Here is a 112,803-nt window from a genome sequence, read left to right on the forward strand (position 1 = left end):
ATCGGCCCCCACTCGGTGGTGCCGCTACCCGACGCCGTTCGCTCGCTGTGGTACTACACCGCCAAGGCGTTCCAGTTCCATGCGGGCCTGACGAACGCCGCCGGCAACCACCACCCGTGGGAGTCCAAGCCGTGGAGCTGGCCGATGTCGTTGCGGCCCGTGCTCTACGCCATCGACCAGCAGAACGTGCCCGGCTGCGGGGCGCAGTCGTGCGTCAAAGCCGAGATGCTCGTCGGCACGCCCGCCATGTGGTGGCTGGCGGTACCGGTACTGGTCTATGCGACGTGGCGCACGGTCGTGCGCCGGGACTGGCGTTACGCGGCAGTTCTGACCGGTTATTGCGCGGGGTGGCTGCCGTGGTTCGCCGACATCGACCGGCAGATGTACTTCTTCTACGCGGCGACGATGGCGCCGTTTCTGGTGATGGCGATCGCACTGATCTGCGGCGACATTCTCTATGCCCCTGGGCAGGGCCGGGAACGCCGCACGCTCGGGCTGATCCTGGTGAGTTGCTACGTGGCCGTGGTGGCCACCAACTTCGCCTGGCTGTTCCCGGTGCTCACCGGGCTGCCCATCTCGCAGCAGACTTGGAACATGGAGATCTGGCTGCCCAGCTGGCGGTGAGTGCGCGATCGTTCGCGCCGCGATTGCCGTGGGGGCCGTGATCCGGGCCGGCCCACAACCGTGGCGGCAATCTCGGCGCCGGCAGCCTAGACGGGATTGCGGGCGACGGGACAGGACATGCAGCGGGGGCCGCCGCGGCCGGTGCCCAGCTCGGAGCCCGCGATGGTCAGCACCTCGATGCCGGCGTCCTGCAGACGGGTGTTGGTCTGGACGTTGCGCTCGTAGGCGACGACGACCCCGGGCGCCAGCGCCAGGGTGTTGTTGCCGTCGTCCCACTGTTCGCGTTCGGCGACGACGGGATCCAGGCCGGTGTCGATGACCCGCAGCTTGTCGATGCCCATCGCCTTGGCCGCGGCCTCCAGGAACGGCGCCTCGTCGCTGATGGTCACCCCGTCGGGTGTGCGCTGGATGGTGAACGCCGAGAGCGAGTCGACGATGTTGGCGTACATCACCACGGTGTCGGTGTCGACCATCGTGCACACGGTGTCCAGGTGCATCTGCGCGCGCCGCTGCACGATCGGCACCGCCAGCACGGTGGTCGCCAGGTCGTCGTCGAAAAGGCTGCGCGCCAACGCTTCCGCGCCGGCCGGGGAGGTGCGTTCACCGACTCCGACCGCGAGCACGCCGGGGGCGAGCAACAAGACGTCACCGCCCTCGACGGGCGCGGTGCGCGACTCGTAGGCCCGCCGCACCCCGGTGAAGCGTGGGTGGTGCGCGTAGATGAGGTCGGTCAACGAGGCCTCGCGCACGCGCGCCTGCAGCGCCAGGGTCGGGATGACCACCCGCGGCCCGATCCAGATCGACGAGTCGCGGGTGAACAACAGGTTGGGCAGTGGGTCGATGACGAAGTCGGACCCCTGGTGCATGCGCAGCACCAGCGACACGTCGGTGCGGGTGTCCGGCGGCAGCTCGCTGAACGTCATCCCGGCCATCAGCACGTGGGCCAGCTTGCCCGGTTCGAGGCTGCGCAGGTGGGCCGAAAGCTCTTGCGCCAGCGGAACTCCCAACCGGCGCGCGTCGACCGCGGCGGCCACGCCCTGCATCCGGGCGGCCCCGCTGTGGTTGAGCGCCTCGGTCAGCAGGTCCGACATCAGCAGCACCTCCACACCGCGGTTCCGCAGCAGTTCGGCGAACTGGTCGTGTTCCTCCTGCGCGCGCGCCACCCACGGCAGCCCGTCGAACAGCAACTGGTCGACGTTGCGCGGGCTGAGCCTGCCCAGTTCGGCGCCCGGGCGGTGCAGGATGGCCACCCGTAGCGTGCCGACCTCGGAATCGGTGCCCAACTCAACAACGCCCACAGACCAACCGTAGCGGCGCTGCGATCCGGCCACACATCCGCCGCGCCGCCACCTGTTCGAACGTGCGTGCGATAAACTGGGCGGCGTGGGGATCGCGGTTCAGGGCTCGCTTTTCGAGCACACCGAGCGCCGCCACCTCGGCGACGGCGCCTTCGTCGAAATCCGCGCCGGCTGGCTGGCGGGCGACTCGCCCGACGAGGCCGGCCTGTTCGACGCCCTGCTGAGCACCGTGCCGTGGCGGGCCGAACGCCGCCAGATGTACGACCGGGTGGTCGACGTGCCGCGGCTGGTGAGCTTTCACGACCTGACCATTGAGGATCCCCCGCACCCCGTGCTGGGGAGGCTACGGCGGCGGCTCAACGACATCTACGCCGGCGAACTCGGCGAGCCGTTCACCACGGTGGGACTGTGCTACTACCGCGACGGCTCCGACAGCGTGGCCTGGCACGGTGACACGATCGGGCGCAGCAGCGCCGAGGACACCATGGTGGCGATCGTCAGTCTGGGCGCCACCCGCACCTTCGCGATGCGGCGCCGCGGCTCAGGTCCCCAGGGCCCGTCGTTGCGGCTGCCGCAGGCGCACGGCGATTTGCTGGTGATGGGCGGGTCATGCCAGCGCACCTGGGAACACGCGGTGCCCAAGACTTCGTTGCCCGCGGGTCCCCGAATCAGCATCCAGTTCCGGCCCCGCGACGTCCGCTGACCGGCTCAACTGCGGACCGCGGCCACCGCCTTGACGAGCAGGTCGCGGGCGCGATCGGTGTCGACCGGGGCCACCGGCTGGTCGGGGATGACCAGCGGGTTGGCGATGACGATCACCTGGTAGTCCCCGAACTGGGCCGAATAGTCGTAGAGCTCGCCGGTGCGAGCCGCCCCGGCGACCACCGCCTGCAGGACGCGGTGGGTGCCCAGGGTGTGCACCCCGTCGATGTGCGGCGCGTCGACCACCTCGATGCCGCCCCGCAGCTGGGGCCCGGAGAACGCCACCTTGGCGCAGTCCTTGCCCGGCTCGGCGAGCGGCACCGGCGCCGAGGTCTCCACGGCGATCACGACGAACCGGTTGCCCTTGCCCTCGGCCGAGACGGCGGCCATATTGCCCTTCAGGTCCGGCGGCATGTCCGGGCCGACGGCCACTTTCGCGCAGTTGGCGGGATCGAAGCGCAGCCCCGCCGGTAACTTGCGCGACTCCAGCAGCAGCGGATCGATCCCCCTCTCGCTGGTGTCGTTGACGGTGAAGTCGGGCCCGAAACTCGACTTGACGGCGGAAACCTTGCCGATGTCGGCCTTCATCGAGGCGTCCGTACCCGATGAGCAGCCGGCAAGCACGCACACACACGCGGCCGCGGCCCACAGCTTCAACATCGTGGTCAATCTACCCAAGGCCGCCGCTCAGCCGCGCAGCGTGGACACCGTGGTGACGAGCAGGTCGGCGGCGAACTGCGGTGGCAGCGCCGGAAGCGCCGAGCCGGGATCGGTGACCAGAGTCGTGAACGCATAGCACTCGCCCAGATAGGCGATGAAAGTGTATGCCCGCGAATCGATCTGAGTTCCCGACTCGACGGAGGACTTGAGGTCGGCCACCATTCCGAGGGTTTGCGCCCCGTCGACGTGCGGGGCCGCGGTGAGGTGCACGCCGGCCGTGGTGTGGGCGGCGCTCATAGTCCACTGACCGCAGGCCGCGACGAGATCGGCGGCGGGGCCCACCGGCCCGGGCAGCGTCACCACGACGGCGTCGACGATGCCCCCCGGACCCGAACCGGACACGCCCTGGGCGGACCGGCCCCGCCCCGTGCCGGGGTCGGCGAGCGCGGCGCAGCGCGCGGGCCTGGCCCGGATGTCAGCCGCGTTCGCCGTCAGGCCCCACGTCAAGTCGGGTGCGGCGTCACTCGCAATGCCGCCGGTCACCTCGTAGCCGGGCGGAAAGTCGCGCACGATCCGCTTGATGTGGGCGGGGTTGATGGTGGCGCCGGGCACCGCGGGGGGCGGCGACGTGGCCGACGGGCCTGGCGCCGGCGACGTGGCGCACGCGGTCGCCAGCAGGGTGAGCGCGGGAACCGCCGCCCTGCCGATCCGGAACGACCGCATGCGGTGTTCCTACCACGAAAGTCCGTTTCGTCCGGGCATTCCGGGCGCCTAGCCGACGGCCTCGATCACCTGGCGGGCGACGCGGCTGATCTGATCGGCCATCGCGCGCTTGAGGCCCACGTCGCGGCGGCGGGGCACGTCGATCACGGTGGCGATGACTCCGACGTCTTCGCGCTGCCAGACCGCGCCGTAGTGGTCCATGATGGCACGCATCGCCGAGTTGCCGGAAAGCATTCGCGCCGAAAATCTTTCGACTCCGTTGAGCCTCGCGGCGATGGACAGCGCACCGATCAGGAAGCTGCCGATTCCCCGGCCCTGATAGTCGTCGGCGACGGTGAACGCGATCTCGGCGACCGTCGGGTCGTTCTCGTCGCGCACGAAACGAGCGTCCGCCACCGGGTCGGCCCCGTCGGTCACCACCCAGACGAAGTGGTCGACGTAGTCGACCTCGGACAGGTACTGCAGCAACGCCGGGCTCGGAACCCGGGCCGTCATGAACCGCCGGTACAGCGTCTCGGCCGAGTAGTGGACATGTCCGTGCACGGTCCGTTCGCTGTCGCCGGGCAGCACCGGGCGCAGCAGCAGGCGGGTTCCGTCGCGCAACCGGATCGGGATCGGCGTGATGAACGCGGCCAGACGTTGGCGCACCATGCGCAGCAACCGGTCCATGATCCCGGGGATGTGTACCAGCCGGGCGAAGGCGTCGCCGTCGCCGATCCAGCCGGTGAGGGGTTCGACGGTGGTGACCGTCGCCGTCCGCGGGATGTCGCGCAGCAGCGCGATCTCGCCGACGATCATGCCGGGAAAGGCGCTCTCCCGGATCACCACGCCGTCGTCGCCGACGTGTTCGATCACGGCGCTGCCCGAGGAGATGAGCAGGAACGACACCGCTTGCTCGCCCTGCCGCATCAGCACCCGACCGCCGGCGGCACTCAGCGGCTGCACGCTGGCCGCCAGCGGCCCCAGGTCCGCGACGGCGCATCCCTGGAAGATCTCCATGCCCACGAGCTCTTCGGCCCGCGCACCCGTCAGTTCGGCCACTGCGATGTCCCAGGGGTCGCGGAGTGCGGGCGGCCGCGAAGGCCCGCCCGCACTGCTGTGAACCTGCCGCTTGTCCTCGTGCCTCCCCCAAACCTTCACCCGCCCCGGTTCGCGGTGCGACCCCACTCAGGCTATGGCGTCCGATCAGGATGCGGCAACAACCGGTAGCCGTACACCGGCAGGCCGGCCCCCGAATTCAAAACTGCGTGCACCGGCGTGGCGGTCGATTTCGGCCGTGGGCACCTCGTTGCCATTCACCGGACGGTGCGCCGGGACCGCAGGGCCCATTGGCAAATCGCCGCCCCTAAATATGTTTGCCACAATCCTCCGGCGCTACCGGCACTCAGAAAGCCATTTTCCGTCCATCCGCCGCACCGTGGGTTTTGCAAGTGACCAGCCTGCTTCGCCACTGGCAACCACGGCCGCACCAGCAATTCCAGCGTGGCCGTCGAAGTATTTCCCGGGTGAAGCGTTGCACGCGCGCAGATCCGCTTCCGTGCGCCGCGACCCGAGCTGTCGCTTCGGCAAACAGACATGTAGTTAGCGACACCGCGGCCACCGACACGGCGATCAGACCTCGACCGACGGGCCGGGCACGTTATATCCGTGCTGCAGGAGATTGTCGCAGCGTCAAAGCAGGAGCCATTTTACAGGTCGTCGTAAATGGCTGATTATGGTCATCGAAGATTGCTCGATGATTACCCGGACAGCCGCCTGGGAAGGCTTTAACACTGGGCTGCGGTCAAGACTGTCAGGGAACTTGACAAGCGCCGGCGAGTCAATTCCCGGCGGGTGCCGCTTTGACGAAGCCGACTATCGGCGCCAAAAAAGGGCATGGCAATTACACAGATTTGTAATATGCTGAGTCTAGCCCAGGCGTATTTTGCATTCGTCTGGTATGGATTGTTCTCCCGCCGGGGAGTCGAAAGGGTGGCCATTCGTATCCAGCAGGAGCATTGTTTCGCCAAGACACTTCGATCGTTCCGACACCAAGTCGCCCGCACACCGTCGGCGCACCCACTCCAAGGAGGCTCAATGACCGTAATCTCGCCGACCGCCGCAAACGTCGGCGGATTCCAGCTCCGGCACAGCCTGAGCTGGCATGAACCGGACATCGACTGCACGCTGGTGCTGTCGCAACCGTCGACCGACAGCGACCTCTGGGACGAGTACGCGGACGGGGCCCACCGCAGCTACCACAAGCACGGCGTCGAGTGCGCTCTGGACGTGGATGCGCTGCTCAGCGGCGCCGACACCATCATGTACCTGGCGGTGGTCGACTCCGGCGGGCGGATGGTGGCGGGCGTGCGGGCCAAGGGGCCGCTGCGGTCGGCCGACGACTCGCACGCGGTGGTCGAATGGGCGGGGCAACCGGGAGAACAGGCCGTCCGCAACATGATCACCGACCGGGTGCCTTTCGGCGTCCTGGAAATGAAATCGGCGTGGGTGGCCGACGAACTGAATCAAGATCGCTGCCTCACCGCCGCACTGGCCCGCAGCGGTTTTCACATGATGGCTCTGCTCGATGTCCAGTTCTGCATGGCCACGGCGGCCGCATACGTGCTGAACCGGTGGCGCTCCTCCGGCGGAGTGGTCGCGAGCATTCCCGCCACGCCTTATCCCGACGAGCGTTATCAGACCAAGATGATGTGGTGGAATCGCCGCGATTTCGTCAATCACGCGGAGCCCGAACAGGTCGCGAAAATCCTCATGGAAACCCAGCAACTGACGCAATCGTTCTACCGCGAGTCGGGGACCGAAACGCCTCTCGCCGGTCGGGCCTGACCAGCGCGAGGCCCGCGCCCGCTCGGCCGGTCCGGAGCCGAGCGGGCGGCCGCACCGTGGCTCACTGCAGCGACTGGATCCCCAGGTGTTTTGAGCGCGGGGCGGACGAATCGCCGGATCCGTGGTGGTACGGCGCGGAGAGGTCCTCGGGCGCCGGAAGGTTTTCGTTTCCGTTGGCGAAGTTCATCGGTATGAAACGCCTGGCGAACAACGACTCCATCGCCGCGCTGTCCAAAGGCCGCGACAGCAGGAAGCCCTGCGCGCGCGTGCATCCGATGGCGAGCAGGGCTTTGGCCGCGCTGACGGTCTCGACGCCCTCGGCCACCACATCGAGACCGAAGGCGTTCGCCAGCGCCACGATCGACTGCACGATCGCCAGGTCGCGCGCGTTGCGGCCGAGATCGCGCACGAATCCGCGGTCGATCTTGAGCAGGTCGACGGGAAGGGATTTGAGGTATCCCAGCGCGCTGTAACCGGTGCCGAAGTCGTCGACGGCGATCTTCACGCCGATGTCCTTCAGTCCGGTCAGCGTCTTGCGCGTGGCATCGATGTCGGCCACCACGACGCGTTCGGTGATTTCGAGGCAGACCGCGCTCGGTTCGAGCCCGAACGCTTCGATCGTCGCGGCAACCGCGTCGACGATGCCGTCCGCAACCAATTGCACCGGAGAGACGTTGATGCGCAACACGGCGCCCCGCCCGACGCCGTGCGCCTGCCAGTGCCCGAACTGCGCGCACGCCGACCGCATGACGAGACGGCCGAGCTTGCCCGCCAGATTGACCGATTCGACGACGTCGATGAAGGCGTCGGGCATCAGCAGCCCCCGGGTGGGGTGTTGCCAGCGAACGAGCGCCTCGGTGCCCAGGACCTCGCCGGTGCGCATGTCGAACTCCGGCAGGTAATGCAGCACCAGGTCGCTGCTGCCGCTGTCGATGGTCTCCTGCAGGCGCAGTTCGATGTCGTTGCGGATGGCTTCCTTGGCGGCCATCTCGGGGCTGAAGGCGGTGACCCTGGCCCCGCCGCACACCTTGGCCGACCGGGTGGCCTGGTCGGCCCGGAAGAGCAGCTCCGAGCTGGTGTCGCGTCCGGGTGTTCCCGCCGCGACGCCGATGCTGACGGTGCGGGCGAGCTTCTCACCGTCGATCACGACCTGCGCGTGGACCCGATTCTGCACCCGCCGGGCGAAGTCCGCGGCGGTGTCGACGTTCATCGGCGCGGCCGGCACGACGACGAACTCGTCACCGCCGAAGCGGGCGATGAGGGCAGGCACGTCGACGGCGTCACGCAACAGGTCGGCGAAGGCCATGATGAAACGGTTGCCCGGGTTCTGCCCGAGGTGGTCGTTGACCACCTTCAACCGGTCCACGTCGAGGAACAGGATCGAGACCGGCCCGGGCCTGCCCGCGGCAAGTCGCTCGTCGAGCTGGGCGATCAGGGTCCGCCGGTTCAGCAGGCCGGTGAGATCGTCGTGCTCGGCCAGATACCGGACCTGCTCCTCGGCCACGATGCGGGCCTGCAGCTGGGCGAAGAGCGCGGCGATCGCCTGCAGCGCGTTCAGCTCCTCGGGCAGCCATTCGCGGTCGCCGAACTTGACGAAGCCCAGCGTTCCGGTGGTCACGTCCCCGGACAGCAGCGGCACGCACGCCAGCGAGACGGCGGGTACGCCGGTTCCCTCCTCGATGTTCGACTGGTAGTCGGCGTTGGCCGCCTCGGGACGCAAAACGTCGGGTTCCTTGAGGGTCTCGGCGCGGGCGAAGACGGAGTCGGCGCCGGCGAAATGCACCACGCCGAGCGGGTCGGGGTCGGGGATTTCCGGGCGCGGCGGCCACTCGGCGATCAGCACCGTGGCATGGATGGTGTGATCGTTGTGGCGCAGAAAGCCGAAATCCACGCCGAAGCGGTCGACCAGGTTGGCGAGCACCCGCTCACTGATGGCGGCGGAATTGCCCGCGCCGGCCGCCATCAACTCGGCGGCGGCCGCGGTTACCAGGTCGTCCAACGAGCCGGACACCCGCCTACGGTAGCGGGTGGTGCTACTGGGGCAAACGGACGCGCTCGAGGTCGCGCCGGCTCCGGACCGACGCCGGGGCGCCGAGGGCGACGCGCAGGATCAGCGCGGGCGATGCTCCGGGCGGCACACCGGCCAGTTGGCGGAATCGCTGCTGCAGTTCGCCCAGCTCGTCGGCGAACGCCGGCGACAGTTCGGCCAGGTCCGAGCGGTCGCGGGCGTAGAGGAACGCCGGCGAGATGGGCTGAACGGCCAGGCCGTGCCGTTGCGCCACGATCCATACCGCCTCGACGGCCGACCCGCCGCGCGCGTAGTCGGTCAGGGAGTCTCCGGCCACCGAGACGACGGCCACCGCACAGCTCGTCGACACGCGCCGGCGAGTGTCCTCGCCGAGCGCGCTCCCGGCATGCCAGTCGGCCAGGTTCGCCATCACGTCCGGCCGCCGGAAGATGTCGAGCACGGCGAGGTCGCCGGCTCCGAGTTCGAGGCTGCGCACGTCGATACCGGTGTCGGGATGCGGATCTCCGGGCCACCTCAGTTCGGAGATCATGTCCGCGTGCAGCTGCGGCGTGAGGTACCTGATGCGGTCGGCCGAAGCGAGAACGTCTGCCACCGAGGAGATTTCAGGCTGCGCGGTCACCAGGTGCAGCCTGGCCCCCTCCCGGGCGGCGGCCGCGTGCAGGTGGTCGACCGTCTCGGCGGCGATCGGCTGCGGCGTGCCGACCTGCCGGTTCGTCTCGCGTGCCAGCATCGGCTGGTACAGCGCGGCCAGGTCGGGGTCGGCGCCGTCCCGTAACTGCATCGTCGCCCGAAGCGGTACGCCGTCGACGTTCTCCGCCACGGTCACCGGCCCCAGCACCTGCCGGCTGGCGGCTGCGACCCTGACGTTGAAGACGGCGGCGCCCAGCGCGACCGCACTGCCGCGGTACCCGGCATCCATCGTCGAACTATGTTGGGGCGCAAGCCGGATGCTGATCTCCTGCGGGGTGGCCTCGATACACCACGGTTGCGAGTTGCCGCCCGACGGCGCCCGTACCGCCGCGGCGGCGATCAGGCCCGCCAGCCCCGGCAGCGAGGGCTCCGGCCCGGCGTCGGCCGGCACGGGGCCCGCGTCGGCCGGCCGCGGGTTGTCGAGCCGATCGAGCGCCGACCCGACGTCGATGCGGGTCCGGCCCGATCGCAGGGATTCGCCCAGTCCGATCCGGCGCACGGCCTCGGTGATCGCGGTCGCCCCCAGGACGACATCTCCGGCCGCCTGGGGCCAGGTCGACAGCGTGCGGTCGATCTCGATCACGGAGGCCAGGATCCGGGGCGACAGCTGCTCGGCTTCGAGGAACCGCAGCAGGTGGGGAACCTTCTCCCGGCTCCCCATGCCGGCCAGCCGCGCGTAATCCAGGTCGCCGAGCAGACCGTGCAGGATCGGACGCTCCGGCTCCAGGTCGAACCGTTCCACGTCCAGCAGCCCCCGGTCGCTGGTCGCCATCAGCACCGGGATCCGCCGGGCGCGGGCGCGCTGCCGCAAGATGACCTTGATGTCCAGCGAGTCGCACTCCTCGACGACGACGTCCAGTCCGTCGAGGAATTCGTCGATGTTGTCGGCGGTCAGCCCGGCGTCCAGAACCCGGACGCGGACGTAGGGATCGGTCTCGGCGATTCGCCGCGCGGCCACCTCGGCCTTGTTCAGACCGAGGTCGAACACGGTTGCCGGCACCCGGTTGAGGTTGGACAGCTCGAGCCGGTCGAAATCGGCCAGCCGCAACTCGCCGCAGACGCCCTGTGCGGCCAGGGTGTGCGCGATGACGTGCCCGACGCTCAGACCGGCGACGCCGACGCGCAGTTCGCCGAGCCGCGCCTGTTCGTCGGCGGTGATCACGTTCCTGTTGCGATCCAGGCGCACCGCGCGGAATCCGCCGGGACCCAGCACCGACACCACGGCCCGCCGCCACGGGTAGTACGCCCACCGCCGGCGCTCGGCCACCAGTTCCGCCGGGGGCGCGGGCCGCAGGTCGCGCAGTTCCGCGAACTGGTCCTCACCACTGTCGATGAATTCAACAGCTGGATCTGCGCGCAGTCGATCCAATACCGCCATGTCTGCGGGATTCTCGGCGTCGAGAATTTGCGCGGTGCAGGAAGCTATGGTCTTTCTCCTCGGTGCTCGACCGCATCGGCGAATGCTTGTCCCGATCGGACGCCCATATCCGCGGAGTCCGCGCATTGGACCGGTTTGTCACTGCAACATATTAGGGGGCAAAGCGTTCGGGCGGCGGGCGACAATCCGCGTCGTCGTGAGTCGCCGAGGATTTCGGCCACCGACCGCCACGCCGTGATCTCAGCAACATGGCCGGCTCTCGCCGGGTGCCTCCTGCCGCGCTGCGGCGCCCGCCGGCGGCGCTACCGCGGCCCGCCGCATGCGCCCAGATCCGGCGGGCCGGGATGACGGGTTCCCGCCGGGTCGGATCTCGCGCGGCACCGCTCGGCCCGACTTTGCGGCGGACCGCGGAGGCAAAACCAGCGAGGAAACCCGACGTTTGCTATTTTCAGAGTACGGATATCCAAAGTATCGAAAATGCGCCCTTGGATGTATCATGGTTCTAGGATTTGTCCCCGCCGGGTGTCGCGGTACCCTCCCGTCGCCACCGGCACCTTCCGCGTCGCCGGATCGTCGCGCCGTATCAGCGCCGACTTGCTCATCCTGGCCCGCACGGTCCAACCCTCACAGTGCTGCAGTTCCACGACCATGTTCGCCAGCGCATCGACGCCGGACAGGGCGGTCACCGTGGCGGGTTCGGTGTTGAAGATCTGGCTGAAGGCCGCGCCCTCCAGTGTGTCCTGCCGGTAGCCCACCATCTCAGCAAATGCCGAGTTCGCGAACAAGATGCTGCCGTCGCGCGCCACGGCGAGCGAAGGAATTCGCACCCGCTCCAAGACCACCACGGCGGGCAAACGTTTCAGGATCGATAGCGGGGAGTCGTTCGGGTCCCCGTCGCGCCGCCGCTCAACTAGTCGCGCGCCGTCTGCGTCGGCACGCTCCCGGGCGGCAGGAGCCTTCCGTGTCGGCGCAGGCTCGCCGGCCGTGCGCGGCGCCGGCGTCGGCACCCCTGGCTGTGTCGTCGTCACCGACATAGCTTTTCCTTAAGAGAGCAGGGCGCCCGGAGGCGTCACCCGGCAGATACTCAGGATGCAACTGATTGCAGACGATTACATACCTGATGGCGCAATAATCTCTGCTTAACAAACTATTAGTACTGAAGTAAAGACGTCAAACGCTGATGACGGGCGGATCCCCCAGCGCAAGCCCCCGGACAGCCCCGCCGACACGACGCCATTGCAGACCAGTACGCCCCCGGCGGGGTCGCCGCCCTCTATGATCGAGGGGACTGACTCGGTGGCGGAACTGCCGTGGCGCCAAAGATCACGCCGCTGCGCGGCGAACGCAACCAGACGGGGGGTGCAATGACGGAGGGCAGCGAACGGCGGGCCGGCACCACCCGCCACCGGCTCATCGCCGCGGCGTCACGCCAGTTTGCTCACCGCCCGTACAGCATGGTGAGCCTCGATGACATTCTCGCGGATGCCGAGCTGACCAAAGGGGCGATGTACTTTCATTTCCCCTCCAAACTAGCGCTGGCGATGGCGATCATCGACGACGTCACGGAGATGAGCGGCGCCGCGGTCAGCGAGTTGCTCGCCCGCAAGATGTCGGGGCTGGAGACGCTGATCGACCTCATCTACTTCCTTGCCGTCCAGGACACCCAGGACGAGGTGGCCCGCGCGGGGGGCCGACTGCTCGAGACCCTCGACAACTCGACGGACATGGCCGATGCCCGGTGGCAGTCGTGGGTCGAGTTCGTCACCACCCTCCTCGAACGAGCACTCTCCGAGGGCGACATCACCGACCGTCACGAGCCCGAGGACGTCGCCAAAATGCTGGTGGCGCTGTGGTTGGGTGTCCGCAGGATCAGCGACCTCGACCATCCCGAGCGCTACCTCGACAACCTGCGGAAGACGTGGACACTCGCGCTCGCGTGCTTCACCAGCCCGGACCGGATCGACTACTTCACCCAGTTCATCAACCGCCGTCACGCGCTCGCGGTGAAGAAGGTCTCCACCGAGGAGCTCGGGTTCGATCTCCACAGCGCCGCCGCGGCGTCGGCTCACACCGAGTAGGTGCAGCGGACCGGCGAACCTCGGCGTAGCGCGCCGACGAGGCTAGGCCTCGTCGATCCAGAGCCGCTCGGTGAGATTCTCGAACGTCACCAGCACGACCGGATCGTCGTGGCGCATCAGCGCCGACTTGCTCATCCTGGCCCGCACCGTCCACCCCTCACAGTGCCGCAGCTCGACGACCATGTTCGCCAGCGCGTCGACGCCGGACAGGGCGGTCAGCGCGGCCGGATCGGCATTGAAGATCCGCGGGAACTCCGCCCCGGCCAGCCTCTCCTGTGTATGACCGACCATCTCGGCGAACGCCGTGTTGGCGAACAGGATGTTGCCGTCGCGCGCCATGGCGACCGTGGGTACGGGAATCCGCTCCAGCACCACCACGGCGGGCAAACGCGTCAGGATATCGGCCGGCGTATCGCTGGAAGTCCCGTTCCGCCGCCGCTCCACCCGCCGACTTTCATCCAGGTCAGCGTGTGAGCTCTTGTGCAACCGCGCGTGCGCCATTGAGGGCAACAGTAGCAATGCATCAAGATCAAAGCATGGCAAACGGTCGATTTCAGCGACCGGCGTGCCCGTCGACCCCGGGTTCCGGCTAACCTAAGCGGCGGTCCGGGGTTTGAGCGCCGTGCGCAGCCAGTCCACGGTGAGTTTGACGCCGTCGGCGAGGTCCATGTCGGGCTGCCAGCCCAACACCCGGCCCGCCAGGGTCGGGTCGAGTGCGCTCGCCCACACCTCTCCGGTGCGGGCTTCGACGTACTCGGGTGCGCGCGAGACGCCGACCTCCCCTGCAATCAGCTCGTGCAACGCGGCGATGGTCGTCTGGACGCCGGTGCCGATGTTGAAGGTGCCCGTCGTCGTCGCCGGCGCATCCGCGGCACACAGGAAGGCGGTCACCACGTCGTCGACGTACACGTAGTCCCGCGTGGAGGTGCCGTCGCCGAAGATGGTCGTGCCGCGGCCGGCCAGCATCGCACTGGCGAACACCGTCACCACGCCGGCCCTGCCGTGCGCATGTTGGCGCGGCCCGTAGACATTGGACAGCGCTAGGGAGATCGGCGCCAGCCCGTACATCTCGGCGTAGGCGCGCATGTAGAACTCGCTCGCGACGCGGGCCACGGCGTGCGGGGAAAGCGGGTTCACGGCGGCGTCCTCGGTGGCCGGCAAGGCGGTCTGCGCACCGTAGCGTTCGCCACCCGAGGCGGCGTAGACGATCCGCTGCACCCGCGCGCGCCGGCTGGCCTCGAGCAGGTTGATGGTGCCCAGCACGTTGTTGCGGGCATCGTGTTGCGGGTCCTCGACGGAGCGGCGCACATCGGTCTGGGCCGCCAGGTGAAACACCACATCGGGGTCGAACCGCGCGACGACTTCGCACAATTCGGGGTGCCGGACGTCGACCGCTTCGAAGGAGAACCGGCCGGGGCCCCTGTGCCGGTGCGCCGACTGCAGGTCGGTGGCCGGCGAGCCCGCACTGAGATTGTCGACCCCGACGACGTGGTGGCCCTCCGCCAGCAGGCGGTCGACGAGGGCGGATCCGATGAATCCGGCGGCGCCGGTGACGAGGGTGCGCATCAGCGGCTACCTCCGGTTCGATGATGAATAAGGTTCGACTGCAACGTATTCGGCTTCGTCACTCCCCGGCCCGTCGTCCCGCGAAATAGCCGGCCCTGCCGGGGTACCACACGGCGGCGACGTCAATCACCGGTGCCACGTTGCTTGCCCACCAGGCATAGTGGTTCGGTCGGGTGGCGCGCCTGCGCCACAAGTCGGCGACGTGGTGCAGCCAGGTCAGCACAACGGCGACGCACTCGTCGGCGCGTCCCTCGTCGAGGTCACGATCGCCGGGGTCCGTGCCGGATCGGTCGCGTGCGGCGTGCAGTGCGTTGCGTTCCCGTTCCAGAAGTCCGCCGGACCGCAGCCGCTCGGTGACGACCGTGCCGAGATCGGCCCCCTGCACCTGGCAATCCGCCGTGAGGAGCAACAGGTATTCGTCGATCAGCGGCGGCCGGCCCGGCCCCGCGCCGCCCCAGTCGACGATGCCGGTGACCCGGCCTTGCGTGCCGTCGACCAGGATGTTGGCGGGCGTGTAGCCACCATGAGTCCAGCCCACCGGCATCCGCCATGCGCGCACGTCGCGCCGCAGCATCCGCGAGAGCCGGTCCACCTTCACCGCCCGGCCGGGATCGAGCCTTCGGCACATGTGGCCCAGACCGGCCAGGGGGCCGACGAGCCAGCGCCACAACATGATCGCGTTGTCGATGCCGACGAATGTGGTGGTCCGCCGATGCAGCGGCGCAATCGCGCTCAGAGCCGCGGTGGTCAGTTCCTCGACGCGGTCGGGGTGACAGGCCAGCGCCTCGGTCAGTTCGATGCCCGGCAGGAACGACTCCACGGACAGGGTCGCGTCGCTGCGCTCGTCGAAGGCCAGGACCCGGGGCAGCAGCTCGCGCCATGCGCCGTCGAGTCCATGGTGAATGGCGAGCTCGGAGAGCACCCGGCGCTGGGTGCGCAGTTCAGCGGTTCCCAGCAGGCCCCGGGCCACCTTCAGCACGGCGGATGGTGAGCCGCGGTCGGAGCCGAGCAGGAATACGGTCGTGTCGTCGACGAGTTCGGTCGGCGGGGTGCTGAGTTCGATGTCGATGAGACCGATGGGTAGGTAGTCGGCGCCGCCCGCACCGTTCGACGGCGTTGTCGAGCTCATGCCCTCAGCGCTCATCGCAGCCCACCCGCGCAAAGATACGCCCAGCGCCGCGAAGACGCGGCGCCGAGGTGGGCGCCAGGGGCCGAATCATGTTCGGCGACAACGCTTTCGTGGGAGCCTCGGTATCGGAGAACGCCTTTTCGCCCCTCGTGCACGTCCCGGTCGCACGGACGCGCGGAGGAGCCCGGCGACGACCCCCGGTGGGGCCCGGTTGAGTCCGAGAACGCAAAGCTGGTCATGCTTCGGTACCCATCTGTACGGCGCTGTGCGGCGCACCGCGCGGGCCGACGCTCCACAGGCGCGACGACACCGTTCCGGTGGCCCGGCGCGCCCCGCACGGTATGACGTCCGCAGGTGCGATCCAATAGATAGCTCAGCGTGATTATCAACCTGACCAAGGCCCCGTCTCGCTCCTAACACGCCGCCCCGCGGCCGCAACCACCGCCGCGACGAGCGCGGTGTTGCCATACCGACGCTGGGGCGATCCGGTACTTTACATACTTATTGTCGCAATAAATACCTCTGAAAAGACTAAAGGTCTTTGTGCGGGTGGCCGTGGTGCTGCCGCACGGCCCGATACGCCCATGCCGGCGCCACTAGCCTGGCATCAGGTTTCGGACGACGTTCGTGCGAGGCCGCCGACCCCGACGAACCCGCCGAGAGTGAGCCCGTGACCCAGGATGACCCGGTAGCGCTGACCCGCCCCCTGCTCACCACACCCGCCGGGTTGAGGCACGGTTTCCTCGACGTGCTGGGCGAATCGACGCGCTCCCCGGCTCCGACCTTTGCCCAGCGCGCCATGAACAGCCCCTTCGTCGCGACCGTGTACGAGCGGCTGTGGCGCCCGGTCTCCTTCTACGCGGCCAGCGGGGTCACCACCGGCGCCGAGCAACGGCGCGCGGCCTCGGCTCTGCGTCTTGCCACCGCTCGACGGCTGCTCGACGTCGCCTGCGGCCCGGGCAATTTCACCGGGCCGCTCGCCGGGCGTCTGGCCGCCGGCGGCCTGGCGGTCGGATTCGACATCTCCGAGCCGATGTTGACCCGGGCCGTGCTGGACAACAGCACGCCGCGGACCTGCTACGTCCGCGGCGATGCCCGCGCGCTGCCGTTCGCCGACGCGACCTTCGACGCCGTGTGCTGCTTCGGCGCGCTGTACCTGATGCCGGAGCCGTATCGCGTCGCACGCGAGATGGTGCGGGTGCTCGCGCCCGGCGGCAGGATCGCGGTGCTGACCAGCTACACCCCCGACTTCTTCCCGATCCGCCACGTCCTGACCACCGGAGCCCGCCAGATCGGGCTCACCATGTTCGACCGGCACTGTTTCGTCGACCTCTTCGCGGCGGCGGGACTGGTCGACATCGACCAACGGGCGCAGCGGGCGCTGCAGTTCGTCGCGGCGCGCAAGCCGGGTTGACCGACTCCGCGAGCGGCACAACGCCTTTCGCGGCGCCGAGCGGCGCTCGCCGACCGTCGCGGACATCATTGCGCGATCGTGACCGGCAGGTGAACTGCCGGTGCAACCGCGAAGTCGCTTGCGGCACTTGGTCGCTCGGCGGGCGCTCTAGGAAGGTTGCGGGTATCGTCTTCGCGTAGCCCTCCCGCCGCTTCGCGGCTTGGTCGTAACCCTGCGCTCCGCGCGCTCATGACGGCGTGGGCCGCATTCTCGACCGGCACCTCCGCGCTCGGCGTCCTGGTCGCCGTGTTCACCTTCTCAGCCGGCGGGCCGGCCGGCGTCGCCGCGGTGACCGTGCTCCGCGTCCTGCCGGGCGGGCTGCTCGGGCTCTTGGCGGCGACACTGGCTACCAGCCGGCGGCCCCAGCTGCACCTGGCGATCGGGATCGGTGCCCGGGCTCTGGTGACCGTCGCGACCATCGTCGCCGTGCTGGGCGGAACGTCGATCGGCGTCGTACTGGCGCTCGCAGGGGCGAGCGGCCGGTGCGCGACCTCGGTCCCGGGAACGGCTGCGGCGAGCCGGCGATTCTGCGCCACGTCCCGCGCATCGCCACCGTACGGGCCGTCGGGGACACGACGCTGGTGGCCGTGGACCGCGAGGCGCTTCAGCGCGCGCTGCGAGTCAAATAGCCTTCCGCCGCAGGGTGATTCGGCGAATCGTGGTACGAAACCACAGAACTCATTTGAAGGGACTCACACACTCCTGGCCTGCTCGGCGGCCAGCCGCGCCCGCACCCTCTGCGCAGTGACGGCGCGCGAAGGGTCGGCGACCACGGCGTCGTACGCGGCGGCAACCTCGTCACGAAGCCAGGCTTCAATAGCCTGATCGCGGGCGAACAATGCCCGCAGGCCCTCGCGGATCACCTCACTTTCGCTGGCGTATTCCCCTGAGCGCACCCGCTCGCGGAGCGCTTCGGCCATGTCGTTTGGGAGTGTGATGCTCAATTGCCGCGTCGTTCGCATGAGCGACCTCCATTGTTGAGTAGGACTGAATCCTACTCCTACCGCGCGTCGCGGGCGCCTGGGTGCTCAGGCGCGCGGCGAAACGCGGACATGGCTGTGATCCAGCGAGGATCACGACCGTGGTGTCGATCTCGCGGCGGGTGGCCACGACCGCACCGCGGCGCGGGCGAACGCCACCGCTTGCGGTGTGACACGCTCCGGCTTCGCGACTCGACTGTCCGGTGCCAGCAGCCGGAGCCGCCGCAGCACGTCTGTGGTGTTCCTCGTTATGCGCGCCGCCGACGACGTCGTGATCGGCGTACGGTCGCGGTGCTTCCAGCCGATGGCGTCGAGCATGTCGGCGACGAACCCGTCGGGATCGTTCTCGCCGGCCGCGACCGCGATGAGGAAGAGGAGCCCGGCCTGCTCTTCACACAGATCCTTCGACGCGAGCGGCATACGTTCGGCGAGCTGGAACCACAACGCCGACGGGTCGCTGCGTGCGGCCTTGCCCCGCGCAGTCACCATGAGGCGCCCACGGTGCTTTCGCAGCAGGCCCATTCGCTGCGCGGATTCCCGCAGATGCAGTACTGGGATCGTGAGTGGCTCGCGGTTGCCCATGCCGATCCAGGCGTCGGCGAGGTCGAGTTCGGTGAACGCGGCCTCGACGTGGACCGGCGGGAGGTAGCCGGCGGTCGTCAGCTTGATTCCGTCGTCCCCCACCCTGTCGATCAGCCACGCGTACGGTCGCACCGCGGTCGTGGCGGCATCCAGGTCGATGAGGACCGGCTCCTGCATCGCAACGCCCATCATCCGACGTAGCAGCCGGCGTTGCGACGTCGTTCGCACAGCGCCGAGCAGATCCGCCAGAGGTCCGGGCAGCTGCCCGATGTCCACGTGCCTGTCGAAATCGCAGAACGCTTTGTTGATTTTGGCGATGTCGAACGGCGTCGGCGGGTACGAATACGGATCGATGTCGCCGAGATCCTGACGGTACTCGATCTCGGTCTCGGGGTCGCCGATGGTGGGATCCTTCAACGCCTCGATCAGCTCGTATGACCCGACCGCACCGCAGTCCTCGACCGGCCCGTCACGATCGCCGTGGGGGTGCATACCACAGTGCGCGCAGAGGACGCCTGCGGCTCCACCGCCTCCAGCCGCAGAAAGAGCTGCCAGTTGTCGCCGAAGTCGTAGCAATAGAACATCCGATCGGCGATGTCGGCCAGCACCTCGTCCAGGCAAACCTGTCGCTCGGGTACGCCCATCTCGCCGCCGTCCACCTCGAAATCCATGAGGTAGTACTCGGTGTCGTCACTGTAATAGGCAGGGCCACGGCCGAATCGGTGCAAATGGCTGTCGGTCCAGCCGAAGGCTATCTGGATGATCTCGTGCAAGTCGTCCAGAAGCACGTCAGACGCGACCTCCAGCCGCCGCCACGTCGGCGGTGTGGTGCCTGCCAGATCGACCCGGACCTGTTAGCTCATCACGTCCGGGCGCCGGGGGCGGCGCCGAGACGGTGGCGGCGGTCTATCCAACGGGTCGATCACTGCTCACCTCCGCCTTGGCTCAACGCGGCATACGCGGGCCGCAGGATCTCGACCAGCGACCGACCTCGGACATCGACAACGAGATCGGGAAGTTGATCAAGCAACGCCGTCGACGACGTCACCCGTGCACTGGGCGAAGCGACATCGACCTGCCGAATGAAATAGGAGTCAAGGCAATCGGTGAGTGGCCGTCCCGGCGGCTCGGCACGGTCGGCAGCGGGGCGACCCTGCGACCGGGCAGCCGCCAGATTCGCCAGCAGATCCGCACGTTCGCGTCCACGCCAGGCGAGGATGGCGAATGGATCTTCGTCGAACGACTCGGCCAGCAGATAGAACGTCGCGGCGAGGTGCTTGCAGGGCACCGCACCATCGGGGCAGGAGCAGTCCAGCGACAACTCCCGGGCGGTCGCTGGGAACAGCGAAAGCCCCCGCCCGACGAAGACGTCCTCGATATCGTCGGGCATCTCGCCGGAAAGCAAAGCGGCCGCATACCAGGCATTTTCGGCCAGCGCACCCTCCACCTCGGCCCACTCACTCTTACCGAAGGCGACGATACCGATGCGCACCCGGTAGGGACGCACCCGGCTGCCCTGCACCTGTGCGGTGACCAGCCCCGGACCCACATCCATCGAGATCACCTGTCCCTTGCGGGCATAGCTGCGCCCGCGCTGGAGCCGGCTGCCCATCCCGATGCCTTCGAGCACCTCGATGAACCGCTGGGACCACCAGGTCTGGGCGATCGCGCCGCGGGCGCTACGGGCTTTGAGTCCGCCGTCGACCGAGCGCGGCCGCGACGGCGGCGGGAACCAGTTACTCACCAACGGCCCCCTCGGCCAGGGTGAACAGCTTGCGCAGATCCCCGGTGGACAGCTCCGTCAGCCAGCCTTCCCCGTCACCAACCACGAGATCGGCCAGCGCCTTCTTCTCCTCGATCATGTCGTCGATCTTCTCTTCGAGCGTGCCGGTGCAAATGAACTTGCGCACCTGAACCTTTCGCTTCTGACCGATCCGGAACGCGCGGTCGGTGGCCTGATTCTCCACCGCCGGGTTCCACCACCGGTCAAGGTGCACCACGTGATTGGCCGCGGTGAGATTGAGCCCCGTGCCGCCGGCCTTCAGCGACAGCAGGAAGATCGGTGGCCCCTCCCCGGATTGGAACCGCGCCACCATCTCGTCGCGCCGCTTCTTCGGGGTGCCGCCGTGCAGGTAGGCCACGTCCTGCCCGAACCGCGCGGCCAGGTGCGGCACGAGCATCTCGGCGAATTCGGTGAACTGGGTGAAGCACAGCACCCGGTCGCCCTCGGCGAGGATTTCCTCCAGGATCTCCTCGAGCCGGATGACCTTGCCCGACCGCGCACCGACCCGCGAACGGTCGTGCAGCAGCTGGGCGGGATGGTTGCAGACCTGCTTGAGTTTGGTCATCGCGGCAAGCACATTGCCGCGCCGCTCGATGCCCTCGGTGTTCTCGATCTTCTCCATCATCTCGTCGACGATGGACTGGTACAGGGATGCCTGTTCGGTGGTGAGCTGGCAGTACTGCTTGATCTCGATCTTCTCAGGTAGGTCGTCGATGATCGTCGGGTCGGTCTTGAGCCGGCGCAGGACGTAGGGGCGGGTGATCCTGCGCAGGCGCTCGGCCGGCTCGGTCTGGCCGTATTTCTCGACCGGGATCGCGTAGCGGGTACGGAACACCTCGGACGAACCGAGCAGGCCCGGGTTGAGGAAATCCATGATGGACCACAGCTCGGCGAGCCGGTTTTCGACCGGGGTCCCGGTGAGTGCCACCCGGTGCCCCGCCTCCAGTCGGCGCACCGCCTTCGCCCCGCGAGACAGACTGTTCTTCACCGCCTGCGCCTCGTCCAGCACCACCCGGTTCCACCGGAATCCGGCGAGTTCGTCGATGTCGCGGGTCGCGGTGGCGTAGGTGGTCACCACGACGTCGGTGTCGGCGAGATGCCCGCGCAGCCCGTCGCCGCGCAGCCGTGCCGCGCCGTGGTGAGCGTAAACCCGAAGTGTCGGTGCGAATTTCGCGGCTTCCCGTTGCCAGTTGCCGACCAACGACATCGGGCACAGCAGCAGCGTCGGCCCGACACCGGGCTCGTCGTGGCGCTGCGCGGACTCCAGGGCGAGCAACTGCACGGTCTTACCCAGCCCCATATCGTCGGCCAGGCAGCTGCCCAGCCCGAGCGAGGACAGGAACGCCAGCCAGGACAGCCCCCGCTGCTGATAGGGGCGCAGCGTCGCGGTGAACTCCGGCGGGGCTGCCAGCGGCTGCAACGACTGGCCCGCCGCCCCGCTGAGCAGATCGCCGAGCCAGCCGTCGGCGCGCACCGCGGTCACTTCCAGCGGGGTGTCGGTGTCGTCGGGATGGCTGGCGGCCAGCGCGAGGATCTCGGCTGTAGTCGCTTGGCCGGTGGGGTTTTTCGCCAGGAACTCCAGCCCGCGGCGCAGCTGATCGGGGTCCACCGCCACCCACTGGCCGCGCAGCCGGATCAGCGGGGCCTTGGTCTGGGCCAGCGCAGCGATCTCATCGCCGGTCAGGGTGTCATCTCCGACCGCGAGCTCCCAGCGGAAATCGAGCAGCTGGTCGCGGCCGAATCTGCGTGTGCCGCTGACCATCCCGTCGACCGGTGTGGACGCGGACACCGCAAGACCGAGCTTGCGGCGCCGGTCCCACCATGACGGCAGCAGAACGCCGAACCCCGCCTCGTCGAGCCGGGGCGCCCCAGTGGACAGGAAGTGGTAGGCGCCCTCGGCGTCCAGGGAAATCTCGGCCGGACGCGCCGTGCGCAGGGCGGGCGCGAGTTCGGGGTAGATCCGGACGGCGCGGCCAAGTTCAGCCAGCAGGAGCTCCTGGGGCCTGTCCAGCCAGCGACGCAGGCTGCCATCCTCGTCCCAGGTCTGTTCCGCGGGTACCAACAGGCTGGGGTCGGCCATGGATTGCAGCAGGAATTCCAGCCGCCAGCCGGGCTGTTGGCCGTCGGGCTCCTCGGTTTCGGAGAGCCGGAACATCGCCCTTGCCGGACCGGGCTCGTCGGCACCGATCGCATCCCACGGCTGCAGTGCCCCGGCCAGCGCGTCGAGTTCGCCCGGATCCGCGTCGAACCGGCCGTCCGGGGCGGTCAGCGCGGTCAGCCAGGCTTCCTGGGCCGGAACGTGTTTCGGGCGGCGGCCACGCCGGGGCGGGAGCAGGTCGATCCCGGCCGGCAACGTCGTTCGCACCGCCGCATCCACCAAGGCATACAGCGCCGAGACGGCCAGATCGTGGCCGTCCTGGGTCTCCGGCTCAGCCCGGCATACCGGTGGCATCGCGGCGATCAGCGCATTCAGGGCCACAACGTCGGGACCCTGCACCACCGGACGCCAGAACGCGACTGGCCCGTGTTCGTCACAGGAGAGCGCGGGCAGGACCCGGCCGCGCTCCACCAGCTCTCGCGCGAACCCCGCCAGTTCGGCGAGATACGCCACGGATGCGCCGTACCGCACGTCGGCGGCGGGCTCCTCCAGCGCGGTCAGCGCCGACGCGGCGGGCAGGGACATCACCGGAACCGTCCAGGGCAGCAGAACGGGTTGGATTCTTGGTGCCGGGCGCGGCGTGACCCGGAACAGCTCCGGTGAGTCCAGTGGCGACTTCCGCAACGACGGCAACAACAGAACAGCGGTTCCTCGCTTGCCGGTGTGGATCGGGGCGATGGCATCGGCGTCCGCGGCGAACGGATGCGGGCGGGCCGCACGCAACGCTTCGCTGGGACTCGTCACCGCGAGCGCGGAATCCTCCGCCCACAGGCATAGCCCGTTTGCAGGGGACCAGAACCCGTGCAGGACCAACATTGACGTTTCTCCCTCGTCGGATGCGGCCAGGCTAACGAGCGAAGTCAGACACGCCGAGGCGCCACGCGGGCGCCGTCAGGCCAGTTCGTCGAGATCGTGACGGGTGGGGCAGGTGGTGTGTTCGGTGCCCGCGACTCGTCGTGCTCCCACGCACTGTCCCACCGCGGCCGGCGCTCAGCTGGCTACGTCCTGGCACACCGCATGGACCGGGGGCAGGGAATACCTCTCGGCGGGGCATTCACTGGTGGAGCTAAGGGGATTCGAACCCCTGACCTACTCGATGCGAACGAGTCGCGCTACCAACTGCGCCATAGCCCCTGACCGATAGCAGGCTACCAGCCGCGGCACCAACCGCCGAACCGCGAGCACTACTGCCCGACGGCGCGCGGCAATTCCCTGGACCAGCCGTAATTCCGCGCCGGCACCGAGTAGTCCAGATGTTCGAAGCTCGGGTCCTCGTCGTCGATCTCGAGCACCACCGCGCCCGGACGCCGCAGCCGGGACGGCACCACGTCGTACTCGCGGTCGTTAGCGTTCTCCACGCCGAGCCGCGCACGCGCCATCCGCTGCATCCGCCGCCGCCGCACCCTCTCCTCGATGCGGGTCTGGCGGCGCAGATACGCCAGATAGAGCACCGTCACGGTGGTGGCGCTGCCACAGATCCACCAGGCGCTGGGGGTCAGCTCGAAGGCGGCTGTCGCCGAACCGACCAGGACGACCGCCATTGCCATCAGCACCCGCTTGCGGAAGACGTATTTGCGGGCGCTGACCGCCGCGGCGGTCCGGGAGTCGAATCGGCGCCGCCGCGAGCCCGGTGCGACCGACGGGCGCGGGGTTTCGTCCTCGTCGTCGGACGCGTCGGCTTCGGGTTCGAGGCCGGAGGAGTCCTCGACATAGTCGTAGCCGTCCTCCTCGTCGCGCACCGCTTCGTCGTCGCCGGCCGCGTCGGCGCCGGCATCGGTCCCCTGTGACGCGACGCCCTCACCCACGGCGACGGGCGCCGATTCCGCCGCCCCGGCGCTTGCTCCCGCGGGCAGGGCCCCCGAGTCCTCGACGACGTCGACGTCGAGATAGTCGGGCTCGGCGGGCTCGGCGGACCCGGTCGTGGCGACCTGGACGACGACCGGCCGGGCACGCTGCAACTCGTGGGTGTCGGCGTCCTGGTCGGCGTCCGGGTTGAGGTGTTGGTCCTGTTCAGCGCCCGTGAACTCGTCGTCGTCCGGCTGCTGCTCCGGCTTCCAGTCGGGATCGCTGCGGTGGCCCGCGGCGGGGCCCCCGCGCTTGAGCAGCCGGGAACCGGCGTCGCCGTTGAGCACTCGCGTCGCCAGGGCCACGTCGCTGGTGCGGCGCACCGCGTCGCGTTTGCTGATCAGCATCGGAACCAGGACGAACAGCCACAGCACCACGAGCGAGATCCACAACAACGACTGCGGGATGCTTGGCATGATGACCTGCTCTCTTCGTTCCCATCCCCGCGAGGCCGGTCGGTGGCCAGCGCGGCCGGGTCAAGTGACCAGCACAATTACACACCTGTAATTTCGCTCTCACAAGCACCAAACGTCACTCGTGTCGCGCTAGTCACAGCGCGTGTCGGCGGCTTGGTTGCTGGCGGCGCGGACCGGCGTCGGGTCACACCCAGCTCGCGCGGCCGGCGCGGACCAGGGTCGAGGCCACCGAGCCGTACACCTCCTCGACGGTGATGGCCATCAGCAGGTGGTCCCGCCACGCCTTGTCGACCTCGAGGTACCGCAGCAGCAGGCCCTCTTCCCGGAACCCCGCCTTCGCCAGCACCGCACGGCTGGCGGCGTTCTCGGGTCGCACCGTGGCCTCGACGCGATGCAGCATGACCGGACCGAAGCAATGGTCGAGTCCCAGCGCCAGCGCCGCGGTGGCCACTCCCCCGCCGGTCGCCGGCCGGCACACCCAGTAGCCGATCCATGCCGACCGCAGGGCCCCGTGCACGACGTTGCCGATGGTCAGCTGACCGCAGAACCGCCCGTCCAACTCGATGACGTAGGGCAGCATGCGGCCCTTGCGGGCCTCCGCACGCAGACCCGAACACAATGCCGGCCAGGCGGCGACGGAGTGCCGGACCGCCCAATCGCCCTCCGCGCTGGGCTCCCACGGTTCCAGGTGGGCACGATCGGCCTGCCGCGCCCGGCTCCACTGCGCGCCGTCCCGCATGCGCACCGGGCGCAACCGGACCACGCCGGCGCGGACCCGCAGCGGGCCGACGTCCACGGGCCAACCCGGGTGACGCGGGTTGTAGCGCAACAGGTTCACGCGCATCGCAGTCCTCAGCCGCGTTGCGCCAGGAAGGCGACGTCGACGAGCTCGCCGGTGCGGATCTGTTCGGCACCGGTGGGGACGACGACCAGGCAGTTCGCTTCGGCGAGCGTGGCCAGCAGGTGCGACGAGGCGCCGGGAGCACCCCCGAGCGCCTGCACCAGGTACTCCCCGGTGTCCTGGTCGCGCATCAGCTGACCGCGCAGGTAGCCCTTGCGCCCGGCCACCGAGGTGATCGGCGACAGGGTGCGGGCCCGCACGATCCGGCGCATCGGCTGGCGCTTGCCCAGGGACAGCCGGAGCAGCGGCCGGACCATCACCTCGAAGACCACCAGCGCGCTGACCGGGTTGGCGGGCAGCAGAAACGTCGGAACGCCCTCGCGGCCCAGCTGGCCGAAGCCCTGGACCGACCCGGGATGCATGGCGACCCGGACCACCTCCATCTCGCCGAGTTCGGACAGCGCCGACCGCACCGCCTCGGCGGCCGCGCCGCCGACCGCGCCGGCGATCACGACGGCCTCCGCGCGATTGATCTGACCCTCGACGACGTCGCGCAGCTCCCGGGGATCGCCGCTGACGATGCCGACCCGGTTGACCTCGGCGCCGGCGTCGCGGCCCGCGGCCGCCAGCGCATAGGAGTTGACGTCGTACACCTGCCCGTTGCCCGGGGTGCGCGAGATGTCGACCAGCTCGCCGCCGACGGCCATCACCGCCAGCCGCGGCCGGGGATGTACCAGCACCCGTTCGCGGCCGACCGCCGCCAGCAGGCCCACCTGGGCCGCACCGATGATCGTCCCGGCGCGCACGGCGACGTCACCGGGCTGGACGTCGTCGCCGGCGCGGCGCACGTAGGCACCCGACGGGGCCCCGCGCAGGATCCGCACCTTCGACGTCCCGCCGTCGGTCCACCGCAGCGGCAGCACCGCGTCGGCCAGCGTGGGCAGCGGCGCGCCGGTGTGCACCCGGACGGCCTGGTGGGGCTGCAGCCGGCTGGGCGTGCGCGCACCGGCCTCGATGGTGCCCATCACCGGCAGGACCAGCCCGTCGCGCCGGTCCGCCTCCTCGGTGAGGTCGCCGGAGATCCCGTCGAGCTCGTCGCCACCGACCTCGCCGACGCCGAGCACGTCGACGCTGCGCACCGCGTAGCCGTCGATCGCGGCCTGATCGAAACCGGGCAGGGGCCGCTCGGTGACCACCTCCTCGGCGCACATCAGCCCCTGCGCCTCGGCGATCGCAACGCGAATCGGCCGCGGGGCCACCGCCGCGGCCGTTATCCGGGCCTGCTGCTCCTCCACAGAACGCACAAGCGCGCCTTTCTGCCCTCCGGCCCCGACGGGCGCGATCCCCGGTGGCGCCGGACCCGGCGCACCGGGACCGCGTGGTCTCGCCTGGCTAGCGCTCGGTCAGGCCTAACCGCGCCGCCAACCATCGCCGCAGATCCGGGCCATAGTCGTCGCGATCCAAAGCAAAGTCAACCGCAGCTTTGAGGTAGCCGCCGGGATTTCCCAAGTCGTGTCGAGATCCGCGATGCACGACGACGTGCACGGGGTGGCCCTCCGAAATCAGCAGCGCGACCGCATCGGTGAGCTGCACCTCGCCGCCGGCCCCGCGGTCGATGCGGCGCAGCGCGTCGAAGATCGCGCGGTCCAGCACGTAACGGCCCGCCGCGGCGTACATCGACGGGGCGTCCTCAGCCTTGGGCTTTTCGACCATGCCCTTGACCTTCAGCACGTCGGGGTCGTCCGAGCCGGCAGCGGGGTCCACGTCGAACACCCCGTAGGCACTGATCTCCTCGGGGGCCACCTCGATCGCGCACAGCACGGTGCCGCCGTAGTCGGCGCGCACCTTGGCCATCGTCTCCAGGACGCCGGTCGGCAGCACCAGGTCGTCGGGCAGCAGGACCATCACCGCGTCCTCGTCCGCGGCCAAGGTGGGCTCCACACAGCTGATGGCGTGTCCGAGGCCGAGCGGCTGGGCCTGCACGACCGATTCCACCTTGATCAGTTGTGCTGCGCGCCGGACCTTGTCGAGCATCGCCGTCTTCCCGCGCTTCTCGAGGGTGCCCTCGAGCACCAGGTCCTGTACGAAATGCGCGACGACGCCGTCCTTGCCCTCGGAGGTGACGATCACCAGGCGCTCGGCACCGGCCGCGGCCGCCTCCTCGGCGACCAGCTCGATGCCCGGCGTGTCGACGACGGGCAGCAGCTCCTTGGGCACCGTTTTGGTCGCCGGCAGGAAACGGGTACCCAGACCGGCCGCTGGGACGATCGCCGTGTAGGGCACCGGAATTTCAGCTCGTGACATCGTTCACAACCATAACCCGCACCGCCGACGCGAGCGGGCGTGGCGGCGAAAACCGCCGGCTGTCATCGTGGACCCATGGCGAGGGCAGACAAGACCGCGCTCCGCGCGCGGTTGCTGGCCGCGCGGCGCGACGTTCCCGGCGACGTTCGTGCCGCCGAGGCCCGCATGCTGTGCGCGGCGCTGGAGCCCACGGTGTGCGCCGGCACCGTCTGCGCGTACGTGCCGGTGGGCACCGAGCCCGGATCCGTCGCGATGTTGGACATGCTCGCGCGGCGGGCCGGGCGGGTCCTGCTGCCGGTGGCACGCACCGCCGCCGACGGCAGCCCGATGCCGTTGCAGTGGGGCGAATACCGGCCCGACGCTCTGGGCGCCGGGCCCTGGGGACTGCGCGAGCCCCTCCCACCCTGGCTACCGGCCTCCGCGCTGGCCGAGGCCGGGCTGGTGATCGTCCCGGCGCTGGCCGTCGACCGCCGGGGCGCCCGGCTGGGCCGGGGCGCCGGCTTCTACGACCGCTCACTGCCGGCCCGCGACCCGCGGGCGCGCCTGATCGCCGTGGTGCGCGACGTCGAACTGGTCGACGAGTTGCCCGCCGACCCGCACGACGTCGCGATGACGCACGCGCTCACGCCGCGGCGCGGGGTGATCGGCCTGGCGGCCGGCACCGGGGAATGAAGCAGGCCACGTGGCGGTTCTAGCACTTGAAACGCTAGAGTGCTAACAGGCTCTGTTCACCCTGTAAGCCCCCGACCCGGAGGTTCACGTGCCGACCTACACCTATGAGTGCACGGAGTGCGGCGACCGCTTCGACATCACGCAGGCCTTCACCGACGACGCGCTGACCACCTGCGAGAAGTGCTCCGGTCGGCTGCGCAAGCGCTTCAACTCGGTGGGCATCGTGTTCAAGGGCAGCGGCTTCTACCGCACCGACAGTCGCGAGTCGGGCAAGGTCAAGACCGGCGGGGGGAACGGATCGAGCGGCACCAACGGGTCCACCGGCGCATCGGACTCTTCGGGCAGCGGCTCGCCGGAAAGCTCGGGCTCGAGCGAGAAGTCCGCGTCCGGATCCGCCGAGAAATCGGCCGGCACCAGTTCCAGCTCCACCCCGTCCCCGGCGGCGGCGTCGAGCTAGCTCGGTAGTTATCCACAACCCCGCCCGCCGGCCCGCGCCCCCGGCGCCTACCGTTGCGGCGTGGCGGGAGCTTCGCTCAACCCTTCGGTGTGGCGCCGACTGACGGCGTCGTCGCGCCCGGACTGGACCCGCACCGTGCGGGCCCGGCGGGTGGCCGCGGGCGGGCTCGTCGTGCTCGCCGGGATCGCGATGCTGCGGCCGGGCCCGGAGGGCGATCGCGCCGAGGTCGTCGTCGCCGCGCATGACCTCACCCCCGGCACCGCGCTGGGCGCCGACGATGTCCGGCTCGAAACTCGTTCGCGGGCAACCCTTCCCGACGGTTCAGCTGTCGACCTGGGCGCCGTGGTCGGTGCGACGCTGGCGGGCCCGGCCCGGCGTGGTGAAGTGCTCACCGACGTCCGGTTGCTCGGCAGCCGGCTCGCCGAGGCCGCAATCGGGTCCAAGGCCGGTCCCGGCGCGCGGATCGTGCCGCTGCGCCTGGCCGACGGGGCCCTCCTCGACCTCGTCCGCGTGGGCGACGTCGTCGACGTGCTCGCCGCGCCGACCACCGATTCGCCGGCGACCGGTCAGCCCGCCGCCAAGGTGGTGGCCACCGACGCCGTCGTGGTCCTCGTGTCGGCCGGTCGAAAAGCCCAGGCCACCGAGGCCGACCGCGTAGTGTTGGTGGCGCTGCCGGCTCGCGTGGCGAACGCGGTGGCGGGTTCGACGCTGGGTCAGGCGGTAACCCTGACCCTGCACTGAGTGCCCGGCCACCATTCGGGGCGTGACCCACAGCAAACTCTGCCGAGTCCCAGAAAGGACACCTCGATGCTCAACGGGTTCAAGGAGTTTCTATCCCGGGGCAACATCATCGACCTGTCTACCGCGGTGGTCATCGGTACCGCGTTCACCGCACTGGTCACGCAGTTCACCGACAACATCATCAAGCCGCTGATCAACCGCATCGGCGTCAACCAGCAGTCGAACATCGGCATCCTGCGCATCGGCATCGGTGGCGGTCAGGCCATCGACCTCAACAACGTCTTGTCGGCCGCGATCAACTTCATCATCATCGCGGCAGTGGTGTACTTCCTGGTGGTGCTGCCGTACACAAAGCTGCGCAAACGTGGTGAAGTCGAGCCGGCCGACGACGCGCAGGTCGTCCTGCTCAAAGAGATCCGCGACCTGCTGGCCCAGACCGACGGCGACTCGTCCGGCAAGCACGTCGGTGCAGTGGACAAGACGCCGCCCCCGAGCCACGGACCGCGCGCGGACGCCGAGTCGCAATGAGCTGCGGCTGAGCGGGGTCAGATCTCCAGGCTCGACAGCTGCCCGATGATCTGGGCGGCAAGGGGATTCAGCGTCGCCATTCCGTCGCGCACCGCGTAACGGGAACCGGCGAGGTTGACCACCAGGGTGCTTCCCGACACCCCGGCCAGACCGCGGGACAACCCCGCGTCGATGATCCCCGCGGACAGGCCCGAAGCCCGGATCGCCTCGGCGATGCCCAGGATCTCCCGGTCGAGAATCTCGCGGGTGGCCTCCGGTGCGACATCGCGCGGCGTGACGCCGGTGCCACCGACGGAGACCACCAGATCCACCCCGCCGATCACCGCGGTGTTGAGCGCGTTGCGGATCTCGACCTCGTCGGCCTCGACCGCCACCACCCCGTCCACGACGAACCCCGCCTCGGTCAACAATTCGGTGACCAACGGCCCGCTGTGGTCCTCGTCGCCGTGCGCGGTGCGGTCATCGACCACCACCACCAGCGCCCGGCCGACCACCAATTCCGCACCCGGCTCCATGGGAGCAACCGTATATCCGAGCTCCGACAGCGGCCCCGCCGAGGGCTCCTCGACCCGCATCACTGATCCGCCTTGCCGAGCGTGACCTGGACGGTCCGGCTGCCGCCACCGGCGGGATCCTCGAAGGTCAGCGTGATCTTGTCGCCCGGCGCTTTGGAACGCACGGCGGCGACCAGCGCGTCGGCGCTGTTGATCGGGCGGTCGTCGACTTTGGTGACGACGACGCCCTTGGGCAGGCCGGCGCTCGCGGCGGCACCGCCCTGCACGACTTCGACGACCTTGGCGCCCGGGGAGCCCTTGTCGTTCGTCACCTGCACACCCAGCGACGCGTGCGACGCCTTGCCGCTGCTGATCAGCTCGTCGGCGATGCGCTTGGCCTGGTCGACCGGGATGGCGAAGCCGAGCCCGATCGACCCGCTCTGGGCATCCGGCGAGTCGGCGCCGAGGGTGGCGATCGCCGAGTTCACCCCCACCAGCTGGCCGCTCATGTTGACCAGGGCGCCACCCGAGTTACCCGGGTTGATCGCCGCGTCGGTCTGGATCGCGTCCAGCACGGTGTTCTGGTTGCCCGCCTCGCCGGTCGTGGACACCGGTCGGTTGAGGGCGCTGACGATGCCGGTCGTCACCGTGCCGGACAGGCCCAGCGGCGACCCGATCGCCACCACCGGCTGGCCGACACGCAGATCCGAGGAGGAGCCCAGCGAGATGGGAGTGAGCCCGGAGACGCCCTGCACGCGGATCACGGCGATGTCGCTGGTCGGGTCCGTGCCCACCACCGTGAAGGGCGCGGTGCGCCCGTCGGAGAACGTCACCGTCGTCTTCGGCGCCGGATTGACGGGTCCGCCCGGCGGCTTGCCCTGACCCGGGCCCGCGGCGGCCGCGACCACGTGGTTGTTGGTCAGGATCAGCCCGTCGGAGGACAGGATGATGCCCGAGCCCTCCTCTGACTGGCGACCCAGGTCGGTCTCGAGCATGACGACGCTGGGCACCACCTTGGCGGCGACCTGTTCGACACTGCCCGCCGGCATGTTGGCCGCCGGGACGCTGGGGGCGGCCCCGATGACGCGGCCGCCGTGCCCGCCGGTCGAGTGCGCGCCCAGCTCGACGACCGTGGCCGCGGCACCGCCGATGCCGGCCGACACCACGGCGATGGCCAGCGCGCCGGCGGCCAGCAGGCCCCCACGGGAGCGCTTCTCGCGTACCGGAGGGGGGCCCATCGGGGGCAGCATCCCGGGTATCGGCCCCGTTCCGGTACCGCCGGGCACGGAACCCGGCCCGCCGCCACCGAACGGATCGTGGGGCCGGCGGTACTGTGCCGTCGGCGAGGGCTGGGACTGCGGGTAGCGCCAGTCGTACTGCTGGTTGTACGGGTGCTGCTGCCCCTGGGCGTAGGGGCCTCCGGGCTGGTTGGGCGCGGTGCGGTAGCCCGGCTGCTGCTGCGGCGGTGGCGAATACCTCGGGTGATTCGTCATGTCGCTAAGTTCGCTCTTCCTGTAAATGTCGGCTGGTGTGGGCACGACTCGACCTGAATTCCAACAGTAACTGCACAACTACCTTGCGCGCGCGGACTGAGAGTCCACTGAGATAACGTTCGCCGATTCCCCAGAGTTCGCCGTGTTTCCCGGCGCGGGCGCGCCCGGGCCGGAGTGAGCCCCGCGATCGTCGGGGCCGAAATCCGCGGCGGCCGGCGCGTAGGGCCCGCCCGGCATGGGCCGGCCGGGAAGCACCACGTAGATCGCGGTCCCCGGAGGCTGCCCGCCCGGCACGGTGTCTTCGACGCGCAGCATCCCGCCGTGCTTGAGCACGACCTGCTTCACGATCGCCAGCCCCAGGCCCGAGCCCGGCATGGCCCGTGCGGTCGTCGACCGGTAGAAGCGCTCGAACACCAGGCGGCGTTCCTGCGGCGGAATCCCCGGACCGTAATCCCAGACCACGAATTCGGCGTGCGAGTCGTCGAGCTGCCTCATCCCGACGCCGACGCGGCCGCCCGGCGGGCTCCACTTGGCGGCGTTGTCCATGAGGTTCAACGCCGCACGCGACAGCCCCGCCGAGTCACCGTAGACCTGCCACGGGATGACCTGGACGTCGAACTGGATGTCGTTGCGCCGCCGCTTGACCCGCTCGAGGCTGCGATCCACCACCTCGGACATGTCCACCAGCTCGTGCACCACCTGGCCGGCGTCGTCGCGGGACAGGTCCACCAGATCGCCCACCAGGGTGGACAGTTCCTCGATCTGCGCGAGCACGTCGGCGCGCAGATCCACCATCTCCTGCTCGGGCAGCCGCGGCGCGCCCGGTTCCATCGAGGCCATCAGCAGCTCGACGTTGGTGCGCAGCGAGGTCAGCGGCGTGCGCAGTTCGTGCCCGGCGTCGGTCACCAGCCGGGCCTGCCGCTCCCGCGACTCGGCCAGTGCCCGCAACATCAGGTTGAACGCCTCGGTCAGCCGGGCCAATTCGTCGCTGCCGACCACCGGGATGGGCCGCAGATCGTCGGTGCGCGCCACCCGTTCGGCCGCGGCGGTCAGGCGGGCCACCGGGCGCAACCCGGCTTTGGTCACCATGCCGCCGGCGACCGCGGCGACCACGACACCGATGCCGCCCACGATCAGCAACACCCAGCCCACCTGGTTCATCACCGCCTGGGTGGGCTTGAGGCTCTTGGAGATCAGCAGCGTGCTGCCGTTGGGCAGGTGGATGGCCAGTATCCGCTGATCGGACGCGGTGCGCCGCGACATCAACAGCTCACCGTTGATCACGGCCTTCTCCGGCGGGCCGACCGGGAGCGTCTGACCCGGCTGCTGGGCGGTGTAGACGGAGTGGCCCGGGTTCACCAGCATCGCGTTGACGTCGGAATAGGCGCTGCCCTCGATGGCTTTCCCGGGGTCGGCGCCCAGCGACCCGCTGGCGATCATCAGCTGCGCCCGGCTCTGCAGCTGATTGTCGATGTCCTTGTACAGCGCCGCCGATACCGAGGCGTAGACGGCGAAGTCCATCAACAGGACGACCATCACGCCCGTCGACATCGCCATCAGCATCACCCGCCACCGCAGGGACAGCGAACTGGCGGGCCGCCAGGCGGTGCGACGTCGCCGGTTGAACCGGATCATCGCGGGAACGGACTCATCACGGCGGCGTCTCCCGCAGCACGTAACCCACGCCGCGCACCGTGTGGATCAGCCGGGGCTCGCCCTCGGCCTCGGTCTTGCGGCGCAGATACCCGACGTAGACCTCCAGCGCGTTGCCCGAGGTGGGGAAGTCGAAGCCCCACACCTCCTCGAGGATGCGGCTGCGGGTGAGCACGCGGCGCGGGTTGGCGATCAGCATCTCCAGCAGCGCGAACTCGGTGCGGGTCAGGCTGATCTGCCGTTGCCCGCGGGTCACCTCGCGGGTCACCGGGTCCAGGGCCAGGTCGGAGAACCGCAGGGCGATCGACTCGGCGGCGGCGTCGTCGGGTTTGGTGCGGCGCAGCAACGCGCGCATGCGCGCCAACAGCTCTTCGAGCGCGAACGGCTTCGGCAGGTAGTCATCGGCCCCGGCGTCCAGGCCCGCGACGCGCTCGGAGACCGAGTCGCGGGCGGTGAGCACCAGAATCGGCAGGTCGTCGCCGGTGCTGCGGAGCTGGCGGCATACCTCCAGGCCGTCCAGCCGCGGCATCATCACGTCCAGGACCAGGGCGTCGGGCCGCTCGGCCGCGATCTTGTCGAGGGCCTCGACCCCGTCATGGGCGAGCTCGACCGAATAGCCGTTGAAAGAAAGTGACCTGCGCAGCGACTCACGCACCGCGCGGTCGTCGTCGACGACCAGTATCCGCACGGCCATCAGTCTGGTCCCGGCGCCTGAGAGCGGCCTGAGAGGCGCGCCGGGTGTCCGGCGGGATTAACGCTTGTCGAGATCGATGAGGCCGAGGCGGGCCGCCTTGAGCAGCCGGCGGGGCAATTTGTGCCGCTGGCCCGCCACCGTCACGCCGACGAGCTCGGTGCGGGTGGCCTTCCACTGCGCGCGGCGGCTTCGTGTGTTGGCGCGCGACATCCTGCGCTTGGGTGTGGCCATGGTCGGGCCTTACTCCTCATTCGGGCTTCTGGTGGGCATGTCGCGGCGTGGCCGGGCGGGCCGGACGAGCGACGATTGCCCTTCAGGATAGTCGCTGGCCTCGTGGGCGCCAAAATGGGCCGCGCGCGCCGGCGCAGCAGCCTTGACGCGGCACCGGCCGCACCCGCTAACCTACCGGTTGGTTGGTTGTGCTCAGCGGTGAGTCGAGGAACGGAGGGCGCCCATGGCTTCTGCTTCCGGTGCTCCCGTCCGGATCGCGAACTGCTCCGGCTTCTACGGCGACCGCCTGTCGGCGATGCGCGAGATGCTGACCGGCGGGGACGTGGACTTCATCACCGGTGACTACCTGGCCGAACTGACCATGCTCATCCTGGGCCGCGACCGCATGAAGCACCCGGAGCGCGGCTACGCCAAGACCTTCTTGACCCAGCTCGAGGACTGCCTCGGCGAGGCCCGCGACCGGGGTGTCCGCATCGTGGCCAACGCCGGCGGCCTCAACCCGGCCGGGCTGGCCGACGCCGTGCGGGCCCTGGCGGCGCGGCTGGGCATCGACGCCCGGGTCGCGCACGTCGAGGGCGACGACCTGGCGCCGCGCGCAGCCGAACTCGGGCTCGGCTCGCCGCTGACGGCCAACGCCTACCTGGGCGCGTGGGGCATCGTCGACTGCCTCGACGCCGGGGCCGACGTCGTGGTCACCGGCCGGGTCACCGACGCCTCGGTGACGGTGGGCGCCGCGGCCGCGCACTTCGGCTGGAACCGCACCGATTACGACCGGCTCGCCGGCGCCGTGGTCGCCGGCCACGTCATCGAATGCGGCGTCCAGGCCAGCGGCGGCAACTATTCGTTCTTCACGGAAATCCCCGACCTCGGCCACGCCGGCTTCCCGCTGGCCGAGGTCCACGCCGACGGATCCTCGGTGATCACCAAGCATCCCGGCACCGGCGGACTGGTCAGCGTCGACACCGTCACCGCGCAGTTGCTCTACGAGATCGGCGGCGCCCGCTACGCCAACCCCGACGTCACCGCCCGGATGGACAGCATCGCGTTGGCCTCCGACGGACCCGACCGGGTGCGCATCAGCGGGGTACGCGGCGAGCCGCCGCCGCCCACCCTCAAGGTGTCGCTGAACAGCATCGGCGGGTACCGCAACGCCATGACCTTCGTGCTGACCGGCCTGGACGTCGAGGCCAAGGCCGAGCTGGTGCGCCGCCAGCTCGAGGCCGCGCTCACCGTCAAGCCCGCCGAGCTGGTGTGGACCCTGGCCCGCACCGACCACGCCGACGCCGACACCGAGGAGACCGCCAGCGCCCTGCTGCGCTGCGTCGTGCGCGACCCCGACCCCGCCAACGTCGGACGCCAATTCTCCTCGGCGGCCGTCGAATTGGCGCTTGCCAGCTATCCGGGATTTCACGTGACCGCCCCACCGGGCGACGGTCAGGTGTACGGCGTGTTCACCGCCGGATACGTCGATGCCGCCGGGGTGCCGCACGTCGCCGTACACCCCGACGGTTCCCGCACCGAAATCGACTGCGCCACTGACACTCTCGAGCTTTCGCCCGCGGACCCGCCGCCGCTGCCCGAGCCGCTGCCGGCAGGCCCGGCACGCCGCGTGCCGCTGGGCCGCATCGCCGGCGCCCGCAGCGGCGACAAGGGCGGCTCGGCCAACGTCGGGGTCTGGGTGCGCACCGACGAGCAATGGCGCTGGCTGGCGCACACCCTCACCGTGGAGGTGCTCGGGGAGCTGCTGCCCGAGGCGGCGGGCTTCGCCGTCACCCGCCACGTGCTGCCCAACCTGCGGGCGGTGAACTTCGTCGTCGACGGCATCCTCGGCCAGGGTGTCGCCTACCAGGCCCGGTTCGATCCCCAGGCCAAGGGACTGGGAGAGTGGCTGCGCAGCCGTTACGTCGAGGTGCCGGAAGGGCTTTTATGACTCTGTGGAACACCCCGGAACGCGACCAGCTGCGAAAGACGGTGCGCGCGTTCACCGAACGCGAGATCCTGCCGCGCGCCGACGAGTGGGAGCGCGCCGGCGAGCTGCCGCGCGAACTGCACCGCCGCGCCGGGGATGCCGGCCTGCTGGGCGCGGGCTTCCCCGAGGCGGTCGGCGGCGGCGGCGGGGACGGTGCCGACGCGGTGATCATCTGCGAGGAGGTGCACCAGGCCGGGGCCCCGGGCGGCGTTTTCGCCTCGCTGTTCACCTGCGGCATCGCGGTGCCGCACATGATCGCCTTCGGCGACCCGCGGCTGATCGAGGAGTTCGTCCGGCCCACGCTGGCCGGCGAGAAGATCGGCGCGCTGGCCATCACCGAGCCCGGCGGCGGCTCGGACGTCGGGCACCTGCGGACCACGGCGGTGCGGGACGGCGACCACTACGTCGTCAACGGCGCCAAGACCTACATCACCTCCGGGGTGCGCGCGGACTATGTCGTCACCGCGGTGCGCACCGGGGGCCCCGGCGCGGTCGGGGTCTCGCTGCTGGTGGTGGAGAAGGGCACGCCGGGTTTCGAGGTCAGCCGCAAGCTGGACAAGATGGGCTGGCGGTCCTCGGACACCGCCGAGCTGTCCTACACCGACGCGCGCGTGCCCGCGGCCAATCTCGTCGGCCCCGAGAACAGCGGGTTCCTGCAGATCGCCCAGGCCTTCGTGTCCGAGCGCATCGGCCTTGCCGCCCAGGCGTATTCGAGCGCCCAGCGCTGCCTGGACCTGACGGTGCAGTGGTGCCGCGACCGGGAGACGTTCGGCCGGCCGCTGATCTCGCGACAGTCGGTGCAGAACACGCTGGCCGAGATGGCCCGGCGCACCGACGTCGCCCGCGTCTACTCGCGCAATGTGGTCGAGCGCCAGCTCGCCGGCGAGACCAACCTGATCGCCGAGGTGTGCTTCGCCAAGAACACCGCCGTGGAGGCCGGCGAATGGGTGGCGCATCAGGCCGTCCAGCTTTTCGGCGGCATGGGCTACATGGCCGAATCCGAAGTCGAACGCCAGTACCGGGACATGCGCATCCTCGGCATCGGCGGCGGCACCACCGAAATCCTCACCGCACTGGCCGCCAAAACCCTGGGATATCAACAATGATCGCACCGCCTCCTCCGCATCGCTTCGCTCTGCATCGTCGGCGGTGGTCGTGACCGTATTGCACTCGACGCTGGACCCGCATGCCCCCGCCTACGCCGAGGCGGCGTCGGCGGCCAACGCCAGGCTCGACGAGATCGACGGCGAGCTCGCCAAAGCCCTTGCGGGCGGCGGCCCCAAGTACGTCGGGCGCCACCACGACCGCGGCAAGCTCACCGCGCGGGAACGCATCGAACTGCTCGTCGACCCCGACTCACCGTTCCTGGAGCTGTGCCCGCTCGCGGCCTACGGCAGCGCCTTTCAGGTCGGCGCCAGCCTGGTCACCGGCATCGGCGCGGTCTCCGGCGTGGAATGCATGATCGTCGCCAACGACCCGACCGTCAAGGGCGGGACCAGCAACCCGTGGACGCTGCGCAAGATACTGCGGGCCAAGAAGATCGCCCTGGAAAACCGGCTCCCGGTCATCTCCCTGGTGGAGTCCGGCGGCGCGGACCTGCCCACCCAGAAGGAAGTCTTCATTCCCGGCGGGCAGATGTTTCGCGATCTCACTCGGCTGTCGGCGGCCGGAATCCCCACCCTTGCATTGGTTTTCGGCAACTCCACCGCAGGCGGCGCCTATGTGCCGGGCATGTCCGACCACGTGGTGATGATCAAGGAACGCTCGAAGGTGTTCCTGGCGGGTCCGCCGCTGGTCAAGATGGCCACCGGCGAGGAGTCCGACGACGAGTCCCTGGGCGGCGCCGAGATGCACGCCCGCGTCTCCGGTTTGGCCGACTATTTCGCCGTCGACGAACTCGACGCGATCCGCATCGGGCGGCGCGTCGTCGCGAGGCTGAACTGGGTCAAGCAGGGCCCCGCGCCGGGCCCGGTGACCGAACCGCTGTTCGACACCGAGGAGCTGATCGGCATCGTGCCGCCGGATCTCCGCACCCCGTTCGACCCGCGGGAGGTGATCGCCCGCATCGTCGACGGCTCCGACTTCGACGAGTTCAAGGGAATGTACGGGTCGTCGCTGGTGACGGGCTGGGCCCGGCTGCACGGCTACCCACTGGGCATCCTGGCCAACGCCCGCGGCATCCTGTTCAGCGAGGAGTCGCAGAAGGCCACCCAGTTCATCCAGCTGGCCAACCGCTCCGACACCCCACTGTTGTTCCTGCACAACACCACCGGATACATGGTGGGCAGGGAATACGAAGAGGGCGGGATGATCAAGCACGGCTCGATGATGATCAACGCCGTCTCCAACTCGACCGTCCCGCACATCTCGGTGCTGATCGGCGCATCCTACGGTGCCGGGCACTACGGCATGTGCGGTCGCGCCTACGACCCCCGGTTCCTGTTCGCCTGGCCGTCCGCCAAGGCTGCGGTGATGGGCGGCGCGCAGCTGTCGGGCGTGCTGTCGATCGTCGCCCGAGCGGCCGCCGAGGCGCGCGGTCAGCAGGTCGACGAGGCGGCCGACGCCGCGATGCGCGCCGCCGTCGAGGGGCAGATCGAGGCAGAGTCGCTGCCCCTGGTGTTGTCCGGGATGCTCTACGACGACGGGGTGATCGACCCGCGCGACACCCGCACCGTGTTGGGAATGTGCCTGTCCGCTATCGCCAATGGCCCGATCAAGGGGACGTCGAACTTCGGCGTCTTCCGGATGTGAGCAGTATGGGAGTCACTCGGGTACTGGTCGCCAACCGCGGGGAGATCGCGCGACGGGTGTTCGCCACCTGCCGCAGGCTGGGCCTGGGCACCGTCGCGGTGCACACTGGCCCCGACGCGGCCGCCCCCCACGTCACCGAGGCCGACGCCCGGGTGCGGCTGGCGAACACCAACGACTATCTCAACGCCGACGCCCTGATCGCGGCCGCCCGCGCCGCCGGGGCCGACGCGGTGCATCCCGGCTACGGGTTCCTCTCGGAGAACGCCGACTTCGCTGCCGCCGTCACCGACGCCGGCCTTACCTGGATCGGGCCGCCCGTCGACGCGGTACGGGCGATGGGCTCCAAGATCGAGTCCAAGAAGCTGATGGCCGCGGCCGGCGTTCCGGTGCTCGACGAACTCGACCCCGATTCGGTCACCGAGGCACAGCTGCCGGTGCTCGTCAAGGCCTCCGCCGGCGGGGGCGGCCGCGGCATGCGTGTGGTCCGCGAATTGTCCGCGCTGCCCGGCGAAGTCGCTGCGGCCCGCCGGGAGGCGCAGTCCGCCTTCGGCGATCCGACCGTGTTCTGCGAGCGCTACCTGCCGACCGGCCACCACGTGGAGGTGCAGATCCTGGCCGACAGCCACGGAACCGTCTGGGCCGTCGGGGAGCGGGAATGCTCGATTCAGCGCCGCCACCAGAAGATCATCGAAGAGGCCCCCTCCCCCCTGGTCGAACGGACCCCGGGCATGCGGGACAAGCTGTTCGATGCGGCCCGGGTGGCCGCCGCCGCGATCGGTTACACCGGCGCCGGGACGGTGGAATTCCTGGCCGACGACAGCGGGGACTTCTTCTTCCTCGAGATGAACACCCGGCTGCAGGTCGAGCACCCGGTCACCGAGGAGACCACCGGCCTCGACCTGGTCGAACTGCAGATCGCGGTCGCCGACGGCCACGGCCTTGTCGCCGCACCGCCCGCCGCACACGGGCATTCAATCGAGGCGCGGCTGTATGCCGAGGATCCCGCCCAAGCCTGGCAACCGCAGGCCGGGGCGGTACACGCCTTCGAGGTGCCCGGGGTCCGCGCGCGGTTCGACACACTGGAGCGGCGCACCGGGATCCGGCTGGATTCAGGCATCGAGAGCGGCTCTACCGTCTCCATCCACTACGACCCGATGCTGGCCAAGGTCATCTCATACGCCCCGTCGCGGCGGCAAGCGGCGCTGCTGCTGGCCGACACGCTGGCCCGCGCTCGCGTGCACGGCGTGCGCACCAATCGCGACCTGCTGGTGAACGTGCTGCGGCACAAAGCGTTTCTGGACGGAGCCACCGACACCGCGTTTTTCGACAGCCACGGCCTCGCGGAACTTGCCGCCCCACTGGCCGACGCGGCGACGGTCCGCTTGTCGGCGGTGGCCGCCGCGCTCGCCGACGCCGCGCACAATCGCGCGACGGCGCCCGTGTTCGCCTCGATACCCGGTGGGTGGCGCAACCTCCCCTCGGGCTATCAGGTCAAGAGCTATCGCGACGACGAGGGCAACGAGCAGCGCGTCGAATACCGCTTCACCAGAACGGGATTGGTGATCGCCGGTGACGAGCCGGTGGGGCTGGTGTCCGTGGCGCCGCACGCGGTGGTGCTGACCGATGGCGCCGACGTGGCATACCGCTTCGGGATCGCGCGCTTCGGTGACGACGTCTACGTCGACTCACCGCTCGGCCCCGTCCACCTGGTCGCACTGCCCCGCTTCCCGGAGCCGGGCGCGGCCGTCGAACAGGGATCACTGGTCGCGCCCATGCCCGGCAACGTCATCCGGCTCGGCGCCGCCGTCGGCGACACCGTCACCGCCGGCCAGCCGCTGATCTGGCTGGAGGCGATGAAGATGGAACACACCATCACCGCGCCGGCCGACGGGATCCTGGCCGAGCTCAACGTGGGCGCCGGTCAGCAAGTCGAAGTAGGCGCCGTCCTGGGAGTGATCGCAAGCGCGGCGGAGCCGGGCGCAGCGGGTCACGACCATCCAAGCCTGGGAGTGATCGCAAGCGCGGCGGAGCCGGGCGCAGCGGGTCACGACCATCCGAACCTGGCACGAGTCGACGCGCCCGAAGCAGAAGGAGATCCACGGTGACCGCCACCAGCTTCATCGAGAACGAGGAACGCCGCGCCCTGCGCAAGGCGGTGGCCGAGTGGGCCTCCAACTACGGCGCCGACTACTACCTGCAGAAGGCGCGCGCACACCAGCACACCACCGAATTATGGTCCGAGGCGGGAAAACTCGGCTTCCTCGGCGTGAACCTGCCCGAGGAGTACGGCGGTGGCGGCGCCGGCATGTACGAGCTGTCGTTGGTGATGGAGGAGATGGCGGCCGCGGGCAGCGCGCTGTTGCTGATGGTGGTCTCACCGGCCATCAACGGCACGATCATCAGCAAGTTCGGCACCGAAGAGCAGAAGAAGCGCTGGATCCCGGGCATCGCCGACGGGACGCTGACGATGGCTTTCGCGATCACCGAGCCCGACGCCGGATCCAACTCGCACAAGATCACGACGACCGCCCGCCGCGACGGCGGCGACTGGATCCTCAAGGGCCAGAAGGTCTACATCTCCGGGATCGACCAGGCGCAGGCGGTGCTGGTGGTGGCCCGCAGCGAGGAGGCCAAGACCGGCAAGCTGCGCCCGGCGCTGTTCGTGGTGCCTACCGATGCGCCCGGATTCACCTACACTGCAATCGAAATGGAACTGGTCAGCCCCGAGCGGCAGTTCCAGGTCTTCCTCGACGACGTCCGGCTCCCCGCCGACGCGCTGGTCGGCGCCGAGGACGCCGCTATCGCCCAGCTCTTCGCGGGGCTCAACCCCGAACGCATCATGGGCGCGGCCAGCTCGGTGGGGATGGGCCGGTTCGCGCTCAAGAAGGCCGCCGACTACGTCAAGACCCGCCAGGTCTGGGGCACCCCGATCGGCGCGCACCAAGGCCTGTCACATCCGTTGGCGCAGTGTCACATCGAGGTCGAACTCGCCAAGCTGATGATGCAGAAGGCCGCGACGCTCTACGACGCCGGCGACGACGCGGGCGCGGCCGAGGCCGCCAACATGGCCAAATACGCCGCGGCCGAGGCCGCCACCCGCTCGGTCGACCAGGCCGTGCAGTCGATGGGCGGCAACGGGCTGACCAAAGAGTACGGCGTCGCCGCCATGCTGGCCTCGGCGCGGCTGGGACGGATCGCCCCGGTCAGCCGCGAGATGGTGCTGAACTTCGTGGCGCAGACCTCGCTGGGCCTGCCCCGGTCCTACTGATGGAGACGCTGGTCGACTACGCCGGGCCCGCCGACTGCGGCGGCCCAGTCGCCCGCCTGACGCTGAACTCGCCGCACAACCGCAACGCGCTGTCCAGTGCGCTCGTCGGCCAACTGCACCAGGGGCTGCGCGACGCCGCGGCGGACCCGGCCGTGCGGCTGGTGGTGCTCGGGCACGCCGGGGGCACTTTCTGCGCCGGGGCGGACCTGAGCGAGTCCGGCGGCGCGCACGGGCGAAGCGGGTCGCCACCATCGTCATACGACATGGCCGTCGCCCGGGCCCGCGAGATGACCGCGGTGATGCGGGCCATCGTCTCCTCGCCGCTGCCGGTGATCGCCGCCATCGACGGGCACGTCCGGGCCGGCGGGTTCGGCCTCGTCGGCGCCTGCGACATCGTCGTCGCCGGCCCCCGCAGCACGTTCGCGCTGACCGAGGCCCGCATCGGTGTCGCCCCGGCGATCATCTCGCTGACGTTGCTGCCGAAGCTGTCGGCACGGGCCGCGGCCCGCTACTACCTCACCGGCGCGACCTTCCACGCCGCCGAGGCGGCGGAGATCGGGCTGGTCACGATGGCCGTCGACGACGTGGACGCCGCGGTCGCGGGGCTGGTCGCCGACATCGGGCGCGGCTCCCCGCAGGGGCTTGCCGCGGCGAAGGCGCTGACCACGGCCGCGGTGCTGGAGGGCTTCGACCGCGACGCCGACCGGCTCGGCGCAGAATCGGCGCGGTTGTTCGTCTCCGAGGAGGCGCGCGAGGGAATGCTGGCGTTTCTCCAGAAGCGGCAGCCCAGCTGGGCGAGTTCGCCAGACGTCTAACAAAATAGCGGGCCCGACCTGGCCCGCGACCGCGCACAACCGTTGGGTAAGTTGCAGTTCAGCCAACCCTCTTGCAGCAAAATCTGGACGTCGTAGGCTCGTGGTGATGAGCAACTCAGCGCGACGCGATGCAAAGGACACGCGTGACGGATCGTCGCGCGCTGCCGACACCGATCGCATCCAGATCGCGCAGTTGCTGGCCTACGCGGCCGAGCAGGGCCGGTTGCAGCTCAAGGACTACGAGGAACGCCTGACCAAGGCGTATGCGGCGACGACGTACGAGGAGTTGGATCAGCTGCGCGCCGACCTCCAGGGTTGCTCGACGGTCAACCCCCGCCGGGGCGGCGCCGCCAACCCGGCGCCCTCCACGCTGCTGCTGGCGCTGGTGAGCGGATTCGAGCGACGCGGCCGGTGGAACGTGCCCAGGAAGCTGACCACCTTCACGTTCTGGGGCAATGGGGTCCTGGACCTGCGTTACGCCGATTTCACCTCGACCGAGGTCGAGATCCACGCCGTGTCGATCATGGGCATGCAGAACATTTTGCTGCCGCCGGAGGTGAACGTCGAGATCCACGGCCGCGGCGTGATGGGGGGCTTCGACCGCGCCGTCGTGGGCCAGGGCACCCCCGGGGCGCCGACCGTCCACATCCACGGCTTCTCCCTGTGGGGCGGGGTGGGGATCAAGCGCAAGGCCCGCAACCGCCGCCCCTAACCGTCAGCGGCGCCGGCGCCGGGACCGTAGGTAGTCGCCCACCACGGCCGCGCCCAGCCCGTCCACGTCGGGCACCACGACCCGCCCCTCGACCCGCCGGGCGACCTGGTCGATGAACCGCGCCAGGCCGGGGTCGCTGCCCAGCCGGAAGATCGTCACCTGCGCGCCGAGGCGGGCGATGTCGTCGAACCCGCGTACGGTGGCCGCGATGGTCCGCGGATGCGGCGGGTAATCGAAAAACACCGCGGAACCCGCATCCCCGTCGAAGTTCTCCAGGTGGGCGGTCGGCTCGCCGTCGGTCACCACCAGCACGACGGGCTGCGCGTTGGGATGGCGCCGCAGGTGCCGGCCCGCCAGCGCCAGCGCATGGTGCAGGTTGGTGCCCTGCTCGTAGACGCCCTCGAGACCCGTGAGCTCGGCGGCGGTCACCGTCCGGGCGTAGCGGCCGAAGGCGACGATCTGCAAGGCATCCGCCCGGAACCGGGTGCACACAAGGTGATTGAGCGCCAGGGCCGTCTGCTTCATCGGTAGCCACCGGTTCTCCATCACCATCGAGAACGAGGTGTCGACCAGCAGCGCCACGGCGGCCTGGGTGCGGGCCTCGGTCTCGGACACCTCGACGTCGTCGACGGTGATCCTGATCGGGCCGTCCAGCGTCGCGGTTCCCGCCTGGCGCAGCACGGCGTTGGTCAACGTGCGGGAGATGTTCCACGGCTCGGTGTCACCGAACTGCCAGGGCCGGGTCGCGCCGGTCAGCTCCCCCGCGGCGCCGGCGCGGCGCAGCTCACGATCGCCACGTCGACCCGAAAGTTGTTGCGCCACATCACGAAGCGCGGTCTCGCCGAGCCTGCGCATGGCTTTCGGCGAGAGCCGCCACTGGCCGTCGGACCCGCGGTCCAAAAAACCCTGGTTGACCAGGGTCCGTTCCAGTTCGGCGAGCGTGCGGGCGTCGATGGCGGCCTGGTCGCCGAGCTGGCGCGCCAGCGCGTCGAGATCGACGTCGTCCATCGTGGCGCCCGGGTAGCTCTGCGACAGCTGCTCGGCCAGTTGCTCGAGTTCGGCGATGTCGGCCATCGCCTGGGCCCCTTCTCCCATGCCGAACGGGTTGTCGCCGGAGAACTCCTCGGACCCGGTCCAGTCCTCACCCGGCCGCGCCGCCTGCAGGTGGGCGTCGAGCCGGTCCAGGGCCTGCATCAGCGACGGGGAGCCGAATGCCTGCTGCGCCAAGGCGTCCAGTTCGGCGCGCTGATCCGGGCTCAGGCTGTTGCGGAAGCGCTGCGCGGCGGCCGCGCGCTTGGCCAGCGAGTCCAGCAGCTCGTCGACGTCGCGCGGGTTCTCCGGGAAGAACTCACCGTGCTTGGCCATGAAGTCCTGGAAGTCCTGGGGCGTGTCCTGGCCGCGGGCGTGCTTGTCGAGCAGCCCGTTGAGGTCGTCCAGCATCTCCTTGACCCGCTGGCGGTCCTCGTCGGTGGCGCCCTCGAGCGCCTGCTTCATGCCGGCGAAACGCTGGTCGAGCATCTCCCGGCCCAGCAGATCCTTGATCTGCTCGTACTTTTCGCGCGCCTCGCCGCTGCGCCAGTCGTAGTCGGAGAGCTCCTGGACGGCCTTGGCCGGCGACGACGGCAGCGCGTCCAGCTGCAGTTCGCCGAAGCGTGCGTCGTCGTCGAGTGCGCGCGCCAGCGCCTTGCGCTCGGCCAGCACGGCCTCGTCGAGCAGCTGCTTGATCTGCTGCAGCGTTCCGTCCAAGTTGTTGCGGCGCAACAACTCGCGTCTGCGCTTGTTCGCCTCGGCCGCCAACCGGTCGGCGCCGGGCATGTTCTTGGTGCCGCGGCGCAGCAGTTCGGACAGCGCGCGGCGCGGCGAGGTCCCGGCCATGACGTCCTCACCGATCCGCCCGAGCGCCTCGCGCAGATCCACCGGCGGAGCCAGGGGGTCGGGCCCCCCGGTGTACGCCGAATAGCGGAGCGAGTGCCCCCTGATCGGTTCAGCCATAGACGGTTTGGCCCTCTCCGGAGGCCTTGTCGATGCGCTTGGCCAGATACAGCGCCTCCAGCGCCAATTCCAGCGCCGCGGCGCGCTCGCCCTCGGATTCGGCGCCGAGCTTGGCCGCGATCTTGTCCACGACGGGCAGCCCGGGCACGGCGGCCAGCACGTCCTTGGCCGACACCCGCTCGCCCGTCGTCACCGCCGAACCCGCCTCGACGGCGGCCACCAGGGAGCCGACGTCGATGCCGCCCAGCACCCGCGACGCGGTGTCGGCGGTCGCGCGGCGCAGCAGGTGCTCGAGCACGGCCTGTTCGCGGCCCTCCTCGCCGGACTCGAATTCCAGCTTGCCGCGCAGGACGTCGATGATCGTGCCCAGGTCGACCACGCGCGCCACCGGGTCGGTCTCCCCCAGCACCGCGCCGCGATGGCGGGCCGCGGCCGCCACGGTCTCGGCCGCCGCGATCGCGAACCGCGCCGAGACCCCGGAACGCTGGTCGACCGAGTTCGACTCGCGCAGGTAGCGGGCGAAGCGGGCGATCACCTGCATCAGGTACTCGGGCACCTGCGCGCTCAGGTGCGCCTCCTGGGCGATCACGCCCATCTCCGCCTCGAGTTCACGCGGGTAGTGGGTGCGGATCTCGGCGCCGAACCGGTCTTTGAGCGGGGTGATGATGCGGCCGCGGTTGGTGTAGTCCTCCGGGTTGGCGCTGGCCACCACCAGCACGTCCAGCGGTAGGCGCAGCGTGTAGCCGCGGACCTGGATATCGCGCTCCTCCATGACGTTGAGCATCGACACCTGGATGCGCTCGGCCAGGTCGGGCAGCTCGTTGACCGCCACGACGCCGCGGTGCGCCCGCGGGATGAGGCCGTAGGCGATGGTCTCCGGGTCCCCGAGGCTGCGGCCCTCGGCGACCTTGACCGGGTCGATGTCGCCGACGAGGTCGGCGACGCTGGTGTCGGGGGTGGCCAGTTTCTCGGTATAGCGCTGGCTGCGGTGCTTCCACCCGATCGGCAGGGCGTCGCCCAACTCGGCGGCACGCCGGATGGATTCCGGCGTGATCGGCGTGTAGGGGTGCTCACCGAGTTCGGACCCGGCGATCACCGGCGTCCACTCGTCGAGCAGGCCGACCAGCGCCCGCAGCAGCCGCGTCTTGCCCTGGCCCCGCTCACCGAGCAGGACGATGTCGTGGCCGGCGATCAGTGCCCGCTCCAGCTGCGGTAACACGGTGTCCTCGAAGCCCAGGATCCCGGGCCAGATCTCATCGGCGTCGGGGCCCGCGGCCAGGGCGGTCAGCAAATTCTCCCGGATTTCTTGCTTGACGCCCCGTTCACGGTGCCCGGCGGCACGCAATTCGCCGACCGTGCGGGGGAGGTTGCTCGGTGAAGTCACCACTCCACGCTACGACTCGCGGCGACGTGCGTCATCCGATGCCGCCTCAATGCGCGAAATGCCGGGCTCCGGTGAGGTACACGGTGACGCCGGCCTTGGCGGCCGCCGCGGTGACCTCGTCGTCGCGGACCGATCCGCCCGGATGCACGATCGCCTTCACGCCGGCGGCGGCCAGGGTCTCGAGCCCGTCGGGGAACGGGAAGAACGCGTCGGAGGCCGCGACCGCGCCGCGGACCCGGTCGACGCCTCCTGCATTCCCTCGTTCGATGGCCAGCCGGGCCGCGTCGACGCGGTTGACCTGGCCCATGCCGACCCCGACGGTCGCGCCGTCGGCCGCGATCACGATCGCGTTCGACTTGACCGCGCGGCAGGTGCGCCAGGCGAACACCAGATCGGTCAGCGTCGCCAGGTCGGCCGGCGATCCGGTCGCCAGGGTCCAGTTCGTCGGGTTGTCACCGTGGGCGTCGAGCTCGTCGCGCTGCTGCATCAGCAGGCCGCCGCTCACCGGCCGCAGCTCGGCGCCGCCGGTCAGCGGCTCGGAGGCCACCAGCACCCGGATGTTCTTCTTGCGCGTCAGCGCGTCGACGGCGCCGGGCGCATAGGCCGGTGCGACGATCACCTCGGTGAAGATGGTGCTCACATACTCCGCCATCTCGACGGTGACCTCGGTGTTCGCCGCGATCACTCCCCCGAACGCGCTCAGCGGATCGCATTCGTGGGCCTTGCGATGGGCGTCGGCCACCGACACCGACGAGATCGCGATGCCGCACGGGTTGGCGTGCTTGATGATCGCCACGCAGATCTGCTCGTGGTCGAAGGCGGCCCGCCATGCCGCATCCGCGTCGGTGAAGTTGTTGTAGGACATCTCTTTTCCGTGCAGCTGCTCGGCCTGCGCCAGGCCTGGCCAGGCGCCGGGATCGACGTAGAGCGCCGCCTGCTGATGCGGGTTCTCGCCGTAGCGCAGCATCGCCGAGCGGCGCCAGCTGCGGCCGAACCACTCGGGGAACGCGGTGGGCGGATGCTCGGGCGCCAGTGTCGACTGCATCCAGCTCGCGACCGCGATGTCGTACTCGGCGGTGTGCTGAAATGCCAGTGCCGCCAGCTTCTTGCGCTCGGCCAGGGTGAATCCACCGTGCCGCACCGCGGCGAGCACGCCGTCGTACCCGAGCGGGTCGGTGACCACCGCGACGCTGGGATGGTTTTTCGCCGCGGCGCGCACCATCGACGGGCCGCCGATGTCGATCTGCTCGACGCATTCGTCGACGCTCGCACCGGATTCGACGGTTTCGCTGAACGGGTAGAGGTTGACGACGACCAGTTCGAACGCCGCGATCCCGAGCTGCTCGAGCGCGGCGGCGTGCTCGGGCTTGCGCAGATCGGCCAGCAGTCCGGCGTGCACCCGCGGATGCAGCGTCTTGACCCTGCCGTCGAGCACCTCGGGAAACCCGGTCAGCTCCTCCACGCGGGTCACCGGGATCGCTTTGTCGGCAATGGTCTTTGCCGTGGACCCGGTGGAGACGATCTCTACGCCCGCCGCGGCCAGTCCCCGGGCAAGCTCGATGAGCCCGGTCTTGTCGTAGACGCTGATCAGCGCGCGGCGGATCGGCCTTCTCGCCGATTCCCGCCAGTCGTCGGTGCTCATCCTATGATCGCCTTTCGTCCGATCGTCGCCTGTCGCCCGGTCAGGGTCATGCCACCGGTTGCGATCGCGGCCACCACGTCCACCAAGAGCTGCCGCTCGGTGACTTTGATGCGTTCATGCAAAGTCTGTTCGTCGTCGCCGTCGAGTACCGGGACGGCTTGCTGCGCCAGGATCGGCCCGGTGTCCGTACCGGCATCTACCAGGTGCACCGTACAGCCTGTGACCTTCACGCCGTAGGCCAACGCGTCGGCCACGCCGTGCGCGCCGGGAAATGCCGGCAGCAACGCGGGATGCGTGTTGATGACACGGCCGTAGAAGCGTGAAAGGAATTGTGGCCCGAGGATTTTCATGAAGCCCGCCGACACGACGAGGTCGGGTGAGTGAGCGGCGGTGGCGTCGGAGACGGCAGCGTCCCAGGCGTCGCGGCCGGGATGCTCGGCGAGCCGTGCCACGAATGCCGGCACGGACGCCGCCGCAGCGATCTCGACGGCCGGGCAGTCGCGGTCCGCGCCGACTGCGACCACCCGGGCGGGATAGTCACCGGTGGCGGCCTCGATCAGCGAGGCCAGCAGCGAACCGGTGCCCGAAGCCAGCACCACCACTCGCGCCGGTGCGCTCGGGGGCACGCGGAGCGGTTCAAGCACACGCAGAGCCTAGTCGAACCCAGTCGGGTCCTGCCCCGCGCCGAGTCCGGCGTCAACGCTCGAGCCCGTGAGCCGGGGCGAGACAGTCAATCCGGGCGCTGTCCGGGCTCCTCGGCCGGTGACACGTCGGTGTCCGGCGCCTCGACGGGCTCGACGGAATCGCCGGAGTCGGTGCCCACCGCATCGAGGGGCTCGGCGGAATCGCCGGAGTCGGCCGCCGGTTCCTCGTCCCCGGCGAACACTCCTGCGAAATCGGCCGGTTCGTCGGTCGCCGGGGCGGGGGCGCGTTTGGGTTTGGGCCGCCGCGGGCGACGCCGCACGCCGCCGGCCATCACCACTGTGATCCAGCCGATGACCGTGAACCAGAACAACACACCGACCGCCAGCGTGCCCTGGTCCACGCCGACCTCGCCGAAGTTGCCCAGCCGACCGCTTGCGCCGAAGGCCAGCAGCGACATCACCAGGGTCCCGGCCACCGAGGCGACCAGCAGCTTGGCCGTCGCCGGAACCAGGGGCAGCGCATGCCGGGCGCACTGCTGGCCGACCGCCACGCCCGACGAGGCGCCGACGATCAGCAGAGCCACCCATACCGGTCCGAGCGGCGGCGTCGGCGCCGCGGCCAGGATGGGCAACGCCGGGACGTCGCCGCCGAAAACGGTGAAGGAACTGAACGTCGCGAAGCCGAGATGGGCACTGGACCCGACCGCGACCGCCGACGTGCCGACGATGACGTTGGGTGCGTACAACACCGACAGCGCAGTGAGGTTGAACTGCCCCCATATCGAATCGGTGATGCCGTAGAGCTCTTGCATGGTGCCCCAGTGCACAACCAGTGACCCGGCCGTCACCAGACCGGACAGCCCCACCAGCGCCAGCACACCGGCCGCGGCCGCGCGCAGGGAGTCACCCAGCCACGACGGCAGCGGGGAGACCGCCAGCAGCCGCGGGCCCACGCGGGACCAGACGCCGATCGACGCGCCGACGGCGTGCACCACCAGCACACCGACGAACGCGCGCAGCGCGCTGGGCGTCTCCAGTTCGGTGATCACCGTCGACGCATCGTGGATCACCGCCAGCGCGATCGCCGCCATCAACAGGGGCCCGCCGAGCGCCGATGCGACAACCCAGCGGACCACGAGCCACGACGAGTACGGAGAGGTCGCCCGTGCCGTGGTGCGCGCGGTGCCCCAGACCATCAACAGCACCGGCAACAGCGGCAGCACACCCAGCTCGCGGCCGCCGATGGAGATCGGCACCCCGTGCACGCCCAGCCACATGCTGGCGATGGCCCCCAGGGCGCCCGTCATGTCGCTGTTGGCGATCAGCAATTGAAGCAGTGTGACGGCGGCGATGATGCCCAGCGCCACCACGCCGGGGCCGAACGCGACCCGCAGGAGGTCACGCCCCTGGCGGGCCCCCGCTGCCCGATAGTCCTCCACCCGTGTCACTCTGGGCGCACGTGCCCGACTAGGCGCGAGAACGCGCGGTTAACCCGACGCCGGGCCAGAGGATGACGACGGCGACTGTTGTTGCCCCTGGTCGTGGGACTGCTGCTCGCCGCCCTGGCCGGAGTCCTCGGCCGGGGCCGACCCGCCCGAGGACCCGGTGCTTTCCGTGCCGACCATGGGTGGCGGACTGAAGCTGGGAAAACCGGTGGGCGGCGTGGACGGACCCTGCGGTGCCGCGGGCGGGGCACTGAACGCACCGGATCCACCGGTCGAGACGCCCTGGGTGGGACTCTGGCTCGGCGGCGAATAGCCGCCGCCGTACTGCTGCTGTCCGTAGCCGGGGGGCTGCTGGGGATTGTGCGACTGGGGGCCGCCGTGCTGGTGCGCACCCGGCTGACCGTAGTACCCGCCGGGCGGTTGCTGCGCGCCGTACTGTCCGTACTGCCCGTATTGCCCGTACTGCGCGTAGGGGTCGTACTTGGGCCGCGGCGCCGGCGCTGTGACCACGCCGGCCTCCAGCAGGATCGCGAGGACTGCGGCGATCCCCTGCAGCACGCTGCACGCCAGCAGCGGCCACAGCGCCCATCCGATCTCGTAGCCGGCCGGCGTGTTGATCATCTCGGTGATCACGATCAACGCACCCAGCACCGCGACCACGGCGACCACGCCCAGGTTCTTCTTCGCCTTGGGCAGCAGGGACACCGCGGCGAGCAATGCGGCCAGCACCGAGACGTCGACCGCGTAGCCGGCATCGCCGGCGCGGCCGCCGGCGCTCGGGCCGAGTTCGGCGCCGATGGTGAAGGTGGGACCGAAGTTCAGCAGGTAGACCGCCAGGCCGAGTCCGACGACCGCGACGGTGAGATAGACCGGGAGCTTGGCCGCGTCGTCGGTCTTGGCGAAGGACGGTGTCGCGCCCGGGTAGGAGCCGCCGGGCTGCGTGGGCGGGTAACCGGGACTACCGGGCGAGTAGGTCATGACTCCTCCTGTTGCTTCCAGTCCGTCGCCGCGCCAGGCCACTGCTGCAGTGCGGCGCGCTGCCGGCGCCGTTGTCAACGCCGATTGCCCTGCGCTCGGGTTACCCCGCGGTCGATCAACCACGCTAGCGCACGTTCGGGTTGCTGCGCCGGTACGACCGGCCCGTCGCAGTGACCACCCGCTTGCCCCGCACAGGTAGAACACGTTCTAATTCTCGGCATGGATTACGGGCTTGTGCTTTTCACCAGTGACCGCGGCATCTCCCCGGCGGCAGCCGCCAAGCTGGCCGACGACCACAACTTTCAGACGTTCTACGTGCCGGAACACACTCACATCCCGGTCAAGCGCGAGGCGGCTCACCCGACGACCGGTGACGAGTCACTGCCGGACGACCGCTACATGCGCACGCTGGACCCGTGGGTGAGCCTGGGCGCCGCATGCGCCGTCACCTCGCGGGTCCGGCTGTCGACCGCCGTCGCGTTGCCCGTCGAGCACGACCCGATCACGCTGGCGAAGAGCATCGCCACCCTCGACCACCTGTCCGGCGGCCGCGTCAGCCTGGGTGTCGGGTTCGGGTGGAACACCGACGAACTCGCCGACCACGGCGTGCCCCCCGGGCGGCGCCGCACCATGCTGCGCGAGTACATCGAAGCGATGCGGGCCCTGTGGACGCAGGAAGAGGCCGCCTACGACGGCGAGTTCGTCCAGTTCGGGCCCAGCTGGGCCTGGCCCAAGCCGGTGCAGCCGCACATTCCGGTGCTGGTGGGCGCCGCGGGCACCGAGAAGAACTTCAAGTGGATCGCCCGCGGCGCCGACGGCTGGATCACCACGCCCCGCGACTTCGACATCGACGGCCCGGTGAAGCAGCTGCAGGACATCTGGGCGGCCGCCGGCCGCGACGGGGCCCCGCAGATCGTGGCGCTGGACTTCAAGCCGGTGCCCGAGAAGCTGGCGCACTGGGCCGAACTCGGGGTCACCGAGGTGCTGTTCGGCCTGCCCGACCGCCCCGAAGACGAGGTCGCCGCCTACGTGGAGCGACTGGCCGGCAAGCTGGCCGCCCTGGTCTGAGCGCGAGCAGACGCAGAATCGCACAAAGCCGCGCAGCGGCGTGCGATTCCGCGTCTGGTGGCCGCGCGGGGCCCGGCGAACACCGCTGTTAGTAGCAGCGGTTGCCGTAGTCGAAGGAGCGCACCCGCACCTCGCGCCCCAGCGGGTCGCCGTCGATCAGCAGCGCGATCAGGTCCTTGTCCTCGGTGGTGGACAGGAACCGGCCGCCGTCCTCGAGCCGGCCGATGACGATCCCGGTCGGGCGTCCGTCGTCGCGGCGGACCGTGTAGGTCTCGACGGTGCCGCGGCCGTCGGCGGTCTCGGTCACCGGCTGGGTGGGCCACGTGGCGACCTGCGCCTGCAACTGCGCGTTGCGGTCCGGCGTCCACGGCACCGGCGTGGTGGAGTACACGCCGACCGAGTACTTGCTCAGAATCCCGCCGTTGGCGCCGACGAGGCCGAACCGCCCCGGCATCTTCCGCATCTGGGCGATCGTCTCGGCGACCGCGTGCATCGAGTAGTTGTTGCCGGCGCCGCCGAAGAACGGCAGGCCGCCGGTCAGGGTCAGACCGCGCGGGTCGTCGGGCGCGATGCCGATGCCGTCGCAGATGTTGAAAACCGGGACGGGAAAACAGCTGTAGAGGTCGAAGGTGGCGACGTCGTCGACGCCGATGCCGGCCATCGCGAGCGCCTCGCGCACCGCCAGGACGGCCGACGGGGAGTGGCCGAGGTCGGGGCGGTCCAGCAGCGCTTGTTCCTCCAGGTCGGTGTGCCCGTGCAGGTAGACCCAGTTGTCCTCGGGCACGCCCAGCCGCCGCGCCGCCTCCACCGACATCAGCAGCGCGGCCGCACCCTGGTTGACCTGATCGCGCGCGACCATCAGCCGCGGGTAAGGCTCGGCGATCATCCGGTTGCTCTCGGTCACGGTGACCAGTTCGTCGACGCTGCGCTCGACCGGAGCGGCCGCGAACGGGTTGTTGGCGGCGACCTTGGTGAACGGTGCGAACAACTCGGCCATGGTCCGCCGGTACTCGGCCGGCCCCTGCCCGGTGCCGGCCCGCCGGGCGTTCTCCAGCAGGGCGTACTGGATCGGCGCACTGGTCAGGCCGTGGACGACCGTATAGCGCGAGATGAGCTTCTCGATGCCGTGGCCGCGGTCCTCGAGGTCGCCGTCCACGGTCTCGGTGAAGTCCGGCTTGTCGTCGCGGCCCACCCAGTGCCGCAGCGTGGACGTCGCATCCGACCCGAAGACCAGCGCGACCTGCGACCGGCCCGCGGCGATCCCGGCGGCCAGCTCACTGATCAGGTGCTGGGGCCCCTGGCCGCCGACGATCTCCAGAATCGCGCGAGCCGGGTGGGCGCCAAGGCGGTTGGCCACCGAACGCGGATAGTTGTTCGAGCATCCCAGCACGGCCTTGGCGACCGGCCCGGAGATCTCGAACTGCCGGACGCCGGCCACGGTGTCCACGGCCGCCGCCACGGCGTCGACGTCACCGCCGGAGTCGGCGAGGGCGGCACGGGCGGCGGCGGTGGCCAGTTCGACCGGCGACATCGCCCGGTAGCCGGGGTCGTCGATGCGCTCGGCGGACTGGCCGACGCCCACGACGACGGGCGTGTGCGGATCGAGATTCATAGCGTAACTATCTACCGCACGGCGGTCCCGGGTTCGCACCAGGGCCGCCGGTCTGTGCGCCGAAAGGCTACCGGCTCTGCAGAATCTCCCGGGCCAGCGCCGCGGTCTCCGACGGGGTCTTGCCGACCTTGACCCCGGCCGCCTCGAGTGCCTCCTTCTTGGCGGCCGCGGTACCCGAGGAACCGGACACGATGGCGCCGGCGTGGCCCATGGTCTTGCCTTCCGGGGCGGTGAACCCCGCGACGTAGCCGATCACCGGCTTGGACACGTGGGCCTTGATGTAGTCGGCCGCACGCTCCTCGGCGTCGCCGCCGATCTCCCCGATCATCACGATGATCTTGGTGTCGGGGTCCTTCTCGAAGGCCTCGATGGCGTCGATGTGGGTCGTGCCGATCACCGGGTCGCCGCCGATGCCGATCGCCGTCGAGAAGCCGAAATCGCGCAGCTCGTACATCATCTGGTAGGTCAGCGTCCCGGACTTGGACACCAGCCCGACGGGTCCGGAGCCGGTGATGGTGGCGGGGGTGATGCCCGCCAACGCCTCGCCCGGGGTGATGATGCCCGGGCAGTTCGGCCCGATGATCCGCGTCTTCCCACCCTTGTCCAGGTTGTAGGCCCACGCGTAGGCCGTGTCCTGCACCGGGATCCCCTCGGTGATGACCACCAGCAGCGAGATCTGCGCGTCGATGGCCTCGATGATCGCGTCCTTGGCGAACTTCGGCGGCACGAAGACGACGGACACGTCGGCGCCGGTCTTCTTCATCGCCTCCTCGACGGTGCCGAACACCGGCAACTCGACGTCGTTACCGTTCGCGTCCTTGTGGGACACCGTGGTTCCCGCCTTACGGGCGTTGACGCCGCCCACCACCTGGGTTCCCGCCTTCAGCATGAGCGCGGTGTGCTTGGTGCCCTCGCCACCGGTGATGCCCTGGACGATGACCTTGGAATCTTTGTTCAGGAAGATCGACATGGTTGGCTCCCTTACTTGTTCGCCAGCTCGGCGGCTTTGTCGGCGCCGGCGTCCATGGTCTCGGCCTGGATCACCAGCGGATGGTTGGCCTCGGCCAGGATGCGGCGGCCCTCGTCGACGTTGTTGCCGTCGAGGCGAACCACCAGCGGCTTGTTGGCCTCGTCGCCGAGCATCTCCAGCGCCTTGACGATCCCGGTGGCCACCGCGTCGCACGAGGTGATGCCGCCGAAGACGTTCACGAACACGCTCTTGACCTGGGAGTCGTTGAGGATCACGTCCAGCCCGGCGGCCATCACCTCGGCCGAGGCGCCGCCGCCGATGTCGAGGAAGTTGGCGGGCTTGACGCCGCCGTGCTTCTCGCCGGCGTAGGCGGTCACGTCCAGCGTCGACATGACCAGCCCGGCGCCGTTGCCGATGATGCCGACCTCGCCGTCGAGCTTGACGTAGTTGAGGTCGTGCTCCTTGGCCTTGAGCTCCAGCGGATCGGTGGATGCGCGGTCCTCGAACTCGGCGTGCTCCGGGTGGCGGAAGTCGGCGTTGGCGTCGAGCGTGACCTTGCCGTCCAGCGCCAGGATCCGGTCGTCGGGGGTGCGCACCAGCGGGTTCACCTCGACCAGGGTGGCGTCCTCGGCGACGAAGAGCTCCCACAGCTTGGAGATGGTGACCGCGGCGGCGTCGAGCACCTCGGCCGGCAGGTGCCCCTGCTCGGCGATGGAGCGCGCGAACGCGAGGTCGACCCCTTTGACGGCGTCCACCGGGACCTTGGCCAGCCGCTCGGGCTTGGTGGCGGCGACCTCCTCGATCTCCATGCCGCCCTCGACCGAGCACATCGCCAGATACGTCCGGTTGGCGCGGTCCAGCAGGAAGGAGATGTAGTACTCCTCGGCGATGTCGCTGGCCTCGGCGACCAGAAGCTTCTTGACGAGGTGGCCCTTGATGTCCAGGCCGAGGATGTTCTTGGCGTGCTCGTAGGCGTCGTCGGGCGTGGCGGCGTACTTCACCCCGCCGGCCTTCCCGCGACCGCCGACCTTCACCTGGGCTTTGACCATCACGGGGTGACCGATTTCGGTCGCGATAGCCTTGGCACCCTCGGCGGTGTCGGTCACCCGGCCCGGCGTGCTCGGTACGTTGTGTTTGGCGAACAATTCTTTGGCTTGGTATTCGAAAAGGTCCATGGGCTCACTGTCTTCGCTCGGCTTGCTGCTAGGCCTGTCCGTCGGCGGTGCCCGGATCGGCAACGCGCACGGAGGCACTGTATCCACACGCCAAAAGGGTCCCGACGCCGCGTCCACCGATGTGGCGCAGGTCACGGCCCTTTCGGCGCACGAGCCCAAGGTGAGCCAGATCACAAAATCGATCGAACTGTGTCGCGAGGTTGCCAGTTGCTTCGGTCAGCGGATAACGTCCTAGGGTCCAGATAACGTTATGGTCACGATACGAGGACATTCCAGTTTGTCCCAGCACCGTTTGAGTCGTTCGCCCGCCGCAACAGGGCCGGGTAACACGCATCGCAGGGTAAAGCCGCATCGCAACGAAGTGACCGAAATCCTGCCCCTCGACGGCTTCGACTTCGAGGTTCCGGATTTCGCCGACGACTTCGGCGATCTCGCCGAGCTGGATTTGAGCAACGACACCGCCTTCGACAACGCGGCGCGTGTCCTGCTGGCACCCGAGCTCGACGACCTCGACGCGAGCGACGATCTGATCCCGCTGCGACTCGCCGCCCCCCATGCGCTCGACGTCCGGGTGGCCATCGAGCCGGGCACCGAGATCAGGCATCTGCTGCACTCCGATGACCCCGATGCCACCCAGGTGATCGGCGTGGTGCGGCGGGGTGGCCAGCACCGCAAACAGCCGACCAGCGCGGCCCGGGGCCGGCTGCTCATCTCGGCGATGGCCGCCGGAGCGGCGGCCGCCGCGGCACACAGCGCGACCAGCCACACCGACACACCCAGGACCACGGCCGTGCTGACCGCCCACGCGTCGTCGCTCACCGGCGGGGCGGGCACCGGCACGATCCGGGGAGCTCAGGTGATCGCCGTGCAGCCCGCGGCAAACGTCGCGGTCCACAACGAAGAACTCGCCAAGGGCGTCGCCTTCGCCAACGATCGCGCCCAGCGCGAGGCGCGGTTGCAGCAGCCGCTCTATGTCATGCCGACCAAAGGGATATTCACCTCCAACTTTGGGTATCGCTGGGGAGTGCTGCACGCCGGAATCGACATCGCCAACTCGATCGGAACGCCCATCCGCGCCGTCTCCGACGGCGTCGTCGTCGAGGCCGGCCCGGCCGCCGGCTACGGCGCGCTGGTCAAGCTGCGCCACGCCGACGGGACGGTCACGCTCTACGGTCACATCAACTCGACGCTGGTCAGCGTCGGTCAGCGGGTGATGGCCGGCGACCAGATCGCCACCATGGGCAACCGGGGCAATTCGACCGGACCGCATCTGCATTTCGAGGTGCTGCAGGGCGGCAGCCAACGCATCGACCCGGTGCCGTGGCTGGCCAAGCGGGGTCTGAACCTGGGCAACTACACCGGTTGATCTGGTGAGCTCACCGAACGAACCCACCCGTCAGCGCCCAGCCGAGTCCGCCGCGCCGCCGTCAGACTCCGGGTCGCGGATCATCCGACGTGCACCCACCGGCCCGATACCCAAGGCGCCGGGATCGCCGACCGGCCAGTTCGCCCCCCAACCACCGCCGTCGTATCCGGCCGGACCCCAAGCCGGGGGCCGGGAGGGTTACCCGGGTGCGCCGGGCGAGGCGCCGAGCGACCGGACGGCCGTCGCCGCCTGCGCGGTCAGCATCGTCAGCGGATGGGCCACCTCGGTCGTGGCCACGGACCTGATCGCCGGCTGGTGGAGAACCGACCGGCTGTTCTGCATCGCGATCGCGTTTCTTGCGCTGGTCTTTGCCGTGGCCACCGTCACCGGCGTGATCATGCTGCTGCAGCATCGCCCCCTCGGGCGGTACCTCATCGTGGCCGGCGCGGTGGTCGCGGTGCTCACCTACGGCGGCGTGTTCATCGCGGGCGCGCGCGTCGCGTGGATCGTGCATGCCCTGCCGCTGCTGCCGGTCGCCAGCGTGGTGCTGGCCATGCACCCGCGCACCAAGCACTGGCTGGAGGAATAGCCGCCCGCCGATTCCGCGAGACGCAAAAGCCCCCGACACGCCGCGCGTGCGGGGGCTTTTGCCGGGGGGCACCTCCCGCTTGCGGGGGACTGCTCGCGCGGACTACAGCTTGCTGATCGGGGCGTGGTTGTGCATCAGCTTGACCCGGCCGGAGCTGCCGAAGTCGATCAGCGACATCGCGGATTCGCCGGCGCCGGAAACCTCCTCGACGCGGCCCAGCCCGTACTTGTCGTGCGTGACCCGGTCCCCGGGCTGCAGCACCAGCAGCGGACGTTTGGCCATCCCCGCGCGGGTCGGCGCGGCCCGCGGCGCACCGAACCGGCCGGCGCCGCTGACCGGTGCGCTGAACGACGGGGCGGGCGCGCTGCGCCGCCAGTCGATGAGCTCGTGGGGGATCTCGCGCAGGAAGCGCGATTCGGGGTTGAGCATCGGCTGGCCCCACGACGAACGGACGACGGCCCTGCTCACGTACAGCCGCTGCCGGGCCCGCGTGATGCCGACGTAGGCCAGCCGCCGCTCCTCGGAGAGCTCGCCCGGGTCGTCGAGGGCGCGCATGTGCGGGAACATGCCGTCCTCCCAGCCGGTGACGAACACGACCGGGAACTCCAGGCCCTTCGCGGTGTGCAACGTCATCAGGGTGACCACACCGGCGCCGTGTTCGGGGATCTCGTCGGTGTCGGCCACCAGCGACACCCTTTCCAGGAACGACGCCAGCACACCGGTGTCCGGCACGTCTTCGTCCTCCGGGGTGCGCGCCGACTCGTCGAGCGCGGCCGCGTTTGCCTGGTCGGTGCTGAATTCGTGAGCGACACTGACGAGTTCGTTGAGGTTGTCCAGCCGGGCCAGCTCCTGCGGATCGCTCGAGGACTCCAGCTCCCGGCGGTACCCGGTGCGCTCCAACACCGACTCGACCAGGTCCCCGAGATCGTCGTCGAGGCGGCCCCGCAGCTCGTCGAGCATCTCGACGAAACCGGCGATCGCCTTCTCCGCGCGGCTGTTGAGCATCGGCACCTTGCCCGCGGCGGCCGCGACGAGCGCGTCGGCGAAGCTCGCGCCGGTGTTCTCGGCGTACACCGCCACGCAGGCCTCGGCCCGGTCGCCGATCCCCCGCCGCGGGGTGTTGAGGATGCGCCGCATGCTCACCGCATCGCCGGGGTTGTCCAGCACCCGCAGGTAGGCGACGATGTCGCGGATTTCCTTGCGCTCGTAGAACCGCACTCCCCCAACGACTTTGTAGGGAATTCCGGCGCGGATGAACACCTCTTCCAGCGAGCGCGACGAGTTGTTGGTGCGGTAGAAGACGGCCACGTCGTTGTAGGTGATCTCGCCGCGGTCGGCCAGGGCGTCGATCTCCTCGGCCACGAACCTGGCCTCGTCGTGCTCGTTGTCGGCGACGTAGCCGACGATCAGCTCCCCGGCGCCGGCGTCGGTCCACAGCCGCTTCTCGCGTCGTCCGGAGTTGCGCGCGATCACCGAGTTGGCCGCCGACAAAATGTTCTGCGTGGAGCGGTAATTCTGTTCCAGCAGAATCGTTGTGGCGTCGGGGTAGTCGCGCTCGAAGTCCTCGATGTTGCGGATGGTGGCGCCGCGGAACGCATAGATCGACTGATCGGCATCACCGACCACGCACAACTCCGCGGGCGGCAGGTCATCGGGTGAGCCCCCGCCGTCGCGGCCGACCAGTTCCCGCACCAGCACGTACTGGGCGTGGTTGGTGTCCTGGTACTCGTCGACCAGCACGTGGCGGAACCGGCGCCGGTAGTGCTGGGCGATGTCCGGGAAGGCCTGCAGCACCCCCACCGTTTCGCCGATCAGGTCGTCGAAGTCCAGCGCGTTGGCGGCCCTCAGCCGCCGCTGGTATTCGGCGTACACCGAGGCGACGGTGTGCGCCAGGCCGTCGGAGGGGTCCGACAGCTTCGCGAGATTCTCCACGGCCTGCGCGGGATCGATCAGCTCGTTCTTCAGGTTGGAGATGGCGTTGGCCAGCAGGCGCGGCGAATAGCGCTTGATGTCGAGCCCCATGTCGCGGCCGATCATCTGCAGCAGCCGGCGCGAATCGTCGGCGTCATAGATCGAGAAGTTGGAGTTGAGCCCGGGGATCAACGACGCCTGGTTGCGCAGGATGCGCACGCAGGTCGAGTGGAAGGTGGACACCCACATGGCCCGGGCCCGGTTGCCGACCAGTTGCACCACCCGTTCGCGCATCTCGGCGGCGGCCTTGTTGGTGAACGTGATCGCCAGGATCTGACCGACCCCGGCGCCGCGCGCACCGATCAGGTAGGCGATGCGCCGGGTCAGCACCGCCGTCTTGCCCGAGCCGGCGCCCGCGACGATCAGCAGCGGCGAACCCTGGTGCACCACCGCGTGGCGTTGTTGCGGGTTGAGCCCGTCGAGCAGGTGGTCGGCATCGGGGGCGGGCTTGGCATCGGTTGCGTGCACAGTCATGACGGTCCAAATTTACCGCCGCCGACCGACACGGCCGGGCCTCAGGTGGTCAACGCGGCGACCTCACCGGAAGAAGCCCGCGACCTGGGTGCCGCGGTTGAACCCGCCCGAGGTTTGGCTGCCCGGACTGCCGGCGCCGGAGTTGCCCGTCGCGGCGTTCCCGAAGCCTGGGTTGTTGCTGCCGGCGTTGTAGAAGCCGGTGTTGCCCGCCACGCCCGCGTTTCCGAAGCCGGTGTCGGTGTTGCCGCTGTTGCCGACGCCGACGTTCTGCTGGCCGGAATTGAAAAAGCCCGTGTTGAAGCCGTTGGTGTTCTGAAAGCCCGTTTGGTAGGAGCCGATGTTGCCGTAGCCCTCGTCGTAGTCGCCGGAGTTCTGGAAGCCCGAGCTGCCGGTGCCGTTGTTGTAGAAGCCGGAGTTGAGGATTTTGCTGGGCGCGCCCGTTGGTGGCACACTCGATTGGTGCTCAACGCGCAGCGTCGTCGGCAGTGTTCAGGCCGATTTTTCTATGGGTACCGGCCAGCGGTGCCCGTGGTTTAGCTGCCTTCGCAGAGGCCCGTGGTCCGCTTCGGCGATTCGGGGCTCGTCTCTTTTGTGAGGCCCGATACCGGATGAGACCAGAACCCCCACAACACGAGAACGCGGAGACCCCAGAGATGAACACCGAGACGGCGGTCGGCCAACCAGTGGCCGACATCGAGGAGTTGCGCGCGGAGATCGACCGGCTGGACGCCGAGATCCTCGCCGCGGTGAAACGGCGCGCGGAAGTGTCCCAGGCGATCGGCAGGGCCCGGATGGCCTCCGGCGGCACCCGGCTCGTCCACAGCCGGGAGATGAAGGTCATCGAACGCTACAGCGAACTGGGCCCGGACGGTAAGGACCTGGCGATGCTGCTGTTACGCCTGGGCAGAGGCCGGCTCGGCCACCTGTAACCGCGAATTTCCTCGGTGCGGCAGCGGATTGCGCCGGACACCGCGCGCCGGCGCCCCGCGTCGGCATGGGTGGCTCCGTTTCGTCGGGCCGCATAGGGTCGAGCCATGACACCCGTCGGCGACGATGCAGAGCGAAGCGATGAGGAGGAGCGGCGCCCATGACGTCCGTGCACACCATTCCTGACATCACCACCACCAAGGCGTGGGACGCCCTGCGCAGGCATCACGAAGACATCGGCGACACCCATCTGCGCCGCCTCTTCGACGACGACCCCGGCCGCGGGCGCGAACTCACCGTCACGGTCGGCGACCTCTACATCGACTACAGCAAACACCGTGTAACCCGCGAGACGCTGCGGCTGCTGGTCGATCTGGCGCGCGCCGCCCACCTCGAGGAGCGCCGCGACCAGATGTTCGCCGGCCAACACATCAACACCTCCGAGGACCGCGCGGTGCTGCACACCGCGCTGCGACTGCCCCGCGGCGCCGAGCTGACGGTCGACGGCCAGAACGTTGTCGCCGACGTGCACGCCGTGCTCGACGCCATGGGGGACTTCACCGACCGGTTGCGCAGCGGCGAGTGGACCGGGGCCACCGGTAAACGGATCAGCACCGTGGTCAACATCGGCATCGGCGGATCGGATCTGGGGCCGGTGATGGTCTACCAGGCGCTGCGCCACTACGTCGACGCCGGCATTTCGGCACGCTTCGTCTCCAACGTCGACCCCGCCGACCTGACCGCGAAGCTGGCCGACTTGGACCCTGCCACAACGCTTTTCATCGTCGCGTCGAAGACTTTCTCCACACTGGAGACGCTGACCAACGCAACGGCCGCGCGGCGCTGGCTCACCGACGCCCTCGGCGACGCGGCGGTGTCCAAACATTTCGTGGCCGTCTCCACCAACAAGCGGCTGGTCGACGAATTCGGCATCGACACCGCCAACATGTTCGGGTTCTGGGATTGGGTCGGCGGCCGGTACTCGGTCGATTCGGCGATCGGGCTGTCGGTGATGGCCGCCATCGGGCGCGCGGCCTTCGCCGACTTCCTGTCCGGATTCCACATCGTCGACGAACATTTCCGGACGGCGCCCCTGGAGTCCAACGCGCCCGCCCTGCTCGGGCTCATCGGCCTGTGGTACTCCGACTTCATGGGCGCCCAGTCACGCGCCGTGCTGCCGTATTCCAATGACCTGTCCCGTTTCGCGGCCTACCTGCAGCAGTTGACCATGGAGTCCAACGGCAAGTCGACCCGCGCCGACGGCACGCCCGTCACCACCGACACCGGCGAAATCTTCTGGGGGGAACCGGGAACCAACGGCCAGCACGCGTTCTACCAGTTGCTGCATCAGGGCACCCGGATGGTGCCGGCCGATTTCATCGGGTTCAGCCAGCCCCTCGACGACCTGCCCACCGTCGAGGGCGACGGCAGCATGCACGACCTGTTGATGAGCAACTTCTTCGCCCAGACCCAGGTGCTGGCGTTCGGCAAGACGGCCGAGGAGATCGCCGCCGAGGGAACACCCGAGGATGTCGTGCCGCACAAGGTGATGCCCGGCAACCGGCCGTCCACCTCGATCCTGGCCGACCGGCTGACCCCGTCGGTGCTGGGCCAGCTGATCGCCCTCTACGAGCATCAGGTGTTCACCGAGGGCGTCGTCTGGGGCATCGACTCGTTCGACCAGTGGGGTGTGGAACTGGGCAAGACGCAGGCCAAGGCGTTGCTGCCGGTGCTCACCGCCGATGCGGTCCCCGAACCTCAGTCGGACAGCTCCACCGACGCGCTCGTTCGTCGCTACCGCGCCGAAAGAGGGCGTGCGGGCTAACCTTTCGAGAGCTCGGCACCGAATCGGCGCACAAACGTGCGCAGGCGTTCCCCGGATGCGTTCTGCGGGTCACTGAGGTGCAACTGCAGCAGCTCGCGACCGGCGGCGTGCAGGACCCGAGCCGTGTATTCCGGCTCGTGCAGTTCGGGATTGCGGCGCAGCAGTTCCGTGACGAAGAACTCGAGCACGACGGCCTGAGATTGCGCCAGGCGCGCATACAACTGCGGCGGAGCGCCCTGCGGCGGGAACAAGAACAGCCGCCACGTTGCCGGGTGGGCGTCGACGGCGGCCAGCACGCCGTCGAACGCGAGCACCAGCGACTGGTCCCCGGGGGCGGTGTCCAGTCCGGAGATCGCCTCGGCGAACTGGGCGCCGGCCCGTGCGGCCTCGCGGTCGATGAGTTCGACGAACAGCCCCGCCAGATCCCCGAACTTCTGATAGATCAACGACCGGTTGATCCCGGCCTCTTCGGCGATGCGATTCGGCGTCGCCGCGTGGAACCCTTCGGCGTCGACGATCGCGTGCGTGACGTCGAGAATCTGCTCGCGGCGCCCTTGGGCGGTCATCCGGCGCTTCGGCACGTCCACGGTGCTCACCCTTGACAGCTTAACTAACAAGTTGTGAGTATTACTCACCACGTGTTAGTTACCCGGGAGGTCGTGATGGTCGCGTATTACCCCGAGCTCGCCCGCCGGGTCCGAAGCCAACGCGACCTGCAGCCCGACCTGTACGGGGACTTCGACTTCGACCGGCGACCGGACCGCCTGGCCACCGAGGCCGACGCCGAATCGGCCCTGCCCGCCTGGATCGCCGAGCGCGCGGCCATCCTCGACGACGAGCGCGTCGTCGAGCTGATGAGCACGGCCACCATGCTCGGTGACGTCGTGGCCGATCCCTATGCCGCGCTGATGACCACGCACAGCGTCACGCAACTGATCGACATGCTCAAGACGGCCTGCCGCGAGGGGATCGAGGCCGTGCCCGACGCGCCCCCCGAACTTGCGGCGTTCATCGCCGCCATGGAGGCCACCCCCGAGTGGATCGACTTCGACCTGGTGCGTGAGGGCGCGCGCCAGGAGCGCATCCCCGCCGCGCTGCTGGCCCCCTTCATCACGCGGGGGGCCTTCGTGGCGACCTTCACCAACTCCTATGCCGCGCTGCCGATGGCCCTGACCGGGGCGCTGTCGGGCAAGCGGGCGGCCCGGCGGGTCAACGAGACGGCCAGTTTCTTCGCCGTCACCACGCTCCCCGGTGCGCTGAACCGCTACGGCCCCGGGTTCGAGGCGGCCGCCATGGTCCGATTGATGCACTCGATGGTCCGCTACAACGCGCTCAAGAAGTCGGGCAAGTGGGATGCCGCGGTCTACGGGATGCCAGTGCCGCAGGTCGACCAGATGCCCGCCGGGATGATCGGCCAGTACCTGTTGGCCCGCAAGGCGCGCCAACAGGGCCGGGCCAAGTTCACCGCCGCCGAACGCGCCGTTGTCGAATTCGCCAGGTACCGCTGCTTTCTGCTCGGCCTGCCCGAGGAACTGCTGCCCGCCGAACCCGCCGACATCGTGCACGTCATGCACGCGCGATCGGCGTTGCTGCGCCACGGGTTCGACACCATCTGCCAGGAGCTCGTCCGCGGCACAATGGCCGCCTACCTGCGCCCCGACACCACCCTGTTCGACCGGTGCGCCGACGCGGTCGAGAAGAGCTTCAGCAAACTCACGTTCGTTCGCACCTTCTGCAACGGCGATCGCGAAATCGCCGAGGCGATGGGCGTCTCCCTCGAGGCGACGGATCTGCTGCGCATTGCCCTCACCGCCCCGTTCATCCTCGGACGCTTCACCGCCGTGAGCCACGCCAGCCGCATTCCCGTGCTCCGGGACATCACCGACGCATACGTCATCGGGCTGCTCAAGCTGCGGCTCGCAACCTACGGCAAGCCCGAGTTCACCACCGACGCCGCACATTACACGCCGGTGCCGCACTAAACCTTTCCCGCGCGAGCGTGCGCAGTTGTACGCGCGCGTCCGGCGTGTCGCGTACAAACACGCACGCTCGGCGACGGGAACTACGGAAAGTCAGGCGAACCGCTTGGTGAGCGGGGGCGGCAGGACCCGCATCAGTTGCACCAGCGGCGCCCATGGCCACCGCGGCACCACGGCCCGGCCAGGCTCGCGCTCGATGGCGTCGACCAGCGCCTTGACGCCGGTTTCGTTGTCCACCATCAGCATTGTGCTGTTCGACTTGGCCGTCATCTCCGATTCGATGTATCCGGGCTCGATCACCGTCACCTTGATCGGGCCTTTTGCGTACTCGGCGCGCAGCGATTCGCCCAGTGAGCTCAGACCGGCTTTGCTTGCGCAGTAGGCGGCTTTGACGCCCGGCACCCCCTTGTTGCCGAGCACCGAGGAGATCAGCACCAGATGGCCCGAGCCGCTCTTGGCGAACATCTCCAGCGCCGTCTCTATCTGCACCAGGGCGGCGACCAGGTTGGTCTCGATGGTCGCTTTGTTCGCCCACATCTTGCCCGAGCCCAGCTTGGCGCCCTTGCCGATCCCGGCGTTGACGATGACGCGGTCGATGCCACCGAGTTCGTCGCCGAGTTCGCCGAACACCTTGGCCACCTGCTCGTGGTCGTTGACATCCAGCGCCGCGACCGCAATCTTTATTTCCGGATACCGTTGTGACAGTTCGGCTTTGAGTTCGTCGAGCCGATCGGTGCGACGGGCGCACAACGCCAGGTCACGGCCCTTGGCCGCGAAGGAACGCGCCATCCCGGCGCCCAGGCCGGAACTGGCGCCGGTGATCAGGATCTTCTGACGAGTCACCCGGGCAGCATAGCGACTACTTGAGCAGCCGCGACATGCGGCGGTCGGCCAGCACCTTGCCGCCGGTCTGGCAGGTCGCGCAGTACTGAAACGACTTGTCCGCGAACGAGACCTCGCGCACGGTGTCCCCGCACACCGGACACGGCAGGCCGGTGCGGGCATGCACCCGCAGCCCGGAGCGCTTCTCCCCCTTCAGCATCGCGGCGCCCTGGCCGACGGAGCGACTCACCGCGTCCGTCAATACGGACACCATCGCGTCGTGCAGGGCGGACAGCTGGTCGGCCGACAACCTGCCCGCCGTCGCGAACGGCGAGATCTTGGCGACGTGCAGGATTTCGTCGCTGTAGGCGTTTCCGATGCCGGCGATCACCTTCTGGTCGGTGATGACGGTCTTGATCCGGCCCGTGTTGCCGGCCAACACCCCAGCCAGGTCCTCGGGACCGAGCTCCAGCGCATCCGGGCCCAGGGCGGCGATACCGGGCACCGTCTTCGGGTCCTCGACCAGCCACACGGCCAGCCGCTTCTGGGTGCCGGCCTCGGTGAGGTCGAAGCCCGGCGCCGCACCGGGCGTGCCCAGATGGACCCGTAACGCGATCGGCCCCTTCCCCGGGCGCAGCGGTGCTGCGGCCAGCTTGTCCGACCAGCGCAACCAGCCCGCGCGCGACAGGTGAGCGATCAACCACAGCTCCCCGGCGTGCAACCCCAGATATTTGCCCCACCGGTCCGCACCGACGACGGTCTGGCCGTGCAGCGCACCGATCGGGGGGTCGAACGTCTTCAGCACCGAGAACGCGGAGACGTCGACGCGACCTATCGTCAGGCCGACGGCGTTGCGCCGCAGATGGTCGACCAGCGCTTCGACCTCGGGCAGTTCGGGCACTTCTTCAGTCTGCCCTACTCCGCGAAGGTGCATTCCACGACGGAAACACCGAGAAGGCACGTCGCCGGTTGCACTCTCGGCGCGGCGACGGCGGCGCGGCGACGGCGGCGCGACGACGGCGAGCCGAAAGCGACTGCGGGGGGACGCCGCGCTTCTTCAGTCTGCCGCTCTGAGCAAATAGGTGTCCATGATCCAACCGTGCCGTGCGCGGGCCTGCGCCCGCAACGCCGCGATCCGCGCGCCGACCTCGCCGACGGTCCCGGCCATCAGCAGCTCGTCGTCCGTCCCGAGGTAGGCACCCCACCAGATCCGGGTGTGTGCGGGACACACCTGGAACGCGCAGTCGCCGTCGAGCATCACCACCGCCGAGCCCGACATGCCGCGCTCGCGCAGCCGCCTACCGGTGGTGATGAGGACCGGTTCGCCGACCTCGTTGAGCGGGATGCGGTGCCGGGCGGTCAGCGCCTGCACGGCGGTGATGCCCGGGATGACGTCGAAGCTGAACTCGACGTCGACCGCGACCGCCTCGAGGATGCGCAGCGTGCTGTCGTACAGCGACGGGTCCCCCCACGCCAGGAAGGCCCCGACGCCGTCGGCACCCAGCTCCTCGGAGATGGCCTGCGCCCAGATGCGCGTGCGGGCCGCATGCCAGTCCGACACCGCATCCCGATACTCGCCGTCGGCGGCGCGCTTCGGGTCGGCCAGCTCGACGAAGCGGTAGCCCGGCTCGCGGATGAACCGCGTGCAGATCTCCCGGCGCAGCGCCACCAGGTCGCTTTTCTGTTCGCCCTTGTCCATCGCGAAGAACACCTGCGTGTCGTTGAGCGCTTCGATCGCCTGGACGGTCACGTAGCCGGGGTCGCCGGCTCCGATGCCGATGACGTGGATGTGCCGACTCACGGGGTCAGTCAACCGAATCGAAACCGCGAAGGGCTAGTCGGGGACTCCAAGTACCCGATACCATGGGTACCGTCTGAAGGTCCGATGAAGGGACAGCAGCGATGACCACTGCGGTGAAGCCAGGTGGACCGAGTCGGGAAGAGTTCTCGGGTCGGTTGCTCAAAGGCTCGGTCAAGAAGTCCTACGAACCCGTCGTGGACATCGACTGGGACGCACCGCTGGACCCCGACAAGTTCTATCTGCCACCGCGATTCGTGTCCCTGTACGGCACGCCGATGTGGGACGAGATGACCCGCGGGCAACAGATCGAGCTGTCCCGCCAGGAGTTGGTCAACACGTTGTCGGCGGGCATCTGGTTCGAGAACATGCTCAACCAGTCGTTGCTGCGCACCATCCTGCACGAGGACCCCACCAGCTCCTCGACGCATTACAAGCTGACCGAGATGGGCGACGAGACGCGGCACATGGTGATGTTCGGCAAGGCCATCGAACGCATCGGCGCCAAGCCGGTCCGCCCGCGGCGGTTGCAGCGGATGATCATCAACACCTTGCCGCTGGCCTTCCAGTACGGCTCGATGCTGTGGGTGGCCGCCCTGATCGGCGAGGAGATCTTCGACTCGCTGCAACGGCAGATGATGGACGATCCGGAATTGCAGCCGATCATCCAGCGGCTCATGCGCATTCACGTCACCGAAGAGGCCCGCCACATCCAGTTCGCCCGCGACGGCGCCCGCAAGCGGGTGCAGGAGATGCCGCGGTTCAACAGATGGTTCATGGCCAACATCAACGGGCTGGGCGGGTACTTCTTCCGCTACCTGTTCACCAACCCGATCCCCTACGCCCGCACGGGTCTGGACGCCAAGCGGGCACAGGCGATCGCGCGCAGCAGCCGGCACCGGCACGAGGTCCAGGTGTCGGGCTTCGCCCCGCTGGCCGCGTTCCTGACGGAGGTGGGCCTGTTCGGTCCGCTGGCGCGCCGCGGATGGCGGCGCACCAGGTTTCTGTGACGCACGAGCCCGACCGCCGCGTCGTCGTCGTCGGCGCGGGTGCCGTCACCGCGGAGTTGACGGCCGCCGGAGTCACCGACGTCCTCGAACTCGACGCCGGCCGCGTTGTCGGGTCGGTGTTCGACGACGCGAGCGCCACGTGGTCGCTGCACGCGGCCTCCGGCGAGGTGGTGCGGGCCCGCGTCGTCATCGCCGCTCGCGAAGCCCTGCTGGTCCCGTGGGTGCCGGAGCTGGCGGGTCGAGACCAGTTCCGCGGGGTGTCGTTTGCCGCCGCGAGCTGGGACGCCGGCTTCGATCCGGCCGGCAAGCGCATCGCGTTCGTCGGCGCCGACTCCGTCGCCGGCCACCACATCGCACGGCTGGGACGGGCGGCGTCGGTCACCGTCTTCGCGCACGCGCCGCGCCGGACGGTCCCCGAGCTGCCACTTCCGTCGACCCGCGCCAGACGCTGGCTACGCCGCCGGCTCCGGCCGGGCGCGACGCACCGCACGTCCGGGCCTGTCCTGGCGGGCTCGGCGATCGACACCCTCACCGCCTCGGGTGTCCGCACCCGCGACGGCGTCGACCACCCCGCCGACGCCGTCGTCTACGGCACCGGATTCACGCCCGCCGGTCCGGGCGCCGGTGCGACCGTCGTCGGCGCCGGCGGCGTGACGCTGCGGCACGGCTGGGCCGACGGCACGGAACCCTACTTCGGGGTCGCCATGCACGGTTTCCCCAACTATTTCGTCCTGGGCGGGTCCCGCGCAGAAGACGCCGGCGCGCGGGCACGCTACGTCGCCGAATGCGTGCGTCTCCTGACGGACAGCGGAGCGACCCGCATCGAGGTGCGGCGCAGCAGCCAACAGGTGTTCAACGAGCGCGTCTACGTGCGGACCGTCCAGCCCCAGCCGGTGTCCCGGGCGTTCAACCTGTCGATCGGCTCCCCACGCGAGGACCGGGAGAGCTACGACGGCGCGGCGACGCTGATGCTCGCCGGCACGCCGCACCCCGTACGCGTCCGGCTTGCCGGACGGCTGGATCCCATCGACGGTCGATATCACTGGCAGGGAACGGTTTTCGGTTCCCCGTCCGAGCCGCTGCCGGACCACGCGCTCAGGCGGGCACAGACGGCGACCCTGACCGTGGGCGAGCGCAGCGCGCCGGCACGGATCACCGAGCAGACCCCCTGGGGCACCCACTCGATCGCCGGGGTCGGCGCGCCGCCGTACCCGCTCGGCGGTAACTGAACCCGGCGCGGCGATCCGGTTTAGCAACGGAGCGCCGCGGGGTAACCAGCACCTTTCATCGGGAGGTGGCCACGCACCCGCCGGGGGGTTCGGCGGTGCGGCGCCGAGGTGAGCGACCTGGGCGAGACGGCATGTTCGAACGCGCTAGCGGCCGAGGTCCCGGACGGGCGGGGCCGGGGGATTTCTGTCCTGCACACCCCCTGATGGATGGCGGCTTGAGCGCCCGCGAATCCGCGCAGCCGTCCTGGTTGCTCGAGAAGTTCGCCGACGGGGGATGCGGGGAGAGCCATGGCAGAGAACGACACCACCAGAACGCCCACGTTTCAATCACAATCGGGACACGCGTGCCCGCGGATCGCCGGGTCGCGCCCGCGCTTCAGCCACGATGAAGCTCTGACGTGCGAAGGGGGGGTGGCTGCGGTGAGTGCGCTGGCTCAGTCGCCGAGCTCGCTGATCATCGACGGGCGGATGAACCAGTCGGTCGCGGTGCTGACCGTCGATGGCGTGCTGGACACCGCCAACTCCGCGGCGCTGCGCGACACCATCGTGCGGACCGTCCTCGACGAGCCGTCCGCCCTCATTCTCGACGTGACCGCGCTTCGAGTGCCCACGGAGTCGGCGTGGGCCGCCTTCATCGGCGCGCGCTGGCAGCTTCACCCGCGGGTCGATGTCCCGATCGTGCTGGTGTGCGCTCGGCGCGCCAATCGGGATGCGATCGACCGCAGCGGCGTGGCCCGCCTGCTGCCGGTGTATTCGAGCGAGAAGGGCGCGATCAGGGCACTCGGGCGCCAGACCCGGCGCAGCGTCCGGCGTGCCGACGCCGAGCTGCCGGCCAACCTGACCAGCCTTCGGGAGTCACGCCGGCTGGTCCGCGAGTGGCTGACCGAGTGGTCGCAGACCCCGCTCATCCCGGTCGCGCTGGTGGTGGTCAACGTGTTCGTGGAGAACGTGCTCGAGCACACCGGCAGCGTCCCGATGATGCGCGTCGAGAGCGACGGCGCCACCGCCACCATCGCGGTGTCCGACGGCAGCAACACCCCCGCGGTGCGGCTGCCGCCGCCCGAGGAGGGCATCGACGTCTCCGGCCTGGCGATCGTCGACGCGTTGTCCCGCGCGTGGGGCAGCGCCCCCACCGCAACCGGCAAGACCGTCTGGGCGGTCATCGGGCCCGAGAACCAGCTGTAAGCCGCGACTGGTTGTGCTGCGCCCCGGGGCGGGGTCAAACTAGAACACGTTCTAATGTCGTGTGACGACCCGTTGCAGGAAGGCAGATGACGTGCGGTTCACCTACGCGGAGGCGATGACCGACTTCCGGTACTACATCCCCCTGGCCCAGGCCGCCGAGGCGGCCGGCTACAACGCGATGACGATAGCCGACAGCATCGCCTATCCGTTTGAGTCCGACTCGAAATATCCGTATACGCCCGACGGGAACCGCGAGTTCCTCGACGGCAAGGAGTTCATCGAAACATTCGTACTGACGTCGGCGTTGGGTGCGGTGACGTCGACGCTGCGGTTCAACTTCTTTGTCCTCAAACTGCCGATCCGCCCGCCCGCCCTGGTCGCCAAACAGATCGGTTCGCTGGCCGCGATGACCGACAACCGCGTGGGATTCGGGGTGGGTACCAGCCCGTGGCCCGAGGACTACGAGCTGATGGGCGTCCCGTTCGCCAAGCGGGGCAAGCGGATGGACGAGTGCATCGAGATCATCCAGGGCCTCACCAGCGGCGAGTACTTCGAGTTTCACGGCGAGTTCTACGACATTCCCAAGACCAAGATGACCCCGGCGCCCACCCAGCCGATCCCGGTCCTCATCGGCGGCCACGCCGACGCGGCGCTGCGGCGCGCCGCGCGGCTGGACGGCTGGATGCACGGCGGCGGAGACCCCGAGGAACTCGACGGCCTCATCGCCAAGCTCCAGCGGTACCGGGAAGAAGCGGGCAAAACCGGTCCATTCGAGATCCACGTCATCTCGGCCGACGCCTACACCGCGGACGGCATCAAGCGGCTCGAGGACAAGGGCGTCACCGACGTCATCGTGGGCTTCCGCATCCCCTACATCAAGGGCAACGACACCGAGCCGCTGGACACCAAGATCCGCAACCTGGAGATGTTCGCCGAGAACGTGATCGCGAAACTCTAGCGGCTGCCCGCCGCCATCAAGACCGCGGCGGTCAGAGCGGATCCCACTTCGGGGCCCGCTTCTCCCGGTGCGCCATCGCGGCCTCGACCGGGTTGTTGGTGAATCCGCTCAGGATCTGCGTGCGGTTCTCCAGCTCGATCGCATGCCGCAGGCTGGGCGCGTCCAGTGCGGCGTTGAGGCCGATCTTGGTCTGCCAGACGCCGTAGGCGTTGTTCGCGGCGATCGCGCGCGCCACCTCGAGCGCGGCCGGCATCAGGCCGTCCGGGGCCACCACCTCGTGCACCAGCTTGATCCGGTACGCCTCGGCGGCGTCGATGATGCGGCCGGTCAGCATGAGTTCCCGGGCCACCCCGGCGCCGACGATCTTGGGCAGCAGGTAGCTGGTGCCCATGTCCATCGAGGAGAAGCCGGCCTTGATGAACGCCGACCCAAACCGGGCATGCTCGGAGGCGACCCGCACGTCGCAGACCAGCGCGAACGCCAACCCACCGCCGACCGCGACGCCGTTGACCGCGGCGATCACCGGGATGGGCAGCTCGTAGAGGCGGGTGAACAGGTCGGCCAGCCGGACCTGCGCGTCATAGTTGACCTTGAACGGCGGCGTGGTCGGCCCGGGCCTGGTCCACGGCTCGCCGGTGCCGCTCAGGTCGGCTCCGGCGCAGAACCCCCGTCCCGCACCGGTCAGGATTGCCGCCCGGAATTCGCCGCCGCCGAGCGCGGTCAAGGCGTCGTCCACGCCGTCGATCAGCGCACCGTCGATGGCGTTGAGGCGTTCGGGACGGTTGAGGGTGAGGCAGGCGATGTTGTCTTCGAGGGTGTCGAGTTCCACAGCGGGCATAGGCAAACCGTAGGGGACGCGGCCGCTGATCCGCGCGGGCCCGAGCCGCGAAAGTGCACCTGCCGGCGCTTCTTCTCGGGAAGCGGGTAGCCGGTTGCACTTTCGCGCTCACGCCGACCGCTTGGCCAGCCACTCGGCCTGCATCACCAGCAGCGCCATCACTTCCAGCGCCGGGGTCTCGGGGTCGAGTTCGCGGTAATGCTGGTAGACGTTGACGACGACGCGCTCGGCGTCCAGCCAGGTCGCGTACTCGCCGAGATCGATGGTGTCGGCGGCCTCGGCCCACGACAGTCCCCTGCGGTGGGCGGCCTCGGCCTGCTCGGCGACGTGCGTGAGATAGCCGCGCACGGCGCGGATGCCGTCCGGGTCGGTGACCGGGCCGTGGCCGGGCACCACGACCGGCGCATCCAGCGCGATCATCGCGTCGCACGCCGCGACCCAGTTGGCGATCGGGCCCGCCCACACGATCGGCGTGCAGCCGATGAACAACAGGTCCCCGCCGAACAGCACGCCGGCGTCGGGCACGTGCACCACCGAGTCCGCGGCGGTGTGGGCCGGACCGAGGTTGAGCAGGTCCACCCGCCGGCCGCCGACGTCGATGGTCAACTCGCGGTCGAACGTCAGGTCTGCGTTGCATACCGTGATGCCGCTGAAGTCGAAGTGCCCGAACCGGTCTCGCGCGTAGGGAGTCGCGGCCGGGCCGAGGTTGGCGGTCTGGGCCATGGCCAGCATCTCCGGAGCCATTCCGTGCGCGATCTCCTCTGCGGTGCCCGCGGCGGCGATGATCCGCACCGACGGGTCGAGCAGCTGGTTGCCGTGGGTGTGGTCGCCGTTGGAGTGGGTGATCAGCGCATCCGTGATGGGCGCGCGGTCGGTGAAGGGCCGCATGGCGGAGAGCATCTCGCGGGTCAGCGCCAGGTCGAACAGCGTGTCCACCAGCAACGACGCGCCGTCGCCGGCGACCAGGCCGGCGTTGCTCCACCCGTAGCCGCCGTCCGGCAGCGTCCAGGCCCACACCTTCTCGGCGACCTGGTGCAGCCCGCGGGTGTAGGGCACCTTCGCCGGGGCGGGGTTGACGCGACGTGGGGCGGGCGCGGCATCCGGATTGGGCCGCGCGGGCAGGGGATGCGGCGGCGCGCCGGCGCGGACGGTCTGCCGCGTCTCCCCCAGTCCCTGCACCCGCAGGGTGACGACGTCGCCGTCGTGCAGCCAACCCGGAAACGATTCCAGCGCAGCCGGATTGAGGTGTTCGACCAGCGTGCAGGTGGGCACGGTGCCGGAGCCGATGACGTCGCCGGGGGCGAGCATCACGCCGCGCGACACGTAGGAGATGACCTCTGCGAAGGTCCAGTCCATCTGGGCGGTGGACCCCGAACCGATCACCTTGTCGTTGACCAGGGCGGTCACCTTCAGGTCGAGCCGGCCGGGACGGGAGGGGTCGCGGAACGGGTCGAGCTCGTCGGGCGTCACCAGATACGGGCCCAGCGTCACCCCGCTGTCCTTGCCCTTGCCCTGCCCGATCGCCAGCTGGCTCTCCAGCTGCTGCAGGTCGCGCGCGGACCAGTCGTTGAAGATCGTGTAGCCGATGATGGCCTGCTCGGCCTGCTCGATGGTCAGGTCCTTACCCCCGGCGCCGATGACCGCGGCGATCTCCAGCTCGAAGTCCTGCCAGGCGCACCCGGGGGCCGTCGGCACGTCGTCGTAGGGCCCCAGAACGGTTGCCGGGCAGGCGAAGTAGAACGCCGGAACGCGGTACCAGGTGTCGGCGAGCGCCCGCCCGGCGCCCAGCGCGGCCTGGCAGTTGCGCATGTGGTCGAGGAAGCACAGCGTGTCGCGGATCGATGGCGGGCGCGGGATCGGCGCCATGAGCCGCGCCTCGGCCACCGGGATGACCGCCGCCGGCGAACGCAGCGCCTCCTCGCCGGCGTGCCGCAAGCCGTCGGCGCCACGCCCGACCAGCTCGAGCAGCGTCACCCCCGCCGGCATCGCGTGGATGCTGTCATCCGACACGACCCCGGCGCGTATGCCGTCGTCGTCTTGGTAAGTCACCCATTTCATTCCCGCACCACCTCACTCGGTTCCTTGTCCGGCCGCAGGCCACGCCAACTCGTCTGGCGCAGCCGGTCATCGGGGGTCCACTCGCTGTAGCGCACCTCGCCCACGAGCACCGGCTCGACGAACGTCACCCCCCTGGCCTCGCTGCGCGGCAACGGCGGACTGAACGGCGACGCGGCGGTGTGCAGCGGCGCCAGCGTCTGCTTCAGGCTCGCCAGATCGCGCTCGGTGAAACCGGTTCCGACCTTCCCGGCGAAACGCAGGCCGTCGGCACCGGGGATGCCCATCAGCAGCGAACCGATGCCGCTGCCGCGCCCGCCCGCCCCGGCCTTCCAGCCGCCGATGACGACTTCCTGTGTGTTCCAGTGCTTGTCCTTGACCCACGACGCCGACCGCCGGCCCGGCTGGTAGGTGGAGTCGCGCCGCTTGGCCACCACACCCTCCCAGCCGTGTGCGGCGGAGTACTCCAGGGCCCGCTTGCCGTTGCCGGGCAACAGTTCCGGAACGACGAGGTTGGTGCCGCCGCCCAGCGTCTCCAGCAGTTTGCGCCGGTCCTCATAGCGGGCCCGCAACAGCGACCGGCCGTCCAGGTAGAGCAGATCGAAGGCCCAGAACTCCACGTGGGCGCCGCGGCCGCGGTTCTGCATCGCGTGGAAGCTGGGCACACCGGAGGTGTCCAGAACGACGGCCTCGCCGTCGAGGACCACGTGATGGTCGGCCAGATCCGCGGCCAGGGAGGCGAATTGAGGATATTCGGCGGTGACGTCGCGACCGCGGCGGGATCGCAGCCGCAACGTGCCTTGGTCGGCCTCGAGTAGCAGGCGGTAGCCGTCCCATTTGCCTTCGAAGGCCCACTGGCCGGCCGGGTACGCCGCCACCGAGCCGTGCGTCGCGAGCATGGGGGCGATCGCGTCGAAGTCGAAGGACTTCTGGTCCTTCATCCGGTGCGCCAGCCACTGGTCGCCGTTGGTCTGAATCAGCGCATAGCGCCCCGAGATCCGGCCGCCGTGCAGGTTGACGATCACCTCCCCTTTTTCAGCGTCAACCCGGAACTTCTCGGCCTCGTAGGTCCCCGAGTCCCAGATGATCACCTTGCCGGCCCCGTACTCCCCCTTGGGGATGACGCCCTCGAAACCGCCGTACTCGAGCGGATGGTCCTCGGTGTGCACCGCCAGGTGGTTCACCGACGTCGTCTCGGGCAGGTTCTTGGGCACCGCCCACGACACCAGCACCCCGTCTCGCTCCAGCCGGAAGTCGTAGTGCAGCCGGCGGGCGTGGTGCTCCTGGATGACGAACGCGTTGCCCTGCCCGGTAGCGGGTTCGGCGGCCGGAACGGGCTCGGGAGTCTTGGCGGCGTCGCGCATGCTGCGGTATCTGGCCAGCCGATCCGATACGGGCGCATCGGCGTCGAGCGGGGCAAGCAGGTCGCCGTCACGCTCGACGCGGGCCAGGACTTCGTCGTAGCGCAGCTGGGTCAGCGCGGGGTCGTCGAGTTCCTCCCAGGTGCGCGGCGCCGCGACCGTCGGATGCCGCCGGCCGCGCAGCGAATAGGGCGCGATCGTGGTTTTCGCCCCGTTGTTCTGGCTCCAGTCCAAGAACACCTTTCCCGCGCGCAGGCTCTTGGTCATGGTGGCCGTGACGAGCTTCGGCATCGCCTTTTCCAGTTGCTGCGCAACGCGTTTGGCCAGCACCGAGGCGCCCCGGCTGCTGACCGGCTCGGCCAGCGGCGCGTAAAGGTGCAGCCCCTTGCTGCCGCTGGTGAGCGGGAAGGTGGTCAGTCCGATATCGGCGATCAGGTCGCGGACGGCACGGGCCACCTCGGCCAGCTGCGCCATCGTCACGCCCTCGCCCGGGTCGAGGTCGAACACCAGCCGGGTGGCCGGCCCCGGTTTGAGCTCCTCGGCCCTGCTGCGGGTCCACTCGGCGACGAACCGCCACTGCGGCACGTGCACCTCCAGCGCCGCCTGCTGCGCGATCCAGGCCAACCCGTCCGGGCTGTCGATGATCGGGTAGGTCGTCGTCCCGGACCGGTGCGTGACGCTGCCGCGGGGCAGCCAGTCCGGCGCCGAGGAGGCCAGCTGCTTCTCGAAGAACGAGTCCTCGTCGACGCCGTTGGGCCAGCGTTTGCGGGTGGCGGGGCGCGCGGCGATGTGCGGGATCATCACCTCGGCGATGCGCGTGTAGTAGTCGAACACGTCGCCCTTGGTGGTAGCGGTGGCCGGGTACAGCACCTTGTCGGCGTTGGTCAGCTTCACCTGCGCCCGCGCCGTGGACCCCATGGTGTCAACGTACTTGCCGGGTGGTGCAACCCGGTACCGTCGATGTGGTGGTTCGCCTGAACAGCGCCACCCTGCCGCGCCTGCCGATCGCGACGCCGGGCTACGACCGGGACGGCGTCGGGACCGGCATCGCGCACTTCGGTGTCGGCAACTTTCACCGCGCGCATCAGGCGATGTACGTCGACCGGCTGCTGCGGCGGGGGCTGGCCCGCGAGTGGGGTATCCGCGGACTGGGGGTGCTGCCGGCGGACCGCCGCATGCGGGACGTACTGGCCGCCCAGGACGGCCTCTACACCCTGATCTCCGAGCACCCCGACGGCAGTCGCGATGCACGCGTCATCGGCTCGATCGTCGACTACCGCTACGTGCCCGACGACCCCGCGGCGGCGGTCGAACTGCTCGCCGCACCGGCGACGCGCGTCATCACGCTGACCATCACCGAAGGCGGCTACCGGGTCCGGGACCGCGCGTCGGTGTTCGGCCTGATCGTCGAGGCCCTGGTGCGCCGCCGCGACCGCGGCATCGGCGCGCCGACGATCGTGTCGTGCGACAACATCGAGCACAACGGCGAGGTGGCCCGGTGCGCCGTCGTCGAGCATGTGCAACTGTTGCATCCGGGCGTGGTCGGCTGGGTGGACGACCACGTCCGGTTCCCCTGCTCGATGGTGGACCGCATCACCCCGGTCACCACCCCCGGCCTCGTGGCCGGTGTGGAACGCGACTTCGGTGTCGCCGATCGGTGGCCGGTGGCGGCCGAGTCCTTCGCCGCCTGGGTGCTCGAGGACGACTTCGCCGCCGGCAGACCGCCACTGGAGGAGGCGGGTGTGCTGCTGGTCGACGACGTCGCCCCGTACGAGGCGATGAAGCTGCGGCTGCTCAACGCCGGGCACCAGTGCCTGTGCTACTTCGCGTGGCTGTGCGGGTACCGCATGGTGCACGACGCGGCGCGCGACCCGTTGCTGGCCGAATTCCTCTGCGCCTACTTCGATTCCGAGGCGATCCCCACGTTGGCGCCGGTTCCCGGCATCGACTTGGCCGCCTACAGCCGGGAACTCGTCGAGCGGTTCGCCAACCCCGGCGTCGCCGACACGGTGGCCCGGTTGTGCGCCTACTCCTCGGACCGCATCCCGGCCTGGCTGCTTCCGGTGATCCGCGCCAACCTGCGCACCGGCGGGCCCGTCCGGCTCGCGTCGGCGGCGGTGGCGAGCTGGGCGCGCTACGCCGAGGCGGTCGACGAAGACGGCGAACCGATCGAGGTCGTCGACAACCTGGCCGATTCGCTGGTGCCCGCCGCCCGCTCGGAGTGGGAACGTCCCGGCGCCTTCCTGGAGAACCCGGCGGTGTTCGGCGACCTGCCGCGGGCGCCCCGCTTCGCCGAGGCCTACCGCCGGGCGCTGGACTCGTTGCACACCCACGGCGCGCGGGCGACCCTGGAAGGGTTGGTGAAGGGAGTGCGGGCATGAGCCGCGGACTGGTGGTCGGCGAGGCGCTGATCGACATCGTCAAGCACCGGGGCACCACCGACCATGTCGGCGGCAGCCCCCTCAACGTCGCGGTCGGGCTCGCCCGGCTGGGTCACGATGTCGATTTCCTCACCCACATCGGCGACGACGATTCGGGACAGCGCATCGCCGCATACCTGAACGCCTCTGGGGCACAACTGGTTCCAGGTAGCATCTCCGCCACCCGGACGCCGAGCTCGGTGGCCACGATCGGCGCCGACGGGTCCGCCGCCTACGCCTTCGACCTGGACTGGCGGCTGTCCGGCACCCCCGAGGTGGAGCCGCCGCTGCTGGTGCACACCGGATCCATCGCCGCCGTGCGGGAGCCGGGCTGCCTGGCGGTCGCGGCGCTGCTGGACGCCTACCGGGTGTCGGCGACGGTCAGCTTCGACCCCAACGTGCGGCCGTCCCTGATCGAGGACCGGGCGCTGGCCCGCGAACGCATCGAGCGCGCCGTCGAGCGCAGCGACGTGGTCAAGGTCAGCGACGAGGACCTGCGCTGGATCGAACCCGGCCACGAGCCGGAGCAGACCGCCCGCGGCTGGCTGGCCGCGGGACCCGCGATCGTCGCCGTGACGATGGGCGAGCGGGGCGCACTGGCGTTGTGTGCGGCCGGCGAGGCCCGGGTGGCAGCCCGGCCGGTCCAGGTGGTGGACACCGTGGGCGCCGGCGACGCCTTCACCGTCGGCCTGCTCGACGCGCTGTGGGGGCTGGGTCTGCTGGGTGCCGGCCGGCGGGCCGACCTCCGCTCGATCGGGCTCGACGCGCTGACCACCGCGCTGCACGCGGCCGCCCTGTCGTCGGCGCTCACCATCGGCCGGCCCGGGGCGGACCTGCCCGACCGCGCCGCACTCGACGCGGCGGCAAATCGCAGCTAGCCCGGCCCGGCGCGCTGTTAGCGGCCCAACTGTGTGGGCATACTGACTTACATGCGCTCCATCTGGAAGGGCTCGATCGCGTTCGGTCTGGTCAACGTGCCGGTCAAGGTGTACAGCGCCACCGAAGACCACGACATCAAGTTCCATCAGGTGCACGCCAAGGACAACGGCCGCGTCCGGTACAAGCGCGTGTGCGAGGTGTGCGGCGAGGTGGTCGAATACGGCGACCTCGCCCGCGCCTACGAGTCCGACGACGGGCAGATGGTGGTGATCACCGACGACGACATCGCCACCCTGCCCGAGGAACGCAGCCGCGAGATCGAGGTGCTCGAGTTCGTGCCGGCCAGCGAGGTCGACCCGATGATGTTCGATCGCAGCTACTTCCTCGAGCCGGACTCGAAGTCGTCGAAATCCTATGTGCTGCTTGCCAAGACGCTCGCCCAGACCGAACGGATGGCGATCGTCCACTTCACGCTGCGCAACAAGACCCGGCTGGCCGCGTTGCGCGTCAAGGATTTCGGCAAGCGCGACGTGATGGTGATCCACACCCTGTTGTGGCCCGACGAGATCCGCGATCCCGACTTTCCGGTGCTCGACAAGGAGGTCGAGATCAAGCCCGCGGAGCTCAAGATGGCCGGGCAGGTCGTGGAGTCGATGGCCGAGGAGTTCAATCCGGACCGCTTCCACGACAGCTACCAGGAGCAGCTACAGGAGCTCATCGACGCCAAGCTCGAAGGCGGGGAGGCGTTCACCACCGAGGAGCAGCCCAAGGAGCTCGACGAGACCGAAGACGTCTCGGATCTGCTCGCCAAGCTGGAGGCCAGCGTGAAGGCGCGCGCCGGCGGCGGCGACGGCAGAGCGCCGGCGAAGAAGGCACCGGCGAAAAAGGCCCCCGCCAAGAAGACCCCCGCGAAAAAGGCGCCCGCCAAGAAATCCCGCGCGCGGGCCGCCTCGAAGTCCTGACGCGCCCGCTTCAGCCGCGCCGGTTCGCGACGAAGCGGGCCGCCGCGGCGATCAGGTTGATCACACCCACGATGATGATCAGGCTCAGCGCCGCACCCCAGATGCGCAGGTAACCGGCGTGTTCGGGGTTGGTGAGCTCGGTGTAGATGAGCAGCGGCAGCGAGGCCATGTTGCCGTGCAGGACGTCGAAGTTGATCGAGCGGCTGTACCCGACGAGCACCAGCACCGGCGCGGTCTCGCCGACGACGCGGGCAACCGACAGGAGCACACCCGAGACGATGCCGGGCATCGCGATCGGGAAGACGATCCGCACGATGGTCTTCCACTTGGTGACACCCAGCGCGTAGCTGGCCTCGCGCAGGTCGTCGGGCACCAGCCTGAGCATCTCCTCGGCGGAGCGCACCACCACCGGCAGCATCAGCAGCACCAGCGCGAGCGACACGGCGAAGGAGCTCTGCTGGAAGCCCAGGGTCACGATCCAGAGGCTGAAGACGAACAGCGCCGCCACGATCGACGGGATCCCGGCCAGCACGTCGACCATGAACGTCGTCACCCGTACCAGCCGGCTGGAACTGTATTCCACCAGGTAGACCGCGACCATCAGGCCCAGCGGCACGGACAGGACGGCGGCCACCCCCGCTTGCACCAGCGTCCCGTAGAGCGCGTGGTAGATCCCGCCGTCGAACTGTTCGGGCAGCACACCGCGCAACGAGTGCGTCCACCAGCCCGACCGGGTGACCGCGTACCAGCCCCGCGAGACCACCACCGAGAGCACCCACAGCAGCGGCACCAGCGCCGTGACGAACGAGACGAGGAAGAACGCGGTGGCGACGTTGTTGGTGATCCGCCGCCGCAGGCTCAGCCGGTGAAACACCTCCGCCTTGACCGGGCGGTCGAACGCGTCGATGGTCATGAGCGCCGCTCCTCCTCATCGCTTCGCGCTGCATCGTCGCCGGCGCGGGTCATGAGCGCCCGCTCCGGGGTCATCCGTTGACCTTCCCGCCGGCGATCGCGCGGGCGAGCGCGTTGACGATGAAGGTCAGGACGAACAGCGCGAAACCCGCGGCGATGTAGGCGCCGGTGGGCAGCGCCTGGCTGAACTCGGCCGCCGCGGACGCGATCTTGGACGCGAACGTGTAGCCACCGTCGAACAGCGACCACTGTCCCGGTTGGGCGGCCGACCGCAGGATGATCAGCATCGCCACGGTCTCCCCCAGCGCCCGGCCCAGGCCGAGCATCGACGCCGCGATGACGCCGCTGCGCCCGAACGGCAGCACGGTCATCCGCACCACCTCCCACTTCGTGGCGCCGAGCGCCTGGGCGGCTTCCTTCTGGATGCCCGGCGTCTGGCGGAACACCTCCCGCGACACCGAGGTGATGATCGGCAGGATCATCACCGAGAGCACGATGCCGGCGGTGAAGATGGTGCCACCCCCGGCCAGCGACACGTTGCCGTGCTTGAACAGGAATATCCACCCGAGGTTGCGGTTGAGGAACGTCGCGATCGGCTGGAGCTGAGGCGCCAGCACGAAGATTCCCCACAACCCGAAGATGATCGACGGCACCGCGGCCAGCAGATCCACCATCGCGCCGAACGGGCGGGACAGCCGCGCCGGCGCGTACTGGGTGAGGAACACCGCGATGCCGACCGCGATCGGGACGGCCAGGACCAGCGCGCTGATCGAGCTCAGCACCGTGACCATGAACAGGTCGCGGATCCCGAACGCCAGCTTGTTGGGGTTGGTGGTGCTGAAGTCGGCGCTGGTGAAGAAGTTCGCGTGGTTGGCGCGCAGCGACGGGACGGCGCGAAGCAGCAGGAACACCGCGATCAGCGCGATCGCGACGACGATCGTCACGCCGGCGGCCACGGCGAGCGACTTGAACAGCCGGTCGCCGCGCCGCCCCGCGCGGGTGTCGACCGCCGCCAGCGCAGCGGACTGACGGCTCGGGGGGGTGGAGACCGTTGCTCGTGTCATCTACGTCCCGGGTCAGCTGATGGCGTTCACCGACGTCGACAGCCTGGACTTGAACGCGTCGGGGATGGGGATGTATCCGTTGTTGGCCAGCCCATTCTGCCCTGCACCGATGGTGCTTTGCAGGAATGCCTTCACCGCCGTGCCGACCTGCGCGTCGGGATACTTCGAGCAGACGACCTCATAGGTGGCCAGGACGATCGGATAGGAGCCGGCCTGGGTCGGCTTGTAGAACGACAGCGTGTCGATCACCATGTCGTTGCCCTGCCCCTTGATGGTGGCCCCGGAGATCGTCTTGCCGACCGAGTCGGCGCTGATCGCCACCGGGTCCGGACCGGCCGAGGTGACGATCTTGGCCATGTTCAGCTTCTGGGCCTGGGCGAACGACCACTCGTTGTAGGTGATCGATCCCTCGGTGGCCTTGATCGCCGCCGAGGTGCCGTCGTTGCCCTTGGCGCCCTCGCCGACGCCGCCGTTGAACGCCTTGCCGGCGCCCTTGCCCCACGCGCCGTCGGACGCCGCGTCGAGGTATTCCTGGAAGTTGTCGGTGGTCCCCGACTGGTCGTTGCGGAACACCACGTGGATCGGCTCGGCCGGCAGGTCGGCGCCGGCGTTCAGCTTCTGGATCGCCGGGTCGTTCCAGGTGGTGATGGCGCCGTTGAAGATTTTCGCCGCGGTCGGGCCGTCGAGATTGAGCGAACCGAGGCCCTTGACGTTGTAGGTGATCGCGATCGGGCCGAACACCGTCGGCAGGTCCCACGCCGGCGAGCCGCAGCGCTGCTGTGCCTTGCCGTATTCCTGCTTGGCCAACGGCGAGTCGGAGCCGCCGAAATCCGTTTGGTTGCCCGTGAACTCGGTGATGCCGGCGCCCGAGCCGTTGGGCGTGTAGTTCAGGGTCTGACCGGGGCACGCCTGTTCGAACGCGTTGACGAAGCGGGTCATCGCGTTGGCCTGTGCCGTCGATCCGCTCGCCTTCAGCGCCTTCTTTCCGCCGCAGCTCACGTTCGCTGACGACTGGCCCGCAGTCGCGTGGCCCGCGTTGGAGTTGTTGTCGCTGCCGCATCCCGACACGACCAGCGCCGCGGCGGCCAGGACACCCAGCGGGGCGCCAAATCGGTTGAGTTTCATTCAAATCCTCACGGTAGAGATGGAAGGTGATCGCCGCCGCACGCAGCCGCGGCCCGCTAACCAGCCGTCTTCCTCGCAGGGCCGAAGCTAACAGGACAAAGGTTAACGGTGAGCAAACGTCGGTTGCTGCCGACGACGGACCCCACCGGCACGCCCCGGGTGCCGCGCCCACCCTATGGCCCACGTCACATCACCGCGCCCGTGTGCAAAACTAGAACCTGTTCCAGAAAAGACCTTCGCCGGGGCGGCGGGGCTTGCTGCCGTTTCGGCCCACAACTCAACAAAGAAAGGCCGCAATGATCCTTGACAGGTTCCGCCTCGACGACAAAGTCGCCGTCATCACCGGTGGCGGGCGCGGCATCGGTGCAGCCATCGCCGTGGCTTTCGCCGAAGCCGGCGCCGACGTCCTCATCGCGTCGCGCACCCAGTCCCAACTAGACGCCGTCGCCGAGCAGGTCCGGGCCACCGGCCGCCGCGCGCACACCGTCGCCGCCGACCTGGCCCACCCGGAGGCCACCGCGCAACTGGCCGCTCAGGCCGTCGAGGCTTTCGGACGCCTGGACATCGCGGTCAACAACGTCGGCGGGACCATGCCCAACACGCTGCTGACCACCTCCACCAAGGACCTCAAGGACGCGTTCACCTTCAACGTCGCCACCGCGCACGCCCTGACCGTCGCGGCGGCGCCGCTGATGCTCGAGCACTCCGGCGGCGGCAGCATCATCAACATCACCTCCACGATGGGGCGCCTGGCCGGGCGGGGGTTCGCGGCCTACGGCACCGCCAAGGCCGCCCTGTCCCACTACACGCGGCTGTCCGCGCTGGACCTGTGCCCCCGCATCCGGGTCAACGCCATCGCGCCGGGCTCGATCCTGACCTCCGCGCTGGACGTGGTGGCCTCCAACGACGAGCTGCGTGCACCGATGGAGAAGGCGACACCGATGCGCCGCCTGGGTGACACGGCCGACATCGCCGCCGCGGCAGTCTATTTGGCGTCGCCGGCCGGCAGCTTCCTGACCGGCAAGACGCTGGAGGTCGACGGCGGTCTCACCTACCCCAATCTCGACATCCCCGTCCCCGACCTGTGAGTCCCCCGACCTCTAGAGGAGCAGCCATGGCAATCCCCGTCGTCCAACTCGGCACCGGCAACGTCGGCGTCCACGCGCTGAAGGCGCTGATCACCAATCCGCAGTTCGAGCTCACCGGTGTCTGGGTGTCCTCGGAGGCGAAATCCGGCAAGGACGCGGCGGAACTTGCCGGCCTGACGGAACCGACCGGCGTGCTGGCCAGCACCGACCTGGACGCGGTGCTGGCCACCGGCCCGCGGTGCGCCGTCTACACCGCGCTGGCGGACAACCGGCTGATGGAGGCCCTCGACGACTACCGGCGCATCCTGGCGGCGGGGGTCAACGTGGTGGGCAGCGGTCCGGTCTTTCTGCAATACCCGTGGCAGGTGATCCCCGACGAGCTCATCAACCCCCTGGAAGAGGCTGCGCGGGAGGGCAATTCGAGCCTGTTCGTCAACGGCATCGACCCGGGCTTCGCCAACGACCTGCTGCCGCTGGCCCTCGCGGGCACCTGCCAGAACATCCAGCAGATCCGCTGCATGGAGATCGTCGACTATGCCACCTACGACAGCCACACCGTCATGTTCGACGTGATGGGCTTCGGCAAGTCGCTCGACGAGATCCCGATGCTGCTGCAGACCGGCGTGCTGAGCATGGCGTGGGGATCGGTGGTGCGGCAGTTGGCGGCGGGCCTGGGGGTCACGCTCGACGAGGTGGCCGAGGTCTACGTCCGCGAACCGGCGCCCGCGGACTTCGACATCGCCTCGGGTCACATCGCCAAGGGCACCGCCGCGGCGCTGCGCTTCGAGGTGTTCGGAATGGTCAACGGCGACCCCGTCGTCGTCCTCGAGCACGTGACCCGGCTGCGCGAGGACCTGTGCCCCGACTGGCCGCAGCCCGCACAGCCCGGCGGCTCCTACCGCATCGAGATCACCGGCGAACCCTCCTACGCCGTCGACGTCTGCCTGGGCAGCCGCCTCGGCGACCACAACCACGCCGGGCTGGTCGCCACCGCGATGCGGGTCGTCAACGCGATCCCCGCGGTGGTCGCCGCGCCGGCAGGTATCCGCACCACGCTGGACTTGCCGCTGGTCACGGGCAAAGGCCTCTACGTCCCCGGGTGAGGCGGGGCAGGCCGGGTGTCGTCTCGAACCGGCGCCGGCCGTCGCGGGCGTAACGCTGCGGTGCGGTCCGGGCACCGGATCCCGCCACAGCGTCACGCTCGCGGGACGGAATCCGAACGCCGGGCCCGGGTGTGACCGGGCGCCGGCGTCTTCGGTTACCCTCACTTTTTTATTCGGGAAACTGAATCGAGGGATCGGCACGTTGGCGCAGGGCACCCAGTCCGGGCTCAAGACAAGCTGGTATCTGCTCGGCCCGGCGTTCGTCGCCGCCATCGCCTACGTCGATCCCGGCAACGTCGCCGCCAACGTCAGCGCCGGCGCGCAGTTCGGCTACCTGCTGCTGTGGGTCATCGTGGTGGCCAACGTGCTGGCGGGACTGGTGCAGTACCTGTCGGCGAAACTCGGGCTGGTGACCGGTCGGTCACTGCCCGCCACGCTCGGCAGGCGGATGAGCAATCCGGCGCGGCTGGTCTACTGGATCCAGGCCGAGCTCGTCGCGGTTGCCACCGACGCCGCGGAAGTCATCGGCGGCGCCATCGCCTTGCGCATCCTGTTCGGCCTGCCGCTGCTGATCGGCGGGATCGTCACCGGAGTCGTGTCCCTGCTGTTGCTGGCGATCCAGGACCGCCGCGGCCAGATTCTCTTCGAGCGGGTGATCACGGGTTTGCTGCTGGTGATCGCGATCGGCTTCGCGGCGAGCTTCTTCGTCAAGACGCCCCCGCCCGGCGACGTCATCGGGGGGCTGCTGCCGCGCTTCCGGGGCAGCGAAAGCGTACTGCTGGCCGCCGCGATCCTGGGCGCGACGGTGATGCCGCATGCGGTGTATCTGCACTCCGGCCTGGCCCTCGACCGGCACGGCCACCCCGACAAGGGCCCGCGGCGGACCATGCTGCTGCGCGTCACCCGCGTCGACGTGGTGCTGGCGATGGCGGTGGCCGGGACGGTGAACGCGGCGATGCTGCTGGTCGCCGCGATCAACCTGCAACATCGCTACATCACCGTGTCCATCGACGGCGCCTACTCCGCCATCCACGAAACCCTGGGGCCGGCGATCGCGGCGCTGTTCGCGATCGGCTTGCTCGCCTCGGGGCTCGCGTCGTCGTCGGTGGGCGCCTATGCCGGCGCCATGATCATGCAGGGGTTGCTGCACCGATCGGTGCCCATGGTGGTGCGCCGCCTGGTGACACTGTGCCCCGCGCTGGCGATCCTGGCGCTCGGGTTCGACCCCACCCGCGCGCTGGTGCTCTCGCAGGTCGTGCTGTCGTTCGGGATACCGTTTGCGGTGCTTCCCCTGATCAGGCTCACCAGCGACCGCCGGCTGATGGGCAGCGACGCCAACCATCCCGTCACCACCGTTATCGGGTGGGCGGTCGCGGTGATGGTTAGTCTGCTCAACGTGGTGCTGATCTGGCTGACGGTGGCCGGCTAGATGCCGGCCCGGCGGCATCCTTACTTCGCATACGGATCGAACCTGTGCGTCAGGCAGATGGCGCTGCGCTGTCCCGACGCGGCCGACCCGCGGCCGGCGGTGCTCTCCGATCACGACTGGCTGATCAACCAGCGCGGCGTCGCCACCATCGAACCCCTGTCCGGCAGCCGTGTGCACGGGGTGCTCTGGCAGGTCTCCGACACCGACCTGGCCGCACTCGACGGCGCGGAGGGCGTGCCCGTGCGCTACCGACGCGACCGGCTGACCGTGGTCACCGACGACGGCCCCTCGCCCGCCTGGGTGTACATCGACCACCGCGTGGTTCCCGGTCCACCGCGCCCGGGCTACCTGCCGCGCATCATCGACGGGGCCGTCCACCACGGCCTGCCGCAGCGCTGGATCTCGTTTCTGCACCTCTGGGATCCCGCACGCTGGCAGCGCCCCACTTCCGCCACAGGGCCTGCGCCACAGTCGCTTTCGGAGTTGCTGGGCGAACCCGGCATGGTCGAGGTCAGCCGGTTGCGCTCGCGCTTCGGCTTTCTCGCCGTGCACGGCGGCGGCCTCGAGAAGATGACCGACGTCATCGCCGAGCGCGCCGCCGACGCCGCCGGGGCGTCGCTGTACGTGCTGCGCCACCCCGACCGCTACCCGCACCACCTGGCGTCGGCCCTGTTCGACCCCGCCGAGTCGGCGCGGCTCGCGCAGTTCCTGGACCATGTCGACGTCGCGGTCTCGCTGCACGGCTACGGCCGCATCGGGCGCAGCACGCAGCTGCTGGCCGGCGGCCGCAACCGCGCACTGGCCGCCCACCTGGCCCGGCACATCCGGCTCAGCGGGTATGAGGTCGTCACCGAACTCGCCAGGATCCCGCGCGCGCTGCGCGGCCTGCATCCGGACAACCCCGTCAACCGCGTGCGCGACGGCGGCGCCCAGTTGGAGCTGTCCGCACGCGTCCGCGGCCTCGGCCCGCGCAGGCGACCGGCCGGCGACGACGTATTGTCGCCGGCCACCGCCGGCCTGGTGCGGGGGCTGGTGGACGCGGCCAAGTGTTGGTGAGGGTGTCGTAACTGTCGATCGGAGGTTGTTGGTGGCCAAGGATTTTCGTTTCGGGATGAGCCTGCGCTTCTTCAAGTCACGCGAGAGGTTGCAGGAGAAGGTGAAGCGCGCCGAGGATTTCGGCTTCGACGTGCTGTGCGTGCCCGACCATATCGGTGCGGCGGCACCGTTCCCGACGCTGACCGCGGCGGCGATGATCACGACGCGGATGCGGATGAGCATGTACGTGCTCAATGCGGCCTTCTACAAACCGGCCCTGCTCAGCAGGGACCTTCAGGCCCTCGACGTGCTCAGCGACGGCCGCCTCGAGGTCGGGCTGGGCACCGGCTACGTCCGCGAGGAGTTCGAGGCGGCCGAACTGCCGTACCCGAGCGCCGGCGCCCGGGTCGACCACCTCGAGCACATGACGACCTACCTCGAGGAGCACCACCCGAACATGCCGATCCTGATCGCCGGCAACGGCGACAGGGTGCTGACGATTGCCGCCCGGCACGCCACCATCATCGGCCTGACCGGTTCCCGGGTTCGTGACGTCGACGACCCACTGGCCGAGCGGGTCGAGTTCGTGCGCAGCGCCGCCGGTGACCGGTTCGACTCGCTGGAGCTCAACCTGGCCATCACCGCCGTGCCCACCGACGGGTCCCGCATGCCCGACCTGACGATGACCCGCATGTACGCCTCGGAGCTCTCCGACGACGAACTGCTGTCGATGCCCTCGGTGCTCAGCGGGACCCCGCGCGAGATGGCCGACACGTTGCGCGGGTACCGCGATAAGTACGGCATCACGTCATTCACGGTGCAGGACAACCACATCGACAACTTCTCGAAGGTGATCACCGAGTTGCGCTGACCCGGTCAACGCCGACGATCCGGCGGCAGGCCGAAATCCTTCGCGTGCGGAATACCGCACGAGGTTCCCCTTCGCACGGCGCTCCGGCGCCCGCGACCTGACGAATCGGCACGCCCGCGTGTGCCGATGAGCCAGTCGCCGCATGTTTGACGGCCAACTTTTCGGGCAGGCTAGCGCTGGCGCACGCGCCGATTACTACACAGCCGGACTGTTACCTGGAGGAAGCGACCGCGTCGACGGTTGTCGAACAACCGAAGGCTGAGGGGATTTCGATGATGGGGCTGGTCAAACGAGCGTAGGTGCCGTTGGTCATCGTCGTCGTCCTCGCGGTGACCGGCCTGTCGGTTTCGCGGTTGCGCGGCGAATTCGGTACGCACCAAAAGCCGTCGGCGGGCAAGGCGGCCGAGGTCATCGAGCCGGTAGTCCACAAACAGGTGACCTACGAGATATTCGGCCCGGCCACCACCGCTGCGCGCATCGACTATCTCGATGCGGAGGCGCAGCCCCGCCAGGTCAAGGTACGGACTCTGCCGTGGTCGTACACGATAACCACGCGGTTGCCGGCGGTCTATGCCAACGTCGTGGCGCAGGGCGACAGCCACGACATCGGGTGCCGCATCGTGGTCGACGGCGAAGTCCGCGACCAACAATCGACCGACGGGGTGCACGCGCAAACATCCTGTCTGGTCAAGGCCGCATGACGATCAAAGAAAAGCTGAAGGAGTCGGTACCGCCTGTCCCGGGACCACGGCGACGTACAACACGTCCAGGACCTCTGGGGCGATCCGGTCACGCAGGCGGGTGGCCAGAGCACCGACGGCAAGGCCACGTACGTGCAGTTGAACCTCGCCGGCGGCCAGGGCGGGACCGCCGCGAACGAGGCGCTCGCCGGGGTCCGCAAAATCGTCTCGAGTGTTCCACCACCGTCCGGGGTGCCGATCGTCTCAGTCGCCAACGCCCGCCCGCGTCGCCAGATGCCGCTTGTCGCTGCGACCCGGCGCGACCTGCAGCAGCCCGTCGGGCCCCAAAGCGACACGGGTGCCGAAACAGCGGCCGGTCTGCCCCATGGTGGTGCGCAGCCATTCGGCGTCTTCGTGCGAGGCCCGTTCGAGGCGCATCCGCCGCACGCGCAGCGGAATCATCTTCAGCGAGACCAGTTCACCGCTGACCGCGTCGGTGCTGGCCAGATAGAGCAGTCGGAGGTCGCCGCGGAACGACTCGTGGCCCCGGATGCCTTCGTAGTCGTCGATGACGTCGCCGCATCCGTACAGGATCGGCCTGCCGCGGTAGATCTCGATCGGCCGGGGATGGTGCGAGGAGTGTCCGTGCACGATATCGATGCCGGCGTCGATCAGCCGGTGCGCGAACTCGATTTCGCTCGGCGTCATCGCGTAGCCCCAATTGGATCCCCAGTGCACCGAGACGATCGCGACGTCGCCGTCGCGTCTGTGGGCCAGGACCTCGCCCGCCACCTCCTCGGCGGCATCCCGCAGCGCCGTGTCCGCGATCAGCCACACCCCCGGCCGATCTGGTTGCGCCGCCCAGCTTTTGGGCACACCGGCCGACGTCACCGCCACCGAGCCGACGAGCACGCGGTGCCCGCCGCGGCCTGCCAGCACCGCCGGGCGCCGCGCGGCGAGCACGTCGGCGCCCGCCCCGACGGCCTGGATCCGCGCCCCGGTCAGGGCCGCGACGGTGTCGGCAAGCCCCTGGTAGCCGAAATCGAGAATGTGGTTGTTGGCCAGGGCGCACACGTCGGGCCGCAACGCCGTCAGCGCGGGCAGGTTGTCCGGGTGCATGCGGTAACAGACCGTTTTGCCCTCGGCGAACCGGCCGCCGGCGGTGATCGTCGTCTCGAGGTTGATCAGCCGGACATCGGGTGCGGCCTCGTCGAGCAGCGCCAGCACCTCGCCCCACGGCCAGTTCCAGTGCACGGGGCGCGGTATCGGCCCGTGCGCGTAATCGGCCAGCCGTATGTAGCCGCGCGCGTCGCGCAGGTGCGGCTCGTGCAACTGCGGGTCACCGGGTCGGGGCAGAACCTGGTCGACGCCCCGCCCGAGCATCACGTCGCCGCCCAGCAGCACGGTCACCACGTCGGAATCACCGGCCATACTTTCCACCCACCACAGTCGATCGCTGCAACATATCGACGTCACCATCGCACCTCGCAGGTCCGGCCGGGAGGGGCTGAAAGTCCCGTGACAGTGCGCCCAAGGTCATCCGCCGCGGGTGGCGGCCGCGCGCCGGGGCGTTGGTCCCCCCGAAAGTGGGGCCTAACGGCCCTTCGGCGCGCCGACCCGCCGCGACAAACTCGATGCATGAACGAATCGGACGGCGATGGCGGGCGTCTGCTGAGCGGACGGCTGGGCGCGTTGCGCGGTGGTATGCGGCTGTTCGACGATCGCGTCGACGCCGGGCGGCATCTGGCCGAGCGCCTGGAACCGTTGCGCGGCCGGGACATCGTCGTGCTGGGACTGCCGCGCGGTGGGGTGCCGGTGGCCTTCGAGGTCGCCCGGGCGCTCAATGCGCCCCTGGACGTGCTGGTGGTGCGCAAGCTGGGGGTGCCGTATCAACCCGAACTGGCCTTCGGAGCCATCGGCGAGGGCGGCATCCGGGTGATCAACGACGCCGTGGTGGCCGAAGCCGACCTCGCCGAGGACGAGATGGCCGCCGTGGAGGCGCGCCAACGCACCGAGCTGGAGCGCCGCTCGGAACGCTTCCGGCGCGGCCACGCCCGCATCCCGGTGGCCGGGCGGATCGCGGTGATCGTCGACGACGGCGTGGCGACCGGCGCCACCGCCAAGGCCGCCTGCGAGGTGGCGCGCGCCCAGGGTGCGAACCGGGTGGTCCTGGCGGTGCCGATCGGCGGGCGCGACATCTTCGCCAGATTCTCCAGATACGCAGACGACGTGGTCTGCCTGCACACCCCGGAGTTCTTCTTCGCGGTCGGCCAGGGCTACTGCAACTTCACCCAGACCTCCGACGACGAGGTTATCGCCTTGCTCGACCGTGCCCGGGAAGGCTTCCGTGAGCCCACGGTCGGCGCCGCCGACGACGACGACCCGCCGATACGCGACGAGGAGGTGCAGGTGAGCGCCGGACCGGTGTCGGTGGCCGGGCACCTGACGGTCCCGGAGCGGCCGGTCGGCATCGTGGTGTTCGCCCACGGCAGCGGCAGCAGCCGCCACAGCCCGCGCAACCGCTACGTGGCGGAGGTCTTGAACGCGGCGGGCCTTGCGACCCTGCTGTTCGACCTGCTCACCCCCGAGGAGGAACGCAATCGCGCCAACGTGTTCGACATCGGGCTGCTGGCACGCCGCCTGGTCGACGTGACCGGCTGGCTGGCCGGCCAGCCCGACACCGCGGCGCTGCCGGTCGGCTACTTCGGCGCGAGCACCGGAGCGGGCGCGGCCCTGGTCGCCGCCGCCGATCCCCGGGTGAACGTGGCGGCGGTGGTCTCCCGCGGCGGGCGACCGGACCTCGCGGGTGACGCACTGACCGACGTCCTTGCCCCGACGCTGCTGATCGTCGGCGGGCGTGATGACGTGGTGCTGGAGCTCAACCGGCACGCCCGGGCCATGATCCCCGGCGTTTGCGAGCTCGCCGTCGTTCCCGGCGCCACCCACCTCTTCGAGGAACCCGGCACGCTCGAGCAGGTCGCGGCGCTGGCCCGGGACTGGTTCATCGAACACCTGAGCCGCGTGGCCGCGCCCGCGAATCCCTGACCGCGATGAAAAACCATGGCGCACAGTTTGTCTGGAGTGTTGCCGCGGGCCGACGGCGGCGAGCTCGCGGTTCGACACGGGGGCGACCACCGGCCACGGCGGCATTCCCCGGGCCGGGCCCGACGAGAGTAGCGTGGTCCGGGTGACCAGGATGACCGTGACCATCCCAGCAGAAGTCGACGCCGGAGAGCTCGAACGCGAACTGGTCACCGCGGTCGCCAACAGGCTCCGCGACAACCACGGGTACCGGTTGGCGGCGGAGAACCCGCTGGATGCCTCGGCAGCCCGGACCGAGTATCCGATGGATCCCGCCGGCAAGGTCGTCGTCGACAAGAAGCCGGGTGCGCTGAAGGTCAAGCTGCGCGGCCTGGAGGTCGACGCGCACGACCTGTTCACCGGGATCAGCAGTGAGCTGGAGCTGCGCCACGACGGGCTGCGCACCGAGATCGGCTGACCGGCCGGCGGTTTGCGCACCGGGACGTAGAACGTGACCTTCGACCCTGGTCGCGGCCGGTCCGGTCTGCGCAGACTGCACACTATGACCGCATCTGAGAGCACTACGCAGACTTGGCGCGACGTGGCCGGCCAGCTCACCGCGGCGCAGATCGCCCAGCTGGAGCGCCTCGAACACGACGAGCCGCACACGCTGCTGGAGATGGCGCGGCAGTGGGCGGCCGACAACGAGACCGCGGCCTCACCGTTGGACCAGGTGGCACCGCCCACGGGCGCCGTGCGCATGTTCGGCTGGCAACGTGACGGCAACTGGTTCCGCGACTTCAAGGGCACCATGCGCCGAGGGGGGCTGGCCCGCGTGGAGATCTGCGGCCGGCAGGAGGCCGACGGCTCGACGCGGCGGTGGATCACCATGCACACCCGCCACCTGGACGCGCTCGACGCGCCGGCGGCCCGGGAACTGGCGGCCGCACTGAACGAGGCAGCCGACGAACTGGAATGGCTCGCCTGATCCGAGACCCGCTACCGGCCGGCGGGCCGAAGACACTGGGCGCCAGCCCGTCCGGGCCGAATTGCGGCCGCGGAGGGGACTTCGGTCCCTACCGGCTGACGGCACGTCGTCCAAGGATCGATGGCACGTCAACAGCAAACCGAAACCGAGGAGGGGTCGTGAACGATCTCCCTGCCCGAAACCAACCGCGCTCGTGGCTGCCGGACTGGTCCGATTTCTGGTCGGAGCTGCGCACCGGCATGCCGTCGTGGGCGGGCCTGCGCTCCGGCCACCTGATCCGGCTCGAGGAAGAGCTGGAGGACGGCCACTACCTGTTGCACGCCGAACTGCCCGGCATCGACCCGGCCAAGGACATCGACATCACCGTGCACCACGGCCAGCTGACGATCAAGGCGGAGCGAACCGAGAAGAAGGAGGCCAAGGGCCGCTCGGAGTTCTGCTACGGCTCGCTCACCCGGTCGATCACCTTGCCGGCCGGCGCGGATGAGGACGCCATCAAAGCCACCTACGACAAGGGCATCCTGACCGTGGACGTCGCCGTCCCCGAGCAGAAAGCCGCGGCGTCGGCCGAGAAGCACATCACGGTGCAAACCGGCTGAATCAACGTAGCGGCTTGTCGGCGTGCAAACACGCGATGGCGTCGGCGATCGTCGGCGCCAACGACGTGATCTCGATCGTCGCGCCGGTGTTCTTGACCGCCACGCTGTCGGTGACCAGCACGCGGCGCAGACCGAGTTGCTGGAGCCGGTCGGCGGCGGCGTGGACGAAAAGCCCGTGCGTGGCGGCGACGACGATGTCCGGTGCGGCGCCCCGCGCGCGCAGCAACTCGACGGCGGCTTCGATGGTGGCCCCGGTGGTGATCATGTCGTCGACGATCACCGCCGGGCGGCCGCGCACGTCACCGGCGACGTCCAGGGCGGCAACGGCCGAGCCGGCTTCGCGCTGTTTGCGCACCACGGCCACGGGTCCGCGCAGCACCGCCGCGTACCGCTCGGCCAGCTTGACCGCACCCAGGTCGGGGGCAACCACCACCGTGCCGTCGGGCAGGTGGCCGGCCAGCGCGCCGGCCAGGGCGGGGACGGCCGACAGTGTTTCCGCCGGGATCCGGCACACCGCTTCCAGGGACGGGGTGTGCGGATCGACGACGACGAGCCGGTCGGCGCCCGCGGCGGCGATCGCGCCGGCGACCACGGCCGAGCCGAGGGCCTGCCCCGGCGCGGTGCGGCGATCCTGGCGCGCGTAGCCGAAGTACGGCACCACCGCGGTCACCCGTCCTGCGCGCGACCGGCGGCACGCGTCGACCAGCAACAGCAATTCGACCAGATGCTCGTTGACCGGCGGTGACGTCGGCTGGACGATGTAAACGTCTGCGCCGCACACATTTTCAATCTGGGGACGTAGCTCTCCGTCGGCGAACCGCTGCAGCGTGCACCCGTCGGCATCGATACCCAGGTGGTTGGCGACGGCTTGCGCCAGGCCCGGGTTCGCGCTGCCGGGCACGATTCGCAAAACGGTCATCGGGCATCCCTTCCTCGCCGTCCGTGTCCGTACCCGGGTGGGTCGACATCAACCATCGCACCGCCCAGGTCGGGGGCCGAGGGGCCGAAAGTCCCTTGTCAGCCGCACGACGTCACGCCAGACCGCCCCACCGTTGACTGGTCCAACGGCTTCGACCCAAGGGACGAATGGCCCTAGGCCCGGCGACATCGCGATTTCTATGGTGAGTCAAGGCGAATAACCACCGACCAGCGAGGATCTGGACAGTCGACAATGAGCACTCATTATGAAACCGGCCCGGCGCCAGGCGAATACAGCGCCGAGGACGACAACCAGCTCCAGCCGGAGGACACCCTCGTCGACCGCGGTGTCGACGATGTGCTCGACGAGGGCTACTCGCCGCCCGAACACCCTTACGGACGCGGCGCCTTCGGCCCCGGCGAGAGCATGGATCAGCTCCTCGCCGAGGAAGAACCGGATCCGGCCTCACGGGTCGACCTGCTGCTCGACGAGGCGGAGCGGCAGCGCTCCGATGACGCCGAGCGCGATGCCGAATTCCCCCAGCGGCGCGAAGTCGGTCGCGAGCGGGCCGGCCGGCTCGTAGCACCGGACCACGGCTTCGGCGCAGACACCGAGTCGGACATGGTTGCCGAAGACGTCGGCATCAGCGGCGGCGCGGCATCGGCCGAGGAAGCCGCGATGCACATCATCGAAGAGACGGACTGATGCAAAGGGCGCTCCCGCTATGAAGCTGTGGGTACAGATCAAGGGTCGCGACGAGGACGCCGAGTTCCCCGACGTCGACTACGAGATACTGAATGGCGGAGTCCTGATGATCAGCAGCGGCAACGACATTCGCCTCTACAGCCCTCACCACTGGCAAGAGGTGATGATCGACACCAGCCCCACGGCGCAGCGGGACGAGCCTGCGCCGCCGAACGACGACATCAAATGGCAGTAGCCGCCGCGGCGCGGTGATCACCGGCGACACCGCGCCCATCACGGTCGGCGCACACGGAAAGGGCTGCTCGAGTGGATCCCGATCCCGACTACGACGCCTCTGACGAGATCGAGTACGCGGTGGACTGGTTCGCCTGGATGCTGCGCGGTGGTTGTCCCCCGCCGGCCTACCCGCCGGCCTACCCGCCGGTGTGAGCGGCGCGTCTCGGGCCTTGGGACGGATGGGGGCTAGACTCACATCCGCCCCATCCGGACGGCGATTCGACCGTCCGAAGCGGCACCAGGACGTCTGAGAATGCCGTCCGCGCCCTCGTAGCTCAGGGGATAGAGCACGGCTCTCCTAAAGCCGGTGTCGCAGGTTCGAATCCTGCCGGGGGCACCATCTGACCAGCGCAGATGCAATCCCGCGCAATATTCGCGCAACATCGGCGTGGCTCCGAGCAGAACGGAGCCCGTATATGACGACCTCACCATCCCGCGACAGCTTGTCGGTGCCTGGAGTGACGGTGGACTTCCCCACGCAGGAAGGCACCACCATGACAGCCACCACAACCAACCCGCACCCGGTCGACTCCGAAACCCGCGCATGCTGCGGCGGCATCGGCCGGCATGTCCCCGACTGCCCCGAGATGGCCGCCGTCCCGATGCCTGCCGGCGCCTCCCGAGTGTTCAACTGGGAGTCGGCCGAGGTCACCGGGCGCCAGCTGCCGTCCCGCATCTTCGACGGCACAGTCCGCCGCGTCGAGCGCCTGCGCGGCGACCCGATCGAGGTGCGCATCGAGGGCACCCAACTCGCGAATGGATTCCCGGAGCGTTTGGTGCGTTGCCAGATCCGCGAAGGCGACGACGTTCTCACGACCGCCCAGGCCCGCAAACTCGCCGAAGCACTCGCTGACGCGGCAGCCGAGGTTGACCAGATGAACGAATTTGACTCGGCGATCGTGGCCTTTTCAGAAGCCGCCGACGTGATCGACGGGTGGGTGAAGTCATGACTACCACCACACCAAACAGGTCCCCTAACGTCGCGCTGCCAGTCGGCACGGTAGAAGCTGACCGATGGGAAGACATCGACGCCCAGCCGTGGCGCACGGTCACATTCCTGCGCCACCAGGTCACCGACAGCGACGCCCGCGCGTCGATGAATGCCTGCCAGCACGCCGATGGGCGCATCGATGAGTACGAGGTAGTCGTGATCGGTGACCACCTCAACAGCGACCAGGCCCGCGAGCTGGCCGCCGTGCTGCTCGAAGCTGCCGCCGAGATAGACCGGCAGGTGACACGATGAGCACGAGCACCAACCCGCGGCCCGAGGTTGCACTGCCGCCTGGCGCAGTCACCGACGACGACGCTTGGGCATCCTGGGACAACGAGTGTCGCTGCTTCCGCGGCCCTGATCGCGCCGTGCTGAATGGCGCCGCCGAAGTGATCGCCGAAGTACGCACCTGCGGAGTGCAACTCGCGGATGGCAGCGTCGACAACGGCCAGGACGCGCCGACGATCGACGTTCATTTCCACCACGGCTCTGAACTATCGGCCGATCAGGCCCAAGAGCTGGCTCGAGCGTTGCTCAACGCGGCGGCCGAAGTGCAACGGTGGGTCCGTGGTTAGCCACGCGTGTCCGCGCTGTGGCTATGAGTCGCGCTGTTCGCGCGGCGGCTGGGTGGACCGTCACCCGGCCGCCGTCGCGGTCATCGCGTTGCCGACCATGTACACCCTCGTCGGTGTGATCTTGGCCTTCCCGTGGTTCTTCATCCCGCTGCTGATCGTCGCCGCGGCCGGCTGGGTCGACCGCAGGAATCGGAAGCGGGCAGCCATCGCGGCCCGAGCCGACTGGGAACACCGCACACTGATGGCCCGGGCCATCTTCGCTCCGCACCCGCTGCTACCGGCGCCGCTCAACCCACCGCCGAAGCCGCGGACGGCTCCGGTATCGGTGCGGCACGTCCTGACCGATTGGCCGACCACCCCGATGCTCACCAGGCCGATACGGACCAGACGATGACCGGCCGCACCTTTCAACGGGAACGGCTGTTTTCGCCGCGAGCGAATACCTGCAGAGAGACACTGCCTGCTTATCGGGCTTCCAAGCGGACTGAGCAACATCTTGGAGAGAAGATGAAACGACTATTCGTCGCCGCAGCAATAACCGCCTGCGCAGCCTTCGGCGCCACGCCCGCAGCACACGCGGATCCGCCGCCACCTTGGCAGGACCCCCATATCCCGGACCGGCAGCACGGCAACTGCGCCGGCGGCCAGGGCGGCGCGTTCGGATTCGGATGGTGCGACGGCGCGCCCTACCCAGACGGCACCCGCTGGCATCAAATCCTCGGCACCGGCGGTTCGTGGGGTGGCGGGAACTGGGCGCACAAACCAGAATGCGTCAACCCTGACAACAGCCCCGCACCGCCGAGCGGCTGCGGCGGCAACGCCTGAACACGGCCGATTGGAGACCATGATGAAACGCATACTCGCCGCTGCTGCGCTTCTGCTGTCCGCCTACGGCTTCGGCGCGTTCGATCCCGCATCAGCCCACGCCGAACCAGGCTGCCAACCATTCGGCGGTCCCGGCTGCTGCCAGTTCCTCGGCCAGAACTACACCGTGTACTACCCGTGCACGCAGTACCAGCCCTGGCTGCCCTACGGGACCGCGAACAACCCACCGCTGGGTGGGAGCGTGGCTGGGGATTGCTCACTGCCGATCAATGCGCACAATATCGGGTGCTCGTGACACGGACGGCTTAGGCGCATGTCTCGCATTTTCGATGACTTCGAACGGACAAATCTAGCACCCGCGTCCGACACCGAAAGCTCGTATCGCTTTCTCAACCGCGCAGCACGGCCCGACTGGGGATTGGTCCGCAACCTTATTGAGGACTGGTTCACTGAATATCCAGTGGCCGCGCAGGCGGATCTGCGAAGCCGATTCCAAGACGACGACAACATCCAACACATCGGCGCCTGGTGGGAGCTGTATACCTACACGCTGTTTCGCCGCCTCGGCTACCAAGTAGCTATCCACCCGGTACTGGAAAACACGAGCCGGCAACCAGACTTCCTGGTGATCCGTGACGGGGTCAGCATGTACGTCGAATGCGTTATTTTCCTATCAGGTCTTGGACCGGTGAAAGGCCAAGGCAGCGGCGAACGATCATGGATCTTTGAAGCCACAAATCAGGCTCGCGACCCAAACTTTATGGTGGACATCGAGATTCACCAAAGCGGAACGCAAAGACCTAAGGCGTCTGAGATTGTTCAGCCACTCGAATCCTGGCTTTCATCTCTGGACCCGGACGAAGTCGCAGAGCAGATCGACGCAGGGATGGGTATCCCAGCGTTAGTGCTCCGCGTGCGGGGATGGATCATCGAATACGGTGCATTTCCAGTGAAGCCCGAAAGTCGCGGGGAAACAAGCCGTCTCATCGGGAGTTATCCAATGACCGGAGGATCCATCAACAACGACACGGTCCGCTACCGTGACCTCGTCAGTCGCAAAGGCGGACACTATGGGCAGCCGGACAAGCCGTTGGTCGTCGCCGTCCTCAACACCTCAGGGTTCCTCGAGCAAGATGAAGTGGCCGAAGCGTTGTTCGGGTCACGAGCAATCGAATACTACGAAGGGCAACCCGAATCTGTGCGCGCCGTTCGCAGGCGCGACGGTTATTGGCGTCAAGGCCCCCCGAAACGCGGGGCGCGCGTTTCCGCGGTACTCGACGGTGAAAATATCTATCCTTGGCGCGTATCGGCGCAAATGCCGACTCTTTGGGTCAACCCATGGGCCGAAAGGTCGATCAATGCCACACTGCCGTTCGCCACTTTTACAGCGCGTGATACCGGCGAGGTTCACCAAACAAAAAGTGGCACTTCGGCTGGCGCTGTTTTCGATCTCAACACGGACTGGCCGGGATTCGGGCGCTGATCACGGGGCAGCGTAACTACACGTAGACATCGGAACCCCGTACCTAGCCGCCAGCAGCTCGCCGACCCGCTGATCGCATCCCGCGGCCACGATGTACAGCTCGAGGATTTCGCCCGAAGCGGCGCGCCACTCAACGCCGAGGTCATCGAACTTCGGCAACAGCGGGTCGCTGTACGGCACGGCCCCATTGAGGCGCACGCGGCCGGCGACGTAGGCCGGTTGCGCGGCCACGCCCAGGACCGACGCCCACCCTGCGACCTGGCTCTTGTACGCCGATGCCCGAGCCGATACCGCCGCCCAGGTTCGGTCCGCATAAACACCACAAATGCAACCCGGCGCTGGCGGCTGGTGCGCCGAGTCGCGGCGACACAGGGCTATCTGGGCTGCCTTCGACCACGATCCCGGCGCCACCGGATTCCGCAGCAGATCCTCGCCGGGGCGCACAATCCAAAAGCGCCAACCCTCGACGCTGTGTGTCCGCGCCAGGTGCTCATCCACCAGCCGATGCAGCGACGGCAGCGCGGCCGAGATGCGGTCGAACGCCTCGACGAAATCGCTTGCCGATGAAGGATTGCGGACCTCGACATAGTGCAGCCGGTCATCGGCGACGCCGTGCGCTTGGAGCTGGCCCACATGCTCACGACCGAGCGCGACCACCACGTCGGCGCCGAGCACCTGGGCGCCGATCGCCGCGGCCCGATGATCCGGCATCGGGTAGCCGCGCTCTACGAGCAGCCGCGCCGCGAGAGCATCCATACGGCCGCCGACAAGCGGGCACGTGCCGGCGCTGGACACCCGCACCGCGTCCGCCAAGCCGCGCTGCCGCAACTGCTCGGTGAACATGGCCGCGGCCAGCGGCGAACGCCCCCGGTTATAGCGGCAGACGAACGAAACGTGCACCGTCACTGCCAGTCCGCTGGCGAGTCGTCGTACCGTTCCGCGATTTCGATACGGTCGTTGGGATAGACGCGGTACGAACGCACCGACCGGTCCCGGAATATCTCAAGGTCTTTCGGCACCGGCACGCTGTGGCCGCCGAGCATCCACTTAGGCGCCGTCACCGGGTCGCCGGACTTCAGCCGCTCCTCAAACAGACGCTCAGCGTCCAAGGCGGCTTGGTCCTCAACCGAATCCCGCTGCGCCCGGTCCAACTCCACGTGAAGCAGGCCCCGGTCCGGCTGCGCCTCCATCTCACACTGGCGCCGCAGCACCTTCTCGAAAACTCCCGCAACGTGCACACCGAGCGCGCCGGTAGCACGCCTAGAACGCGCCATGCTGCCGACTCCATCTCGTCCGCGCCGCCCTCGAAGCCTTCTCCGACGCCCGCGACCGCGGCTGCGGCAAATCCGTCTCCACGTGACGCAACAACCGCGGCAAGCTGGCCTCCAACAGCCTGAGTTCGGCGGACAATTTCACGCGCACCTTGTCGTCATCACTCGCGCACCAGCGCCGCCACAAATCCACCTGCCGATCCACATTCCGAGCGATGGGCTCCAACACCGCCCGCTCGGCCGCCGACCAACTCAGCGGATCAACCAGCCCGCGATCCGCGCTGTTCTCGGCCAACTCCTCATCGAGCCAGCGCAGCAACTCCAACGCTTCGGCGCTATGGCCGCCCTCGGCGACTGGCGAAGTGACTGTGACAGTTCCGGTGTCACAGTTGTCACGGTCACTGTCACACTCACGGCGCGACCGCTGACGACGCGCCTGCTGCCGACACCGCGCCGAACAATACACAGCCCGAGCACCGCCAATGAACTTGTTTCCGCAGGTCGGACAGGTTGTCTTCTCTCCCGCCATCGTCAACTCCTTCCCCTGCTCAATCACGCGACTCGGAATCCGGCCCGTCGACTCCAATTCCGCCCGCTCGGCGCCACTACGCGATTCAGCCGGAATGCGTGCGGCCGTCCGAATTCGCAGAAAGCGAAGGCGCGGCGATATGCCCGGGGCCGGGGTGGTGGCACCCCCGTCTAGGCGTTTGAACTGCGGTGATGCTGCTGTAGCAAACACTTTCCCGTTCACGCTCGCTGTTTGTCGGTGGTGCGTGCTTTGTGGTCGTTGCATGGGGCACAGGCCCCGCGCAGGTTCGTCGGGTCGAGCGCGAGGTCTGGTCTGCGCGAGGCTGGTTGGATCTTGTCGACGGTGGTGGCCTTCCCGGTGCAGATCCCCGGGTAGTGGATTTGGCAGCGGTGGCCGTCGCGGTCGAGGATGTCGCGGCGGATGCGCTTCCATTGCGATGTTGAGGTGATCTGGCTGGACATGGTGCGCTCGGTCGGCCAGTTGCAGTTGTGGTCGTCGCAGTACTTCGTTCCGGCTGCGATCAGTGTGGTGCAGTTGCCGTTGTCGCCTGGGCAACGACGTGGTGCGCGTGGCATTAGGTCGTCATCTCCCTGGTTGGGGTTGGGCCGGCGGCGCGCGTGCTGGTGGTCGCGGGCGTGTCCACGGCGCCCAGGGTCCAGCGATGAGGAGATCGGAAGTGCAGCGCCGCCGACCCAAGCATTGCGGGTTACTTGCTTTCGAGCGCGATGACGCGGCGCTCGAGGTCGGCGAGCGCGTTGAAGATGGCGCGTAGTGCTGGCTCGGATGCGATGGGGCCTGCGGTTGTGGCGAAGCGGGCGGCCGCGACGACGTTCTTCGTCAGCGGCGGCAGGTCGCTCGGGCTGGAATCGAAAGCGTCAGCGGACATTGGTGGTTTCCTTTCGGGCGGTGATCTTGCGGATGACGCGGTCGTAGTCGCCCAGCGGTGCGTTGAGCGGGGCGGATCGGATGCCTTCAATGACTGTCGGGTTCGGGTTGGCGTCGCGGCGGCGCTGCTCGCGTTGCTGCTGCAATTCACGGAGCGTCGGTACCCACGGCTCGGCGGCGGATGTGACCAGCCACGCGAGCATCTGTGCGCTGTATTCGTGTTCGGGCCATGGTTCGAGCCGCGGTTGGCTGCCGTCGATGCGGATTGCAGCGGTGTGGTCGGGTCGCTGCCAGTCGGGCCAGACGGCGCTGATGTTGCGTAGGAACAACCTTGAGGCGTGGTCGTCGCCGCGGCCGTTGGCGCGGCGGGCGCCCATGTTGACATCCGCTGGGGCCAGGTACATGACTTCGCGTTGTGCGTCGCGTAGCGTGGCGTAGTCGTTTGCCAGCTCACCCAGGGTTTTCCATTGGGGGCCAGCGTCGTTGGCGACGGCTTCCTCGGGTGTCGTTGCGCCGCCGAGCTGGTCGACGATCGCCTTAGCGTCGTCGAGGAGTGCCATCAATTGGGTGTTCAGGTGTGTGAGTAGTGCGTCGATGTTCTGTACGGCGCAGGTGCGGGCGGCCGCGGTGGCGCGCTGTTGGACGTCGACCAGGATTGCGCGCTCTTGCTCAGCTATTGCGATGGCTGAGCGGTGTGCGAGGACGCGGCGCGGCCACTCGGTGAAGCTGCCGCCGTTCAGAGGGTCGTCTGCCGGGTCGATCGGCTCCGGCCGTGCTAGTTCGCTGATGAAGGTGCGGGCCTGGTCGGCGATATCCAGCGCGGTCCGGTAGCCGGGCAACTGATCGTAGGCGGCTGCAAGAAACTGATTCACTTCTGTGCTCCTGTTCCGAATCTCTTTTGTGCTGCTGCTCGGCCGACGGCACCGGGTCCGCTCTGAGTCGTTGCGGTAGATGATCCGGTTTGTTTCTTGCCGAATCGTTTCTCGGCTTCGGCACGGCCCGCAGCCCCCGGTAGCGCGCCTGGTGGTTGGCCGCCGTGCTGGCCCCAGCTCGAACGCTGCTGGCCGCCGGGCTGGTCGTGCTGCACCCCGAATAGCGCGGTCAGACTACCCATGACGCGCTGCTCATCGACCTGACCGTCCGTGTCGATGAACTTTGCCGGGTCGATGCCGGAGAGCCACGCATCGAGCTGGCTTCCCGACAGTATTTGCGCGGCAACTTCCTTCAACTGCTCGGCGCTGTTGGGCGGTCGGACGCGCGCGGTGAACGCGGTCCAGTCTTCGTCGTTCATCCGGCTGGCGTAGTCCTCGAGCTGGGCTTGCTGCCGCTCAGGGTCGTTGTCACTCAATGTGTTTCCTTCCAGTGCTCGACGGCTGTGCGTGGGAAGCGCCAGCGGTCGCCCTGCTGGATGCCGCCGAGTTCATCGCGGTGGCGACGGACCCACCTGTCGTTGCGCCCGATCAGTTGCGCGACTTCCATACTGCTGAGTGTGTCGGACTGGTCGGTGTTGAGCGAGTTTTGCTGTCCGCGTGCGGACATTCGGATTTTGGTGTCGAGCTGCACGTAATAGCGGTTCAACCACGGCGGAATAGGCTCGCCAGTCAGCCGGCGCCGGCGCACGACTTCAGCCGCACAGCGATAAGCACACTGCAAGTCGGTTTCGGTCACGCCGACACCGCCTTGCGCTTCCTGTGCTCGCTCGGGTGCGACACCCATGGCCGATGCTGCCCAGCGACGACGCCGTGAACGCCGTTGTGTGGCAACTCGTCGGCCCATGCACGGCAAGCCGCTAGTGCCGGGCAGCGGTGGCATGCGCTGATGGCGAACTGGATGCGCTCTGCCGTGTCGTCGTCGGATGGCCCGGCGTCGAATGTGTCTGAATGCCCGCGGCACAGTGCACCCGGTAGTGCTGGGACGCCGCGCAGGATCGCTGCCGTCAACTCAACCCACGGCGCCGTCATCGCACCGGACTCCCGAGCCCGACGACTTCTGACGGCCTGTTGGCCAGGTCCAGGCAATAGACCAGATGCCCCGGGTCCATGTACCAGTGCGACCGGCCGCACCAGTCGCAGGTGAGTTCGACGAATTGGTGGCCGTCGCGCAGCGGACGAGTTTGCAATACCTTCGCGCGCTTCACGATGCACCGCTCTGGTTTGCTGGGCAGCTTGGCTTGTGTCCCATCGTCGGCACGTGCCAATGGCACCCACTGCAGCGGTCAGGTCCATCCGGCGGTGTGAAGCCACTTTCTGCACCGTTTCCGAGGGGGTGGGTTTCGGATCGGTGCAAGCGGTTATTGCGGTGCATCTGGTTGTTTCCGCAGGAATCTGCACCGGTTTCACCGGTATAACCAGTTGCACCGGTTTCAGATGGGGGTGCACCGATTCGGAGTCGGCGCCACACCGGTTCGAATTGTGACCGGAAGAATCCCCTTGGCCCGCGTCCACCCGGGCGCTGGGAAGTGACCTTCGACGCCTGGGAAACGAGTTTGCCGAACCGGTGCTCGGTTAGTGCCTTGCCATAGCTACTTTGCACTCCCCAGTAGTCGGGATTGTGTCCGATGAGCTTGGCGACGAGTTCGCGCGTCGGTACCAGCTCGTCGTGGTCGGAGAAAACGGAATGCAAGTCTGTCATCAGCACCACGGCGGGCGGCTGATTCCGTAAACCCGCATCCCGTTCCGCTGCATCTTCATCGAGGCTTCGGCGTATGAGTTCATCGGCGACAGCCGGCCAGCGTCCCCCGGCGACGACTGCAACACGCTTGAGTGGGCGCCACTTCTCCTTGGTGCGGGCGATGCAGTTCGGCGGCAGATCGACGGGGAGACCTTTGATCTGGTCGCGTACGTGGTCGGCGAATCGAGCGACCCTATCGTGAAGCGCACGCGCCTCGTCCTCGATGTGCTCCCAATCGCTGTCCTCGATCGACCCATCCGTGTCGGGCATGAGCAGGAGCCGGATGCAGCGAGACCGTGTGTCATCTGCGAGGACCGGGGCATTGCCGGCTATGGCTACGGGTGCGTGCGTGGGCATCTCGCTTGCTTCCCAGCCGCCGCCCTTGATGGGCACCAACACCGGCCTGGTGGCCCCGACGCGGTAGCCGCTGTTGATGATCGCGAGCAGGTCAGGCGTTCCTGGACCGTCTGGGCGCAGCGTGCGGTCCACCTCGTCGAACAACAAAGTCCGCATCTCGCGTTCGAGTAAGCGCGGAATCAGGGCAGGTGATGGCGTACTTGCCATCTGAATCGGGTTGAAGCACAGCCGGTTTAGGTGATCCAGTGCGGTCGTTTTCCCGCTCTCGGGCATGATGGAATCTAGTTGCAACCGCGGAGTCGTATACAGTTCGGCGGCGAGATGCGTGTGCACGGTCCACAACGCCAGCAGCGCGAGGTCTCCGCCGAACGTCACCTTGATGAAGCGCCCGAACCACTTTTCAAGATCGTCGAGTACCTGGGCGCCGTCGGGGTCATCCTCGGCATACCATTCGCGCAGTTCGTCCGAGCGATCGATGGTAGTCACTAGATCACCGACCGCGGAATGTAGACGTCGCGACGGTTACGGGTCTGCCGCTCAACGTCTTTCCAGTCGGCAGCCGCGGACAGGGCCTTCGATGCCTCGGACATCGCCTCCTGGCGGCTGTCCAGCCTTAGCGCCCAGTGCTGGGCAGCATCGAGCAATGCGGCCAGTTTCACTGGCCCATCGGGGAGCGCGCACCACGCCGGAGAGCCGACCAGCGGCCACGAATCGACCCGATCCAGAAACGGCCGCACGTGCTCGTGAACTGACCACCAGGAGACCTGTTGCGATTCAATCGTCCTAGACATCGGCCGCCGCCGCTCGTGCCCGGCAGGTCGGGCCGCGATGATGGATCACCGAGACTGGGTCAGCCAGAGGCCGATGGCAGTCGACACACCGGACACTGAGCCGGTATCCGAGCGCGTAAGTCTCTGCCAGTACCGCGGCCTCGCGCCGGTCCTCGGCGGTCGGGGCGGCGTAACCGTCTTGACGGCGGTATCCGTTAGAATTCTGGGCAGTTGTGGTGGTTGGAGAGGGTCGGTCCTGTGGGGGGACCGGCCTTTTTCGTTCGGTCATGCAGCACCACCGCCGACCGGCTGCAGCAGCGCGTTTTCCAGCTCGTTCAGATCGACCTTGATCAGCCGCGGGCCGACACGGTATCCCTGTATGCGGCCTTGGGCGATGTAGCGCCGAATGGTGCGGGTGCAAACATCGGCCGTCGCCGCTGCGACGGGGATGCTGGCCAGTCGAAGTTGAGGTTTGTTCTTGGGCACGGTGAGCCGCCCTCCTTTAAAGGGTCGGCTCGGGCGCCCAGATCCGAGCTATTCGCGGGTCTCCCGCGGACGGTACCCACGATAACAGTCGTGTCCGCTAAGGTACGGACCTGTCACTGTTCGGCGTGTCCCGGCGGCGGCGACACGGTGGACTTGCGGCCTTCGCGGCCAAAGATGCCACCGACCGTGAACAGATATTCATCAGTGCGGCAATCGCAAGCGGCCCAAACCGGTTCGGTCGGGTCAAACATGCCCTCAATGAACGGCTCCGAACGCCCCCACTTCCCGCGCCGCTTCGATGCTTTACGTTCTGCGCTGGCGGCCGCCGCCAGGCGCCCATGCTCACCAGGAGGCAAATCCCCGGGGTCGGGAAGACCCCGAGGAAGCCGGTCGAGGGAGGCTAAGCGGATCACACGAACGTCGGTGCCGTCGGGGAGCTTGAGCGGAATCACTTCGATTATTTTGGAATGACAACCAGTACAATAGATTTCGTGGTCTACGTAGGACGCCTTGCTTCTCAATGCGTCAATTGCGGCAAGTTGGGCATCGAGGTAGGCGTCGACTTCGTGCATGGCTTCTTCGGTCAACCATGACAGGTCAGGTTTATCGTTCACGTTGTCTCCGTTGACTTTTTGGCGAGACGCGAGAGGCGTTCCGCAATTTCGGCGTCGCGCCCCTCGGCGACGTGCTGGTATTTCAGCGCCATTTGTGGGGTGGTGTGCCCGAGACGGTGCATCAATTCTGCTGTGGTGGCACCGGATTGGGCGGCGAGCACCGCGCCGACGTGGCGCAGGTCGTGGACTCTCAGGTTCGGTTTGCCGATAGCTGCGCGGGCCTTCTCCCAGTGAGTCCGGTACAGGTCAGCGCGCAGATGGTTTCCGTCCTCGTCTGGGAACAGCAGCGAATCGGCAGCGCGGCCGACGTGATTCTTTATGTGCGACTTGATGATTGGCCGTATGTGGGGCGGCACTGCCACATCTCGCACGCCGGCCGCGGTTTTCGGCTCTCCGGGATAGAAGTTGCCGTTGCGGTAGGTGACGGCCCGACGCACGTGCAGAACGGCGCAATCGCTGCTGACATCTTTGCGGCGGAGCTCGGAGGTCTCACCCCAGCGCAACCCGCACCATGCGGCCATGACCACGCTGGCGCGCAGCTGCGCGGGCATCTTGGCGGCCAGCTTGTCCACTTCGGCCGGCGTCAGGATGTCCACTTCGCGGCGGCGCTTGGTTTGCATCGCCGCGCGGATGCGGCACGGGTTGGCGTCGAGCACTTCGTCCTGAACGGCGGTCGCGCAGATGGCGTGCAGCAGCGCATAGGCGTGCGCGTTGCGGGTCGGATGCCCAGAACCGAGGGCGCCATGCCATTCGCGGACCTTGGCCGGTGTCAGGGTGACAATCTTCGCGTCGCCCAACTCGGGCAGAATCAGCCGCTCCAACATGGACTCGTAGTGTGAGCGCGTGCGTGGGCGCAACTGGCGCTGCTCGATCCAGCGGGCCGCGTAGGCGCGCAAGGTGATGCCGTCGGAGCGTTCGACCGCTCCCCACGTGCCGAGATCGATTTTGCGGCGCTCGATGGCAAGCCAGCCTTCGGCGTCGGACTCGCTGGCGTAGGTTCTGGGGGCACGGTGAAGCTTCGTGTCGGGGCCGATGTAGGCGGCGCTGTAGCGGCCCGAGCGTTCCTGCCGGATACGGCCGAAGCCGCGGCGACTACGCGCCACCGGTCAGACTTCCGCACAAGATTTGCACAACTTGAGTGTACCGATATGTCCGGCAGTGTCCTATACTGTCGGAGTGGGAAAAGTGCCTAATCCGCAGGTAAAGGCGCAGAAACCGCAGTTAGAGAAACCAGCCACGCCGCACGTCTCGTCAGGTTCGAATCCTGCCGGGGGCACTGCCGGGGGCACTAGCATTCTTGCAGTTCAGAGCGTTTTCGCGGATCGCCCGCTTGATCTGCGCTTGATCCCGTTGCCCCAGGTCAGTTTGCTGGATGGTTCCAGACATGCGAGCTGGTCAGGGAGGGATTGACGTGTCGCGGCGTGTGCTCACGCCTACGCAAATCCAGCGGGTGCCGATCACCCCGTCTGCGGTGCGTGTCAACACCGCGCGGCACCAGGTGTCCCGAAGCCACCGCAGGAACTGATCACGTTCGGGCGGACGCTGAAAAAGGCAAGTAACCGTTGCGGCAACCGTTAATCTGATCCCCTATCCACAAGGGGTGGAACACGTCGCTACAGAGCAGGCCGTTTATCCCGCCAGTGGAGGGAGGAACGCGCATGATCCGCCGACTCACCTGGCCAATCATCGGCCTTGCAGCCACAAGCGCACTACTAGCAGGTGTAGCTAATGCCGACCCAAATGGTTCGACCAATGCCGTTCGCAAAGGCACGTTGCGTGTGATCACCTGAGTTGGCCCCAGTTGGGTCGTTTTTCTGCATGAATTTTGGCTCCACCTGGGCGGTGATCCGCTGGGCGGTGGGCTCAGCGTGTCGTCGCGAATATTGGCCCCACCCGGGATGCGATTTCCACGTCAGTCGTCATCGGCGTGGAGGTTCGGGAATGGCACGGTCGAAGGTGGAACTGTTCGAACAGATCAGGCGTGACAGGCGGGTCGAGGAGCTGTCGATCCGCGAGTTGGCTCAGCGGCATCGGGTGCATCGGCGCTCGGTGCGCCAGGCGTTGGCCTCGGCGGTTCCGCCGCCGCGGAAGGCCTACGGGCGGCGGCCGCGCCCGGCGATCGACCCGTATGTCGAGGTGATCGATTCCTGGCTGCTGGGCGATCACAAGGTGCCGCGCAAGCAGCGCCATACCGCGCGTCGGGTCTGGCAACGGCTGGTCGCTGAGCATGGCGCGCAGGTGGCCGAGGTGACGGTGTCGCGGTATGTCGCCCACCGCAAAAGCGAGCTGGGTCTGGACCGGGTCGAGGTGATGGTGCCCCAGACCCACGCCCCGGGCGCTGAGGCCGAGGTCGACTTCGGCGAGTTTTTCGCCACCATCGCCGGGGTGTTGGTCAAGGTGTGGATGTTCGTGATGCGCCTGTCGCACTCGGGCAAGGCTTTCCACGTGGGGTTTGCCACCCAGGCCCAAGAAGCGTTCCTGGAAGGACACGTGCTTGCCTTCGAGCATTTCGGTGCGGTGCCGGCCCGGATCCGCTACGACAACCTCAAGCCCGCGGTGGTGCGGGTGCTGCGTGGCCGGGACCGGGCCGAATCAGAACGATTCATCGCCCTGCGCAGCCATTACGGCTTCGACGGGTTCTTTTGCATCCCGGGCAAACAAGGAGCGCACGAGAAGGGCGGCGTGGAAGGTGAGATCGGCAGGTTCCGCCGCCGACACCTGGTTCCGGTGCCCAAGGTAGCGTCGTTGGCTGAACTCAACGAGGTGATCGCTGCCGCCGATTGGGCTGATGACGCCCGGGTGATCACCGGGCGGCCGGTCAGCATCGCGGCGGCGTTTGACGCCGAACGCGCGCATCTGTCACCGCTGCCCGATGAGCGCTTCGATGCGGCCCGGCTGCTGCAAGCCCGGGTCGATACCCGGGCCCGGGTCTGCGTGCGGCAGTGCTACTACTCGGTGCCGGTGCGCTACGCCGGGCGGCGCCTGGCGGTACGGCTGTCGGCGAGCCGGGTCGAGATCCTCGACGGCGCGCAGGTGGTGGCCGCCCATGAGCGGGCGGCCACCAAATACGCCCAGGTCCTCGTCTTGGATCACTACCTGGAAGTCCTCAAGATCAAACCGGGTGCGCTACCGGGGGCGACCGCGCTGGCCCAAGCCAAAGCGTGTGGGGCGTTTACCGTTACCCACCAACGGTATTGGGACGCCGCCCGCCGCGAACGCGGCGACCAGGCGGGCACCCGGGCGTTGATCGAAGTCCTGCTCGCCCACCGCAGCCTGCCCGCCACCGCGATGATCGCCGCGATGGACAAAGCAGTCGACGCCGCCACGCTGGACCCGCAGGCCGTGCTGATCGACGCCCGCCGCCACGCCGGCGGCGCGCTCGCGCCGGTCATCCCGATCGGTGCGCTGGCGCGCTACGACCGGCCCGCCCC

At 68.9% G+C, this 112,803-nt stretch carries 112 protein-coding genes, 2 tRNA genes and 2 pseudogenes (2 of these 116 running past the window's edge); 53 read left to right on the forward strand and 63 right to left on the reverse strand.

The genetic code is table 11. The annotated features are described in order from the left end of the window. A protein-coding gene (locus ACJ512_RS24070) for a dolichyl-phosphate-mannose--protein mannosyltransferase (protein ID WP_369737250.1) crosses the window boundary here: on the forward strand, positions 1–624 show its end. It extends 933 nt beyond the left edge of the window; only the last 624 of its 1,557 coding nucleotides appear in the window; its start codon lies off the left edge, out of view; its stop codon occupies positions 622–624. An 86-nt stretch (positions 625–710) separates the two neighbouring features. Here ACJ512_RS24070 and arcA read toward each other — a convergent pair whose 3' ends face one another. Then, entirely contained in the window at positions 711–1,922 is a 1,212-nt protein-coding gene (gene arcA, locus ACJ512_RS24075; protein ID WP_369737248.1) for an arginine deiminase, read from the reverse strand. Between the two features lie 85 nt (positions 1,923–2,007). Between arcA and ACJ512_RS24080 the strand changes: the two genes are divergently transcribed. Then, positions 2,008–2,625, forward strand: coding sequence for an alpha-ketoglutarate-dependent dioxygenase AlkB (locus ACJ512_RS24080; protein WP_369737246.1), 618 nt, complete (start codon positions 2,008–2,010; stop codon positions 2,623–2,625). A 5-nt stretch (positions 2,626–2,630) separates the two neighbouring features. Here ACJ512_RS24080 and ACJ512_RS24085 read toward each other — a convergent pair whose 3' ends face one another. Genes ACJ512_RS24085 through ACJ512_RS24095 form a run of 3 tightly spaced genes read right to left on the reverse strand, consistent with a single transcriptional unit; the run spans position 2,631 to position 5,006 of the window. Beyond that, positions 2,631–3,284, reverse strand: coding sequence for a DUF5642 family protein (locus ACJ512_RS24085; protein ID WP_369737245.1), 654 nt, complete (start codon positions 3,282–3,284; stop codon positions 2,631–2,633). 27 nt (positions 3,285–3,311) lie between these two features. Beyond that, on the reverse strand, positions 3,312–4,007 hold the full coding sequence (locus ACJ512_RS24090) for a DUF5642 family protein (RefSeq protein WP_369737244.1): 696 nt from the start codon (positions 4,005–4,007) through the stop codon (positions 3,312–3,314). Between the two features lie 48 nt (positions 4,008–4,055). Continuing rightward, positions 4,056–5,006 (reverse strand): GNAT family N-acetyltransferase, encoded by a 951-nt coding sequence (locus tag ACJ512_RS24095; protein ID WP_407685113.1) that lies wholly within the window; start codon positions 5,004–5,006, stop codon positions 4,056–4,058. 876 nt (positions 5,007–5,882) lie between these two features. Between ACJ512_RS24095 and ACJ512_RS24100 the strand changes: the two genes are divergently transcribed. Beyond that, entirely contained in the window at positions 5,883–6,833 is a 951-nt protein-coding gene (locus ACJ512_RS24100; protein ID WP_461479866.1) for a hypothetical protein, read from the forward strand. A 61-nt stretch (positions 6,834–6,894) separates the two neighbouring features. Here ACJ512_RS24100 and ACJ512_RS24105 read toward each other — a convergent pair whose 3' ends face one another. The 3 genes from ACJ512_RS24105 to ACJ512_RS24115 form a co-directional block, all read right to left on the reverse strand. Further along, on the reverse strand, positions 6,895–8,844 hold the full coding sequence (locus tag ACJ512_RS24105; protein ID WP_407685083.1) for a bifunctional diguanylate cyclase/phosphodiesterase: 1,950 nt from the start codon (positions 8,842–8,844) through the stop codon (positions 6,895–6,897). Between the two features lie 22 nt (positions 8,845–8,866). Then, a complete protein-coding gene (locus ACJ512_RS24110; RefSeq protein WP_461479867.1) occupies positions 8,867–10,930 on the reverse strand; it encodes an Rv1355c family protein in 2,064 nt (687 codons plus the stop codon). 494 nt (positions 10,931–11,424) lie between these two features. Continuing rightward, positions 11,425–11,796 (reverse strand): PAS domain S-box protein, encoded by a 372-nt coding sequence (locus ACJ512_RS24115; protein ID WP_407685111.1) that lies wholly within the window; start codon positions 11,794–11,796, stop codon positions 11,425–11,427. A gap of 444 nt (positions 11,797–12,240) precedes the next feature. On the opposite strand from ACJ512_RS24115, the gene ACJ512_RS24120 reads away from it, so the two are divergent. Beyond that, positions 12,241–13,008, forward strand: a complete 768-nt coding sequence (locus ACJ512_RS24120; RefSeq protein WP_407685082.1) for a TetR family transcriptional regulator — start codon at positions 12,241–12,243, stop codon at positions 13,006–13,008. Positions 13,009–13,050: 42 nt separating this feature from the next. On the opposite strand, the gene ACJ512_RS24125 is transcribed toward ACJ512_RS24120, so the two are convergent. From ACJ512_RS24125 to ACJ512_RS24135, 3 genes are all read right to left on the reverse strand, one after another. Next, entirely contained in the window at positions 13,051–13,347 is a 297-nt protein-coding gene (locus ACJ512_RS24125) for a PAS domain S-box protein (RefSeq protein ID WP_407685110.1), read from the reverse strand. Positions 13,348–13,602: 255 nt separating this feature from the next. Beyond that, entirely contained in the window at positions 13,603–14,574 is a 972-nt protein-coding gene (locus ACJ512_RS24130; RefSeq protein ID WP_407685081.1) for an NAD-dependent epimerase/dehydratase family protein, read from the reverse strand. 58 nt (positions 14,575–14,632) lie between these two features. Then, positions 14,633–15,718, reverse strand: coding sequence for a phosphotransferase family protein (locus tag ACJ512_RS24135; RefSeq protein WP_407685080.1), 1,086 nt, complete (start codon positions 15,716–15,718; stop codon positions 14,633–14,635). A 655-nt stretch (positions 15,719–16,373) separates the two neighbouring features. Here ACJ512_RS24135 and ACJ512_RS24140 point away from each other — a divergent pair. Beyond that, complete coding sequence (locus tag ACJ512_RS24140; protein WP_407685079.1) at positions 16,374–17,117, forward strand: class I SAM-dependent methyltransferase; 744 nt, start codon at positions 16,374–16,376, stop codon at positions 17,115–17,117. A gap of 236 nt (positions 17,118–17,353) precedes the next feature. Continuing rightward, on the forward strand, positions 17,354–17,785 hold the full coding sequence (locus ACJ512_RS24145; protein WP_407685078.1) for a cyclic nucleotide-binding domain-containing protein: 432 nt from the start codon (positions 17,354–17,356) through the stop codon (positions 17,783–17,785). Between the two features lie 63 nt (positions 17,786–17,848). On the opposite strand, the gene ACJ512_RS24150 is transcribed toward ACJ512_RS24145, so the two are convergent. From ACJ512_RS24150 to ACJ512_RS24195, 10 genes are all read right to left on the reverse strand, one after another. Next, complete coding sequence (locus ACJ512_RS24150; protein WP_461479868.1) at positions 17,849–18,076, reverse strand: ribbon-helix-helix domain-containing protein; 228 nt, start codon at positions 18,074–18,076, stop codon at positions 17,849–17,851. 153 nt (positions 18,077–18,229) lie between these two features. Then, on the reverse strand, positions 18,230–19,210 hold the full coding sequence (locus tag ACJ512_RS24155; protein ID WP_407685076.1) for a plasmid pRiA4b ORF-3 family protein: 981 nt from the start codon (positions 19,208–19,210) through the stop codon (positions 18,230–18,232). Next, positions 19,144–19,557, reverse strand: coding sequence for a plasmid pRiA4b ORF-3 family protein (locus ACJ512_RS24160; protein ID WP_461480151.1), 414 nt, complete (start codon positions 19,555–19,557; stop codon positions 19,144–19,146). The genes ACJ512_RS24155 and ACJ512_RS24160 overlap by 67 nt, the downstream gene beginning before the upstream one ends. Positions 19,558–19,640: 83 nt before the next feature. Further along, complete coding sequence (locus tag ACJ512_RS24165) at positions 19,641–20,465, reverse strand: SWIM zinc finger family protein (protein WP_407685075.1); 825 nt, start codon at positions 20,463–20,465, stop codon at positions 19,641–19,643. Next, positions 20,455–23,475, reverse strand: a complete 3,021-nt coding sequence (locus tag ACJ512_RS24170; RefSeq protein WP_407685074.1) for a DEAD/DEAH box helicase — start codon at positions 23,473–23,475, stop codon at positions 20,455–20,457. The genes ACJ512_RS24165 and ACJ512_RS24170 overlap by 11 nt, the downstream gene beginning before the upstream one ends. Positions 23,476–23,717: 242 nt before the next feature. Beyond that, positions 23,718–23,793 (reverse strand) — tRNA-Ala (locus ACJ512_RS24175). Positions 23,794–23,843: 50 nt separating this feature from the next. Next, entirely contained in the window at positions 23,844–24,920 is a 1,077-nt protein-coding gene (gene sepX, locus ACJ512_RS24180) for a divisome protein SepX/GlpR (RefSeq protein WP_407685073.1), read from the reverse strand. 184 nt (positions 24,921–25,104) lie between these two features. Next, positions 25,105–25,758 (reverse strand): GNAT family N-acetyltransferase, encoded by a 654-nt coding sequence (locus tag ACJ512_RS24185; protein ID WP_407685108.1) that lies wholly within the window; start codon positions 25,756–25,758, stop codon positions 25,105–25,107. Between the two features lie 14 nt (positions 25,759–25,772). Further along, the gene (gene glp / locus ACJ512_RS24190; protein WP_407685072.1) at positions 25,773–27,065 is read right to left on the reverse strand and encodes a molybdotransferase-like divisome protein Glp; all 1,293 of its coding nucleotides are present in this window, start codon (positions 27,063–27,065) and stop codon (positions 25,773–25,775) included. An 88-nt stretch (positions 27,066–27,153) separates the two neighbouring features. Then, a complete protein-coding gene (locus ACJ512_RS24195; RefSeq protein WP_407685071.1) occupies positions 27,154–28,065 on the reverse strand; it encodes a UTP--glucose-1-phosphate uridylyltransferase in 912 nt (303 codons plus the stop codon). A 75-nt stretch (positions 28,066–28,140) separates the two neighbouring features. On the opposite strand from ACJ512_RS24195, the gene ACJ512_RS24200 reads away from it, so the two are divergent. From ACJ512_RS24200 to mscL, 4 genes are all read left to right on the forward strand, one after another. Then, positions 28,141–28,737 (forward strand): 5-formyltetrahydrofolate cyclo-ligase, encoded by a 597-nt coding sequence (locus tag ACJ512_RS24200; protein WP_407685070.1) that lies wholly within the window; start codon positions 28,141–28,143, stop codon positions 28,735–28,737. Between the two features lie 88 nt (positions 28,738–28,825). Then, complete coding sequence (locus ACJ512_RS24205; RefSeq protein ID WP_407685069.1) at positions 28,826–29,194, forward strand: FmdB family zinc ribbon protein; 369 nt, start codon at positions 28,826–28,828, stop codon at positions 29,192–29,194. 60 nt (positions 29,195–29,254) lie between these two features. After that, entirely contained in the window at positions 29,255–29,935 is a 681-nt protein-coding gene (locus ACJ512_RS24210) for an SAF domain-containing protein (RefSeq protein WP_407685068.1), read from the forward strand. Positions 29,936–30,001: 66 nt separating this feature from the next. Continuing rightward, complete coding sequence (mscL, locus tag ACJ512_RS24215) at positions 30,002–30,463, forward strand: large-conductance mechanosensitive channel protein MscL (protein WP_407685067.1); 462 nt, start codon at positions 30,002–30,004, stop codon at positions 30,461–30,463. A 17-nt stretch (positions 30,464–30,480) separates the two neighbouring features. On the opposite strand, the gene ACJ512_RS24220 is transcribed toward mscL, so the two are convergent. The 5 genes from ACJ512_RS24220 to rpmF all read right to left on the reverse strand — a co-directional run bounded on the left by ACJ512_RS24220 (position 30,481) and on the right by rpmF (position 35,028). Further along, complete coding sequence (locus tag ACJ512_RS24220; RefSeq protein WP_407685066.1) at positions 30,481–31,038, reverse strand: MogA/MoaB family molybdenum cofactor biosynthesis protein; 558 nt, start codon at positions 31,036–31,038, stop codon at positions 30,481–30,483. Beyond that, positions 31,038–32,450, reverse strand: coding sequence for a S1C family serine protease (locus tag ACJ512_RS24225; RefSeq protein ID WP_407685065.1), 1,413 nt, complete (start codon positions 32,448–32,450; stop codon positions 31,038–31,040). The genes ACJ512_RS24220 and ACJ512_RS24225 overlap by 1 nt, the downstream gene beginning before the upstream one ends. Positions 32,451–32,528: 78 nt before the next feature. Beyond that, a complete protein-coding gene (locus tag ACJ512_RS24230) occupies positions 32,529–34,085 on the reverse strand; it encodes a HAMP domain-containing sensor histidine kinase (protein ID WP_407685064.1) in 1,557 nt (518 codons plus the stop codon). A gap of 16 nt (positions 34,086–34,101) precedes the next feature. Then, positions 34,102–34,791, reverse strand: coding sequence for a two-component system response regulator MprA (gene mprA, locus ACJ512_RS24235; protein WP_407685063.1), 690 nt, complete (start codon positions 34,789–34,791; stop codon positions 34,102–34,104). A 63-nt stretch (positions 34,792–34,854) separates the two neighbouring features. Continuing rightward, positions 34,855–35,028, reverse strand: a complete 174-nt coding sequence (gene rpmF / locus ACJ512_RS24240; protein ID WP_369737198.1) for a 50S ribosomal protein L32 — start codon at positions 35,026–35,028, stop codon at positions 34,855–34,857. A gap of 223 nt (positions 35,029–35,251) precedes the next feature. On the opposite strand from rpmF, the gene ACJ512_RS24245 reads away from it, so the two are divergent. The 7 genes from ACJ512_RS24245 to ACJ512_RS24275 all read left to right on the forward strand — a co-directional run bounded on the left by ACJ512_RS24245 (position 35,252) and on the right by ACJ512_RS24275 (position 44,543). Further along, positions 35,252–36,958 carry an acyclic terpene utilization AtuA family protein gene (locus tag ACJ512_RS24245; RefSeq protein WP_407685062.1) on the forward strand — a complete coding sequence of 569 codons (1,707 nt, stop codon included), beginning with the start codon at positions 35,252–35,254 and terminating at the stop codon, positions 36,956–36,958. Further along, a complete protein-coding gene (locus ACJ512_RS24250) occupies positions 36,955–38,103 on the forward strand; it encodes an acyl-CoA dehydrogenase family protein (protein ID WP_407685061.1) in 1,149 nt (382 codons plus the stop codon). The genes ACJ512_RS24245 and ACJ512_RS24250 overlap by 4 nt, the downstream gene beginning before the upstream one ends. Before the next feature lie 49 nt (positions 38,104–38,152). Next, positions 38,153–39,748 carry an acyl-CoA carboxylase subunit beta gene (locus ACJ512_RS24255; protein WP_407685060.1) on the forward strand — a complete coding sequence of 532 codons (1,596 nt, stop codon included), beginning with the start codon at positions 38,153–38,155 and terminating at the stop codon, positions 39,746–39,748. A gap of 5 nt (positions 39,749–39,753) precedes the next feature. Then, complete coding sequence (locus tag ACJ512_RS24260; protein ID WP_407685059.1) at positions 39,754–41,853, forward strand: acetyl/propionyl/methylcrotonyl-CoA carboxylase subunit alpha; 2,100 nt, start codon at positions 39,754–39,756, stop codon at positions 41,851–41,853. After that, positions 41,850–43,016 (forward strand): acyl-CoA dehydrogenase family protein, encoded by a 1,167-nt coding sequence (locus ACJ512_RS24265; protein WP_407685058.1) that lies wholly within the window; start codon positions 41,850–41,852, stop codon positions 43,014–43,016. The genes ACJ512_RS24260 and ACJ512_RS24265 overlap by 4 nt, the downstream gene beginning before the upstream one ends. After that, positions 43,016–43,831 (forward strand): enoyl-CoA hydratase family protein, encoded by an 816-nt coding sequence (locus tag ACJ512_RS24270; RefSeq protein WP_407685057.1) that lies wholly within the window; start codon positions 43,016–43,018, stop codon positions 43,829–43,831. The genes ACJ512_RS24265 and ACJ512_RS24270 overlap by 1 nt, the downstream gene beginning before the upstream one ends. Positions 43,832–43,937: 106 nt before the next feature. Next, entirely contained in the window at positions 43,938–44,543 is a 606-nt protein-coding gene (locus ACJ512_RS24275) for a DUF1707 SHOCT-like domain-containing protein (protein ID WP_407685056.1), read from the forward strand. Between the two features lie 3 nt (positions 44,544–44,546). On the opposite strand, the gene ACJ512_RS24280 is transcribed toward ACJ512_RS24275, so the two are convergent. The 6 genes from ACJ512_RS24280 to ACJ512_RS24305 form a co-directional block, all read right to left on the reverse strand. Continuing rightward, positions 44,547–46,535 (reverse strand): vWA domain-containing protein, encoded by a 1,989-nt coding sequence (locus ACJ512_RS24280; protein ID WP_407685055.1) that lies wholly within the window; start codon positions 46,533–46,535, stop codon positions 44,547–44,549. Beyond that, entirely contained in the window at positions 46,528–47,922 is a 1,395-nt protein-coding gene (locus ACJ512_RS24285) for a sigma 54-interacting transcriptional regulator (protein ID WP_407685054.1), read from the reverse strand. The genes ACJ512_RS24280 and ACJ512_RS24285 overlap by 8 nt, the downstream gene beginning before the upstream one ends. 43 nt (positions 47,923–47,965) lie before the next feature. Continuing rightward, positions 47,966–49,561, reverse strand: a complete 1,596-nt coding sequence (gene purH / locus ACJ512_RS24290; RefSeq protein WP_407685053.1) for a bifunctional phosphoribosylaminoimidazolecarboxamide formyltransferase/IMP cyclohydrolase — start codon at positions 49,559–49,561, stop codon at positions 47,966–47,968. Beyond that, positions 49,558–50,205: a phosphoribosylglycinamide formyltransferase gene (purN, locus tag ACJ512_RS24295; protein WP_407685052.1), complete on the reverse strand. Its 648-nt coding sequence runs from the start codon at positions 50,203–50,205 to the stop codon at positions 49,558–49,560. The genes purH and purN overlap by 4 nt, the downstream gene beginning before the upstream one ends. 86 nt (positions 50,206–50,291) lie before the next feature. Then, positions 50,292–51,644, reverse strand: coding sequence for a cell division protein PerM (locus ACJ512_RS24300; RefSeq protein ID WP_407685051.1), 1,353 nt, complete (start codon positions 51,642–51,644; stop codon positions 50,292–50,294). 48 nt (positions 51,645–51,692) lie between these two features. Next, the gene (locus ACJ512_RS24305) at positions 51,693–52,628 is read right to left on the reverse strand and encodes a DUF5336 domain-containing protein (RefSeq protein WP_407685050.1); all 936 of its coding nucleotides are present in this window, start codon (positions 52,626–52,628) and stop codon (positions 51,693–51,695) included. A 219-nt stretch (positions 52,629–52,847) separates the two neighbouring features. Between ACJ512_RS24305 and ACJ512_RS24310 the strand changes: the two genes are divergently transcribed. Then, positions 52,848–53,696, forward strand: coding sequence for an LLM class F420-dependent oxidoreductase (locus ACJ512_RS24310; protein ID WP_407685049.1), 849 nt, complete (start codon positions 52,848–52,850; stop codon positions 53,694–53,696). A gap of 88 nt (positions 53,697–53,784) precedes the next feature. On the opposite strand, the gene ACJ512_RS24315 is transcribed toward ACJ512_RS24310, so the two are convergent. The 3 genes from ACJ512_RS24315 to sucC form a co-directional block, all read right to left on the reverse strand. After that, complete coding sequence (locus tag ACJ512_RS24315) at positions 53,785–55,308, reverse strand: acetyl-CoA acetyltransferase (RefSeq protein ID WP_407685048.1); 1,524 nt, start codon at positions 55,306–55,308, stop codon at positions 53,785–53,787. A 67-nt stretch (positions 55,309–55,375) separates the two neighbouring features. Then, positions 55,376–56,278, reverse strand: a complete 903-nt coding sequence (gene sucD, locus ACJ512_RS24320) for a succinate--CoA ligase subunit alpha (protein WP_407685047.1) — start codon at positions 56,276–56,278, stop codon at positions 55,376–55,378. 11 nt (positions 56,279–56,289) lie between these two features. Then, on the reverse strand, positions 56,290–57,453 hold the full coding sequence (gene sucC, locus ACJ512_RS24325; protein ID WP_407685046.1) for an ADP-forming succinate--CoA ligase subunit beta: 1,164 nt from the start codon (positions 57,451–57,453) through the stop codon (positions 56,290–56,292). A 277-nt stretch (positions 57,454–57,730) separates the two neighbouring features. On the opposite strand from sucC, the gene ACJ512_RS24330 reads away from it, so the two are divergent. Together ACJ512_RS24330 and ACJ512_RS24335 are read left to right on the forward strand one after the other, a co-directional pair. Then, positions 57,731–58,819, forward strand: a complete 1,089-nt coding sequence (locus tag ACJ512_RS24330; RefSeq protein WP_407685045.1) for a M23 family metallopeptidase — start codon at positions 57,731–57,733, stop codon at positions 58,817–58,819. Between the two features lie 4 nt (positions 58,820–58,823). Further along, positions 58,824–59,408: a hypothetical protein gene (locus tag ACJ512_RS24335; protein WP_407685044.1), complete on the forward strand. Its 585-nt coding sequence runs from the start codon at positions 58,824–58,826 to the stop codon at positions 59,406–59,408. A gap of 102 nt (positions 59,409–59,510) precedes the next feature. Here ACJ512_RS24335 and pcrA read toward each other — a convergent pair whose 3' ends face one another. Beyond that, positions 59,511–61,853 (reverse strand): DNA helicase PcrA, encoded by a 2,343-nt coding sequence (gene pcrA / locus ACJ512_RS24340; RefSeq protein WP_407685043.1) that lies wholly within the window; start codon positions 61,851–61,853, stop codon positions 59,511–59,513. A gap of 63 nt (positions 61,854–61,916) precedes the next feature. Then, positions 61,917–62,303 (reverse strand): hypothetical protein, encoded by a 387-nt coding sequence (locus ACJ512_RS24345; protein ID WP_407685042.1) that lies wholly within the window; start codon positions 62,301–62,303, stop codon positions 61,917–61,919. 158 nt (positions 62,304–62,461) lie between these two features. Here ACJ512_RS24345 and ACJ512_RS24350 point away from each other — a divergent pair, with 158 nt between their 5' ends. Beyond that, positions 62,462–62,782, forward strand: coding sequence for a chorismate mutase (locus ACJ512_RS24350; protein WP_407685041.1), 321 nt, complete (start codon positions 62,462–62,464; stop codon positions 62,780–62,782). 158 nt (positions 62,783–62,940) lie between these two features. Continuing rightward, complete coding sequence (gene pgi / locus ACJ512_RS24355) at positions 62,941–64,605, forward strand: glucose-6-phosphate isomerase (protein ID WP_407685040.1); 1,665 nt, start codon at positions 62,941–62,943, stop codon at positions 64,603–64,605. Here the strand turns inward: pgi and ACJ512_RS24360 are convergent. Further along, positions 64,602–65,171 (reverse strand): TetR/AcrR family transcriptional regulator, encoded by a 570-nt coding sequence (locus tag ACJ512_RS24360; RefSeq protein WP_407685107.1) that lies wholly within the window; start codon positions 65,169–65,171, stop codon positions 64,602–64,604. The genes pgi and ACJ512_RS24360 overlap by 4 nt on opposite strands. Positions 65,172–65,267: 96 nt before the next feature. Between ACJ512_RS24360 and ACJ512_RS24365 the strand changes: the two genes are divergently transcribed. Next, positions 65,268–66,587 carry a DUF2236 domain-containing protein gene (locus ACJ512_RS24365; RefSeq protein ID WP_407685106.1) on the forward strand — a complete coding sequence of 440 codons (1,320 nt, stop codon included), beginning with the start codon at positions 65,268–65,270 and terminating at the stop codon, positions 66,585–66,587. 90 nt (positions 66,588–66,677) lie between these two features. Here ACJ512_RS24365 and ACJ512_RS24370 read toward each other — a convergent pair whose 3' ends face one another. From ACJ512_RS24370 to cobF, 4 genes and pseudogenes are all read right to left on the reverse strand, one after another. Continuing rightward, positions 66,678–67,427: an SDR family oxidoreductase gene (locus ACJ512_RS24370; protein WP_407685039.1), complete on the reverse strand. Its 750-nt coding sequence runs from the start codon at positions 67,425–67,427 to the stop codon at positions 66,678–66,680. Positions 67,428–67,443: 16 nt separating this feature from the next. Beyond that, on the reverse strand, positions 67,444–67,911 hold the full coding sequence (locus ACJ512_RS24375) for a zinc finger domain-containing protein (RefSeq protein WP_407685105.1): 468 nt from the start codon (positions 67,909–67,911) through the stop codon (positions 67,444–67,446). Between the two features lie 201 nt (positions 67,912–68,112). Next, positions 68,113–68,340: pseudogene (locus tag ACJ512_RS24380) on the reverse strand (DNA-formamidopyrimidine glycosylase family protein); the annotation flags it as partial. Between the two features lie 123 nt (positions 68,341–68,463). After that, positions 68,464–69,207: a precorrin-6A synthase (deacetylating) gene (gene cobF / locus ACJ512_RS24385; protein ID WP_407685038.1), complete on the reverse strand. Its 744-nt coding sequence runs from the start codon at positions 69,205–69,207 to the stop codon at positions 68,464–68,466. A gap of 101 nt (positions 69,208–69,308) precedes the next feature. On the opposite strand from cobF, the gene ACJ512_RS24390 reads away from it, so the two are divergent. From ACJ512_RS24390 to ACJ512_RS24405, 4 genes are all read left to right on the forward strand, one after another. Next, complete coding sequence (locus ACJ512_RS24390; RefSeq protein ID WP_407685037.1) at positions 69,309–70,214, forward strand: AurF N-oxygenase family protein; 906 nt, start codon at positions 69,309–69,311, stop codon at positions 70,212–70,214. Next, the gene (locus tag ACJ512_RS24395) at positions 70,190–71,443 is read left to right on the forward strand and encodes a DUF4873 domain-containing protein (RefSeq protein WP_407685036.1); all 1,254 of its coding nucleotides are present in this window, start codon (positions 70,190–70,192) and stop codon (positions 71,441–71,443) included. Before ACJ512_RS24390 ends, ACJ512_RS24395 begins: the two co-directional genes overlap by 25 nt. A 411-nt stretch (positions 71,444–71,854) precedes the next feature. Continuing rightward, positions 71,855–72,628, forward strand: a complete 774-nt coding sequence (locus ACJ512_RS24400) for an STAS domain-containing protein (protein ID WP_407685035.1) — start codon at positions 71,855–71,857, stop codon at positions 72,626–72,628. 91 nt (positions 72,629–72,719) lie between these two features. Further along, a complete protein-coding gene (locus ACJ512_RS24405) occupies positions 72,720–73,586 on the forward strand; it encodes an LLM class flavin-dependent oxidoreductase (protein WP_407685034.1) in 867 nt (288 codons plus the stop codon). Positions 73,587–73,617: 31 nt separating this feature from the next. On the opposite strand, the gene ACJ512_RS24410 is transcribed toward ACJ512_RS24405, so the two are convergent. From ACJ512_RS24410 to ACJ512_RS24420, 3 genes are all read right to left on the reverse strand, one after another. Further along, complete coding sequence (locus ACJ512_RS24410; protein WP_407685104.1) at positions 73,618–74,415, reverse strand: enoyl-CoA hydratase/isomerase family protein; 798 nt, start codon at positions 74,413–74,415, stop codon at positions 73,618–73,620. Between the two features lie 117 nt (positions 74,416–74,532). After that, positions 74,533–76,482 carry a fumarylacetoacetate hydrolase family protein gene (locus ACJ512_RS24415; protein WP_407685033.1) on the reverse strand — a complete coding sequence of 650 codons (1,950 nt, stop codon included), beginning with the start codon at positions 76,480–76,482 and terminating at the stop codon, positions 74,533–74,535. Next, positions 76,479–78,758, reverse strand: a complete 2,280-nt coding sequence (locus ACJ512_RS24420) for an ATP-dependent DNA ligase (RefSeq protein ID WP_407685032.1) — start codon at positions 78,756–78,758, stop codon at positions 76,479–76,481. The genes ACJ512_RS24415 and ACJ512_RS24420 overlap by 4 nt, the downstream gene beginning before the upstream one ends. A 47-nt stretch (positions 78,759–78,805) precedes the next feature. Between ACJ512_RS24420 and ACJ512_RS24425 the strand changes: the two genes are divergently transcribed. Genes ACJ512_RS24425 through ku form a run of 3 tightly spaced genes read left to right on the forward strand, consistent with a single transcriptional unit; the run spans position 78,806 to position 82,101 of the window. Beyond that, positions 78,806–80,221 carry a mannitol dehydrogenase family protein gene (locus tag ACJ512_RS24425; protein WP_407685031.1) on the forward strand — a complete coding sequence of 472 codons (1,416 nt, stop codon included), beginning with the start codon at positions 78,806–78,808 and terminating at the stop codon, positions 80,219–80,221. Then, positions 80,218–81,138, forward strand: coding sequence for a carbohydrate kinase family protein (locus ACJ512_RS24430; RefSeq protein ID WP_407685030.1), 921 nt, complete (start codon positions 80,218–80,220; stop codon positions 81,136–81,138). Before ACJ512_RS24425 ends, ACJ512_RS24430 begins: the two co-directional genes overlap by 4 nt. Positions 81,139–81,189: 51 nt before the next feature. Next, positions 81,190–82,101: a non-homologous end joining protein Ku gene (ku, locus tag ACJ512_RS24435; protein ID WP_407685029.1), complete on the forward strand. Its 912-nt coding sequence runs from the start codon at positions 81,190–81,192 to the stop codon at positions 82,099–82,101. A 10-nt stretch (positions 82,102–82,111) separates the two neighbouring features. Here the strand turns inward: ku and pstA are convergent, their stop codons facing one another. From pstA to pstS, 3 genes are all read right to left on the reverse strand, one after another. Next, a complete protein-coding gene (gene pstA / locus ACJ512_RS24440; RefSeq protein WP_407685028.1) occupies positions 82,112–83,014 on the reverse strand; it encodes a phosphate ABC transporter permease PstA in 903 nt (300 codons plus the stop codon). A gap of 70 nt (positions 83,015–83,084) precedes the next feature. Continuing rightward, positions 83,085–84,077, reverse strand: coding sequence for a phosphate ABC transporter permease subunit PstC (gene pstC, locus ACJ512_RS24445; RefSeq protein WP_407685027.1), 993 nt, complete (start codon positions 84,075–84,077; stop codon positions 83,085–83,087). A gap of 12 nt (positions 84,078–84,089) precedes the next feature. Next, positions 84,090–85,202, reverse strand: coding sequence for a phosphate ABC transporter substrate-binding protein PstS (gene pstS, locus ACJ512_RS24450; protein ID WP_407685026.1), 1,113 nt, complete (start codon positions 85,200–85,202; stop codon positions 84,090–84,092). Positions 85,203–85,498: 296 nt separating this feature from the next. Between pstS and ACJ512_RS24455 the strand changes: the two genes are divergently transcribed. The 7 genes and pseudogenes from ACJ512_RS24455 to ACJ512_RS24485 all read left to right on the forward strand — a co-directional run. Continuing rightward, positions 85,499–86,290, forward strand: coding sequence for an SDR family oxidoreductase (locus ACJ512_RS24455; protein ID WP_407685025.1), 792 nt, complete (start codon positions 85,499–85,501; stop codon positions 86,288–86,290). A gap of 26 nt (positions 86,291–86,316) precedes the next feature. Next, on the forward strand, positions 86,317–87,393 hold the full coding sequence (locus tag ACJ512_RS24460) for an NAD(P)H-dependent amine dehydrogenase family protein (RefSeq protein ID WP_407685024.1): 1,077 nt from the start codon (positions 86,317–86,319) through the stop codon (positions 87,391–87,393). A 181-nt stretch (positions 87,394–87,574) separates the two neighbouring features. Beyond that, the gene (locus ACJ512_RS24465; RefSeq protein ID WP_407685103.1) at positions 87,575–88,822 is read left to right on the forward strand and encodes an Nramp family divalent metal transporter; all 1,248 of its coding nucleotides are present in this window, start codon (positions 87,575–87,577) and stop codon (positions 88,820–88,822) included. Continuing rightward, the gene (locus ACJ512_RS24470) at positions 88,823–89,878 is read left to right on the forward strand and encodes a poly-gamma-glutamate hydrolase family protein (RefSeq protein ID WP_407685023.1); all 1,056 of its coding nucleotides are present in this window, start codon (positions 88,823–88,825) and stop codon (positions 89,876–89,878) included. Between the two features lie 25 nt (positions 89,879–89,903). Then, positions 89,904–90,728 (forward strand): LLM class F420-dependent oxidoreductase, encoded by an 825-nt coding sequence (locus ACJ512_RS24475; RefSeq protein ID WP_407685022.1) that lies wholly within the window; start codon positions 89,904–89,906, stop codon positions 90,726–90,728. Positions 90,729–91,027: 299 nt separating this feature from the next. Beyond that, a complete protein-coding gene (locus ACJ512_RS24480; protein WP_407685021.1) occupies positions 91,028–91,429 on the forward strand; it encodes an MmpS family transport accessory protein in 402 nt (133 codons plus the stop codon). A 33-nt stretch (positions 91,430–91,462) separates the two neighbouring features. Further along, positions 91,463–91,657: pseudogene (locus tag ACJ512_RS24485) on the forward strand (MMPL family transporter); the annotation flags it as partial. Positions 91,658–91,672: 15 nt separating this feature from the next. On the opposite strand, the gene ACJ512_RS24490 reads toward ACJ512_RS24485, so the two are convergent. Next, complete coding sequence (locus tag ACJ512_RS24490) at positions 91,673–92,839, reverse strand: CapA family protein (RefSeq protein ID WP_407685020.1); 1,167 nt, start codon at positions 92,837–92,839, stop codon at positions 91,673–91,675. A gap of 273 nt (positions 92,840–93,112) precedes the next feature. Between ACJ512_RS24490 and ACJ512_RS24495 the strand changes: the two genes are divergently transcribed. The 4 genes from ACJ512_RS24495 (at position 93,113) to ACJ512_RS24510 (ending at position 96,016) form a co-directional block, all read left to right on the forward strand. Further along, positions 93,113–94,453 (forward strand): phosphoribosyltransferase family protein, encoded by a 1,341-nt coding sequence (locus ACJ512_RS24495; protein ID WP_407685102.1) that lies wholly within the window; start codon positions 93,113–93,115, stop codon positions 94,451–94,453. A gap of 142 nt (positions 94,454–94,595) precedes the next feature. Next, positions 94,596–94,907, forward strand: a complete 312-nt coding sequence (locus ACJ512_RS24500; protein ID WP_407685019.1) for a hypothetical protein — start codon at positions 94,596–94,598, stop codon at positions 94,905–94,907. A gap of 84 nt (positions 94,908–94,991) precedes the next feature. Then, entirely contained in the window at positions 94,992–95,417 is a 426-nt protein-coding gene (locus tag ACJ512_RS24505) for a hypothetical protein (RefSeq protein ID WP_407685018.1), read from the forward strand. A 158-nt stretch (positions 95,418–95,575) separates the two neighbouring features. Then, complete coding sequence (locus ACJ512_RS24510) at positions 95,576–96,016, forward strand: Hsp20/alpha crystallin family protein (RefSeq protein ID WP_407685017.1); 441 nt, start codon at positions 95,576–95,578, stop codon at positions 96,014–96,016. Between the two features lies 1 nt (position 96,017). Here the strand turns inward: ACJ512_RS24510 and ACJ512_RS24515 are convergent, their stop codons facing one another. Beyond that, positions 96,018–96,935, reverse strand: coding sequence for a ribose-phosphate diphosphokinase (locus tag ACJ512_RS24515; protein ID WP_407685016.1), 918 nt, complete (start codon positions 96,933–96,935; stop codon positions 96,018–96,020). A gap of 252 nt (positions 96,936–97,187) precedes the next feature. Here ACJ512_RS24515 and ACJ512_RS24520 point away from each other — a divergent pair, with 252 nt between their 5' ends. The 11 genes from ACJ512_RS24520 to ACJ512_RS24570 all read left to right on the forward strand — a co-directional run bounded on the left by ACJ512_RS24520 (position 97,188) and on the right by ACJ512_RS24570 (position 101,790). Further along, the gene (locus ACJ512_RS24520) at positions 97,188–97,640 is read left to right on the forward strand and encodes a DUF5709 domain-containing protein (RefSeq protein ID WP_407685015.1); all 453 of its coding nucleotides are present in this window, start codon (positions 97,188–97,190) and stop codon (positions 97,638–97,640) included. A gap of 19 nt (positions 97,641–97,659) precedes the next feature. Then, positions 97,660–97,875 carry a hypothetical protein gene (locus ACJ512_RS24525; RefSeq protein ID WP_407685014.1) on the forward strand — a complete coding sequence of 72 codons (216 nt, stop codon included), beginning with the start codon at positions 97,660–97,662 and terminating at the stop codon, positions 97,873–97,875. A gap of 71 nt (positions 97,876–97,946) precedes the next feature. Further along, positions 97,947–98,069 (forward strand): hypothetical protein, encoded by a 123-nt coding sequence (locus ACJ512_RS24530; RefSeq protein WP_407685013.1) that lies wholly within the window; start codon positions 97,947–97,949, stop codon positions 98,067–98,069. Between the two features lie 111 nt (positions 98,070–98,180). Continuing rightward, positions 98,181–98,256: transfer RNA gene (locus ACJ512_RS24535), tRNA-Arg, on the forward strand. Between the two features lie 76 nt (positions 98,257–98,332). Then, positions 98,333–98,866, forward strand: a complete 534-nt coding sequence (locus ACJ512_RS24540) for a hypothetical protein (protein WP_407689724.1) — start codon at positions 98,333–98,335, stop codon at positions 98,864–98,866. After that, on the forward strand, positions 98,851–99,159 hold the full coding sequence (locus ACJ512_RS24545) for a hypothetical protein (protein ID WP_461479839.1): 309 nt from the start codon (positions 98,851–98,853) through the stop codon (positions 99,157–99,159). Before ACJ512_RS24540 ends, ACJ512_RS24545 begins: the two co-directional genes overlap by 16 nt. After that, positions 99,156–99,482: a hypothetical protein gene (locus ACJ512_RS24550; protein WP_407689722.1), complete on the forward strand. Its 327-nt coding sequence runs from the start codon at positions 99,156–99,158 to the stop codon at positions 99,480–99,482. Before ACJ512_RS24545 ends, ACJ512_RS24550 begins: the two co-directional genes overlap by 4 nt. A gap of 52 nt (positions 99,483–99,534) precedes the next feature. After that, a complete protein-coding gene (locus ACJ512_RS24555) occupies positions 99,535–99,876 on the forward strand; it encodes a hypothetical protein (RefSeq protein ID WP_407689721.1) in 342 nt (113 codons plus the stop codon). Further along, a complete protein-coding gene (locus ACJ512_RS24560) occupies positions 99,873–100,307 on the forward strand; it encodes a hypothetical protein (protein ID WP_407689720.1) in 435 nt (144 codons plus the stop codon). Before ACJ512_RS24555 ends, ACJ512_RS24560 begins: the two co-directional genes overlap by 4 nt. A gap of 10 nt (positions 100,308–100,317) precedes the next feature. Beyond that, positions 100,318–100,602 carry a hypothetical protein gene (locus tag ACJ512_RS24565; RefSeq protein ID WP_461479840.1) on the forward strand — a complete coding sequence of 95 codons (285 nt, stop codon included), beginning with the start codon at positions 100,318–100,320 and terminating at the stop codon, positions 100,600–100,602. 18 nt (positions 100,603–100,620) lie between these two features. Then, positions 100,621–101,790: a hemin-binding protein gene (locus ACJ512_RS24570; protein WP_407689718.1), complete on the forward strand. Its 1,170-nt coding sequence runs from the start codon at positions 100,621–100,623 to the stop codon at positions 101,788–101,790. Here the strand turns inward: ACJ512_RS24570 and ACJ512_RS24575 are convergent, their stop codons facing one another. The 14 genes from ACJ512_RS24575 to ACJ512_RS24640 form a co-directional block, all read right to left on the reverse strand. Then, a complete protein-coding gene (locus tag ACJ512_RS24575; protein ID WP_461479841.1) occupies positions 101,791–102,633 on the reverse strand; it encodes an arsenate reductase/protein-tyrosine-phosphatase family protein in 843 nt (280 codons plus the stop codon). Between the two features lie 59 nt (positions 102,634–102,692). Beyond that, positions 102,693–102,980: a hypothetical protein gene (locus tag ACJ512_RS24580; RefSeq protein ID WP_461479842.1), complete on the reverse strand. Its 288-nt coding sequence runs from the start codon at positions 102,978–102,980 to the stop codon at positions 102,693–102,695. 70 nt (positions 102,981–103,050) lie between these two features. Continuing rightward, positions 103,051–103,590, reverse strand: a complete 540-nt coding sequence (locus ACJ512_RS24585) for a hypothetical protein (protein ID WP_461479843.1) — start codon at positions 103,588–103,590, stop codon at positions 103,051–103,053. A gap of 218 nt (positions 103,591–103,808) precedes the next feature. Then, positions 103,809–104,165: an HNH endonuclease gene (locus ACJ512_RS24590; RefSeq protein ID WP_461479844.1), complete on the reverse strand. Its 357-nt coding sequence runs from the start codon at positions 104,163–104,165 to the stop codon at positions 103,809–103,811. A gap of 131 nt (positions 104,166–104,296) precedes the next feature. Next, positions 104,297–104,476 carry a hypothetical protein gene (locus tag ACJ512_RS24595; protein WP_407689370.1) on the reverse strand — a complete coding sequence of 60 codons (180 nt, stop codon included), beginning with the start codon at positions 104,474–104,476 and terminating at the stop codon, positions 104,297–104,299. After that, positions 104,466–105,314: a hypothetical protein gene (locus tag ACJ512_RS24600; RefSeq protein ID WP_461479845.1), complete on the reverse strand. Its 849-nt coding sequence runs from the start codon at positions 105,312–105,314 to the stop codon at positions 104,466–104,468. The genes ACJ512_RS24595 and ACJ512_RS24600 overlap by 11 nt, the downstream gene beginning before the upstream one ends. 29 nt (positions 105,315–105,343) lie before the next feature. Further along, a complete protein-coding gene (locus tag ACJ512_RS24605) occupies positions 105,344–105,823 on the reverse strand; it encodes a hypothetical protein (RefSeq protein ID WP_407689368.1) in 480 nt (159 codons plus the stop codon). Continuing rightward, complete coding sequence (locus tag ACJ512_RS24610) at positions 105,820–106,143, reverse strand: helix-turn-helix domain-containing protein (RefSeq protein ID WP_407689367.1); 324 nt, start codon at positions 106,141–106,143, stop codon at positions 105,820–105,822. Before ACJ512_RS24610 ends, ACJ512_RS24605 begins: the two co-directional genes overlap by 4 nt. 289 nt (positions 106,144–106,432) lie before the next feature. Further along, the gene (locus tag ACJ512_RS24615; protein WP_407689366.1) at positions 106,433–106,612 is read right to left on the reverse strand and encodes a hypothetical protein; all 180 of its coding nucleotides are present in this window, start codon (positions 106,610–106,612) and stop codon (positions 106,433–106,435) included. Beyond that, the gene (locus tag ACJ512_RS24620) at positions 106,609–107,988 is read right to left on the reverse strand and encodes a DUF3631 domain-containing protein (RefSeq protein WP_407689365.1); all 1,380 of its coding nucleotides are present in this window, start codon (positions 107,986–107,988) and stop codon (positions 106,609–106,611) included. Before ACJ512_RS24620 ends, ACJ512_RS24615 begins: the two co-directional genes overlap by 4 nt. After that, complete coding sequence (locus ACJ512_RS24625) at positions 107,988–108,293, reverse strand: DUF2742 domain-containing protein (RefSeq protein ID WP_407689364.1); 306 nt, start codon at positions 108,291–108,293, stop codon at positions 107,988–107,990. Before ACJ512_RS24625 ends, ACJ512_RS24620 begins: the two co-directional genes overlap by 1 nt. A 264-nt stretch (positions 108,294–108,557) precedes the next feature. Beyond that, positions 108,558–108,758 (reverse strand): DNA-binding protein, encoded by a 201-nt coding sequence (locus ACJ512_RS24630; protein WP_407689363.1) that lies wholly within the window; start codon positions 108,756–108,758, stop codon positions 108,558–108,560. A 113-nt stretch (positions 108,759–108,871) separates the two neighbouring features. Continuing rightward, positions 108,872–109,372: a hypothetical protein gene (locus tag ACJ512_RS24635; RefSeq protein WP_407689362.1), complete on the reverse strand. Its 501-nt coding sequence runs from the start codon at positions 109,370–109,372 to the stop codon at positions 108,872–108,874. Continuing rightward, positions 109,369–110,475: a tyrosine-type recombinase/integrase gene (locus ACJ512_RS24640; protein ID WP_407689361.1), complete on the reverse strand. Its 1,107-nt coding sequence runs from the start codon at positions 110,473–110,475 to the stop codon at positions 109,369–109,371. Before ACJ512_RS24640 ends, ACJ512_RS24635 begins: the two co-directional genes overlap by 4 nt. A gap of 838 nt (positions 110,476–111,313) precedes the next feature. On the opposite strand from ACJ512_RS24640, the gene istA reads away from it, so the two are divergent. Beyond that, positions 111,314–112,803, forward strand: partial view of an IS21 family transposase gene (istA, locus tag ACJ512_RS24645; RefSeq protein ID WP_461479869.1) — the 5' portion only. The gene runs 61 nt beyond the window's last position; the window shows 1,490 of its 1,551 coding nt (coding positions 1–1,490); the start codon lies at positions 111,314–111,316; the stop codon falls past the right edge of the window.

It is taken from the genome of Mycobacterium cajalii (genome assembly GCF_045809005.2).
GTDB lineage: Bacteria > Actinomycetota > Actinomycetes > Mycobacteriales > Mycobacteriaceae > Mycobacterium.

Excerpts from the sequence above, each read along its gene's own strand:
- ACJ512_RS24415 (WP_407685033.1), bottom strand. The coding sequence starts at position 76,482 with ATGAAATGGGTGACTTACCAAGACGACGACGGCATACGCGCCGGGGTC.
- ACJ512_RS24570 (WP_407689718.1), top strand. The coding sequence starts at position 100,621 with ATGTCTCGCATTTTCGATGACTTCGAACGGACAAATCTAGCACCCGCG.
- ACJ512_RS24305 (WP_407685050.1), bottom strand. The coding sequence starts at position 52,628 with ATGACCTACTCGCCCGGTAGTCCCGGTTACCCGCCCACGCAGCCCGGC.
- pstA (WP_407685028.1), bottom strand. The coding sequence starts at position 83,014 with ATGACCATCGACGCGTTCGACCGCCCGGTCAAGGCGGAGGTGTTTCAC.
- ACJ512_RS24365 (WP_407685106.1), top strand. The coding sequence starts at position 65,268 with ATGGTCGCGTATTACCCCGAGCTCGCCCGCCGGGTCCGAAGCCAACGC.
- ACJ512_RS24625 (WP_407689364.1), bottom strand. The coding sequence starts at position 108,293 with ATGTCTAGGACGATTGAATCGCAACAGGTCTCCTGGTGGTCAGTTCAC.
- ACJ512_RS24315 (WP_407685048.1), bottom strand. The coding sequence starts at position 55,308 with ATGAATCTCGATCCGCACACGCCCGTCGTCGTGGGCGTCGGCCAGTCC.
- sepX (WP_407685073.1), bottom strand. The coding sequence starts at position 24,920 with ATGCCAAGCATCCCGCAGTCGTTGTTGTGGATCTCGCTCGTGGTGCTG.
- ACJ512_RS24590 (WP_461479844.1), bottom strand. The coding sequence starts at position 104,165 with ATGCCACGCGCACCACGTCGTTGCCCAGGCGACAACGGCAACTGCACC.
- pstS (WP_407685026.1), bottom strand. The coding sequence starts at position 85,202 with ATGAAACTCAACCGATTTGGCGCCCCGCTGGGTGTCCTGGCCGCCGCG.
- ACJ512_RS24250 (WP_407685061.1), top strand. The coding sequence starts at position 36,955 with ATGACTCTGTGGAACACCCCGGAACGCGACCAGCTGCGAAAGACGGTG.
- ACJ512_RS24125 (WP_407685110.1), bottom strand. The coding sequence starts at position 13,347 with ATGGCGCGCGACGGCAACATCCTGTTCGCCAACACGGCGTTCGCCGAG.
- ACJ512_RS24550 (WP_407689722.1), top strand. The coding sequence starts at position 99,156 with ATGAGCACGAGCACCAACCCGCGGCCCGAGGTTGCACTGCCGCCTGGC.
- ACJ512_RS24130 (WP_407685081.1), bottom strand. The coding sequence starts at position 14,574 with ATGCGCACCCTCGTCACCGGCGCCGCCGGATTCATCGGATCCGCCCTC.
- ACJ512_RS24195 (WP_407685071.1), bottom strand. The coding sequence starts at position 28,065 with ATGTCACGAGCTGAAATTCCGGTGCCCTACACGGCGATCGTCCCAGCG.
- pcrA (WP_407685043.1), bottom strand. The coding sequence starts at position 61,853 with ATGACTGTGCACGCAACCGATGCCAAGCCCGCCCCCGATGCCGACCAC.
- ACJ512_RS24540 (WP_407689724.1), top strand. The coding sequence starts at position 98,333 with ATGACGACCTCACCATCCCGCGACAGCTTGTCGGTGCCTGGAGTGACG.
- pstC (WP_407685027.1), bottom strand. The coding sequence starts at position 84,077 with ATGACACGAGCAACGGTCTCCACCCCCCCGAGCCGTCAGTCCGCTGCG.
- ACJ512_RS24155 (WP_407685076.1), bottom strand. The coding sequence starts at position 19,210 with ATGCACCCCCACGGCGATCGTGACGGGCCGGTCGAGGACTGCGGTGCG.
- ACJ512_RS24230 (WP_407685064.1), bottom strand. The coding sequence starts at position 34,085 with ATGATCCGGTTCAACCGGCGACGTCGCACCGCCTGGCGGCCCGCCAGT.
- ACJ512_RS24360 (WP_407685107.1), bottom strand. The coding sequence starts at position 65,171 with ATGACCGCCCAAGGGCGCCGCGAGCAGATTCTCGACGTCACGCACGCG.
- ACJ512_RS24525 (WP_407685014.1), top strand. The coding sequence starts at position 97,660 with ATGAAGCTGTGGGTACAGATCAAGGGTCGCGACGAGGACGCCGAGTTC.
- ACJ512_RS24350 (WP_407685041.1), top strand. The coding sequence starts at position 62,462 with ATGAGACCAGAACCCCCACAACACGAGAACGCGGAGACCCCAGAGATG.
- ACJ512_RS24595 (WP_407689370.1), bottom strand. The coding sequence starts at position 104,476 with ATGTCCGCTGACGCTTTCGATTCCAGCCCGAGCGACCTGCCGCCGCTG.
- ACJ512_RS24085 (WP_369737245.1), bottom strand. The coding sequence starts at position 3,284 with ATGTTGAAGCTGTGGGCCGCGGCCGCGTGTGTGTGCGTGCTTGCCGGC.
- ku (WP_407685029.1), top strand. The coding sequence starts at position 81,190 with ATGCGCTCCATCTGGAAGGGCTCGATCGCGTTCGGTCTGGTCAACGTG.
- ACJ512_RS24560 (WP_407689720.1), top strand. The coding sequence starts at position 99,873 with ATGACCGGCCGCACCTTTCAACGGGAACGGCTGTTTTCGCCGCGAGCG.
- ACJ512_RS24225 (WP_407685065.1), bottom strand. The coding sequence starts at position 32,450 with ATGACGAATCACCCGAGGTATTCGCCACCGCCGCAGCAGCAGCCGGGC.
- pgi (WP_407685040.1), top strand. The coding sequence starts at position 62,941 with ATGACGTCCGTGCACACCATTCCTGACATCACCACCACCAAGGCGTGG.
- ACJ512_RS24110 (WP_461479867.1), bottom strand. The coding sequence starts at position 10,930 with ATGGCGGTATTGGATCGACTGCGCGCAGATCCAGCTGTTGAATTCATC.
- ACJ512_RS24515 (WP_407685016.1), bottom strand. The coding sequence starts at position 96,935 with ATGACCGTTTTGCGAATCGTGCCCGGCAGCGCGAACCCGGGCCTGGCG.
- ACJ512_RS24095 (WP_407685113.1), bottom strand. The coding sequence starts at position 5,006 with ATGGAGATCTTCCAGGGATGCGCCGTCGCGGACCTGGGGCCGCTGGCG.
- ACJ512_RS24585 (WP_461479843.1), bottom strand. The coding sequence starts at position 103,590 with ATGGCGGGAGAGAAGACAACCTGTCCGACCTGCGGAAACAAGTTCATT.
- ACJ512_RS24270 (WP_407685057.1), top strand. The coding sequence starts at position 43,016 with ATGGAGACGCTGGTCGACTACGCCGGGCCCGCCGACTGCGGCGGCCCA.
- purH (WP_407685053.1), bottom strand. The coding sequence starts at position 49,561 with ATGAGCACCGACGACTGGCGGGAATCGGCGAGAAGGCCGATCCGCCGC.
- ACJ512_RS24455 (WP_407685025.1), top strand. The coding sequence starts at position 85,499 with ATGATCCTTGACAGGTTCCGCCTCGACGACAAAGTCGCCGTCATCACC.
- ACJ512_RS24390 (WP_407685037.1), top strand. The coding sequence starts at position 69,309 with ATGACCACTGCGGTGAAGCCAGGTGGACCGAGTCGGGAAGAGTTCTCG.
- ACJ512_RS24090 (WP_369737244.1), bottom strand. The coding sequence starts at position 4,007 with ATGCGGTCGTTCCGGATCGGCAGGGCGGCGGTTCCCGCGCTCACCCTG.
- ACJ512_RS24200 (WP_407685070.1), top strand. The coding sequence starts at position 28,141 with ATGGCGAGGGCAGACAAGACCGCGCTCCGCGCGCGGTTGCTGGCCGCG.
- sucD (WP_407685047.1), bottom strand. The coding sequence starts at position 56,278 with ATGTCGATCTTCCTGAACAAAGATTCCAAGGTCATCGTCCAGGGCATC.
- ACJ512_RS24490 (WP_407685020.1), bottom strand. The coding sequence starts at position 92,839 with ATGGCCGGTGATTCCGACGTGGTGACCGTGCTGCTGGGCGGCGACGTG.
- ACJ512_RS24170 (WP_407685074.1), bottom strand. The coding sequence starts at position 23,475 with ATGTTGGTCCTGCACGGGTTCTGGTCCCCTGCAAACGGGCTATGCCTG.
- ACJ512_RS24470 (WP_407685023.1), top strand. The coding sequence starts at position 88,823 with ATGCCGGCCCGGCGGCATCCTTACTTCGCATACGGATCGAACCTGTGC.
- ACJ512_RS24575 (WP_461479841.1), bottom strand. The coding sequence starts at position 102,633 with ATGTTCACCGAGCAGTTGCGGCAGCGCGGCTTGGCGGACGCGGTGCGG.
- ACJ512_RS24505 (WP_407685018.1), top strand. The coding sequence starts at position 94,992 with ATGACCGCATCTGAGAGCACTACGCAGACTTGGCGCGACGTGGCCGGC.
- ACJ512_RS24395 (WP_407685036.1), top strand. The coding sequence starts at position 70,190 with ATGGCGGCGCACCAGGTTTCTGTGACGCACGAGCCCGACCGCCGCGTC.
- ACJ512_RS24280 (WP_407685055.1), bottom strand. The coding sequence starts at position 46,535 with ATGGCTGAACCGATCAGGGGGCACTCGCTCCGCTATTCGGCGTACACC.
- ACJ512_RS24245 (WP_407685062.1), top strand. The coding sequence starts at position 35,252 with ATGGCTTCTGCTTCCGGTGCTCCCGTCCGGATCGCGAACTGCTCCGGC.
- ACJ512_RS24495 (WP_407685102.1), top strand. The coding sequence starts at position 93,113 with ATGCGGCTGTTCGACGATCGCGTCGACGCCGGGCGGCATCTGGCCGAG.
- ACJ512_RS24150 (WP_461479868.1), bottom strand. The coding sequence starts at position 18,076 with ATGGCCGAAGCGCTCCGCGAGCGGGTGCGCTCAGGGGAATACGCCAGC.
- ACJ512_RS24100 (WP_461479866.1), top strand. The coding sequence starts at position 5,883 with ATGGCAATTACACAGATTTGTAATATGCTGAGTCTAGCCCAGGCGTAT.
- ACJ512_RS24580 (WP_461479842.1), bottom strand. The coding sequence starts at position 102,980 with ATGGAGGCGCAGCCGGACCGGGGCCTGCTTCACGTGGAGTTGGACCGG.
- ACJ512_RS24430 (WP_407685030.1), top strand. The coding sequence starts at position 80,218 with ATGAGCCGCGGACTGGTGGTCGGCGAGGCGCTGATCGACATCGTCAAG.
- ACJ512_RS24520 (WP_407685015.1), top strand. The coding sequence starts at position 97,188 with ATGAGCACTCATTATGAAACCGGCCCGGCGCCAGGCGAATACAGCGCC.
- ACJ512_RS24220 (WP_407685066.1), bottom strand. The coding sequence starts at position 31,038 with ATGCGGGTCGAGGAGCCCTCGGCGGGGCCGCTGTCGGAGCTCGGATAT.
- ACJ512_RS24310 (WP_407685049.1), top strand. The coding sequence starts at position 52,848 with ATGGATTACGGGCTTGTGCTTTTCACCAGTGACCGCGGCATCTCCCCG.
- sucC (WP_407685046.1), bottom strand. The coding sequence starts at position 57,453 with ATGGACCTTTTCGAATACCAAGCCAAAGAATTGTTCGCCAAACACAAC.
- ACJ512_RS24275 (WP_407685056.1), top strand. The coding sequence starts at position 43,938 with ATGAGCAACTCAGCGCGACGCGATGCAAAGGACACGCGTGACGGATCG.
- ACJ512_RS24135 (WP_407685080.1), bottom strand. The coding sequence starts at position 15,718 with ATGAGCGCTGAGGGCATGAGCTCGACAACGCCGTCGAACGGTGCGGGC.
- ACJ512_RS24260 (WP_407685059.1), top strand. The coding sequence starts at position 39,754 with ATGGGAGTCACTCGGGTACTGGTCGCCAACCGCGGGGAGATCGCGCGA.
- rpmF (WP_369737198.1), bottom strand. The coding sequence starts at position 35,028 with ATGGCCACACCCAAGCGCAGGATGTCGCGCGCCAACACACGAAGCCGC.
- mscL (WP_407685067.1), top strand. The coding sequence starts at position 30,002 with ATGCTCAACGGGTTCAAGGAGTTTCTATCCCGGGGCAACATCATCGAC.
- ACJ512_RS24420 (WP_407685032.1), bottom strand. The coding sequence starts at position 78,758 with ATGGGGTCCACGGCGCGGGCGCAGGTGAAGCTGACCAACGCCGACAAG.
- ACJ512_RS24460 (WP_407685024.1), top strand. The coding sequence starts at position 86,317 with ATGGCAATCCCCGTCGTCCAACTCGGCACCGGCAACGTCGGCGTCCAC.